Source organism: Streptococcus sp. 2020WUSS089 (assembly GCF_044427405.1).
Lineage (GTDB): Bacteria > Bacillota > Bacilli > Lactobacillales > Streptococcaceae > Streptococcus > Streptococcus hashimotonensis.
In genome coordinates this window covers 1-115,343 of record NZ_JAOTGD010000004.1, presented here as the reverse complement: position 1 = coordinate 115,343, position 115,343 = coordinate 1, and the positions used below count along the sequence as shown (strand labels likewise).

The following is a 115,343-nucleotide window of genomic DNA, read 5'->3' as shown; positions in this document are numbered from 1 at the left end:
TCAATCCGTTCTTGAATAACATCCATGTGCAAGAGGCCCAAGAAACCACAACGGAAACCAAAGCCGAGGGCCTGCGATGTTTCAGGTTCGAACTGCAAGCTGGCATCGTTGAGCTGGAGCTTTTCCAAGGCTTCACGGAGGTCATTGTACTTGTTGGAATCAATTGGATAGATACCCGCAAAGACCATTGGGTTCATCTGTTTGTAGCCTGAGAGTGGCTCACTAGCTGGATTGTCCGCTAAGGTTACTGTATCACCGACACGGGTATCAGCTACAGTCTTGATAGAAGCTGCGATATAGCCAACATCTCCAACTGCTAGGAAATCACGACCAATGGCTTTTGGTGTGAAAATTCCGACTTCTGTTACATCAAAAGTCTTGCCGTTGCTCATCATCTGGATGGTATCACCTGGCTTCACGACACCATTGACGATACGAACTTGGAGGATAACCCCACGATAAGGGTCATAGACAGAGTCAAAAATCAATGCTTGCAAAGGAGCTTCGACATCACCAGTCGGTGCTGGAACCTTCTCCACGATCTGTTCCAAGATTTCCTCGATACCAATACCAGCCTTGGCTGATGTCGGTACTGCTTCTGAAGCATCCAAACCAATCACATCTTCGATTTCCTGACGAATACGCTCTGGGTCTGCTGCTGGCAGGTCAATCTTGTTAATGATTGGCAAGATTTCCAAATCATTGTCCAAGGCTAGATAAACGTTAGCCAAGGTCTGTGCTTCAATCCCTTGAGCAGCATCCACCACCAGAATCGCACCCTCACAGGCCGCAAGAGAACGTGATACTTCATAGGTAAAGTCCACGTGTCCTGGTGTGTCAATCAAGTGGAAAATATAAGTCTCTCCATCTTTAGCTGTATAGTTGAGTTCGATAGCATTCAGTTTAATAGTGATACCACGCTCACGCTCCAAATCCATACTATCAAGCAACTGAGCTTGCATTTCACGGCTGGAAACTGTTTCTGTCTTCTCAAGAATACGGTCAGCCAAGGTTGATTTACCATGGTCGATGTGGGCAATAATGGAGAAATTACGAATTTTCTCCTGTCGTTTTTTCAAATCTTCTAAATTCATGTTTCTTCCTCTACAAGGGTATTACTCTTTATTATATCAGAAATACCAAGAACTTGCCATAAGAAAAACGGGAGTGGGAAAGAACTCCTGCATTCATAGAAGAGTTCGTCTTCCCACCCCCGCACAGTTGATTAGGACAGATTTGGAGTGTGAAACACGAACAAATCTGCCAATCAACCACTGCGCTGAGATGTTGACACAAACTTTGAGTAGGATTGCTGTGGTTGAACTGCTCTGCTATTTTCCCAGCCAAAGACCGATCTCGCGTTCGGCTGCTTCTGCACTATCTGAACCATGAACGACATTTGCCACAATTCCCTCAACGGGCGCTGTCGCAAAATCTCCACGAATAGTCCCAGGTAGGGCGTTTACTGGATTGGTAGCTCCCATCATATCTCGCCAAGATTTGATAACTTCTGGCCCTTCTATAATGCCAGCTATCATCGGCCCGCTCGTCATATATTGTACTAATTGCGGGAAGAAAGGTTTATCTGTCAAATGTTCATAATGTTGACTGATTAGCTCTTCAGTCGCTGTAACCATTTTTAAATCTTGGATTTGAAATCCCCTGCGTTCGATACGTGAAAGAATTTGTCCTGCAAGTCCACGCTTAAGAGCATCTGGTTTGATGATGAAGAAAGTACGTTCCATGATTTTTCTCCTGAACTGTTTATTAGATGTTACTTAAGATAGCATCCCATGCCTGATCGTATCCGTGACGAGTCTCAGAAGAAAAGATAACGAATTGATCATTTTTATCAAAATCCAATTTCTTTTTAATCATCGATTCGTGTTTATTCCACTTTCCTCGTGGGATTTTATCAGCCTTCGTTGCCACAATAATAACAGGAATTTCATAATATTTCAAGAAATCATACATTTGAACATCATCTGCTGATGGCTCATGACGCATGTCTACTAAACTCACCACAACACGTAGATTTTCTCGTGTCGTCAAATACTCTTCGATCATTTTGCCCCACTTAGCACGCTCAGTTTTGGATACTTTAGCATAGCCATAACCTGGAACATCTACGAATCGAATTTTATCATCTATATTATAAAAATTGAGTTGTTGAGTCTTTCCTGGTTTTCCTGACGTACGTGCAAGATTTTTTCTTCCTAGAAGAGTATTGATAAATGAGGACTTTCCAACGTTAGATCGCCCGGCAAGGGCAATTTCTGGAATGTCATCGCCAGGATACTGGGCTTTTGAAACAGCACTGAGCAAAATCTCAGCATTATGTGTGTTGATTTGCATTTTATACCTTTCATAAATAAGGGTAGAAATCAATCAGTTTCTACCCTTTATTTTTAAGCAGTTTCTAGTAAAGGCTTTTCCTTACCGTCTACTGCTGCTTTTGTTACACGAACACGTTTAACGTTATCTTGGCCTGGCACCTCAAACATGACATCCAACATCGTTTCTTCAATGATGGAACGAAGTCCACGAGCACCAGTTTTTCGTTCGATGGCTTTTTCGGCAATCGCTTGAAGTGCGTCTTGGTCAAATTCCAATTCCACATCATCGTAAGAAAGAAGGGTCTGATATTGTTTCACAAGGGCATTTTTAGGTTCTGTCAAAATGCGCACCAAATCTTCAGTGGTCAACTGATCGAGAGCAGCAAAGACAGGTAAGCGACCGATCAATTCTGGAATAATGCCGAATTTTTGAATATCGTCTGAGATAATGTGCTGCATGTAGGATTCTTTCTCATCGATTGCACGATTGTTTTGACCGAATCCGATAATTTTTTCACCTAAACGCTGCTTCACAATCTCTTCAATCCCATCGAAGGCACCGCCGACAATAAACAGAATGTTCTTAGTGTCAACATGAATCATTTCTTGGTTTGGATGCTTACGGCCGCCTTGTGGTGGTACACTAGCAACTGTCCCCTCGATGATTTTCAATAATGCCTGCTGAACACCTTCACCTGAGACATCACGAGTAATGGAAACATTCTCACCTTTTTTAGCAATCTTATCGATTTCATCGACATAGATAATGCCTCGTTCTGCGCGGTCGATATTAAAATCCGCCGCCTGCAAGAGTTTGAGAAGGATATTTTCAACGTCTTCACCCACATAACCAGCTTCAGTAAGAGCGGTTGCGTCCGCAATGGCAAATGGGACATTCAGACTTTTAGCCAAGGTTTGAGCCAAGAAGGTCTTACCAGAACCTGTTGGACCAATCATGAGAATATTTGATTTTTGCAAATCAACATCGTTCTCATCACGGCTATCTTGGAAATTGATACGTTTGTAGTGGTTGTAAACGGCTACTGCTAAAGCACGTTTTGCACGATCCTGTCCGATGACGTAGTTGTTCAGGATATTGAGTAATTCTTGTGGCTTTGGCGTATCGGCCAAGTCTGTCAAAACTTCTTCTGCCAGTTCCTCACGAATGATTTCCTGTGCTAGTTCCACGCACTCATTACAAATGAAGACATTGTTCCCTGCGATAATTTTTTTAACTTCTTCTTGATTTTTTCCGCAAAATGAGCAATAGATTAGCTCATGTGTATGCTTAACTGCCATGTGTTTCCTCTTTCATATCTCTTATCTAAATAAAAATCCATAAATGGCGTGAATACTATTGACCAGATTGGTAAAAGCATTCAGTAAAAATAAAATTGCTAAACCAAAACGTTTCTTCCGAAAGGCTTGAATCGCACAAAGAACACAAATCCCACAGAGAAATGCTGTAAATAAACCGAATAAACTTCTCTCCATGCCTAACCATCTCTTCTTTCATAGGTTTTTATTGTAAAATCATACGGGTTTTTCTCGTCTTTTGGACGTAAATTGGCGCTTTGTAGCTGAAATTTCTCCATAGGAAATGCTTTCGGAAAATACACATCGCCATTAAATTGACCGTGAATATCTGTCACTATTAATGTTTCAATGTAAGGTGCAAAGGCAGTAAAAATTTGTCCCCCACCAAGCACAAATAGTGTCTGCTCCTGTTTGTTATACCAATCTAGGACATCTTCCACACTGTGTAAAATGGTAACACGTTCACTCTCTAGTTGATAGGACTTATCGGTCGTCAAAACAATTGTGTGACGATTTGGGAGAGCACGCTTACCCATGCCATCAAAAGTCACACGCCCCATTACCATAGTATGACCAGTGGTCGTTTCTTTAAAATGAGCCCAGTCTGCAGGTAAATACCATGGAAGTCTATCCCCTTTTCCAATCAATCCATTTTCATCTTGTGCCCAAATTGCAACTATCTTCTTTGTCATTTTCTCTCACTTTCCGTCCTATCATTCTATCAAAAAAACATGAAAAATGCACTTACCAAGTAGGTCTAGTGCAAATTTTTATCATGCTGAAACTATCACCGACTCCTCAGTGATAGGGAAGATTCCGAGATTCGTAGAATGTGACTCTCACTGGTGCTGGAAAGCCCCCTCATCTTAAATCGCCAAGTCAAATTTGAGTTGCGGTTTAACTGGATTGTAGTCCACCAACTCAAAATCTTCTGCTTTAATATCAAAAAAGTTTGTTCCGTCTGGGACGTTCAAGACCAAACGAGGCTCTACTTCAGATGGTGTACGACGGAGCAATTCTTCAGCTTGTTCAAACTGATTGTCATAGATGTGAAGATTGTTGATGAAATAGAAAAACTTCCCAAGCTTCCACCCAAAATGTTTAGCAATCATCATCTGAAGGGCTACATACTGCATAGCGTTGATATGATGGGCTACTAGCATATCATTTGACCGCTGAGTTAGAGTTGCATCCAGGTAAATCTCCCCATCCACTCGTCGAACGTCAAACATAGTCTGAAAGGCACATGGCAAGAGACCTGCAGATTGGTCAAACGCTTCATAATCCCACAAAGAAATCACATTGCGGCGATTCCATGGATTTTCCTCCAATTGCTTGAGGATTTTTGAAATGATGTCATGTTTTTTCACAATAGCACCGTAACGTTCACCGATTGTACCAGTTCCCTCAACTTCCCAGTCATTCCAATATTGGACACCGTATTTTTCCTGTAAAACCGACAAATCATTGGTCTGGTCTTGGTAAATCCAGAGAATTTCTTTGATGGCCGACTTAATTGGAATAGGTCTAAGTGTTGTAATAGGAAACTCCCCCTTAGACAAATCATATTCAGCAAAGGCACCTGTAACGTACTTGGAATTAGCTACATTTCCATCCTTGTAACGTGGGCGAGCATTTTCTGAAAAAACGCCCTCTTCCATAATCTTACGAATGTTTTCTTTAAAAATACTATCTGCTTTTGTCATGGTTTTAGTATAGCAAATTCTAGCAAAAAACTCCAGTTTTGAACTGGAGTCCTCATTTATAGAGCAAGGGGTATAGGTTGAGCTGATAGAGACCTGCTAGGGCAGTTACTAGGCTGAACAATATAAAATACAAGGCAACCAAGAGAACACTCAACAATATCTGACGAACATTTTTAGTGTAAATAGCCGTTGGTAAACTAGCGAGACCGAAAAAGGGAATGATGAAAAATGTTAGTTTAAAATTCACATTTACAATATCAAACCATTGGCCTATTGGTAAAAATAGCATGACGATGAGAAAAATTGCGATACCATACAAAACTAGATTTAATCTTTTTAGTAAAGTCAGGTTCATAACTGCTCCTTCTAGGGACCAAATATAAAGTAGCCAATACCGAATATCAGAGGAAATGAGATCATTAAGAAGATACTAATCAAACCAGTCCACAATTTTTTATAATAGATAGATAGTATAAGAATTAGAGTCCCCAGTAGAGGGAGAATTAACATGGTCGCCACGTTTCCCCAGCTAGACGGGAAGAACCAATCACGAATCCAGTTATCAAGGAAAAAGGCAGATAGCAAAATCAATAGACCAAGAATGGTCAGATAATTTGTTACTTTTGACATATTTACTTGTTTCATGGACCAACACTCCTTTCTTCACTATTATTGTACGCATAAATACAACATTTTTCAAATATATGTATATAAAGAAATTGTGACAACGGATTTGAAAAAAGCAGAGTTCCCTCTGCTTTAGATATTATTTCAAGACGAGTGATGCAGCACCTAAGACACCTGCATCATTACCACGTGTTGCCAAAACAATTTGTGTACTTTCCTTGATTTGTGGGAAGCTATTTTCAGCAAAGACCTTGCGAACACCATCCAACAAGAAATCCCCTGCTGCTGACACACCGCCACCCAGAACGATGTAGGCAGGATTGAGAACTGCAGCAATATTTGCACAAGCAACACCTAGGTATTCTGAGAAATGACGGTAGACAATCAAAGCCAAATCATCGCCTTCTTTTGCCAAATCAAAGACATCCTTAGCCGTTACATCTTGTCCATCATCAATCATTTGTTTCAGTTTTGCATCGCCAGCGTATTGGTCCGCATAACGACGGCTGAGGTTCACAATACCTGTCGCAGAAGCCACAGTTTCCAAGCAGCCTTTCTTACCACAAGTACATGCAAATGGCTCATCAAAGTCAACTGTGATATGGCCCAATTCACCACCAGCACCTTTGATACCACGAATCAAGTTTCCTGCAGCGATGACACCGCCACCGACACCTGTACCAAGCGTCATAAAGACAACGTTTGGATTGTTGTTTCCAGCACCAACCCATTGCTCACCAAGGGCTGCAACGTTGGCATCATTGTCGATAAAGAATGGCAAACCAAGAGCAGATTCAAACTGCTCTTTAACCAATTGCAAGGTTTTCCAGTTGAGGTTATAGGCACCGATAACAGTACCAGCTTCGCTATCAACGACACCTGGAGACCCCATACCAACACCCAAGAAATCATCCTTTGTCAAACCATGTGTTTCAAATCGATGCTTGATACTGTCAATAATATCAGGAACAATGTGACTTCCATCATCCAAAATATTTGTCTTGATAGACCATTTTTCTTGAATTTCTCCCTCAGTAGTCAAAATGGCCAATTTAACAGATGTACCACCCAAGTCAATACCGATAATTTTTTTAGACATAATCATCACCTCAAATGTATTTTCTTTATTATAACACAATGCAAAGGTTTGCGTAAAGCCTTTTCAAAAATTTGTACGGATAAAAATAAACTGCTCTATCGAAAGAGATAGAGCAAAATTAAAAATTGAATATGTAAGATAAACCTTCCAACGGAAAAGAGCATAACTGTTGTAAAATTACTACCTTCTTTCGTTCCATTATAGAGAAAAAGAGTAGAAATAAAGGTAAATCCTAGAGCAAACCCCACCATCTGCAAGTCGTGATAAGACTGACTATAAAAATAAAGCGTGACAGCCAGCAAGAGCATGGATAAGACCGTTAACACCAAGCGCAATGTATTCATTTTTTTGGTCTTTAAATAGCTAAACAAAGCCGCTCCCAAGGTCACCAAGAGATAGATGACCATATATGACATGACAAGAACTTTCATCTAGCCCTCCAACTCGCTCAGATACTCATACCGCTCATATTTTTCCAAGAGCAGGTCGTTTTTCTCATCCAATTCCTTCTGCAAATCGGACAATTTTGTAAAATCACTACCACAGGTCAGCATTTCCGCCTCGATTTCCGCAATCCGCTCCTCCAAGCCAGCAATATCCTCTTCGATGGTTGCCCATTCCTGCTTCTCAAAGTAGGACATCCGCTTCTTGTTCTCTTTGACCTTTTCGCTTTTCTCCTTTGGTTTTTCCAAGGAAATGGCAGAGCTGGAAGCCAGAAAGGCCTTCTCATCCAGATAGTCTGTGTAGTTGCCAAAGAAGGTTTCAATACCGCTATCTTCGAAAGCCAAGATTTTATTGGCTACCTTGTCTAGGAAATAACGATCGTGACTAACGGTAATGACTGGACCAGTAAAGCCCTGCAAGAAATGTTCCAAGACTGTCAGAGTTGCTATGTCCAAGTCGTTGGTCGGCTCATCTAGTAAGAGAACATTAGGCCGTTGTAAGAGAATTTTCAGCAGGTAGAGCCGCTTCTTCTCCCCACCTGATAACTTTTCAATCAAGGTACCGTGGGTATTACGTGGGAAGAGGAATTGCTCTAAGAGTTCTGCGATAGAAACCATACCAGATGTCGTCTGAGCTTCTTCCGCCACTTCCTGCAAGAAATTGATGACCCGCTTGCTTTCGTCCAAGCCCTTGATGGTTTGAGAAAAATAACCGATACGGATGGTTTCACCAATATCTACCTTACCGCTGTCTGCCTGCAAATCACCTGCGATTAGATTGAGTAAGGTAGATTTTCCCTTACCATTATCACCAACAATACCGATGCGGTCCTTGTTTTGAATGAGTAGGTTGAAGTTCGTTAAAATTGGCTTGTCAGGATAGGAAAAGCTGACGTTTTCAAAGTTAATGACTTTTTTGCCGATACGAGAGGTTTCAAAATTGATTTCCAGTTCGCTATCGTCTATCTTGTTGGCTAAATCGCCTTTGAGGTCATGGAAACGATTGATACGGGCCTGCTGCTTGGTAGCACGAGCTTGAGGTTGTCTGCGCATCCAAGCCAGCTCTTGTTTGTAGAGCTGCTCTTTCTTATGGCGAAGGGCGGCATCTCGCTCGTCCTGCTCTGCCTTTAAGCGAACATAGTCCTGGTAATTTCCCTGATATTCTGTCAAGCTGGTGCGGTCCAATTCAAAAATCCGTGTCGCTACATTGTCCAAGAAATAGCGATCGTGGGTAATAAAGAGAACAGACTTTTTAGTATTTTTCAAAAAAGTCGTCAACCACTCAATGGTATCAATGTCCAGGTGGTTGGTCGGTTCATCCAGCAAGAGCAAGTCAGCATTGCCAAGGAGGACTTGGGCCAATTGCACTCGTCTACGTAGACCACCTGATAACTCAGCAACAGTTTTGTTGAGGTCTGTTAGACCTAGTTTTGAAAGAACTGTTTTAACCTGGCTTTCAATCTCCCAAGCATTGAGAGAATCCATCTCTGCCATGACTTTCTCCAGTCTTGCTTGACTGGCTTCATCGTAATGAGATAAGAGCAATTCGTATTCACGAATCAGCTGGGTTTCACGGAGGTCAGATGAAAGAACTGTGTCTAAAACGGTCTTACTGTCATCAAAATCAGGTTCCTGAGTCAGATAGGCGATTTTATAGGCATTTTTAGTACGAAAAGGCGACACATCTCCGTCAAAACCGATGCGACCTGACAGAACATCCAACAAAGTCGTCTTTCCTGTACCATTGACCCCGATAATCCCGATTCGGTCGCCCTGATGGATGATGAAAGACAGATCAGCAAAGACCGTTTTATCTCCGACAGATTTAGTCAGGTGTTCAACGATAAAATCACTCATTCTCTAAAATTCCTTTCACAAATGTCATAATCGCTTGCTCTTCGTTTTCCAGCTGTCCTTCCACAATCTGGAATTCCACCTCTTTGAGTAGTTCTCCTAATACTGGACCTGGTTTGATGTCAAATGCCTTCATCAGATGACCACCATTGACAACAATTTCATGCTTGTCATGGATAGTCAAGGCTTGGTCAATCTTGTCAATTGCTGCAAAATCTGTAACAAGACCTTGTGCCTGACGGAGTTCCTCTACCAAGTACAAGAATTCTTTGCCATACTTGAAACAGATTTGCTTGGTAACAGGTCCTGCTTGGCGAAGCTGATAAATCTCTACCAACTTGACCACGCTGCGTTGGAAATCATTGCTGGTTTTCCATTTTTTCAGGAAGGACTTGATGTTATCAATACCTAGGCAGACAAAGAGCATGGACCAAGCTTGTTCAGAAGTCGAAAAGCGAAATTCTTCTGTCAGACTTGTTAGCATGGTCTCTAATTCATCACTTTTTCCAGCTAAATCAGGCAAGAAATCATAAGCCTTGGAATCAATCATAGCGCGCAAGCCTTTTCGCCAAAAATCCGCCATCAAGAGTTTATCAAACTCGATAAAACTGCGTTCTACAGAGATTTTTTCCAAGAGCGGTGCGGTTTCAACCATAGCTGTAAAGGTCGTCGGCTCAATCTCAAAGTCCAAGGTCGCCGCAAAGCGAAATCCACGCATGATACGGAGGGCATCTTCATTGAATCGTTCCGACGGAATGCCAACAGCACGCAGAGTGCGGTTTTCTAAATCAGTCATCCCATCAAAGAGGTCAACAATCTGTGCCTCCTCATCAAGGGCAAAGGCATTGACCGTGAAGTCGCGGCGTTTGAGATCCTCTTCTAAGGAACGTACAAAAGAAACCTGGCTCGGTCTGCGGAAGTCGACATACTCCTCCTCTGTCCGAAAGGTGGTAATTTCATACTCTTTTTTGCCTTCTAAGACTAACACCGTACCGTGTTCAATTCCGACATCAATAGTCCGTGAAAAGATTTGTTTCGTTTCCTGAGGGTAGCTTGATGTCGCAATATCGACATCATGAATAGGCCTACCGAGAATGGCATCACGAACGGAACCGCCAACGAAATAAGCCTCGTAACCAGCTGCTTTAATTTTCTCTAAAATCGGCAAAGCCTCCTGAAACTCAGAAGGCAGATTGTTTAATTTCATAATAAGTGTTCCAAACCATAAACGAGTTGTGAGCGTTTGACTACCTCTTTAATGCCGAGGTTGACACCGCCCATAAAGGAAATGCGATCGTAAGAGTCATGACGAATGGTCAATCCTTCTCCCTGTGCCCCAAAAATCACTTCCTGATGGGCAACAAGGCCTGGCAAGCGTACTGAGTGGATACGGAAGCCGTCAAATTCTGCACCGCGAGCACCAGCAATCAGTTCTTCTTCATCCATTGCACCTTGAGTCTGTGACTGACGGACTTGGGAAATGAGTTCAGCCGTTTTGACAGCTGTTCCGCTCGGCGCATCCTTCTTCTTGTCATGGTGTAGTTCGATGATTTCAAGATTCGGGAAATACTTGGCTGCCTGTGCTGCGAACTGCATGAGCAAGATAGCCCCAATGGCAAAGTTAGGAGCAATCAAGCCACCCAAACCCTTCTCAGCAGACAAGGCAGTTAATTCTTCAATTTCTTCTGGAGTAAATCCAGTCGTTCCAACCACAGGTGCGAATCCATTTTCCAAGGCAAAGCGGGTGTTTTCATAGGCAAATTTTGGCGTTGTAAAATCCACCCAGACATCAGCGTCTAGGCTGGCAACTTCTTCTTTTGTCTTGAAAACAGGAACACCATCTACTTCTGTTTCTGTCGCAAAGGGATCCACCAAGGCAGCCAGACTAAGTTCTGCGTCACCTTTGACCATCTCAACAGCCGTTGAACCCATTTTTCCTTTAAATCCTGCGATAATTACCTTAATTGTCATGCAAACTCCTATTCAATAATGGGAGAAATACCAAAGGCTACAGCTCCTTCTCCCAAGTGCGTACCGATGACCGAACCAAATGACACGATTGGTAAATCGCTACCGACACCTGCTTCTTCCAACTGCTGTTTAAAATTTTCAGCCTTCTGAGGTGCATTGGCATGGATGATAGCAATCTGATATTGTCCTTCTTTGGTTTGTTCTTGGAGGATTTCCAAGAGTCGCTTAATGGCCTTCTTCTCCGTCCGAACTTTTTCATACACTTCAATCTTACCCTCACCTGTAAAATACAGAATAGGTTTGATGCTCAAAAGATTGCCAAGCAAGGCTGCACCATTGGACAAGCGACCACCTTTTACCAAATGATTGAGGTCATCAACCATGATAAAAGCGGTTGTTTTACCAATTTCTTGGTCCAATTTCCCAGTAATCTCTTCAAAACTAAGTCCTGCATCAGCCCATTTGAGAACATTTTCTACCATCATGCCTAAAGGAGCCGATGTGATTTTGGTATCTGGAAAGGCAACGGTTAATCCTTCAAATTCATCAGCCAAATATTGAATATTTTGATAAAAGCCTGAAATACCTGATGACAAGAATAAGCCAAGTGCGTGTGTATAACCTTTCTCTGTTAATTTAGCCAGAATTTCTTCTAGTTCCATCAAACTCGGTTGACTTGTTTTAGGTAATTCTTTCGATGAAGCCATTTTTTGATAAAACTCTTCAACCGTCAAATTTTGCCCTTCGATATAATTTTCCCCATCGATGCTGACTGGAATGCTTAGGACAAACAGGTCATCCCGCTCAATACTTTGAACATTCAAAACAGCCGATGAGTCAGTTATAACTGCTAATTTCATATTAAAACTCCAAATTCACTCCTGGTGCATCAAAGGCGATTTCAGTAACCTCATAAGTCATTCGTTTTAAAATGTCCAAAAGAGGCTCTACCAAAACACGTTTTTCTTCATCAGTAAATTCAGTTGGCTCTTCTACCAATCGATTTGGTAAGTGAACGGCCTGACTCATGGCACCTGAAATTACAAAATGATCTAGTACAATCATAAAGCGCAAAATGGTAATCATAGATGTTCGATTTTCCGCACGATTTTGCTCAATCAATTGAAAGTCAACTTTCAATTTTGTTTCCGGAATTCCGTTCTCTTTCTCCCACGCGTGATTGCGGGCATCAAAATGATACTGATTGACAAATTCTTTATCGCGAATGATTTCCATTTCAAGACTCCTCTAATAACAATAATACTCACATTATACCATAATCCTCGTGAAATAGCTAAAAAACCTTGCCAGAAGCAAGGTTTCAATCAAAATTATTTAGCTTTACGAAGTGCTCCGTAAAGGACACCTGATACAACCGCACCAATCAAAACATAGGCGATGTAAAGCAATGGATTAGATGTCAAAGCGATAACGAAGATACCACCGTGAGGAGCCATCAATTGAATGCCTGACAAACCAACCAAGGCACCTGCAAGGGCAGAACCAGCGATAAAGCTTGGGATTGCACGAGCTGGGTCAGCAGCACCAAACGGAATCGCACCTTCAGTGATGAATGAAAGACCCATAACGATGTTTGTCAAACCTGAGTTACGCTCTTCTTGTGTGAATTTGTCTTTGAAAAGAAGGGTTGCAACGAATACTGCCAACGGTGGAACCATACCACCAGCCATTACCGCTGCCATTGCAACAGATCCACCGTCTGCAACAGTTGCTGCAAGTGTACCTGTACCGAAGACATAAGCTGCCTTGTTGACTGGACCACCCATATCGACTGCCATCATACCACCGAGGACAAGGCCAAGGAGAATAGCAGAGCTACCTTCAAGACCTGCAAGGAAGTTGTTCATACCTGTGTTGATAGCTGCCATTGGGATGTTAACGAAGAACATCAAGAAACCAGTGATTGCTGTTCCCAAAAGTGGCAAGAGCAAGATAGCATTCAAACCTTGAAGTGATTTTGGAAGGTTGCGCAAAACGTTGCGAAGAACGAGTACTACACCACCAGCAAGGAAACCACCAACGAGGGCACCCAAGAAACCAGATGACACACCAGCAAGGGCAAGGGTTTCTTCACCACCAGCTGCGTAAGGGATTTTACCGAACGCAAGACCGCTGCTAGCAATTGCACCAGCTACGAAACCTGCAACCAAACCTGGTTTTTCAGCGATTGAGTACGCAATGTAACCTGCAAGAAGCGGCAACATGAAACCAAAGGCTGCTCCACCAATCTTCATGAACATTGCTGCGATTTCATGGTATGAACCCAGACTACCAAGACTGTCTTGTGGCACACCTAGAGCTCCATCGAATAGGAAGGCAAGAGCAATCAAGATACCGCCACCGATAACGAATGGCAACATTTGAGAAACACCGCTCATCAAGTGTTTATAGAACGCTTTACCAAGACTGAGTTTTTCTGAAGATTCCACAGTAGCTACTCCTTCTGACGCTGTGTAAGCTGATGCTTTACCCTCCAAGATAAGGTTAATTAATTCTTCTGGTTGTTTGATTCCAGCTGCAACTGGACGAGATACCAAAGGTTTGCCATTGAAACGGGGCATATCGACAGCCTTATCTGCTGCAATGATAACACCAGCTGCATTCTTGATGTCCTCAGCGGTTAGTTTGTTTCCAACACCTGAAGCACCGTTGGTTTCAACCTTGATGTCAACCCCCATCTCAGCAGCTTGTTTCTTAAGTGCTTCTTCTGCCATGTAAGTGTGAGCAATACCTGTTGTACATGCTGTAACAGCAACGATAAATGGACGGTCACCACTTGGTGATGCAACCACTTCTTCAACTGCCTTATCTGCGGCTTCAGCGGTATCGAAGACTGTAATGACTTCTTCTGGATTTGTTGCCGCACGAAGTCTATCAGCAAAACCAGCTTTCATCAAGTATTTAGACAATTCAGCAAGGGCAGCCAAGTGTGTATCGTTTGCACCTTCTGGGGCTGCAATCATGAAGAACAAATCAGTTGGTTGACCATCAAGACTTGCGTAGTCAACGCCCTTGTTTGATTTTGCAAAGAGAACAGTCGCTTCTTTTACAGCCGCATTCTTAGCGTGTGGCATTGCGATACCGTCACCAAGACCAGTAGTTGTTTGTGCTTCACGGTTCATGATACCTGTTTTGAATACGTCAAAATCCGTTACATAACCTTTATCAACCAAACTAGCAATCATTTCATCAATAACTGCTTCCTTGCTTGTCGCTTGCAAATCAAGCAACATGACATCTTTTCTCAAAACGTCTTGAATTTTCATAGTGTTTCTACCTCAACTTTTTCATAAGTTTCCTTAATAAATTCGATACTTGCCAAATCATCTGAAAAGGCTGTTGCCGTACCGCAAGCAACTCCCCATTTGAGGGCTTCAATTGGGTCTTGTGAGCGAACGTATTCACCTGTAAAACCTGCCACCATGGAATCTCCAGCACCGACAGAGTTTTTCACTGTACCCTTGATTGGTTTAGCAAAGTAAGTAGCTGCTGGAGTGACCAACAAAGCCCCATCCCCTGCCATAGAAATGATAACATTCTGAGCTCCCATATCTAAGATTTTCTTAGCATAGGTCTCGATGTCTGCAATGCCATTCAACTCGACGTTGAAGATTGCTTCAAGTTCATGGTTGTTTGGCTTGACCAAGAGTGGCTGGTGTGCTAATGAGTCTAGAAGTGTTTGGCCTTCAAAGTCACAGACAACTTGCGCTCCTGCTTTTTTCGCCACGGGAATCAGCCTATTGTAGACTTCATTTCCAAGACTAGCTGGAGCAGACCCCGCAAAGACAACGGTGTCTTCCTTGGTCAATCCTGCTAAGACCATTTCTAATTCGGCCAACTGTGTATCTGTCACAATCGGACCCAAACCGTTGATTTCTGTTTCTTGGTCAGCTTTGATTTTCACGTTAATCCGTGTATCTTGATCAACCTGAACAAAATCAGTATCAATTCCTTCGGCAATCAATCCATCTTTGATGAACTGACCTGTGAATCCCCCAAGGAAACCCGTTGCTGTATTCGGATAGCCCAAGCGCTTCAAAACACGGCTAACGTTAATTCCCTTACCGCCGGCATACTTATCGTCGCTCTCCATACGATTGACACTGCCTGTCTCGACATGTTCTAAACGAACGATATAGTCAATCGCTGGATTGAGCGTAACTGTATAAATCATACCTCGATTACCCTCGTTTTCTCTTTTATGATGTCCAACAAACTGCTTTCTGAAGATTGGCAGATAATGTTGGATTTTTCGATTGCCGCAACTTTAACAAAGGAGAATTGACCAATTTTAGAAGCATCTGCCAAAACATAGCTTTCTTTGGCATTGTCTATGATAGTGCGTTTGATGGTCGCTTCTTCAATATCTGGCGTTGTAAAATAGTTTTTATCAATACCATTCATCCCCAGAAATGCCTTATCAAAATTGAGCTGTCGAATTTGTTCCAATGCTACGGCTCCAACGGAAGCGTCTGTTGATTGCTTAACAAAACCACCTATAATGATTGTTTTTATCTTGCGTTCAACCAGCCTCACTGCGTGGTGAATAGAATTGGTAACGACTGTCAGATTTTCCTGCTGAAGATAATCAATCAGTACACCGGTTGTTGTACCTGCATCTAAAAAAATTACGTCTCCGTTAACAATCTGTCGAGCTGCTCGTTCAGCAATCTCTCGTTTTTCTTGAACGTTTTTGACAGATTTTTCTAGAATAGACTCTTCGAGTTGCAAATTTCCTGGCGCTTCAGCACCGCCGTGTACACGACGAAGCTTACCTTCGTTTTCCAACTCGTCCAAATCCCTACGTACAGTAGACTCAGATGTATCAAGAACTTCGATTAATTCCTCTAGCCGAACAAACTGTTGAGAGTGTATTCGCTCCAATATAATCTGTTTTCGTTCTGATTTGAGTATGTTCAACACCTCCTGCAATCGTTTACAAAAATCATTATACACGATTTTCTGCCATTGTCAATCATTTTCTATCATTTTCTTTCAAAAAAACAAAAAAACTAGCAGAATCTACGCTTCCACTAGTTTCTCAATCATTTTTTTCATCATGTCCATTTCTTCTGGACGGCCAATAGATAAGCGAATATAGCCTGCCAATTTACCCGTTGGATAATATTTGAAATTCCAATCCTGTGCCAAGGCTTGCTGATAAAGTTCTTCTGCCCACGGTGCTTTAAACGTTACAAAACTAGCCTGACTAGGTAGAACTTGACAGTTATCTAATCCTTGTAAGAATAAAATCATTTCTTCTCGCAAATTCTGAATTACTCCCACCGTTTCTAAAACTTTGTCTGTATAATTCAATGCAAGGGCTGCCATTTTTGCAGTCAAGTTTGACAAGCTGAATGGGGGAATGACCTTGTCCAATTCATAAATTAACTCTTCACTTCCTACCGCAAAGCCAACTCGTAAACCTGCAAGTCCAAAAGCCTTTGATAAGGTCCGTAAAACTAAAACATTGTCAAATTGTTGCAGACGACTGATGAAGCTTTCGACATTTGCAAATTCAATATAAGCCTCATCTACAACGAGTAGCCCTTTAAAAGAATCAGCTAATTTCTCCAAATCTTCTAGCGAATAAGCTACTGAAGAAGGATTGTTAGGGTTGGAAAGCATGATTATCTTTGCCTTCAACTCCTCTGCACGCGCCAACAATTTCTCTACTGGCAGGACAAGTGTATCGTTTTTTGCTTCCAAATCAATGGCTTCAAACCGACTACCATGCATGTGATTATAGGTTTCATACATGAAGAAGTCTGGATTGACAGTCAAAAAAGTATCATCCTTTTCCATAAAGGTGGAAACAATCATGTGAATAAGGTGATCAGAGCCCACACCTACTGTTACTTGTTTGGGATTCACTCCAAGATAGGCCGCATATTTCTCAATCAGTTCGGAGTAAGTGTTATCACCATAAAAACTTAATTGACTGACATCCAAATTTTCCAAGGTCTCTTGTGGCAAAAAGGACCAATCAATGATACGATTTTCGTTATTTCCTAAATCAAATCTTGCCTTTTGTTTGATTTTATAAGGTTGGTAATGTTCAAATACCTTGCGTTTCATCATTTCTCCTTCTAGCAAGAAAAACACAGTCTAATCAACTGTGTCTTCTGCTTTGATTTTTTCAAAAATAGCTAACTCTTCAGCTGTAAAGTTGTAGTTTTCTAACAAGTCTGGACGACGTTGATAGGTTTTGCGTAGACTTTCTTCCAAACGCCATTTACGAATATTTTCATGGTGACCGCTCATTAATACATCTGGAACTACCATTCCTCGATATTCATATGGTCGGGTGTATTGCGGATATTCCAATAGCCCTGATGAAAAACTATCATCCGTATGACTGACTTCCTTACCAATGACCTCTGGAATCAGGCGAACGGTAGCATCAATCATGGTCATAGCTGCCAACTCTCCACCTGTCAGAACATAGTCTCCGAGAGAAATTTCGTCTGTCACCAAGGTCTTAATCCGCTCATCATATCCTTCATAGTGACCGCAGATGAAAATTAACTGCTCTTCCTGTGCCAATTCTTCGGCATAGGCCTGATTGAAAGTACGCCCAGCGGGATCCAATAGGATAACACGTGGAGTGGTTTGTTCAATGCTATCCATGGTATCAAAAATTGGCTGGGCACGAAGCAACATACCTTGTCCTCCGCCATAGGGTTCATCGTCCACATGGCGAGCCTTTTCAGCTTTCTCTCGGAAATTGTGGTAGTTGATTTCCAACAAGCCCTTGTCACGCGCTTTACCCACAATAGAGTGTTCTAGAGGTGCAAACATCTCAGGGAAGAGGGTCAAAATATCAATTCTCATCGTCTAGGCCCTCGAGCAATTCCACATCGACACGGTTATTTGGAATATCAATGTTCAAGACAACAGGTGGAATATATGGCAAGAGTAAGTCTTTCTTACCTTTTCGTTTTACCACCCAGACATCATTGGCACCTGGCTGCAAGATTTCCTTGATTTGTCCGATCAGAATATCATTCTCATAGACATCCAAGCCGATAATTTCATGGTAATAAAACTCACCATCTTCAAGGTCGGTCAAGTTTTCCTCGGCAATTTTCAAACTAAAGCCCTTGTACTTTTCAATATCGTTGATATGGTACATACCCTTAAACTTGATAATATCAAAGTTCTTAGCCTTACGATGACTAGCAATTTCCACTTCCATGACAAACTGATCCTTGTCATCAAAAAGTGCAAGCTTTGCCCCTTTTTTAAAACGTTCTTCAGCAAAATCGGTCACAGACAAAACACGCATTTCCCCTTGTAGGCCTTGCGTGTTAACAATCTTTCCTACGTTAAAATAATTCATAATTTCTCCATTTGATTTTCTATCCTTTTATTTTAACATGAGCAAGATATTTTCACAAGAGAGAAAAAGCCGGATTGCTCCGACTTTCATAGTTAATTTATTTCACGGACAAATGAGAATGAGCTATTTTGATTAAGCGCAAATTAAGAGCTATTCCGCAGACAAAAATCCCTGAAATCAGACCAATCCAATAGGCTTCTGGTCCCATTTGGAAAAATCTTTCAAGCAAGAAGGCAACTGGGAAGGTCATGGACCAATAGGCAACCAAACCAAGTACAAAGGGAACAGTCGTATCCTTGTAACCACGTAAAATCCCCTGAATAGGTGCTGTAAAGGCATCTGCTAACTGGAACATGAGGGCAAAGCTAAGAAAATGCGAGGTCAGACGGATAAATTCTGCGTCATTACCATAAAGGTAGGCAACTTTGGAGCGGAAAAAATATAGGAAAGTGAGTGTTAAGCCTGCAAAACCTAGTGCCACCAGGCGTCCTAAACGGCTGTAGGCTTTCACATCTTGTGGTCGTTTGGCCCCTACTTCATAAGCAATGACAATAGCTAGGGCTGAAGAAACTGAGGCAGGAAAGGCATATAATAATGTCGCAAAGTTCATAGCTGACTGGTGGGCTGCTATAATCTGGGCTGAAAACTTAGCCATGTAGAGCCCTACAACTGCAAAAATTGCTACTTCTGCAAAGACTTGTAAACCTATGGGAAGTCCGATTTTCAATCCTTCTTTCAGTAAAGACCCATCAATCGGACTCCACCGCCAAATCTGATAAGTTGCAATGATCTTATTTTTGCACATGACAATGACGATTACTAGCAGTACCGCCCAGTAAGCTAAAGCAGTACCCAATCCAGCTCCAGCTCCGCCTAGGGCCGGTAGGCCCATTTTCCCATAAATTAAGAGATAGTTAAATAGACTGTTAAATGGGACAAGGAGCAACATGAGGTACATGGAGAGTCGGGTCAAGCCCAAGGCGTCGAAAAAAGAGCGACAGACACTAAAGAGTAAGAGAGGCAGGATGCCAATGGAAATAAAATAGAGGTACTGCCTACCAACTTGAAAAACAGATTCATCAAGTCCAAACTGAGCCAAGGTGGGAACAGCGATAAATAGGACCGAGCACAAGAGTAAAATGGTTAATCCGATGGCTAGATAGACAAACTGATGAAACTCCTCACGAATCTTATCTCTTTCACCTTTTCCTAAATGTTGAGCGATGATTGGGACCAGTGCAGATACAATCCCTGTTAGAAATGAAAAAAGCGGATTCCAAAGACTGGTTGCCATGGAAACACCTGCCAAATCCATAGTACTATACTGGCCTGTCATCATGGTATCGATAAAGGATGCGGAGTAATTAGCAAATTGATAAATTAAAATGGGCAAAAATATTTTGATAAAGAGCCAGAGCTTCTCTTTGTTATTTCTTGTTTGGTACATGCTTATTCTCTTTCAATTTTATATAAATATTGTAACAAGAAAAGGACCTGCATTGCAAGTCCTCTTTGACTAGATAGAGTCACCATTCCAGATAGAGTTTTTCACGATAACATAGTCCACATGCTTCAAGCTGGTAATGTCACGTCCACCTGCATAAGAAATAGATGACTGCAAATCTTGCTCCATTTCAACCAGAGTATCTTTCAAATGTCCTTTGGCAGGGAGTAAGATTTTCTTACCTTCTACGTTTTTATAGGCACCTTTTTGGTATTCAGATGCAGAACCGTAGTACTCTTTGAATTGCTCACCATCAACTTCAATTGTTTTACCTGGGCTTTCGATGTGACCGGCAAAGAGCGAACCAATCATGACCATGCTTGCGCCGAAGCGGATGGATTTGGCAATATCTCCGTGGGTACGGATACCTCCGTCCGCAATAATTGGTTTACGGGCAGCTTTTGCGCACCAACGAAGGGCAGCCAACTGCCAACCACCTGTACCAAAACCAGTCTTAACCTTGGTAATACATACTTTACCTGGACCAATACCAACTTTTGTCGCATCCGCACCAGCATTTTCTAGTTCACGAACTGCTTCTGGAGTACCGACATTACCTGCAATGACAAAAGTCTCAGGTAATTCTTTCTTGATATGTTGGATCATCTTGATAACACTTTCTGCATGACCATGAGCAATATCAATGGTGATAAACTCAGGGGCATCAGCTTTCAAGCTAGTCACAAACTCATATTCATATTCTTTTACGCCAACAGAGATGGAAGCAATCAAACCTTGCTCGTGCATGCGTTTGATAAATGGAATACGACCAGCTTCATCGAAACGATGCATGATGTAGAAATACCCTTCTTTGGCAAGCATTTCTGCTACATCTTCATCAATAATAGTCTGCATATTAGCTGGAACAACTGGTAATTTAAAGCTATATTTCCCAAGAGTCACTGTTGTATCTGCCTCGGAACGGCTATTGATGATACATTTATTTGGAATGAGCTGAATATCTTCGTAGTCAAAAACTGGAGTTTCGTTGAACATGCTTCTACCTCTTTTTCTTAACATTGGAACAGAAAAACAGTTTGTTTTTCGTATTTTTTCCTTATTACAAGATATAGTATAGCTTATTGTTTGTGTTTTGTCAATAAAAAAGAAACCTATCTAGACAATATTCGGATATATCACTTTTGGGACTCGTTTATAAAACATAACATTCGTATAATTCTTTTCTGAGTTACTATTCTTATAAAATTTTAAAAAATGTTCAGAATTTACTCAAACAATTTCACATAAAAACTAAAAAAATCTTCAAAAACAGAAGATTTTTTAGTCAAATTCATATAATTGTGGGAATTTTTCGCATTCAGGGGTCTTAGGATGGCAAACCTCACGACCAAAATAAATCATAGCTTGATGAGCAGGGAGCCAGAGTTCAGGAGGTAAGACTTCCATGACTCGTTTCTCTGTTTCCAGGGGTGTAGCCGATTTTTTGACAATATCGTGATGTTTACAAATCCGTCCCACGTGGGTATCAACTGCGAAGGCAGGAATGCCAAATCCAACACTCAACACTACATTAGCCGTTTTTCTTCCCACTCCTGCCAGAGCTTCTAATTCCTCACGAGTCTGCGGAACAATGCCATTATGCCGTTCCATCAACTGCTGGGCGCATTCTTTCAAAAACTTTGCCTTGTTTCGGTACAAACCCAAACGAGAAATATAAGGCTCAATATCCTTCACTTCTGCTGCCGCCATGGCTTGGGGAGTAGGGAAAGCTGCGAACAAACCAGGTGTTGCCTTATTCACCGCAGCGTCTGTAGTTTGAGCAGATAAGAGCACTGCACATACCAACTCAAAGTGATTTCGAAAATCCAAACTTGGCTTAGCATCAGGATATAGAGCGATGATTTCTTCAATAACTTTTCTTGCACGTTTTTTTGATAATACCATGAATTCATTATAGCATGAAAACTTGGATTTATCTAAAATCTGGATTGTCATAAACCTCATTCCTCGTGATATAATAAGAAGAAAAGGGGGAATAAGTATGGACTTACAAGAACTCTGTAGAAAGGTTATTCAAGCAAGACCACGCAATAGCCATAAGGGAAGCTATGGTCGAGTCTTGCTGATTGGTGGACTGTATCCTTATGGTGGAGCGATTATCATGGCCGCACTAGCAACCGTCAACAGTGGAGCAGGCTTGGTAACTGTTGCTACTGAAAAAGACAACATACCAGCCTTACATAGTCATCTGCCTGAAGCCATGGCATTTTCATTTGACGATCAAGCCTTGCTGATAAGTAGCTTAGAAAATGCTGACTTGATACTGATTGGTCCAGGTTTTGGGGAAAATAGCAGAGCTGAACAGTTATTGGACTTTGTTTTTGGACATTTATCTGACCAGCAGATTTTAGTTCTTGACGGCTCAGCCCTTACCTTAGTCGCAAAACAAAACAGGAAGAACTTCCCGTGTAAACAAGTCATCCTGACACCCCACCAGAAAGAATGGGAACGGTTATCAGCCATTCCGGTTGCTGACCAAACAAGCCAAAGAAATCTTGAAGCCTTGCAATCTTTTCAAGAAAATACAATCCTTGTAGCTAAAAGTTCTGCTACTCAAATCCTAAAAACCCAGCCAAACCAAGTCACTCCAATAGGAGCTGGTGGTCCCTACCAAGCAACAGGAGGTATGGGAGATACTCTTGCAGGTATGATTGCAGGATTTGCTGTACAATTTCCCCATGTTCATCTATATGAAAGAATCCTTGTGGCAACCTACCTCCACTCCTATATTGCCGACCAACTGGCTCAAGATTATTATCTTGTAAAGCCAACTGATGTCTCAAGAAACATCCAAAAGACAATGGCTTCAATTTCAAACACAAACAACCGCCTAATCAATGATTAAGCGGTTTTATTATTTAGCAAACTTGTGATAAAGCTAGTGTTGGTTATACTTCTTCCTTGTGACGTCGTTTGCTTACCAACAGAGTCCCAAGCCCAATAATGACACCAAGAACAAGATAGTATCTCGTATCATTTTCTCCAGTATTTGGTAGTTGAGTCACCTGTTTTTCTTGATTAGGGCTAGATAGACTAGCTTGCAAAGTGACTGGACGAGGTAAAGTTGGTTGAGGGTTTGGCTTCTGACCTATCGGTACATGCCCTGAATTCCCAGTATCTTTTACAGGAGGTGCCTGTACATCAACTTTTTCTGAGTCTATAGGTGGAGGCGTTACAGTGCCTTCATCTTTTTTGTCAGTGGCAGTATTTGCTGGCTCTTTGGCATCATTTGTTGAAGTAGCAACACCATCCAGTTCTGCCTGAGCGCTTGTCAGAACGGCTAGAGCTTGATCGACACTTGCTTGGCTTGCAGATTTATCAACTAGAATCGCTTTCGCTGCTTCAACTGCCTGGTCATAAGCTTGTTTCACGTTCTCAGATGCATTGAGATACTTAGCATCTGTCGCTTTTAATACGGAAGAAACGGATACTGCGCTACGAAGGGCTGAAATATCAGTCTTTTGACCATCTAAGTTGGCTTTCGCTGCTAACAAGTCAGCCAACGCTTGGTTGACAACTGCCTGTGTTACATTCTCTTGGTTCAATACAAGTTGTGCTGAACGAACAGCTGTATCATAGGCAATTTGTTTGGTATTTTCAGCATTGTAATAAATAAAGTTTGCCTGAGTCGGTGTGTAGTTTGATACTTCAGCAATTAGTTTTTCTTTATCGGTAGCCTGACCGTTTAGCTGTTCTCTCGCCGCCACAAGACTGGCAAGTGCTGAATCTACTTGTGCCTGATTGTGTTTGTTGGCATATACTGCATTGGCATCTTCTAATGCTTTAGCATAGGCAGTTTGAAGTTCTGGACTAGCATTGTAATAACGCGCTGTTTCTTCAAGTCCTGCAAGTTCAGCGATCAGTTCTTTCAGAGCAACTTTATTAATCAAGGTTAATTTCTTAACATTTGACTGGTTTGCTAGTACTGCTACGTCTAATTCTTCCAAAAATTCATAGCCTTCTGGGAGGGTTGGAAGGATAGTGTAGGTACCAACTGGTACAAATTTACCATAATCGGTCTTAGAATATTTAGCATTTGGTAGCTGAATAGTCTGGCCATCAGCAGTTACCAGTTGGATGGTTGAACCAGAAGGTAGTAATGCATCAATATCTACCAGCAAGTTGGCCTTATCTTTCAAAGTCACATAGAAATTTACCTCGGCAGTGCTATTTTCTTCCGAAATTGTCACGACTGCTTTTGTTTCACCTGCTAGGCTTGACCACTCTGTATCATATAGGAATAAATCAAAGGTGTAGGTACCAAATGGTAGCTTAAGAACACTAGTATCGCCGGCATATCGTGGTAATTCTGCAACAATCTTGCCTGTTTCATCGGTGACTGAGTAAGAGAAAAGTATTGGTACAGGACTATTTGTATCTTTATCAAGAATATTGACAGTTACCAACCCTTTTTCATTGCCAATACTGATCAGATTCTCTACTTTTTCATAGCTGATATTACCAGCATAATCCTCCACTGTGTAGTAGAATTTTGAAATATCTGCAAGATCAAGAGGCAATGTGAAGGAGCCATCATCGTTTTGTGCCACAAATACCTTATTATCAGAAACGGTTACATCACCATTTTCTAATAAGGAAGGAATAGTTGTCACACCGCTTGCATCTGCTACAAGATAGAATACTTGCTCACGATATAGACCTGATTCTCCTTTTTCAATGGCTGGACGAGGGTTAAATGTAAAGTTTGTTTCATCATAGGTAGCTGTGGTGATAACTGGTGATTCTCTATCGATGATAACGTCGAAAATCATAGTTTGTACTGCTGCACCTGGAACTTCAGATGAGTAGGTCAAAACGTATTGATACTTACCATCTGCTAAAGCATTTCCGTCACTATCTGTTCCATTCCATTCAGTAGGATAAATAATGCTTGATTTTGGATTTTTAGGATCACCACTATAGAAGTTTTTATTGCCTGACTGTGGTTGACTTTCCCAAAGTGGATTTGTTCGCTCAGTATCATCTGCAGCATAGACGCTTGCGACTAAATCAGTATAATTTCTCAAGAAGACACCTTTGAAAGCGAGCGAATCTTGGTTGTTATCCCCATTTGGCGAGATAGCTAAATGAGGTTTACCAGACTCATCAAGCTCTAAAACAAAGTATCCTGCTTCATTTTTGAATGTCCCAAGAGTCTTGATCGCAAGGTCAGATCGTTTGTCTGTAGAATAGATTAACTCTGTACTTCCTGTAACAAGACCTGTGTAGTGATGGCTGATGTCAACAGTATTTGGCTGTGCTGTAACAGGTTCAAAGTAGAAGCCCCCCTTACCATCGGCAATAAGATTGTAAATCGGCTCTTCTAGAACGGCTAGATTTTGGAATTCCCCACGGAAACCAACGTATGGAATGCTGACAATATCACCGCCGTCGGCTACATCTGTAAATCGAACAAAACCTTCAAGATAGTAACCATTTTTCATCAAACCTGTCAATTCTTCTGCAAAGCTTGATGCATCGACATTAATTGTAACAGTTGTACTTGAATTGGCTTTCACAGTCACCTTACCGCCAGGAATCTCTGCTAATAGACGTGGAGCCAAGGTGATCAATCCGTTTTGCACAGTATCCGTTGTTAATTGTGTTGAGTAGTTTAAAGTCTTATCTTCGTTTGTAATGTTATGAAGTGTGACCGTAAAGCTGAATGTATCCTCAACATTTCCCAAGGTAATGCTGCCATAGCCATCTTCGCCAGTCAAATATAAACCTGTAGAAATAGCTGCTGCAGTATCGATGATACCTGCACCTTGTTGGCGTGGGGAAGTGTAGGCTGTTGTTTCTTTGTTCACATGTGCTTTAGCAGTAGACATAAGCAAGTGTTTTACTAAGGCTTCGATTTCTTGAGGGGACTTAGTAGGGTAAGTTGCCTGTAAATACTGTTTTACTAGTACGGCTGCTCCTGCCACGTGTGGTGAAGCCATACTTGTTCCCTGCATGTTGGCATAGTCATTATCATTGATGGCTGCATAAATAGCACCACCTGGAGCAGCTAAGTCTGGTTTTAACTCGCCATCCGCTGATAGACCCCAACTTGAAAAATCTGAAAGAAGACCTGCTTCTGGGTTAGGGCGAATATCCGTTTCGTTATTGAACGCAATCTTATATGAGTTAGCTGCCAAAGCCTCACCAAATTCCAATGGAATGAAGACAGATGGAATTGCAATAGCTGTATCATCAAGTTGCATGCTTACATTGGCTTCACCTGGACGACTATTGAAAATGACCACCCCTACTGCACCTGCAGCTGTTGCATTGGCTATTTTTTCTGAGAAAGTAATCGTTCCTCGTTTGATGAGTGCAAGCTTTCCAGTCAAATCTAGACCATCAAAATCCGAAGCTTGACCGATTCCCGCATAGACATATTCATATTCTTTCCCGATTTCAAATGGTACAGGACTTTTCTCTGGATTATCAAACGAACTCTTACCGTAATTCAAATCAGCATTGTTTTCTAAGCCAATGATATTAATTACTTTACTACCAACCGTTGTGTTATTGTAAGAAGCGACAGAAATTGCATCGCGAGCTGTTGAAGGAGCACCGACCAAGCCATAATCTGGATAATCGGCTGACGGATTAGAATGACCTGAACCAAATGTTCCATCATTACCAGCTGCAATAACAACAGAAACCCCTGCACGACGAGCAGCCTCGATTGCTGCAGTCACATTTTCGTTCATGTTAACAACAGAGCCGTTAGCTCCTCCCAGACTGAGGTTGATGCTATCTGCACCTAATTTTACAGCATCTTCAATCGCCTTTACGTACAATGCTGCGCCTGTTGTAGCTTTGAGGTCTGAGAATACACGCATAAACATGACTTGCGCTTCAGGAGCTACACCATACATTAATTGTCCAGCGACTGGTTGTGTCGGATTTCCTGCGGCAATACTTGTTACGTGCATACCGTGTGAACGTTTGTCTTCTTCTTTCAAGACAGTATTCACATCAACATAGTTATAACCAAATACAACCTTATCGTTAAACCATTCACCGTAGGTAATTCCTGCTGCTTCTTTAGCTGCTTCTATCTCTTTTTCTGATTTATATTTTGCAGTTGAGAGGTCTGAAATATGCAATACATCGTGGTCAACGTCAAGACCGGAATCTATGATTGCAACTACTGTTCCTTCGCCCTTGTAACCACTATCCCAAACTTTAGGTACTGTAATGATCGTATTACTATCAATGTTTTGTGGTTTCGCTTCTTCCTGATTAGCAATAGCAGTAGTCTCATCTGCTGTGGAAAGCTTCTCCTCTTCTTCTACTTTTTTCTCTGAAATAGCTGGAGTTTCTACAGCTGGTTGAGTTGTTTCTACTTCTGCATTTGTGATGTTTTCAAGAGCTTCTGAGCCAGGTGCTTCCTCTTCGTTATCTGTAGTGGTTACCTCAGTTGAGGTAGCCTCCACAGAAGTGTCAACTAACTCCTCGACTACGGGACTTTCTGAGGCTGATTCGCTGACGATTGCGTCAGGAACAGTTGCTTCCACCTTAGTCTCTACAAGGCTTGTCAATTCATCTGCAGCTACCGATGGTGCACCTGCAAACAAAAAAACTGCACCCAAAAGAACAGACACAGTTCCAATTTTATACTTCCGAAGTGAGAAAGTTTCTTTCTTTTTCATAACTTTTCCTCCTAGTTTTTCTCCTTCATTATTGGCAAAACCAATAAATATATTAAAACATAAAATTATCGGCATTGCAAGTATATTCTGAAAATTCAGTTATTTCTTCAAACTATAACTAGGTATAGTTAATATTTATAACTGGACTCTGTGATACTGGATGTATTAAATGAACAGTAAAAAGCAACCACTATTTGCGGTTGCTGATTTGAAAACTAGATATGGATATTCAGACTATTTCCGATACATCTTGAATTGGAGATAGAGGTCATTATACATTCCAAGCATCTCTGGTCCAAGATTATCATAAACTTCCATCTTCTTCATCGTTTCTTCTGAAGGATAGAAGGATTCGTCGTTCTGAGTCTCCTCATCCAGCATAACCTTGGCTGCAGGAATTGGTGTTGAATAGCCAACATATTCTGCATTGCGAAGCGCATTTTCAGGACGAAGCATAAAACTCATAAAGGCGTAAGCTCCATCAATATTTTTTGCTGTTTTTGGAATGACCATGTTATCGAACCAAAGGTTAGAACCTTTTGATGGTACAACATAGCGCAGATTTTCATTTCCATCTAACATTTCACTCGCCTCACCTGAGAATGAAACAGCAATTGCTGCCGCATCTTGTATCATATAACCTTTTATCTCATCAGCAACAATTGCTTTGACATTTGGAGTTAAATTATAAAGATGTTCGGCTGCCTTTTCAATCTCGGTAGGATTGTTGGAATTGAGACTATAACCCAGTGATTGTAGACCAAAACCCATGACTTCACGCACACCATCAATTAACATGATATTGTCACGGTACTCCTCTGACCACAAGTCTTCCCATTCCTGAGGAGGATTTTCTACCATGGTTTCATTGTAAACAATGCCCAAGGTTCCCCAGAAATATGGAATAGAATAATCATTATTCTTGTCAAAGCTAAGTCCCATAAATCGTGGATCGATATTTTCTATCCCTTCAATCTTAGATTTATCTAGCTTGATTAACATATTTTCTTCTGTCATCTTAGAAATCATGTACTCAGATGGGATTGTCAAATCGTATGTTGTTCCACCCTGCTTAATCTTTGTGTACATGGATTCGTTGGAGTCAAAGGTCTGATAATCTACCTGAATACCTGTTTCAGCAGTGAATTCTGCGAGTAATTCTGGATCAATATAATCGCCCCAGTTATAGATGACAAGTTTATCAGTTGTCCCCTGGGTTGAATCAGCTTCTAACTTATAACTAATTCCCCATAAAACTAGGACAATAGCTATAATTCCTACAAAAAATGAATACAATCGTTTCATTAGTTGACCTCCTTTTCACGTGAGATGAAATAATAACCCACTACCAATAAGATAGAGAAAAGGAAAACTAGGGTTGACAAGGCATTGATTTCTAGAGAAATCCCTTGACGAGCCCGCGAGTAGATTTCAACTGAAAGGTTTGAATAACCATTCCCTGTTACAAAGAAGGTCACGGCAAAGTCATCCAAGGAATAGGTAAAGGCCATGAAGTAGCCTGCAATGATGGCTGGTGTTAAGTATGGCAACATGATTTCTTTCAGCATTTGTGGCTGAGTTGCCCCCAAATCATAAGCTGCTGAAATCATATCCGCATTCATTTCCTTCAGACGAGGTAAGACCATCAATACTACGATTGGAATAGAAAAGGCAATATGACTGAGCAATACTGAGACAAAGCCAAGCTGGAAACCAATCATGGTAAAGAGAATCAAGAAACTCGCCCCAATCATGACGTCCGGTGCTACCATTAAGATATTATTGACAGACAAGAGTGCATTTTGAAAACGAGGTTTTGCCTGATAGATATAGATGGCGCCGAAAGTTCCGATAAGTGTCGCAATCAAAGAACTCAAAAAAGCTAATAGGAAGGTTTGAGCTAAGATGAGCATGAGACGGCTATCACTGAGCATGGAAGAAAAATGCTCCAAGGTAAAGCCTGTAAAGCCATTCATATCCCCGCCTTCATTAAAGGCATAAAAAATGAGATAGAAAATGGGCAAGTAGAGAAGGAGAAAGGCAACTGTTAAGTAAATATTTGCAAATTTCTTCATTATTTCTTCCTCTCTTTCGTCATCCACATAATCAAGAGCATGGCCAAAATCAAGACCACACCAATGGTTGAACCCATTCCCCAGTTTTGTGTTGTGAGGAAATGTTGTTCGATGGCTGTTCCCAGTGTAATGACTCGGTTACCGCCAATCAAACGGGTCAACATGAAGAGGCTCAAACTCGGAATAAAAACCGCTTGAACACCTGAACGAACGCCGTTCATGGAAAGAGGAAAAATAACTTTTGTGAAGGTCTGCCAAGGAGTTGCTCCCAAATCACGACTGGCATTGATTAGGTTTTTATCCAAATCATCCAAGGCGTTAAAGATCGGCAAAATCATAAACGGAATCTCGATATAGGCTGCAACAGCAATAAAGGAGAAATCCGTGAAAAGAATTTGCTGAGCTCCTAGACCAATAAATTCTAGGAACTGGTTGATAGAGCCGTGTTGTCCAAAAATACCGATAAAGGCATAGGCTTTCAGCAAAAGATTGACCCAGGTTGGCAAGATAATCAACATGAGCCAGAGCTGTCTATGCTTGAGTTTGGTCAAGAAATAGGCTGTTGGGTAGGAAACCAAAAGTGTGACCAGAGTAATAATACCTGCGTAAAAAATAGAGTTGAAACTCATTCGCAGATAGGTCATATTTGGCGAGTTAAAATAGGTCTGGTAGTTGGCCAAAGTGAAATTGCCATGAATATCAAAGAAAGATTTGAAGATAATCAAGGCAACTGGAGCGAGTACAAAGAGAAAGACCCATAGGGCATAGGGAATTGCAAAAAGCCTAGAGGTTTTCTTCATTGCGTTCCTCCTCAATGGCGTTAATCAAGCCATCTTCTACTTCTTCCACTTCCACATATTCTTCGATACGAGCATCGAATTCTTCCTCTGTTTCATTGAGACGCATGATATGAATATCTTCTGGCTCAAAATCTAGACCAATCACTTCTCCGACAATGGCCTTACGAGTTGAGTGAATCATCCACTCATTACCAAGGTCGTCATAGGCGATGATTTCATAGTGAACACCACGGAAGAGCTGAGTATCCACTTTTACCTGCAATTTGCCTTCTTCAGGTAAGGTAATCTGCAAATCTTCTGGACGGATAACAACTTCAACTTCTTCGTTTGGTCGCATACCGCCATCGACAGCTTCAAAGCGTTTGCCGTTAAACTCAACCAAGTAGTCTTCTATCATGCGGCCTGGAAGGATATTGGATTCACCGATGAAGGTAGCAACAAAATGGTTGATTGGCTCGTCGTAAATGTCCACTGGCGTCCCAGACTGGACAATCTCACCTTCATTCATGACAAAAATCCAGTCACTCATGGCCAGAGCTTCTTCTTGGTCATGGGTAACGAAGACGAAGGTAATTCCTAGACGTTGTTGTAATTCACGCAGTTCATACTGCATTTCTGTTCTTAGTTTCAAGTCCAGGGCAGAAAGTGGTTCATCTAGCAAGACGACGCGAGGCTGGTTGATAATCGCACGTGCAATAGCAACCCGCTGGCGTTGACCACCAGACAATTTCTGAATGGAACGATTTTCATAACCAGAAAGTCGGACCATTTGTAAGGCTTCTGTCACACGGCGTTCGATTTCAGCCTTGTCAACCTTTCGTAATTTAAGAGGAAAAGCCACATTTTCAAAGACAGTCATATGTGGGAAAAGGGCATAGGACTGGAAAACCGTATGGACATCCCGTTTATTAGTCGGAACATCATTAATCCGTTGACCGTCCAGATAAATATCACCTGAACTCGCATCCAATAAACCAGCAATAATGTTCAAAATCGTTGATTTACCTGAACCAGAAGCTCCTAAAAGGGTATAAAATTTCCCCTCTTCCAATTCAAAACTAATATCCTTTAATACAGTTGTTCCACTGTCTTCAAATACTTTTGAAACGTTCTTAAATTCAATAATTGGCTTTTTCAATTCTCATAAATTCCTTCTTTTTGTAAGAGCCTGATGGCTAGAGTGTATCAGCAGGATCGCCGATAATACGCACCTCTCTCTCCAGAGTAATTCCTGAAGATTTTTCAACGACTTCAATCACATGGGCAATCAAATGTTCATAGTCCAATGCCGTTCCATCAGCAACATTGACCATAAAGCCAGCGTGTTTTTCAGAAACTTCGACTCCACCGATTCGATAACCTTTTAAACCTGCATCCATAATCAACTGTCCTGCGAAGTGACCAAGTGGACGTTTAAAGACTGAACCACAAGATGGATATTCCAAAGGTTGCTTGAGCTCGCGTAAATGTGTCAAACGAGCCATTTCTTGTTGAATAACCGTATGATTTCCTGGCTTGAGGGCAAATTTTGCAGACAAAACAATCGCACCGTTTTCCTGCAAGATAGAAGAACGGTAGCCAAATCGTAACTCACGATTGTCCAATGTTTCGACATAACCTGCTGGAGTCAAAATCTGCGCTGAAACTAGAATGTGTGCTACTTCACCTCCATAAGCACCTGCATTCATATAGACAGCACCACCAACGCTTCCCGGAATACCACAAGCAAATTCAAATCCTGATAAAGAATGGAAAAGTGCGACTTTTGTCGTTTCAATCAGATTGGCACCTGCTTCTGCTTCAATGGTGTATCCTGATACAGTAACGGAGTTAAGTTTATCCATACGGATAACAAAACCACGAATACCGCCATCTCGGACAATGATATTACTTGAATTTCCTAACACTTGCCATGGAATACCTTCGCGTTTAGCAAATTCTACTATACGAACAATCTCGTAACGATTCCGCGGAAAAGCTAGATAATCAACAGCTCCTCCTACTTTTGTATAGGTATATTCTTTTAAAGGCTCATCGAATCGAATATCGATGCCTTCTAATTCAAGCCTAATTTTATCTTTCATAACCTTCTCATTTCAATTTAAGATATACAGGATTTATTATACCAAAAATTACAGGAGAAAACGAATAAAATTCAACAAAAATACTTTCACAAGCCAAATTAATTTGCACCAATATTTTGAAATGGAGAATGGAATGCACAAAAAAGGGAGTTCCCTTCCTACCGCTTATAGTTGCGATGGTGAACTCCAATAAAATAAACATTTTTAGTTTTGCAAATGATAGATTATCACTATCTATACAATAGCAATCCCCTTGGTATCAACTTGAAGGCGGTGGACAGTTCCGTCTAGATTCAGTTCCTCTAATGCTAGAACAATAGCGTCCTCCCTATCTTTGGGCGCTAATACCATCACTGTTGGACCGGCACCTGATAAGTAGGTTGCATGGGCTCCCAACTCCTGTGCAGTTTGCTTGATTGGACAAAACTCCTTAACAAGTAGCTGACGGAACGGTTCATGGAACATGTCTGACTGAATTGCTTTCCCAGCTTTTTCCAGATCACCTGCCATCAAACTGGCAACAGCAACGTTTGCAATGGCACTAGCAGCCACTGCTTTCTTGTACCCCATCTGAGAAGGTAGTACACCTCGGCTTTCAACCGTACGCAGTGGGTAGTTTGGAATAAAGGCAACAAAACTTGCTTCTGGGAATTCTGTTACAACTGCCTGTACTTTCTTATTAACATAGCTAGAGATGACTAAATTACCAAAAATCGCTGGGGCTACATTATCAGGATGTCCTTCAATTTCTGTAGCTTTGAGCAATTTTTCATCCGCTGTCATATTCAAACCTGCTAATTGATTAGCCAATTCGATACCAGCTACGATAACGGAACTGGATGAACCCAAACCACGTGCCAAGGGAATATCGCTAATCATTCTGATACGATGCGGCTGCAATCCTTTTTCAATCTTTAAAGCTGTCTTGATCAAAAGATTGTTCTTGTCTGATGGAACATGTTCAAGATTGTGCTCAATCACCCATTCATCAGTCTCTTCAAACACTTCAATCGTTAGATATTTCGAAAGGGCAACACCTACTGAATCAAATCCTGGACCGATATTAGCTGAAGTTGCTGGAATAATAATTTTCATTGCTTATTCTCCCAGTACTTTAAAGGTATTTAAGACAGTAAAGTCTGTTTCTTTGCTCAATTTGTCTGTTACATTTTCCAACTGAGTCTTACTCATTTCATGGGTCACAATCACTAGGCGGGCTGTTTCTCCATCTGCAGCTTGTTGCAGAATTTGCTTGAAGGAAATTTCTTCAGAATTGAAGATTTCTGCTAAACGAAGCATTTTTCCATTTTTATCAGGCGCATCAATTGAGAAATAATATTCGCTCTTCACATCGCTTGGGGCTGCCAATTGAAGTGGGCGGCTATATTCATTAAAAGCTTTACCGATAGTATTGTCTTTCAAGCGACGAACGATACGAATAATGTCAGCCATAACACTTGTTGCAGTCGGTTTTTGCCCAGCGCCCGGTCCATAGTACATAGACTGGCCGATGCCGATAGATTCAACAAATACAGCATTCATCACACCATTCACGCTTGCAAGTGGATGATTTTTCGGTAGGAAGGTTGGAGATACTTCGGCAGCAATACCAGAGGTAGTTTCTTGAATATCACCCACAAGTTTGATGACGTAGCCCAACTCTTGTGCCACTGCTACATCTTCTGGCGTGATATTTGAAATACCCTTGTGTGCTACGTGTTCAAAATCAACTGTCATCCCGAAAGCAAATTGACTGAGGATAACAGCCTTGTAAGCCGCATCAATCCCCTCAACGTCATTTGTTGGGTCAGATTCTGCATAGCCAAGTTCCTGCGCTGTTTGAAGAGCTTTTTCGTAAGTCCAGCCTTCATCAACCATCTTAGTCAACATGAAGTTTGAAGTACCATTCAATACACCGAGGATACGAGTTACCTTATCAGCAGCCAAAGAGTTGACCAAGGTACGCAAGATTGGAATACCACCTGCAACTGCAGCTTCATAATAAAGCGCAAGACCCTTCTCTTCAGCCAAGGCACGCAATTCGCTACCATGAACAGCAAGTAAATCCTTATTGGCTGTTACAATATGCTTGCCTGCTTCCAAGGCACGTGTAATAAATGTTTTTGCTGGCTCAATACGTCCCATCAGCTCAACTACAATGGCGATATCTTCGTCAGCCAAAATGTCATCAATATTTGTTACAAAATGATAGTCATGACCTGCAGCCAAGAGACGGTCTTTTTCTGCTTCATCCTTGACCAAAACCTTAGCAACTTCAATACTATCATGCGCGGCTTTCTCTATTTTTTCCTGGTTTTCTTCTAATAAAAATGGCACACCACTCGCAACGGTTCCAAATCCTAATAATCCTATCTTAACTACCATGTGCTCTCCTTTAAAATGTATTTCTCCCATTATAACAAATATTCTGACTATTTGGCAAAAAATTTGATATAATTGTTTTAATATATGATTATGGAGATAAGATAATGAAACATTCAAGAAGATCCCGTCGAAGCCGCACACAAAAGAAACAACTTGTGCCAATGCTACTTGGTATCGCATTATTAGTAGTGACTCTACTATCTATTTTTCTAATCTTTCTAAAACAGTCATCTAAGCAGCAAAGTGATTCCAAAGCTTCAACGGTAGAGACAACAGCCAGTTCGAGTGTTATGACTTCAGAAAGTAGTGAAGTACAAACAGAAATCATTTGGGAACAGCAAACTGAACCTATCAAACTTCCAATCCTCATGTATCATGCCATTCACGTAATGGCTCCCGAGGAAGAAGCTAATGCGAATCTTATCGTAGATCCAACGACTTTCGAAAGTCATCTAAAAGCATTGCAAGATGCAGGTTACTATACTTTATCACCTGAAGAGGCTTATAAAGTATTGACAGAAAATGTCCTTCCTGCTGGCAAAAGGGTTGTCTGGCTAACCTTTGACGATAGCCTCTGGGATTTTTATAGTTATGCCTACCCATTGCTTAAGCAATATCAAATGAAGGCAACTAACAATGTCATTACAGGGTTTACTGAATATGGACAAGCAGGGCACCTTACTCTTGATCAAATCAAGGAAATGCAGACCGCAGGGCTCTCCTTCCAAGGGCATACCGTCAACCATCCTGATTTAGAGTATAGTTCTATCGAGGATCAAACAAATGAACTTACTTCCTCTAAAGCCTATCTTGACAGCCAATTAAATCAGGAAACCATCGCTATCGCCTACCCTGGTGGACGATACTCAGCAGATACCGTGGCATTGACAGAACAAGCTGGCTACAAACTTGGTGTGACTACTAACAACGGCTTGGCTTCTGCTAGTGACGGATTACTGACTCTCAATCGTGTCCGCATCCTCCCAACCACTACCGCTGAGGGGCTATTATCCGAAATTTCCTATTAATTTTCACAAACATGTATATGAGAAAACTCCCTGTCACTGACAAGGGAGTTCGTTTTTTATTTGGATTCACTAAACTGACTTTGATAAAGATTATAATAGAAACCTTTATCTGCCAAAAGACTTTCATGGTTACCTTGTTCGATAATCTGTCCATCCTTCAAGACCAAAATCTTATCAGCTTCCTGAATGGTAGATAAACGGTGGGCGATGACGAAACTTGTCCGCCCTTTCATCAACCGTTTCATGGCCTTTTGAATCAATAGTTCCAAACGAGTATCAACTGAAGAAGTTGCTTCGTCAAGAATCAGAATAGCAGGATCCGCCAACAAGGCACGTGCAATAGTCAAAAGCTGTTTCTGACCTTGGGAAATATTGCTGGATTCCTGGTTCATTTCCATATTATAACCGCCAGGCAGGGTACGGATAAAGTGGTCAACGTTGGCTGCTTTGGCAGCCTCCACAATTTCCTCATCCGTCGCATCCAGACGCCCAAAACGCAGGTTTTCCTTGATGGTCCCTTCATAGAGCCAAGCATCTTGCAAGACCATACCAAATTGACTACGGTAGGATTGACGAGAAATATTCCGAATATCCTGACCATCCACCTTGATAGCACCGGATGTGACATCATAGAAACGCATGAGAAGGTTGATGAGGGTTGTCTTACCAGCCCCTGTTGGTCCAACGATCGCCACCATTTCACCTGGCTTAACATCAAGATTAAAGTTTCGGATAAGCGGCTTGTCTTCTGAATAGCCGAATTCGACCTGTTCAAAGCTGACTTGTCCGGTCAAACCAGCTGTCAACTCTAGCGCATTGGCGTCTTCTTCGTCAAGCTCATCTAAGACTGAAAAGATGCGTTCAAGGGAAGATTTAGCAGACTGCAACTGGGGTGCCAACTGGGTCAAGGTTTGGACTGGCTGAGAAATCTGCCAGACGTATTGGACGAAGGCCTGCATATTACCAACTGTCAATGTACCTGCAAGAACTTTCAGACCAGCAAGTAAGGCCACGACTACATAGGCAATGTTCGATAAGCCGTGTACCAGGGGCATGAGCAAACCAGACATAAAACTAGCCTTGAAACCAACTTCCTGCAAATCTGAGGTAATCTGGCGAAATTCTTCTGTAGAAATTTCTTCACGGCCGTAGAGTTTGAGAACGTTAAAACCTGTCAGATTTTCTTGGACAAAGCCGTTCAATCGACCTAGGGCATCAGCCTGTTGCTTGAAATAAGGCTGGGATTTGCCCATGACAAACTTGGAACCAAAATAGGTCACTGGAACCAAGGTTACGACTACAAGTGCTAGGGATACATCCAACCAGAAACACATGAAAATGGCTAAAGAAAGGGTTAGTACAGCATTGACGAGCTGGAGAAAACTTTGTTGCAGGGCGTTCGACACAGTCTCCACATCGCTTGTAAAACGTCCGAGTAAATCACCATACTGGTGCTTGTCAAAATAAGAAACAGGAATCTTGTTAATCTTATGACTCAAATCCTGCCGCAGTTCCTTGGTTGCTCCCTGTACCGCCTTAGTCATGAAATAGGTAGAACCATAGGCGCCGATTTCATATAGAAGGGCACGAAGTGCATAGAGCGCAAGCATGATGGCAATGTAGGAATAGTTAATCTGCGCTCCTTCTACTCCATTTGCCATATCCAACAGATTCTTGGTCAATTCTGTGATGATAAGTCCCAGTACAAAGGGCTCCAAGGCATTCATAACTGCACTGATGGTCTTTAGAAAAACAGCTAAAAATACAGAAGATTTGTAACGACGCAAATAGTCCCAAACACGGGTAAATACTGATCTATTCTTCATAATTCCTCCTATTCTTCTGTTAACGATTGACGGTTAAGTTGAGAGTTGGCAATTTCTCGGTAAATCTCATTGCTTTCCATCAATTCATTGTGGGTACCACGACCAACGATTTCACCTTCGTTCAGCACGATAATCTGGTCAGCATCCATAATGGTTCCGACACGTTGGGCAACAATCAGCACCGTCGCATTTTCCGTCACTTCCTTCAGACGACTCCTCAAAATGGCATCCGTCTTATAATCCAAGGCTGAGAAGGAATCATCAAAAATGTAAATGTCTGGCTGTTTGACAATGGCACGCGCAATGGACAAACGTTGCTTTTGCCCGCCTGACAGGTTGCTTCCGCCTTCTGCTAGATGGGTGTCGAATTTTTCTTCCTTACTCTCGATAAACTCCTTAGCCTGAGCCACATCCGTCGCATCATGAAGTTCAGCAAGACTAGCATCCATCTTACCGTACTTGAGGTTTTCTGCGATTGTTCCGGTAAATAGCAGAGCTTTCTGCGGAATAAAGCCAATCTTGCTGCGGAGTGCCTTTAGATTGTAGCGTCTGACATCCACACCGTCCACCAAGATACGACCAAGTGTCACATCATAGAAACGTGGAATCAAGTTGACCAAGGAAGACTTGCCAGAACCTGTTGAACCAATAAAGGCAATGGTTTCACCAGGCTTAGCCTTGAATGAAATATTGTGGAGAACAGGCGATTCCGTTTCACCAGGATAGGCAAAGGTTACATTTTCAAATTCCAAATAACCACGAGTATCTGTTTCAGTAATCCCATCTTCATTCTTAGAAATGGAAATGGGCATGTCCAAGACTTCCTGAATCCGTTGGCTCGATACCGACATACGTGGATACATGTTAAACAAGTTAGCAAAGAGCAAGAATGAGAAAAGCGCGTGGAAACTATATTCGATAAAGGCTACCAAATCACCGATTTGCAGACTACCTGTTCTCAAGGGCTCCAAAGCGAACCAGACAATGGCCACAATCATAGCAATGATAATTTGGACAAAGAGAGGTTCTGTCAGACCAGTCAGATTAAAGAGTTTTTTGGAAATATCGGTATATTCCTCATTGACCGACTCAAAGCGCTCCTCTTGAAACTCTTCACGAGTAAAGGCACGAATGACACGTAAGCCCATGAGATTTTCACGAACATATTGGTTGATCGTATCCAAACGTTTTTGTTGCTTTTCAGAAAGAGGACGAGTTTTGGTTGCCACATAGAAAATAACAAAAACCAGAAAAGGCATGGCTACTGCTACTGTCCAGGCCAAGCTCGGACTGGTTACCAAGGTCATGATGACAGAAGCAATCATCATCAAGGGTGTAATAATACCGAGTTTCAACACCATTTCAGAGAATTGCATGAGAACAAAGGCATCATTTGTCATACGAGCAACTAGAGAAGAAACACCAATCTGCTCATATTCATGATGAGAGTAGTCCTGAATTTTCTCATACAGATCATTTCGAATATCTTTGACGATATTGGTCGTCAATTTTCCAGCTGCATAGGCAAGTGTCACTCGACCAACAATACCGAGCAGGACAATCAGTCCCATCATCCCCGCCCAGAAATAGAGCTGACTAACATCGTTCTTTGTAATTCCTTGGTCAATCATCCTAGCCAAAAAAGTCGGCAAGCCCAAGTTTACCACTACAAATAAGAAGGCCCCCACCAAGTCTAAGGCAATCCACTTAGGATATTTTTTTAAGTAGGTCCAAATCAGATTCATCTTATCTCCCTTTCTATATGTTAAAAAGGGGCATAACCCCTTCTGTAAAGTTAAAAGCCACCAAACGGTGACTTTCTATTCTTTCTCGTCGATCACTAAACGAACTTTTTTATCACTTGTTGGAACAGAATAGACAATCGTTCTGATTGCAGAAATTGTGCGTCCTTTTCTACCAATGATACGTCCAATATCAGATTGATCCAAATCCAAATGATATTCCAAGAATTCAGGTGTATCAACAATTTTTATTGTCAAGCTATCAGGCTGTGAAATCAAAGGTTTCACAATCGCAATAATGAGATTTTCAATCATGTCCATAAGTGTTCTCGCTTACTGTTCTTACTTAGAGAATTTTTGTTCGTGGAATTTCTTCAATACGCCAGCGTTTGAAAGAAGGCTACGAACTGTATCAGATGGTTGTGCACCTTTTGCCAACCACTCAAGTACACGCTCTTCTTTAAGAGTTACTGAGTTTTCAGCCAAAAGTGGGTTGTAAGTACCAACAGTTTCGATGAAACGACCATCACGTGGTGCACGTGAGTCTGCAACGTTGATACGGTAGAAAGGTTTCTTTTTAGAACCCATACGAGTCAAACGGATTTTTACTGCCATTTTTAAATGTTCTCTTTTCTTTGTATTTTTATTCGGTGAAATAGCAGAGCTATTTAGCACATGTTCTATTATACCACACTTTAACAGGGTGTCAAGAAAAAAACTTGACAGGTTTTAAAAAATTTTATTGTTCGAGCATATCTGCTAGTTCTCTCAGTTGACTTGCTAGATTTATACGGTCAAACAGTAAATTATAGACTCCATCTTCACTCAATACTCCGCAAGGAATACCATTGAAATCCCCCTTATTAGATAAATCAAGATCTTCCATATAGATCTGGCTCTGGTAATAATCTAATAACTGTAAATAAGTCGATTGTTCCTGATTGAGTTGGGTCACACTATCGGAAAGGGACTTGTTCAGCTCTAGATGCCTATTAAATATTTTTTCCATTTCCTCTACACGTTTTCTTGCTTCCATAATATTTTTCATTAGTGTGTACTACCACCACCCTTTTTTATATCCTCTTTATCCCTATATTCAACGATTGCTCCTATGGCTACTTCAACTCCTCTTACAATATCGTTCAAAGACATGGAAGCCAGTCCTGGCTTGTCTACAACCTGCTCTGGCAAGAAGGGAATATGGAGAAAACCGGCCTTAGTCTTTGGAAATTGTTTCTCCGCCAAGTAAAGAGCTTGATACATGAGATGGTTGCAGACAAAGGTCCCAGCAGTATTAGAAACAGAAGCTGGAAGCCCAATCTTATGAATAGCTTCAACCATTGCTTTGATGGGTAAGGTGGAGAAATAAGCAGGCTGACCATCTTCTCGAATCGTTCTATCAATCGGCTGTTGCCCTTCATTGTCTGGAATGCGTGCATCATCTTGGTTAATGGCTATACGCTCAGGAGTTAAATCAACTCGCCCACCAGCCTGACCAATACACAGTACCGCATCAGGTAAATGCTCTGCCATTTTCTCCTCTAAAACATCCGCAGCCTTGTCAAAAACAGTCGGAATCTCTACAAGAATAATCTCTGCACCAGCAATGGTCTTAGGTAGAGATTTGATTGTTTCCAAGGCTGGGTTAATAGATTCGCCACCAAAGGGATCAAAGCCTGTTACGATGATTTTCATACTTCCTCCTCCAAAATAATTTCTCCGTAGTGAAATTTTTGATTAGGTCTGACATGACGTTTAAAGCCAAATTCTTCAAAGACCTGATCTCGAAAATGAGCCTTTATAATCAATTTCTTCCTAGCTACTCGTTTAGCCTCAGATACAATTTCCTCCGTTAAACGACTTCTGTCAGCCAAAGCAGACAAGCCAGAAAGATTTTGTGATTCCTTGATTTCTTCTGAAAACATGGGATCAAAGTAAATGACATCAACAGACTTATCTATTTGCTCTTTCAAATAAGTCAAACTATCTGTCCAAATTGTCTGGATAGATTTCATGGCTCGATTGACCTCTTGCAGCCCACTATCAAAATCCTGTAAACCTCGACTCACAATAAAGTGCACTAGCTTAGAACTTTCCAAGGCTGTCACCCGATGACCAGCACTTGCTAATACAATGCTATCAGATCCCAAGCCCATAGTACAGTCTATTATTGATTGTTTTTCTTTTCCAAGCAATCCTAAAAGCGGATCTCTTCCAGACTTAATCCGCAACATGGCAGTATCTGGATGGAAAAAGAGTTTTCTCCCTTCTTTTTGCTCAAAAACCAATCGATCCTTATAAACCACCAAAACCGCATCCGCCTGCTTGAGTAAGACCTTCACGGCTTGCTTCCGCCGCTCACAGTAAACAATCCCTAAATCTTCAGCTAGCCGTTTGGCCTTCTGAACCAAGTGCCCATCCATTCCCAAACTTGTTGTTACGATTACTTTCATATTAAATATTATAACAGAAAAAGCGTGACTTCTTACGAAGTCACACTTAAATCTCTTTGTGAATCAAGACTTAGGATTGTAGAAATTGGCGAATGGCTTCCTGATCAGCTTCACTAACCGGACGCCATCCTTTTGCCAAGGCTTCCTTGATATAGATTCGATTGTAGAGATAGCCCCACAAAATCCCAAAGCCAGTATTAATAAAAGGAATATCAAAGCGACGATCAATTAACAAGGCAAATAAGAATGCTACCAAAATAATCGCAAACCATTTTAAATCACCTCGAATCAGCGGTACAAAAAACTTGAAGAAAAAGGTTGTCCATGAAAAACCAGCCTTCACTTCCTTTACATTCCCAAACTCATCCACTAAATGAACCTTCATTTTTTATCTCCTAAATTGCTCGCGTCGAAAAACTACGACTTTCTAGTACAGCCAACATAGCCGCAGCAGTATCTAAGGCTGTAAAAAGCGGAATCCCTGCTTCGATAGCAGATGCACGAATAACCTCTCCATCCTCGTCTGCCGCACGCTTTTTGCCTACTGTATTGACAATGGCTTGCACCTTTCCTTTACGGACCAGCTGAGGAATCGACTCTCTTTGGTCTCCACTGATTTTCCCAACAGGCAGACAGTCTAAGCCCTTAGCTTGAAAGGCAGTTGCCGTACCGCTTGTAGCCGCAATAATAAAACCAATTTCACGGTATCTTTCCGCTAGACGGAAGGCCTCCTCCTTGTCCTCATCCGCAACTGTAAAGACGATAGTGCCAAAATCTTCCAAATGCTGATAACTTGCTTCAAAAGCCTTATAAAGTGCTTTTTCAAGAGTTGTATCAGACCCCATAATCTCACCTGTAGACTTCATCTCTGGTCCTAACAAACTGTCAACTTTAGCCAATTTTGTAAATGAGAATACTGGTGCTTTAACGTGCACCTGATTGCTCTCAGGATAAAGACCATCTTGGTACCCCAGTTCCGCAAGGCTTTGTCCCAAAATCAATTTGGTTGCAACCTGGGCCATTGGAATGTCTGTGACTTTGGACAAGAATGGAACCGTACGACTAGCACGAGGATTGACCTCAATCACATATACCGTTTCATCCTTGATAACAAACTGGATATTCATCATACCGATACAGTTGAGACCGATTGCCAAGCGTTTGGTGTAGTCTGCAATGGTCGCCTGTACCTCTTTAGACAGGGTTTGTGGCGGATAAACAGCCATCGAGTCACCTGAGTGAACCCCTGCGCGTTCGATATGTTCCATAATACCTGGAATCAAGACATCCTTACCGTCTGAAATGGCATCCACTTCACACTCACGACCGACGATATACGAATCCACCAAAACTGGGTGCTCTGGTGAAGCCTTGACCGCCGTTCTCATATAAGAACGTAAGTCCTCTTCATTTTCGACAATCTCCATAGCACGACCGCCCAAGACATATGAGGGACGAACAAGTACTGGGAAACCAATCTTGCGGGCCGCCTCTAGAGCTTCCTCTTCGTTGGTTGCGGTTTGGCCTGGTGGCTGTGGAATTCCAAGGTCTTTCAGGGCTTTTTCAAATACATCCCTGTCTTCAGCTCTATCCAAATCCGCTACTTGCGTACCCAAGATTGGAATACCTGCTTTTGCCAATGGCTCTGCCAAGTTGATAGCTGTCTGACCACCGAACTGAACGATAACCCCTTTGGGTTTCTCAAGGTCAATCACATTCAAGACATCTTCCAAGGTCAACGGCTCGAAGTAAAGCTTGTCCGAAACTGAAAAGTCAGTTGACACTGTTTCCGGGTTCGAGTTCATAATGATAGCTTCGTAGCCAGCCGCCTGAATGGCCTTGACCGAATGCACCGTTGCATAGTCAAACTCCACACCCTGTCCGATACGAATTGGACCAGAACCCAGCACTAAAACAGATTCTTTTTCCGAACGGATGGACTCATTTTCCCACTCATAAGTTGAATAGAAATAAGGTGTAGCACTTTCAAATTCGGCTGCACAAGTATCCACCATCTTGTAAACAGGGACAATTTTGTGCTCTGTACGCAATTGACGAATGTAGGATTCTGTCCGTCCCCAGAGTTCCGCAATCTTGCGGTCTGCAAAACCGTATTTCTTAGCTTTTTTCAATAAGTCGATATTATCGTGATTGATTGCCAATTCCTGCTCAATTTCTAAGATATGAAGCAGCTTATCAAGGAAGAAAAGATCAATCTTAGTCAACTGAGCCAGTTCTTCTACTGTATAGCCACGTCGAAGGGCTTCTGAAAGATAGAATAGACGATCATCCTGTGCTTTGACAATCTTTTCAACCAATTGATCATCTGTCACTTGGCTGAGTTCAGGCATTTCATTGTGATAAACACCAATTTCCAAAGAACGGCATGCCTTGAGCAGACTTTCTTCGATATTACGACCAATGGCCATGACCTCTCCAGTTGCCTTCATCTGTGTTCCAAGGCGGCGCTCCCCTTTTTCAAACTTATCAAATGGGAAACGTGGAATTTTAGCCACAACGTAGTCAAGTGCAGGTTCAAACATAGCATAGGTTGTTCCTGTAACAGGGTTCACCATTTCATCCAAGGTCAAGCCAACCGCAATTTTTGCTGCCAATTTGGCAATAGGATAACCTGTCGCTTTGGATGCCAAGGCAGAGGAACGGGACACACGTGGGTTCACTTCGATGACATAGTATTTGAAACTATGTGGATCCAGTGCCAACTGCACATTACAACCGCCCTCGATTTTGAGAGCACGGATGATGCTGAGACTGGCATCACGCAGCATCTGGTTTTCAATATCCGAAAGCGTCTGCGTTGGGGCAAATACGATAGAATCTCCTGTATGAATTCCCACTGGGTCAAAGTTTTCCATGTTACATACGACCAAGGCATTGTCGGCCGCATCGCGCATCACTTCGTATTCGATTTCCTTGAAACCAGCAATGGAACGCTCAATCAAACACTGGGTCACTGGTGACAGTTTCAGACCATTTTCTGCAATTTCACGCAGTTCTTCTTCATTGGCACACATACCACCGCCAGTACCACCTAGCGTGAAGGCTGGTCGAACAATGACAGGATAGCCAATTTCACCAGCAAATTCCAAAGCCTCTTCAACTGTCGTCACAATCGTTGATTCAGGAATAGGTTGATTGAGGTCTTCCATGAGTTGTTTGAAGAGGTCGCGGTCCTCTGCCTGATCAATTGCAGATAGTTTGGTTCCCAACAGCTCAACTCCAAGTTCATCTAAAATACCAGCCTTAGACAATTCCATAGCCATGTTGAGACCAGTCTGACCACCAAGAGTCGGCAAGAGAGCATCTGGACGCTCCTTCCGTAAAATCCGTGTGACAAATTCAAGCGTAATCGGCTCAATATAGACCTTATCCGCAATTTCCTTGTCTGTCATGATGGTCGCAGGGTTTGAATTGACCAAGACAACACTATAGCCTTCTTCCTTTAAAGCCAAACAAGCCTGAGTCCCAGCATAATCAAACTCCGCAGCCTGACCGATAATAATCGGACCAGACCCAATCACCATAATTTTCTTAATATCCGTACGTTTTGGCATAATTTTAAGATATTAAGGGCGTTAAGCGGACACAGTCAAAATAGGAGTTTGACCAAGAACGCTTGCGTTCGAGGAAAAACTATCTTTTTGACCCAGTCCGTAGCCCGAATTCAATTACAAAATCCGAGTAACAGAACACCCTACTCCTTTCTATTTTCTATCTCTCCGGATAGAATTAAATAATAGACCGACGCAGTAAGGTTTAGTTCGATAGTAGTTAGACCTTACTGCCCTTTTTTAAACGAATCCATCAATTCCATAAATTCATCAAACAAATAGCTGGCATCATGTGGACCAGGTGCAGCATCTGGGTGGAATTGAACAGAGAAACCTGGATGGTACTTGTGGCGTACCCCTTCTACCGATTTGTCATTGATTTCCTCGTGGGTAATCATTAAACATTCAGGTAAATCTTCACGAGCCACTGCATAACCATGGTTCTGACTGGTAAAGTCCACTCGACCTGTCGCAATTTCACGAACAGCATGGTTGAAACCACGATGACCAAACTTCATTTTATAAGTCGTTGCCCCATTTGCTTTAGCAAAGAGTTGGTGCCCCATACAGATACCAAAAATTGGAATTTTCCCAAGAATGCCACGAATCATTTCTAGCGCTTCTGGAACATCATCTGGATTTCCTGGGCCGTTTGATAGCATGACACCATCAGGATGGAGGGCAAGAATTTCTTCAGCAGTCGTATCATAAGGGACAACTGTCACATTGCAATCACGCTTGGCTAACTCTCTAAGAATAGAATGTTTCAATCCAAAATCAACCAGAACGACACTACGTCCGACTCCAGGTGCAGGATAGGCTGTTTTAGTCGATACTTGCTGGATGTTGTTGGTTGGCAAAACAGTCGCTCTCAACTGGTCTGTCAAATGCTCAACAGAATCACCGACATTTGCAAGAGTCGCCTTCATGGTACCGTGCTGACGAATAATTTTAGTTAGGGCGCGTGTGTCAATTCCAGAAATTGCTGGAATTTTCTTAGCCTTTAAAAATTCATCTAAAGTCATCTGGTTACGCCAGTTACTTGCCCGACGAGCCCACTCACTGACAACCACTCCCTTACAAGTCGGCTTGATTGACTCGTAATCATCACGGTTAATCCCGTAATTTCCTACCAAGGGATAGGTAAAGGTTAAAATCTGACCATTATAAGACTGGTCCGTGATAGATTCCTGATAACCTGTCATCCCAGTTGAGAAAACCAACTCACCAGTCACATCAATATCAGCACCGAAGGCCTCCCCTTCAAAAATAGTGCCATCCTCTAAAATCAAACGTCTTTTTGACATAATCTATGATACAAAGCCCGTTAAAAGGACAAAGTGAAAATAGGAAATTCGACGCCGACGCTACAAGCGTCAAGACGATATTTATCTTTTTCACACAGTCCTTAGGGCGTGTTCGAATATAAAAATCAAATCTTACTCGAACCTGTATCTTCTCCTTTCTATTTTCTATCTCTCCGGATAGAATTAAATAATAGTCCGACGTTTGTACGGTCAATTCGATAATAATTGACTGTACAAACTAGTGTCAAAGTTAGCAAAGGTCCCATAGGACTTTGCGTAGGAGGACAAATGCTTTAGCATATCATCCGACTTGCTCTGACCGACACAGTAAGGTTTAGCTCGATATTAGATAAACCTTACTGCTAGTGCAAGGGATAGCCTGACCTCCATAGAGGCAGGCGTAGGGAAATGAGTTGCTTGCAACCATTGACCTGTCCCTTGCCTTTCTATTCGTCGCCTCTCTGAGCGACATTAAATAAGATAAGTCTAACAAATTTCTAACTGCTTAGTTCTAAGATCCCTGAACAGTTTACTTTTAAGCCTTGCCATTGACAATTGCTTCCAAAATCGCCATCCGAACAAAGACACCATTTTGCATTTGACGGACAATACGTGATTTTGGCGCCTCTACCAATTGGTCATCGATTTCTACATCACGGTTAACAGGGGCCGGATGCATAACAATTGCAGTATCTTTCAAGCGTTTGTAGCGCTCCTCTGTTAAACCATGCAAACGGTTATAAGTTTCTTTAGAGAATCCACCATCACCATCATGTCGTTCGTGTTGCACACGGAGCAACATCAGTACATCTACCGTTTCTACAATATCATCAATATTCAAATGCTGACCATAGACATCAAATTCCTCTGCGTACCATTCCTCCGGTCCAGCAAAGAAAATCTCAGCTCCCAGACGTTTCAAAATTTGCATATTGGACTTAGCAACCCGTGAGTGTGTAATATCACCTGCAATGGCAATCTTCAAGCCTTCAAAAGTTCCAAATTCTTCATAAATAGTCATCAAATCAAGTAGAGATTGGCTTGGGTGTTGACCTGAACCATCACCACCATTGACAATTGAAGTCTGGATGGTAGGACTATCAATCAATTGCTTGTAATAGTCGACTTCCGAATGACGAATCACGCAAATGTCTACCCCAAGTGCCGACATGGTCAAAATGGTATCATACAAGGTTTCACCCTTATTGACTGAGCTGGTACGAGCATCAAAGTCAATCATTCCCATATCCAAACGAAGCTCTGCCATTTCAAAAGACTTATGCGTCCGAGTTGAATCCTCAAAGAAAAGGTTAGAAGCATAGTACTTCCGATCCAACTCTACCTTTTCACCGCGTTTAAAAGCAATACCACGTTGAATGAGTCCCAATACTTCTTCATTTGAGAGGGTCTCCATTGTAACCAAGTGTTTGAGTGAAACTTTACCATTTGTAATTGTCATGATGATACCTACCTTTATGATCTAGATGTAGAATGATAATTTGTAAATGAAGCGACTATGCACCTTCAACCAGAAGGACAGCGTCTTGACCATCGATTTCAGCCATGTGCACAATGATTTCTTCAGAACGGCTAGTTGGAATATTCTTCCCAACATAATCTGCTCGAATAGGCAACTCCCTGTGTCCACGATCCACAAGTACCGCTAAACTAACACGAGCTGGACGGCCCAAGGACACTATGTTGTCAATAGCAGCACGAATAGTTCGTCCTGTATAAAGCACATCATCTACTAATATAACATCACGATCATTGACATTGGCAGTCATATTTGTCGTATCATCTTCTACCTTCATGTCATCTCGAAACGGCTTGGTATCCAACTCTCCCAACGGAACGTCGATACCCTCTAATTGCTTAAGCCTCTCCTGAATCCTCTTTGCAATGAAAACACCCCGTGTTTTAATCCCTGCAAGGACAATATTATCCAAATTCTTGTTCCGCTCGATAATTTCATAAGTGATACGGGTGATCGCCCGTTTCATAGTCATATCGTCAACGATTTCTTTTGTCTTCATAAGACCTCCAAAAGTATAGAAAAAGTCTCCTTATACAAGGAGACTATGAAAATATAGGCTAGTTAGAACCAACCTGCTTAACATCCGACTCCTTGTCTGCCTCTCTGGACAGGTTTTAAAGGATTTATTAAGCAGAGTATAGCATAAAATCTCAGCCTTGACAATTTTTTTCTGAAAAAATATAGAAATTATCGGATTTTACTGAGAATTTTTTCCAAAAGACAATGAAGTCTTAAGTTTTATGGATTTAAGTCCCGCCAACATAAACCCACAAATCAGATAAGCAACAAAAATTGTACCTGCATAAGTCAAAACATAGGTCCAACCATACTTAGGGACATTGAGAAAGAAATAAGCAAAAGGACTGTCCTTAGCATCTGGGATTGGAATTTTTATGAAAAGACCATTCACTAGACCAAAAATCATATAGAGAACAGGCAAAAGCGTCCACCAAATCGGGTCAAACCACTTGTACTGTTGCTGACGATCTACTATTAGGGTATCTAACCAAAAATATAAGGGAACAATATAATGGCAAAGTAAATTCTCAAGTCGCCAGAAATCGTCTGCCAAAGGTGCCAACATAAAGTGATAGACTACACAAGTAATCATGATAGACATGGTTACAGCAGCCTTTATCCGAAGAAAACGTGACGCCTGTAAATCCACACTTTTACTCATGGCATAGACCATATAGACAGCAAACAGAGATACTAATAAATTAGATTGCACCGTATAATACATGAGCATCCCGATACCATATTTAATGATTTCTAATGCGGTACCTGTGATGGCTAAAATGGCTAACAGGCATCTACTGTAAAACAAAATACTTTGATGTTTCATAATATCCTTTCAAAAACGACAAAAGACTGGATTGACCAGTCCTTTTTATTAGATTTTCTTAACAAATTCAGATTTCAGCTTCATCGCACCGAAACCATCGATTTTACAATCAATATTGTGATCGCCTTCAACAATACGGATGCCTTTAACACGTGTACCTTGTTTAAGGTCCTTAGGCGCACCTTTCACTTTCAAATCTTTGATAAGCGTCACAGTATCGCCGTCCGCCAAACGATTACCGTTAGCATCAATTGCAACAGGTCCACTTTCTTCCTCAGCTACATCTGCTGGGTTCCACTCATAAGCACACTCAGGGCAAACCAAGAGGGCACCGTCTTCATAGACATATTCAGAATTACATTTTGGACAATTTGGTAAAGTTTCCATTCTTACTCTCCTTAACATTTTTCATGTTCTAGTATAGCATTTGTTGAAAAAATGGGCAAGATGATAAGGTTTTCATACTATTATTCAGCCTTGCGCAGTTTTTCAAGTGTCTCCTGAAAAATAGCTGGCGCTTCTGCCGTAAATTCAACAACCTCACCAGTTCTCGGATGGGTAAATCCAAGCGTTCTGGCATGAAGAAATTGGCCATGCCCTTTTAGTGTTTTCCTTGGACCGTAAGCTTCATCACCCGCAACCGGATGACCAATATAAGCCATGTGGACACGAATTTGGTGAGTTCGTCCTGTTTCCAAGGTTAATTCCACCAAAGTGTAGTCACCAAAACGCTCCAGAACCTGAAAACGTGTCACAGCTTCTTTCCCTTTGGCAGTCACCGCTTGTTTCTTGCGGTCTTTTTCAGAACGACCAATCGGCGCCTCAATTACTCCGCGATCGTTTGGTAGATTGCCGTGTACAATGGCCCAATACTTACGAAGGGATTTCTTATCTTTCAATTCAGCAGCAAGCTTTGTATGTGCTTCGTCGTTTTTAGCAACCATGAGCAGGCCAGAAGTATCCTTATCAATCCGATGAACAATTCCTGGTCGCAAGACACCATTGATGCCTGACAAATCTTTTACGTGATAAAGGAGAGCATTAACTAGCGTTCCAGACGTGTGACCAGCCGACGGATGAACAACCATCCCTTGAGGTTTATTTACAACAGCAACATCCTCGTCCTGAAAGACAATCTCTAAAGGAAGATCCTCAGCAACATAGTCGATTTCTTCTACTTCTGGAATTTGATAGGTTAGGACATCCCCAACCTGTACACTATATTTAGCTTTTTTAGGCTGTCCATTGACCAAAACCTGACCAGCCTTAATTTGTTCATTGGCAACTGAACGAGACAAATCCGTCAAATCCGACAATGCCTTATCTAAACGAATGCCACCAATCTCAACTCTTACTTCCATTACTCTCTTCTTTCATAATACAAATAAATAAAATACCTACACCAACTGTCAGACAAACATCTGCTACATTAAATACAGGGAAACTAATAAAATCCAAGTGAAACATGTCCACCACATATCCCAGTCTAAGACGATCAATAAAATTCCCAAGAGCACCAGCAATCATCAAAGACAGACTGAATAAAGTCCAGATATTGCCCTTGATCTGTTTGATATAGTACCACACTAGGCCTGTCACGGCAACAATTGTCATTATCGTGAAAAACCACTGCTGATTTTGTAAAATCGACCAGGCTGCACCATAATTTCTTAGATAAGCTAAGCTCATCAATCCTGGTATAAATTCCGTTACCGTATCTAATTCAACATTGGCAACTGTCCAAGCTTTTACAAGCTGGTCCAGACCAATTAATACTACCATCAAAAATGGAAATCCAATTTTACGCATTTTCATCCTTCTTCTTATCAAAATATGCCTGCATGGTTTCAATAAAGTCTTTGGCACAAGAACTAAGTTCATCATTGGCTCGTTTAACGTAGACCATGCGATTGTCTACCTTTCCTTTGAGAGGAATTACTGTAATGCCATTGACACTCTCATCATCAAGATAGCCCGAACCAGTTGCATAGGCATCCGTACGCTCCAAAATTCCATTCAAAGTAGCACGGTCTGTCACATCAAACACAACCGAGGAATCCGACGTATCAATCAAGTTCTCGGAATAATAGAGATAAGCCTCTTTTTCTTGAGTGAACCGTACGGTAGGTAGACCTACCAAATCTGCTGGCTCAATCTCAGCTTTCTTTGTCAAAGGATGATCTTCACGAAGGTAGATATGAGTCTGAAATGCAGACAAATCTACAGCTTGCAAGTGAAGTTTATCCAATTTCTGCATGATTCCTTTTGTATTTCTCTCGTTCAAATAAATAATACCAAGCTCGCTATAACCTTGAGCAACTTCATCTAAAATCTGTACTGTAGTCGATTCAAAAATGCGAAAATGAGGGTACTGCGGGTGGCTACGAGAGAACTCCGTAATCAATGGGGGAAGAAAATCATAATGCTGACTTGAAATTGAAAAAGTCTTCTCACCTTCCTCAGGTTGCAAATAGAGATGCTCAAACTGATCAAATCCCTTAACTAAAGCCTGAGCTTTCTCATAGAATTCCATCCCTTTTGGTGTCAAAAAAGTTCCTGAACTAGTTCGGCTAAAAATTTGAAAACCTAACTCTTTTTCCAAATCACGAATGGAAATAGACAAACTAGGCTGGGAAACGTACATTTTTTCCGCTGCCTCACGAAAAGTCCCGCTATTGGCAATCGCCACCACATAGCGCAATTGTTGAATATTCATACCCGATACCTCTTAAAACTGCTTCTACCATTATATCAAAAAAAGCAAGAATTTGCTGAACTCTTACGTTTTCGCAAATAGACTAGCCAGTCATGTTCTTCAAAACTAATTTCTTATATAACTTCCAGATTCCCAAATTCTCTTCTTCAACTGCAATTTGAAAGGCTTTGGAATTTCTGTTCATCAAATCATTAATGACTAATTTTACTAAGTTGGAACCCATACCACTTCCTCTGAGCATTTCATCTACTCCTGAACGTAGAACTTATAGGAAGCGCAACAGTGCAGAAGGCAAAATATTTTTATACTATAGTGAAGATATTGCCGTCTCGAATCACTTCTATCGTACACTTTTAAAAATAGCAAAATCAAATTACAAAAAAAGACTCTCCGAAAACAACTCGGAAAGCCTATTGTTAAGCCATTTTCAGACTTATTTTGCGATTGGGTAAACAGATACTTGTTTCTTATCGCGACCTTTACGTTCGAAGCGTACAACGCCTTCTACTTTAGCGTAAAGAGTGTCATCTCCACCACGACCTACGTTAGCTCCTGGGTAGATTTTTGTACCACGTTGGCGGTAAAGGATTGAACCACCTGATACAGTTTGGCCGTCAGCAGCTTTCGCACCAAGGCGTTTCGCTTGTGAGTCACGACCGTTTGACGTTGAACCTCCACCTTTTTTGTGGGCCATAAATTGCAAGTTAGCAAGATTCAAGTTTAACATATGTTATTCCTCCGAATTTCTGTAATGATTGTTTCAAGCTACGCCTTAAGCGTTGATAGCGTTGATAACAACTTTTGTGTAAGGTTGACGGTGACCTTGTTTGCGGTGGCTACCTTTTTTAGGTTTGTACTTGAAGGTAACAACTTTTTTCTGTTTACCTTGTTTTTCAACAGTACCAACAACAGTAGCGCCTGCTACAAGTGGAGTACCCACAACAGTTTTCTCACCACCAACAAGAACTACTTCTTCGAAAGTAACTTCTTGACCTGCTTCAACGTTCAATTTTTCAACGTAGATAGCTTGACCGACTTCAACTTTAACTTGTTTGCCGCCAGTTTTAATGATTGCGTATGTGCTCATTATGCACCTCCTATGGATTTTAGGGCCTTGCCCGAATTTGATGTGAAGACTCGCCTAGTACCGTGGGACGAACCACTTTATAATATTGCTCAATAAAAATTAAGTTCAGACTAGGCGACGCGGACGCAGGTAGAACTTAGGTTCACCAAGTTAAGTCAACGACGTTTGAGCTTAATTTTTGCAGAGCAACGGCATTCGTGCGGTTGCACAGGATGTGTGCATAGTCAACAGTCCTATTATAACAAAAACACCTGCAAATGCAAGTGTTTTGTATCACTTTTCTTACATTTCAAAAACTTCGCTCTCCTGCTTGTTTGGTAAGAACAACGAGAGGACAATTCCGATAAAGGCTGGTAATAACCATGCTAATGATTGTCCAGCCAATGGCAAAGCTGAGATAACTTTTGAAACAGCTGTCCAACCAAATTGACCAGCCAAAACTTCTACCAATGACAAAGCTGTCACTAGTCCCACAGTTAATTGCATACCGTAGGTCGAAAGCGGTACAAATTTGTTCACAATGGTAATCAAGACAATACAGATGGTAATTGGATAGAGAACCAAAAGAACTGGAACAGAGAAGGTGATGATATTGTTCAAACCGAGGTTAGCAATCCCAAAACCAATCAAAGTAAAGATTGTCGCATACACTTTGTAGCTAAAACGTGGGAAACGCTCTGCAAAGAATTCGCCAGAAGAAACAATCAAGCCAGCCGTCGTCGTGAAACAAGTCACGATAACCATAGCTGCCAAGAAAATCTGTGCACCTGGTCCAAAAATAGCTTGTGTTGCTTGGGAAAGAATGTAAACCCCCTTATTGGTATCAGAAGCCAAAACATCAGCAGGCACTGGGAAATGATTTCCTAGGAAAGCCAAACCAACATATAGTGCTGAAAAAGCCAAGGCTACAACAAAACCAACTGACCAGATAGTTGAGACATACTCCTTCTTGCTGGAGAAACCAAGTTGTTTTAAGGTATTCACTGCTACAACACTAAAGGCAATTGAGGCAAGGGCATCAAGGGTATTGTAGCCTTCAATAAATCCTGTACCAAAAGCCTGTCCCGCTGAATAAGCTTCAGAAGCTGGTAGCGGACTAGTTGATCCATACTTGGCAATACCAAGCACAACCAAAATCACAATCAAAATGGCAAAAACAGGGGTTAAAATACGTCCGATACTGTTTAAGATTTGCGACGGATTAAGGGCAATCAAATAGGCTGCCACAAAGTAAAGGGCGGTAAAGCCAAACAACCAGAGACCCAGATTCGCATCACCCAACAAGGGAGCAATACCAATTTCAAAGGACGTTGTTGCTGTACGCGGAATGGCAAAGAAAGGACCGATTGCCAAATACAAGGCAACAAGATAAACAGTCGCAAATGCAGGCGAAATCTTACGAGAAATCTCATGTACATAACCTTTTGGGTTTAAGGTACCGACGATCAAGGCAACGACAGCAATACCGACACCCGATACGACAAATCCTAAAATAGCTGGCCAGAAATTCTCACCAGATAAGACACCAAGTGCAGGTGGGAAAATCAAGTTTCCTGCACCAAAAAACATACCAAACAGGAGTAAACCTGTTAGCGCACCTTTTTTCATAATAACTCCTTTGTATTTTTTCTGAAGTCTTATTATATCATACAAATCCGATTTTTCCGAACGATTCGTATTAAAAAACCCAGCAATAACTGGATTTACATGTATGTCGAAATAATTGTAGGCTACAGTAAGTCCTCAATCAAACTATCCACTTCGTCTTTCACTTCCTCTTTCGGTGTGATTTCAGTTACGATAATCCCAGCCACAGCACGTTCTACCAAGCCTTCTACATCCATACGGGCTTCGTACTGCTCGACATTTTTGATTTTAGGGTTGGTTTTTGGACGGTCAGGGGCAAAGATGGTACAGCAATCCTCAAATGGCTGGATGGAAATGTCAAATGTATCAATTTCTTGAGCAATATCAATGATTTCCAACTTGTCCATGGTAACGACTGGACGGATAACAGGTGTATTTGTCACCGCATTGATAGCCTGCATGGATTCCAAGGTCTGACTTGCCACTTGTCCTAGACTTTCACCATTAATAATAACCATGGCACCACGCTCTTCCCGTACTCGGTCTGTAATCCGCATCATGAAGCGACGCGTCAAGGTCATCAAATAAGCTTCAGGTGCCTTTTCCTTGATTTCTTCCTGAATTTCTGTAAACGGCACTTCGATAAAGGTGATATTACCACCAAAGGCAGTCAATTTACGAGTCAAATCATGGGCCTTTTTAAGTGCACCTGGGCTAGTATAAGGCGGACTTGCAAAGTGCAGGGCTTCGATTTCAACCCCACGTTTAAGTGCTAAATAGCCCGCAACAGGCGAATCAATACCACCTGATAGCATGAGCGTACCCTTGCCAGATGTACCAACTGGAAGACCGCCTGCCCCCTTGATTTCTTCATGGGAAATATAAGCAGCGTCAGGACGAATCTCCACTCGCAAGGTAATATCTGGTGACTTCATTTGCACTTGCACATTTGGAATGGCTGTAAAAACCGCATCTCCAAGGACTTGGTTGAGGTCACGACTATCCAATTCAAAACTGTGGTCGCTACGACGCGCCGCAATCTTGAAAGTCATCCCTTCCTTGTAAATAGACTGCATAATCTCCACAACCGCCTCTTTCAAGGCTGGAACAGACTTTTCAATCTTATAAGATGGTGCAAAATTTTGGATACCAAAAATCTTCTTCAAAGAAGCTGAAACTTCCTGATAATCTGCCCCATTCAAATAGACATGACCACGGTCACGGTCAAAATAAACGGTCACTTCTGGGTAAACAGAAAGGACATGCTTGATATTATTGCGGAGTTTGTTAACAAACCGCATCTTGTTTTTCCCTTTAGTTGACAATTCGCCATAGCGAATCATAATTTCTGAATAGTTCATGCTACCTTACTTTCTGTGTGTTCTGATAAATTTGTTTGAAAATCGTGAGAAATTGCTCGATTTGCCCCATATCGTTGTCATCATCCAAGCTGATACGGACGGCAGTTTGAGCCAACTTCTGCGGAACACCCATAGCAATCAGTGTTCCAGCTGGTTTTCCAGCCTTGGATGAGCAGGCTGAGGTGGTCGAAATGTAAATCTGGTGATCTTCAAAGGCGTGGACAATGACTTCGCCTCGAATATTCTTAATCCCAAAGGTCACAATGCTTGGCACAAAGTCCTCTAGCCCAGAAAAGACTGTCACATCGGCATATTTGCCCAATTCATCCACAAGGATCTGCTTCATAGCCGCCAGCCGCTTCTGGCTATCTACAGCCTTGTCCAAGGTCAAGCGGATCGCCTTAGCTGTCGCGGCAATGCCAGCCACATTTTCAGTAGTTGAGCGTTTGTCGCTTTCCTGTCCTCCTCCTGTCAATAGCGGAGCGATTTTCTTGCCAGCTTTGACATAGACGAAACCTACTCCTCTGACAGAGTGGAATTTGTGACCTGAAAAACTGGCGAAATCAACTCGGTCTGTCAGATACCCTTCCGTTGGCACCTTACCGATAGCCTGCACAGCATCCACATGGAAAGAAATGGTAGGCTTATCAGCTAACAGTTGAGATATTTCCTGAATGGGCTGAATGGCACCAATTTCATTGTTGACGGCCATGATAGAAACCAGTGTGGTATCTGGACGAATCAAGCTTTCTAAGGCTGAAACATCCACAAAACCTTGGGCATTGACCGGAGCCAAATCCACCTCAAAACCTTGCGTTTTGAGCCAAAGTGCTGACTCTTTTACCGCTGGATGTTCAATTGCTGACACGATGATGTGCTTGCCCAGATGTGCCTTTTCAAATGCCACTCCCTTGATGACCCAGTTGTCACCTTCCGTACCACCTGAGGTGAAAAAGATTTCTTTGCTATCCTTGCCTAGCAATTCTGCGATTTGCTTACGGGATGCTTCCAAAATACGGGTTGCTTGACTGCCGAGACTATGGAGGCTAGAGGGATTTCCCCAGATTTTTGTCGCCACTTCCGTATAGGTCTTGAGAACTTCTGGATAGACCTGTGTCGTTGCTGCATTATCAAAATAGATCATTTTTTCATTCCTTTTATTGCAATAGTCCTATTTTATCATGTTTTCATGCCTTTCGGCAATCTTTAAGATAGTTTTAAACTTCCTATCTTAAACTAAAGGTGGAGGTACATCATGAATACACGTAAGAATACAAATAAAAAACCAGCTGGTTTAACTAATTTTCAAAAATACTTAACATTTATAGGTTCAATTTTAGGGATAATTACTGCCTGCATCACTATCTACACCTTTACAGCAAAACCTACAACATCCTCAACATCTCCAAGTACTACCATTTCATCATCCATTGCCACTAGCCCCAGCCAATCATCAAGCGACAATCCATTAACAGAAGTACAAGATTCAACAAGTTCAAGCACCGAAACAACATCCTCAACCCAAACCGAGACAAGCTCTTCAGTAGAGTCTACTGCCTCTTCCTCGTCTACAGAAACGTCTGCTACCCAAGCTTCGGAGACAACGACAGAAACCAGCACTAATACAGAGGTAACTAGTGGGGCATCCGAAACGACTTCTAATCAATAGCACAAAAATATTTGTTTTACTTTCTTGGATTTGATATACTAATTTCAGGAGGGTACAATATGAAATACGTCATTCTAAAAACGCCGATTTTCGTTTGGCTACTGATTTTTGCGCTTATACAAATCTTCGCCTTATCGTCATTTTTACCAGAACCATTTGATACTCGTTCATTGCTCCCCATAGGAGTATTAATCGGCTGTTCAATCAGGGTTTCCAGTGAAGTTAAAGACCAGAATGGCCAGTATGCTCCATTTAAGTACTTATGGTGGGTCATACTAGGATGGACTGGAATCGGTATTTTATTTGGTATCACTATAAAAGCACCACTAGAATTGCACATTGCCCTGATTGTACATGCAATCGCAGGAGGAATAGGCTACCGCCTTATTGAACGTTATGCAGTTTATCGCTATCATTATTTACAGACTAAAAAGAAAGGCTAACCCTTTCTTTTTTGATTACTATAATCTATTTCTCAATTCATCAATATCTGCTTGACTAGTTGACCAGCTGGTCGCAAAGCGGATGATACTGTGGCTATCGTCGTATTTTTCCCAGAAGCCATAGGCAATTCCAGCTTCTGTCAATCTAGTCAATTCTTCATTCTTAACAATAACGAATTGCTGATTGGTCGGGGATTTGAGATAGAATTGAAAGCCTTTCTCTTCCAAAATCTGGATCAGTTGCTCTGCCATTGCGATAGCATGACGCCCCAATTCAAGATACAAGTCTTCAGTAAATAAGCAATCAAACTGGACCCCCATCACTCTTCCTTTCGCCAACAAAGCACCATGGTGTTTGACGATTGATATGAAATTCTTAGGCTGGTTGTTCTTTGTAAATACCAAAGCTTCCCCCATCAAAGCACCGAGTTTTGTCCCACCAATGTAGAAAACATCTGTCAGCTCTGCAATTGTCTTCAAATCAAGATCCGTATCGCGAGCTGCAAGACCATAACCCAAACGAGCTCCATCTAAAAAAAGCGGGATCTTGTGATGACGACAAACTGTTGACAAGGCTTCTAACTCTGACTTGCTATAAAGTGTACCATACTCCGTTGGATGGGAAATATAGACCATACCAGGATGAACCATATGAGCATGATTAGCATCTGCGTAGAAATCGGAAATATAGTCCTCAACTTCACTTGCGACAAGTTTGCCATCCGTATGCGGTAAGGCCAACACTTTATGGCCTGTGAATTCAATTGCTCCCGCTTCATGAACTGCAATATGACCAGTATCCGCCGCAATGACTCCTTCATAGGAAGCTAACATAGACGAAATGACAATTTGATTGGTCTGCGTGCCACCTGCTAAAAACGTAACTTGTGCATGAGGACAGTCCGTAGCAAGTCTGATTTTTTCGATAGCAGATTCAGTATATTTATCAGTGCCATATCCAGATAACCCTTCTTGGTTGCTTGCAACTAAGGCTTCTAGCAAGGTAGGATGGGCACCTTTGTTATAGTCATTTTCAAAATGTAACATATCATGCCTCCTTGATATAATATAACAAAAAAGCCTGTTAATCCAGGCTTTTCAATTTAGTCCACCCTGAGGGAATCGAACCCCCATCTCAAGAACCGGAATCTTACGTGATATCCATTACACTAAGGGTGGAAAGGAAAAACTTGCACAAGGCAAGTTTTGATATGAATTACAATTCAATGTCACCGAAAAGGTCAGCCATTGAGAATCCAGATTGAGTTTCTGGCAATTCGTAATCACGTTTTTCTTCACGTTTTTGACGACGTGGACGTGGAGCACGTTTTTCAGCTTTTTCTTCACCTTCAACTGCTGCTGGACGCTCTTCCAAAGCTTTGATAGAAAGTGATACACGCTCATCAGCTGCGTTTACTTCAAGAACTTTAACAGTTACTTCTTGACCTACTGACAAAGCATCTTTTGGATTTTCAACACGTTTGTGTGAAATTTGTGAGATATGTACCAAACCATCGATACCTGGCAATACTTCAACGAAAGCACCGAAGTCAGTCAAGCGTTTTACTTTACCTTCGATGACATCGCCAGCTGCCAATTTTTGCTCAACACCATCCCATGGACCAGGCTGTGTAGCTTTCAATGACAATGATACGCGACCTTCAACTTCGTCGATTGCAAGAACTTTAACTTCAACTTCTTCACCAACTGTTACAGCTGATTTAGGAGATACGTTACGCTCGTGTGACAATTCAGTCAAGTGCACCAAACCATCTACACCACCAAGGTCGATGAAAGCACCAAAGCTTGTGATACGTGCAACTTTACCAGTTACAACTTCACCAACTGCCAATTTACCGAATACTTCAGCACGTGCAGCTGCAGCTTCTGCTTCAACAACGTCACGACGTGACAAGATGAAACGGTTCTCAGCAGGATCAACTTCTTTGATTTTAGCATCAAATTCTTGACCTACAAAACGCTCAGTGTTACGAGTGAAACGGCTGTCGATCATTGAAGCTGGGATGAAACCACGAAGACCTTCAAATTCAACTGCAAGACCACCTTTAACGGCACGAGTTACTTTAACTGTAACAACCTCTTCTTCACGACCAACAAGCTTGTCCCATGCTTTACGTGCTTCCAAACGTTTTTTAGATACAAGATAAGTAACAGTGTCTGTATCTTTACCAACAACTTGGCGAAGTACTAACAATTCAAGTGTTTCACCAACTTTTACAAGGTCGTTGATATCAGCATCACGGTCGTTAGTCAACTCACGAAGAGTCAATACGCCTTCAACACCAGTACCTGAGATAGCTACGTTTGCTTGACCAGCATCAACTGTCAATACTTCTGCAGTTACCACATCACCAGGTGTAACTTCGCTTACACTGTTCAACAAATCTTCAAATTCGTTCATTATAAAAAAACCTCCGACAATCAGGTCTTTCGACCCAACATAAAATATATTTTATTTAAGGCACACGCAAGGACAACAACAATTAGACATCTTTGACGAACTAGACTATATCTAGTACCTTTACTGGGGTAGCTGGATTCGAACCAACGCATGAGGGAGTCAAAGTCCCTTGCCTTACCGCTTGGCGATACCCCAAAACATTTTCTAAGATAGTATTCTGAAATGAACTCGGGCTAAACGCTGTGTAAAAAAGATAAGTCGCCTAGCAAATCAGGATTTGCAGTCAACTTCCTATTTTTACTATGCGTTTGACGACCTTAGTATCTTAGACATGGAGAGAGAGGGATTCGAACCCCCGAACCCGAAGGAGCGGATTTACAGTCCGCCGCGTTTAGCCTCTTCGCTATCTCTCCGTGCACTAACAGTCACTATTCTAACATAAAATAGCGACTATTACAAGCCTTTTAGTGACTTAAATTATAATTTTCAATAATATTTCCGACTGCTTTTTCTAATTTTTTGTAAAAGCTTTCGGTATTTCCATTTTTAATAACTGCAAAGTTATTTTCAGCCAATTCTGCAATTTCTCCAATTACTTTTTTACCTATAACAAGGCGGTAGCCAGGGAACTCTTCTCTATTGACAAGAACTTTGCTATCTTCAATCTGAATTTCAATTTTTTTATCTTTTTTACTCATTTTCAAACCTCACTTTTACTATTCTACAAAAAAAGAGAAAAGCTTGCAAGTGCAAGCCTTCTGAAATTAATCTACTTCGACAATCCAGCCTTCTGGCGCTTCAATATCACCAAACTGGATACCTGTTAATTCGTCATATAATTTACGAGTGACAGGTCCTACTTCTGTTTCACTATGGAAAACATGGAGTTTGTCTGCAATCTGAATACCACCAATTGGTGAGATGACTGCAGCTGTTCCGCAAGCTCCTGCTTCGACAAACTGGTCTAATTCTTCGACAAGAACTTCTCGTTCCACTGCCTTCATTCCCAGACGATGCTCTGCCAAATACAAGAGAGAATACTTGGTAATGGACGGCAAGATTGATGGCGAAATCGGTGTGACAAACTCGTTATTGGCTGTAATACCAAAGAAATTAGCAGACCCTACTTCTTCAATCTTGGTGTGGGTAGCTGGGTCCAGATAGATGACATCTGAGAAGCCCTGCTTTTTAGCATATTGGCCCGGCAAGAGCGATGCTGCATAGTTACCACCAACCTTAGCCGCCCCTGTTCCATTTGGTGCCGCACGGTCGTACTTGTCCTGAATGAGGAAGTTGGTCGGAGCCAAACCACCCTTGAAGTAGTTTCCGACCGGCATGGCAAAAACGGTGAAAATGTACTCTTCTGCTGGTTTTACGCCGATGATGTCGCCGACACCAATCAGGAGCGGGCGGAGATAAAGGGTACCACCAGTTCCATAGGGAGGAACGTAGTCCGAGTTGGCTTTGACCACCTCTTTACAAGCCTTGATGAAAAGGTCAGTCGGTACAGGCTCCATGAGCAAGCGGTCAGCTGTTCGTTGCAGGCGCTCAGCGTTTTGGTCTGGACGAAAGAGCTGGAGTTTTCCCTCCTTGGTGCGATAGGCTTTAAGGCCCTCAAAGGCCTGCTGACCGTAGTGAAGGGCTGGTGAGCTTTCTGAAATGTGCAGTTCCGCATCTTCGGTCAATTGCCCTTCAGACCATTGGCCGTTTTTGAAATGAGCGATGAAGCGGTAAGGTAGTTTCATATAAGAAAAACCAAGTTTTTCCCAGTCGATTGTTACTGTCATAGGTATTCTCCAAAGGTATTTTTTACTATTTTACTACTTTTGAAAGTGATTTTCAATTAAAAATTCAGAAAATTTTGTGAATATGAGAAAAAGCCTGAGAATTCAGACTTTTACTCGTTAAAAACAAACTCTAGTTGAATTTCAGGTGAGATAGCACTAAACAAATTTTGATAGTAAGTTTTGGCTGACTCTTTTACATCATCCTGATAATCTGCTAGAAATATTTCTTGTTCTGCTGACTGAAATTCATCTGTGATGAGTTGGGCAGTATCGATTTCTTCCGTCGCAAAACTCAGTATCTCACCACTCTTATCATATAAGGTATAAGGTTCTTCTGCATCTAATTCCAATCCAATGACTTCAAAGGCTGGAAGGTTAATTTTGTACCGATTTTCAGAAAGATGTTCAATGGATACAGGACTTTTGATACCAAATTTTGCCTTGTACTTGATGATTAAGAGGGCTGATTTTTCTGAGAAAGGCATTTCTTGACCAAATAAGACCGTGTAGTTTTTAGCGGTCACAATTTTCTGGACAGCTGTATTTAGAAATACCAATTCATTGACTTGCTCGACAGACTCAATAGCCGTATGGACACTCACTTCCTGCTGACTGCTCTTCTCACCAGAGATGTAGCCGTATCCCCATACACCACACAATAACAGAAGGAAGGACAGAACAAGCCATAGATAGACTTTTATACTGAAAAATAATTTGATAATTTTCATAATATGTACCTCCCCTACAGTATAGCAAAAAGACTGCTTTGCGAGCAATCTTTTCATCTTTTTAGTCTATCCAGGTTCTGAAGACTTCTTCATCGGAAATGGTATCCGAAATGAAGCTGCCGTTGCTAGTGCGTTCAGACAGGCTAAGCTGGGTCACATCAACCTCATAGAGTTTGCCCGTTTTAGACTGCACGTGAAGCACTTGACTTGTTGTTTCATCTTCATTTGCTGTACTAAAGAGGTCAAAATCTCCCTGATCCGTCAAGACTGGACCAGCCGCAAAGACACGGTGAGGCTTAGCCTTGAGTTCGCGAAGCACCTGCAAACCACGCTTGGCACGGCTGGTCACAGGGATTTCCTCCGCCGCCATCCGCTTCAAACTACCACGCTGGGTCAGGAGATAGACGGAGCTGGTATTGCTGATAAAGGCCGCAGCCACCACATCCCCATCCTTGAGGTTGACCGCCTTGACACCGGCCGCCTTGGCACCGATGATTGGCACTTCTTCGATGTTAAATCGCAGAGCGTAGCCCTTTTCTGTCATGAGCATGATGTCATCCAAGACCACAGGCGATACGGTAATGACCACATCATCCGCATCTTTGAGCTTGGCATACTTGGTTGACTTAGACTTGTAAGTCCGCCATGGCGTGAACTCCTTCCGCTCCATACGCTTGATTTGACCGTATTTAGTCACCGCGAAATACGTCCCCTCGTCAAAATTCTCTACTAATTCAGCGAAGATAACCTCTTCATTGGTATCAAAGTTCATCAAGGTCTGGCTCAGATGTTCACCGATGTCTTTCCAACGAATATCTGTCAGTTCATGGACAGGTCGGTAGATAACATTTCCAAGATTGGTAAAGAGCAAGAGGTGCTGGGTTGTCTTGGCATTCTGCAAGAAAATCAGCTGGTCATCCTCTCGTTTGCCCATTTCTTCAAGGGTTGAGGCATTGAAAGAACGCGGACTTGTCCGTTTGATGTAGCCTGCCTTGGTCACGCTGACAAAGGTTTCTTCTTCGACAATCAAGCTGGCGGTGTCAATCTCAATCGCTTCTGCCTGATCTTGCAACTCGCTCAAACGAGGATTGCCAAACTGCTTCTTGACCTCACGCAGTTCCTTCTTCATAAGATTGAACATGGTCCGCTCATCGCCGATAATAGCTGCCAAGGTCTGAATCTGCTCGCGTAGGGCTGCTTCTTCGTTTTCCAAGGTCACAATATCGGTATTGGTCAAACGGTAAAGTTGCAAGGTCACGATTGCTTCTGCCTGTTCCTCGCTGAAATCATAGCTGACTTTCAAGTTTTCCTTGGCATCAGCCTTATTTTCAGAGGCACGGATGAGAGCAATGACTTCATCCAAGATAGAAATAACGCGAATTAAGCCCTCAACGATATGCAGGCGTTTCTCAGCCTTTTCCTTGTCAAATTTCGACCGAGAAACGATAATCTCACGACGATGGGCAATGTAACTAGACAGAATTTTCTGCAAGCCAACCTGACGCGGGGTAAAGTTGTCAATGGCCACCATGTTGAAGTTGTAATTGATTTGCAGGTCGGTGTATTTGTAGAGGTAGTTGAGAATGGTCTGCTCATCGCTGTCTTTTTTCAGCTCAATGGCAATTCGCAAGCCCGTCCGGTCTGACTCGTCACGCACTTCTGCAATGCCCGGCACCTTGTTGTTAACACGGACATCATCAATCTTCTTAACCAGAACAGCCTTGTTGACCTCGTAAGGAATCTCGGTAATGACAATCTGTTTCTTGCCAGCCTTGAGTTGCTCGATTTCACAACGGCTACGGACAACGACACGACCCTTACCAGTTTCATAGGCTTTCTTGATTTCGTCAGCCCCTTGGATAATGGCACCTGTTGGGAAGTCTGGTCCAGGCAAGAACTCCATTAGCTTTTCTAATTTAGCTGTCGGATGATCAATCATGTAGACAACAGCATCAATGACCTCCGCTAGATTATGCGGCGGGATGTCAGTCGCGTATCCTGCTGAAATTCCTGTCGCTCCATTGACCAAGAGATTAGGGAAGGCAGCTGGTAGCACAGTGGGTTCTTTTTCCGTATCGTCAAAGTTCCAGGCAAATGGCACGGTCTTTTTCTCGATGTCGGCCAGCAGATAACCTGCCATCTCCGAGAGGCGAGCCTCGGTGTAACGCATAGCCGCAGGCGGATCGCCGTCCATGGAACCGTTGTTTCCGTGCATCTCCACCAAAATCTCGCGGTTCTTCCAGTCCTGACTCATGCGGACCATGGCATCATAAATAGAGTAATCACCGTGCGGGTGGAAATTTCCCATGATATTTCCGACTGACTTGGCAGACTTACGGTAGCCCTTGTCAAAGGTATTGCCGTCCTTATTCATGGAATAAAGAATCCGACGTTGCACGGGCTTGAGACCGTCACGAATGTCCGGCAAGGCCCGTTCCTGAATAATGTATTTGGAGTAGCGACCAAAACGCTCTCCCATGATGTCCTCAAGGGACATGTTTTGAATGTTAGACATAAATTAAGATACAAAGGGACGATTCGGCTTGCCGAAAAATTCCGTAGGAAAATAGGAAATCGACCGACGATGAGAGACATCTAGGGAGATTTATCTTTTTCACTAGGAATTTAGTCCCGTGTTCAGTTAGATAAGCTAGCTGAACCTTCCTTTCTTTGTTTCTTGTCGAAAAATTTTATTTTTATTTTTTAGATACTAGCTTTAGTGATGAAGATGGAAATAAGATAATATAAAGAAATTTATCTCTCTGAGTTTTTTCCTCTTTAAAAAATTTGTAAAATATGTCTAATACTTTCTACCATATTAAACATATTCATAAATGATTACTCTATATTATTTATAGTAAACAACTTCATCTAAAAATTTTGAGTCATTATAATGTATGATATTACCTCCTTTTTTATAAAAATCTATTGCAAATTCGGGATCGATATCATTTACAAATCTTTCATTATTATATTCCAAGTAATATGGTTCTTCAAAATCATCATTTGGTTGTTTTTCAAGATTAATAGTAGCTAGAAGTCTATCACCATTTTTTATGACCCTGTTAAAGTAGTCCTCTGTAACTTGTCCTTGGTTATATAAAACATTCAATCGTCCAATGTGAATATAATTATGACACTCTTGGCAAATACCTACAAATTTTTCTAGTGTATAGCATTTCTTCACTTTATCAATATGATATACTTCATGAGTAAATATCCAATCCTTAGTCTGCATTGTATGGGGAACATATCTGTCGCAAATCATGCAATGGTTAGCTGCTTCTAGTTGAACCAGCTTTTTTATTTTTTCAAACTTATATTTTCCCATAATCTCTCTAGGGGCGACACCCCAAATAGTCATATGTAAAACAGGTCTTGATAATAATTCAATATTTTCCTTAGTCATTTACTTCTCTCCTCTAGATAGATTTTACCCCACAAACTTCCTCTTATACTTGATATGACTAGCAATATTGCCCTCTACATCCTTCTCGTCCCACAGTTGCAGTTCCCACGGGTAATAGAAATTGCTCTTATTTTTGAAATAGATATGAATGCCGACATAGCCGTCTTTATCACGCAGATACCAGTTTTTCAGACCATATTGTTCCTGCCAGTCATCCAGACGCTCCATGACCTCAGTAATTTCCTCAGAAGTTAGAATCATACGAGCACCGAAAATATCATTGAGAATGGAATTTACAGGATAGCCCTCACTTCTCTCTTTAAAACGCTCAATCTTATCCAAAATCGATTCTGATGTTTTGACACGATAAAAGTAAGCAATATCCTTGACATCAGCACGCATCAAGTAGTCATTGATAGATTCGTGTAAGTTGAGCCGATAAGCCAAAATAGGTTGAGTTGGAACCTTTGCAAAGGTATGTTTGAGATTGACCTTTTCAACCTTACCAGTTTCAAAATAATCCTTTGAATACTCCAGATGAATACGGTTAATTTCACTTATTAAGCGTTCAACTTTCTCTAACATCTTCTTTCTCCTTTTGAAAATAGCAGAGCTACTCTTCCACTTTCCACTGACTTGCTTGCCAGCTTCTAAAGTCATCGACATCTGTTTTGATTAATTTCAAACAGGCATTAAGGACAAAGGCATCGTCAAGTAGACCTGCTCCAAGGATGAAATCTGGTAAGGCATCAATAGGACTGAAAAAATAAATCAAAGCACCTATAATTGCGAGGATTGTCCCTTTGGGTAACTTGCTGTAATCTCTACGGATATAGCTTCGCACCATGGAAATCAAGCCTGGAATAGCCGCAAACTTATCTCCACCAAAAGGCATACGAGACAGTTTCCGTTCCGTGCCATGTAAAAAATGTTCTAATTTTCCTTGCTCAGATAGCAAGTTTTCTGCATGTTGCCGAGTTTTGGAAGATTGCCAAATCTTCAATGCTTGGTCAAATTTCTCTTCCAACTCCTGTTTATTTTTAAATGGCTTGCGCTTTCGAGCCCATTCAGACAACCGTTTTTGAAAACGGTCAGTTAATTTTACTCTTAATGGCATAAAGCACCTCATTTTCTGCTTAAATGTAATCTTAGTAAGTCAATATTTCTTTTAATCTACTGTAAGCTTTTTCTATTTTAGGGAAGTAATGATTGATAAACTTTTCATAAAATAGCAACTTTTCAAAGTCATCAGGAGTATAATCTGCCAGCATATTCAGGCTTAGAATAAAGTCATCATAAGTTGAAAAAACTTTTGGTGGAATAAATTTCTTATCAAGCAATACTATTTGAAACTCTGGAATATCTTCAATAAAGCCAAAAATGACATCTTCGTCATATTCACCACATTTAATAGCATCATACACAGAACTGAATGCACTTTCAAATTCATCTAATGTTTGAAAAAATATTGGATATGCAGATTGCAAAGAGATTAGATTAGATAATCTAGTTTGTTCCACCAACTTATTCACTTCTCTCAAATCTTCTTCGATTTTTTGTTGAATTTGAATCAAGTCTTTTTGACTATTTGTAAGCTGGGAGATATTGGTACTAATTGACTCTTGTATATTTTCTAATCTCTTTTGACGTTCATCTAGTTCAATTTTATCCTGTTTAGAAGTCCATATTGCAAAAGTAACTGGTATTATTACTCCCAAAAGGCTTCCTACATACCCTAACCAGTCAGCAGCTAATGTTTCAAACAAACCCCAATTGAAGAAATCACTCAAGAAACATACTAAAGTTAATATGAAAATAGTAATTATTGAAAAAATAGCTAGTTTTCTCATAAGATACCAACTTTCGATTTCTAAAACACCGTACTCTCTTCCAAGGTAAACTTCACATTGTCCTCAATCCACTTGCGGCGCGGCTCGACTTTATCGCCCATGAGGACGGATACACGGCGTTCAGCACGGGCTAGGTCTTCAATGGTGACACGGATGAGGGTACGGGTTTCAGGGTTCATGGTTGTTTCCCAAAGCTGATCGGCATTCATCTCACCAAGACCCTTGTAGCGTTGGAGGATAAAGCCCTTGCCAAAATCCTTGCGGAGATCTTCTAATTCCCCGTCAGACCAAGCATAAGCAATCTTTTCTGTCTTGCCCTTGCCTTTTGACATCTTGTAGAGAGGTGGAAGGGCGATGTAAACCCGTCCTGCTTCTACTAGCGGTCGCATATAACGATAGAAGAAGGTCAACAAGAGGGTCTGAATGTGGGCACCGTCCGTATCCGCATCGGTCATGATAATAATCTTGTCATAGTTGACATCTTCCAGCGTAAAGTCTGAGCCAACACCTGCACCAATGGTGTAAATCATGGTGTTGATTTCTTCATTTTTGAGGATGTCCGCCATTTTAGCCTTAGCTGTGTTGATCACCTTACCACGCAAAGGTAGAATGGCTTGGAACTTGCGGTCACGGCCCTGTTTGGCAGAGCCTCCGGCTGAATCTCCCTCGACCAGATAGAGTTCATTTTTAGCTGGATTTTTAGACTGGGCTGGGGTTAGCTTACCTGACAGAAGTCCCTTGTCCTTCTTGTTTTTCTTACCATTTCGGGATTCGTCACGTGCCTTACGCGCAGCCTCGCGGGCGTCACGCGCCTTAATGGCCTTGCGGACTAGATTAGATGCTAGCTCGCCATTTTCCAAAAGGAAGAAGGTTAATTTGTCCGATACAATGCCGTCCACCACAGGACGAGCAAGTGGGCTTCCCAACTTGTCCTTGGTCTGCCCTTCGAACTGCAAATGCTCTTCTGGTACAAGGATAGAAAGGACTGCAGACAAACCTTCACGGTAGTCAGAGCCTTCCAAATTCTTGTCCTTTTCCTTGAGCAAGTTGGTCTTACGAGCATAGTCGTTCATAGCCTTGGTAATGGCCAGTTTGAGACCTGTTTCATGGGTACCGCCGTCCTTGGTCCGAACGTTGTTTACGAAGGACAGGATGTTGTCTGAGTAACCGTCGTTGTACTGCATGGCCACTTGGACTTGGAATCCTGCATCTTCTCCTTCAAAATAGAGGACTGGTGTCAGAGTTTCCTTGTCTTCGTTGAGGTAGGATACAAAGTCCTGCACGCCATTTTCATAGTGATACTCTTCCTGCTCACCTGTCCGCTCATCTGTCAAGGTCATGGTGACTTGTTTGAGCAAGAAGGCTGATTCTTTCAGGCGTTCGGCAATGGTGTTGAACTTGAAATCAGTCGTTGAGAAGATGGTATCATCAGGCATAAAGGTAACTTTTGTACCTGTTTTTGATTTTGGAGCGGTACCAATCTTCTCTAAAGTCGTAACTGGCTTTCCGCCCTGCTCAAACCGTTGCTTGTAAACAGCTCCGTCACGGGTAATCTCAACTTCCAACCAGCTGGACAGGGCATTGACCACCGAAGAACCAACCCCGTGGAGACCACCTGAAGTCTTGTAGCCACCTTGACCGAACTTACCACCTGCGTGGAGAACGGTGAAGATGACTTCAACCGTTGGCTTGCCTGTTGCGTGCATACCGACAGGCATTCCGCGTCCACGGTCAGACACAGACAGGCTACCGTCCTTGTTAATAGTCACATCGATCCGATCACCGAAACCTGACAGGGCTTCATCGACAGCGTTATCGACAATCTCCCAGACCATATGGTGCAAGCCATTTCCGTCTGTGGATCCGATGTACATACCAGGGCGTTTGCGAACAGCATCTAGGCCTTCCAATACCTGAATGGCATCATCATTGTAATTATTTATATCAATCTCTTTCTTAGCCAAAATTGACCTCCATACTTATCATCCTTTCTATATTACAAGTTTTTTAGCATTTTTGCAAAATATTTCTGCTACCTATCGGCTGAGACAGCTCACAAAATAAGATTTTGGACTAAATTAGATGAAAATATGCTATAATGAAAACATGTTAGTCAATCTTATTTTACTATTTATTGCATATTTATTGGGATCTATCCCGTCAGGACTTTGGATAGGTCAAACTTTTTTCAATATCAACATTCGTGAACATGGTTCGGGAAATACTGGAACAACCAACACATTCCGTATTTTAGGTCCAAAGGCTGGTACGATTGTATTTGTAATTGATTTTCTCAAGGGAACGTTGGCAGCCTTGCTTCCGCTGATCTTTCATGCCCAAGGAATTTCTCCGATTGTATTTGGGTTAATGGCTGTACTGGGACACACTTTCCCTATCTTTGCCCAATTCAAAGGTGGAAAGGCGGTTGCAACATCTGCTGGTATGCTTCTGGGCGTCGCACCTGCTTTTTGCCTCTATCTAGTCATCATTTTTGTGACTTCTCTTTACCTCACTTCGATGGTTTCCTTCTCCAGCGTGTTGGCTGCTGCTTTAGCAATCTTAGGAGCTCTGCTATTTCCAGCAATAGGTATCATCCTGCCAAGCTACGACTGGCTCTTTACAGTGATTATCGTCTTTTTGGGCCTATTTGTCATTATCCGCCACAAGGAGAATATCCAGCGGATTTTGAAAAAAGAAGAGAACCTTGTCCCATTCGGACTCAATCTAACCAAACAGAAAAAGCGAGTTTAACCACTCGCTTTTCATTTATAATCTTTTAGTTTACTTTTAGTACTCGCTCCAAAGGTTCGGGAACCTTTGGAGGTTGGAGATATAGCGAACAAAGGTCGCATCAACAGCTGCAGACAGCTTGTACAGTCGAGTGACTGTGCAAGGTTGGAGATAGCACTTGTGGAGCAAGTCACCCCCTGCAGAGTACGGCAAAGCGGGTTCAAACAATCCAGTGGAATGTTTGAAGTTGTAAATATGGAAATGGAGTTTCCTCTTGCATCTAAGTAATAAAAGAAAAACTAAATGACTATATGTTGACCCCTACCACTTCAATCTTCTCCCCACCAAGCAAAATCAAATGACAGTCTACACGCTCTATCTTGTAGGCTTTTTTCAATGCCTCCGCATAAAGCTGCATTTGAGCTTGGTAACGTTGGCTGACTTGGCTTGGTTGGTCATACTTGTCTGTCTTGTAATCAAAGAGGACAATATGATCATCATATAGTAGGTAGCCATCAATAATCCCACGAAGGACAAATTGTTCCTGCGATACAGGATCTGTCTGCAAACTTGCAAATGGAGCTTCTCGGTGGAGTTTGTCCGTATTGGCTAGAATTTCTCTTCCTAAGTCTGTATCAAAGAAATCTAAAATCATCTGAACATTGATTTTGTTTTTAACCGCTTGCTCAGCATGAACAGCTTCTAGGGCTTCTCTTACCGTATCTTCTGTCACCAACCAAGACAGATCCAAGCGTTGCATGAGTTCATGGACTGCTGAACCGACTTGGGCTCCAGTGATTTTTGGTTTCTTGGAGAAATCTGGCAAGTTGAAGGTGCGTTTTGGCTGGTATTTTTCCATAACTTCCATGCCTTCTTGTTCCAAGACAGGCTCATAGAGTTTCTTGATTTGACTTGGAGTGCGTAAACTTGGTAATTCAATGGCAGCCTTATAGCGTTCGTTCAACTCTTGAACAGAAGACAACTGGTCCAAGGCTTGGGTAATGTCTTCTGTTTGACGAATATCTTTAAGGCTGGCGTCTTCAAGCTTATTCTTCAATATAAGTTCACCAATCTTCTCATCTGTCAAATCCTCATCCGTCACAAAGACTTTCTTGAAGTGCAAGTCTTCTCTTGAAAAAGCCTCATCAATGGCTAGAATCCAGTCTTGGAAGGTCGCCATGCTTTCACGAGTTGATTGGGCAAGTACACCATCTTCTTTCTTACCATCGTATTTTTCAGCTAACTTGTCAGCATTGCCCTTTCCAACCAGATACAGCTTCTTCTCTGCACGCGTTAGTGCAACATAAAGCAGCCGCATTTGTTCCGATAGATTGGCAATTTTTAGCTCTTGGAGATTAATTTGATAAGGGAGGGTGTTCATTAAGACTCGCACCTGAGGCAATGGGCTCTTTACCTTATCTTTCATATCCGCTAAATATTGGATACCCAGACCATTTTTCCGGCTGATGATGACTGATTGATAATGGTCATCCAAATTGAATCGCTTATCGATGTTCATGAGGAAGACATATTTGAACTCCAAACCTTTTGACTTATGGATGGTCATAAGCTGTACAGCATTTTGCGGTAGAAACTCTTGTACATCTGCCAAGTCCTTATCGTTTGCTAAGGCACGGTCAATCATGGCGATGAAGCGGGACAAGCCCTTGTAGCCTGTTTTTTCAAACTGGTTGGCACGCAGACCTAGTGCATATAGATTGGCCTGACGCTTACTGCCATTTGGGAGAGCGCCGACATAGTCATAGTAGAATTTTTCATTGAAAATCTTCCAAATCAAGTCATAGATAGAATGCAGTTTGGCATAGGCACGCCAGTTTTCCAAAATAGACAAGAAATCCGTGATTTTCTTCTTCAACTCTCCTGACATAAGTTCAGGATGTTGCCCACTTGCTTGCTGGGCTACTTCCATTTTCTGATAGAAGAATCCTGCCTTAGCTTGTAGGGAAATCCGTGTCAGCTCATCCTCATCGAATCGGAACATGGGCGATTTTAGCAGGGCAACCAAGGCATAGTCATTGAGTGGATTATTGATAACCCGCAAAGTATCCAGCATAATCATGACTTCTAAAGATTGCAGATAGGAGGCTGCTCCGCCATCTGCCACAATAGGAATCCCATGTTTTTCAAAAATGGACATAATAAGATCATTGTGCGTCCGTTTTTGCACCAAGAGAGTGATGTCCTTGAAGTCTGCTCCTTCTTCATTGTGAAGACGAATAATCTCTTTTGCAACGACCTCAATTTCACCTGCAGTAAGAAGAGTATCCTCCTCAGCATCCGTTGAAGGATTTGCGCTCTCCTGCTGGTCGTAAATCAAGTATTCCATCTCATGCTTGGGCTGGGCAATTTTTTGACCAGGACTACCAGCCACTAGGCTGTGGGTGTCGTCATACTTGATTTCCCCTACTTGACGGTCCATCAGGCGCGTGAAAATAGCATTTGTTGCCTCCAAGACCTCAATCTGACTACGGAAGTTTTCCTTGAGCAAAATCAATTTTCCGGCTTCTTGATTTGCCTGATACAGTTCAAATTTCTCTTGGAAAATCATTGGGTCTGCCTGACGGAATCGATAGATGGACTGCTTAATGTCGCCCACCATAAAGCGATTATGACCATTTGACAGCAAGTCCAACATCCGCTCTTGGCTATGGTTGTTATCCTGGTACTCGTCCACCATGACTTCGTGGTATTTTTCTTGGAAAAACTGGCGGATGTCTGCATTTTCTTCTAAAATACGAATAGCGAAATGCCCAATATCACCAAATTCAAAAGCCGCTTCCTTGATTTTGACATCCAGATAAGCCTGCGAAAAATCCAAGACAAAGTCACGTAATAATACAAGCAGTGGCAAAGCTTGAGCCTGATAATCTTTCAGCAGGGTCAATTCATAAACTTCCTGACCCAAATCTCGTAGTCCTGAGATAATCTGGCTCTTGCCAGCATTGTATTCTTCTTTAAAGGCTATCAAATGTTCATCTTTTGGTCGATTGGCATTGGTCAGGCCCTTGCCTCTGGACTGGTCATTGATGAGAAGGACTTTTTCAACCCGCTCCATCAAGTCCTTCTGGTTCAGACTATCTAAACCTGTCAACAAATCCAAAACTTCTTCCACATTGGCAAAATACTTGGCGGAACCAAAGTCATTTCTGCCCCATTCCACATGGTAGCGGAAGAAATCTGCAACTTGATAGAGCTTGTCTAAAACTTTTTCTTTAAATCCTTGCTCTAAGATCTGCTCTATACGCTCCTGACTGTACAAATCAGCTTGAACAGCCTGCTCTTTCAGCCATTTAGTTGGACTGCTCGTCGATTGGCTAAAATCATGCACCTGATAAACAACCTGACGGAAACCACTATTATCCTTACGGTTGCCCGAAAAATTGCGAACCAGTTTGCGGAATGCACCATTTTCATCCTCTTCAAGATAATCTGCAAAGAGCTGGTCAAAAACCTCTTTTTTCAGACTCGCTTTTTCTGTCTCATCCTGTAAAATCCGAAACTGCGGAGAAATACCAAGGCTATAACCGTAGGTTGTGACCAATTTCTGCGTAAAGGAGTCCATGGTCCCAATATCCGCCTTGGTCAAATCCGCCAACTGGGCAGACAAATGCCGGCGCAATTCCATATCGGTCGTCTCCGCAATGGTTTCGTTGAGATTTTTCTCGATCCGCTCCTTCAACTCACCAGCCGCTTTGACTGTAAAGGTCGAGATAAAGAGCTGGTCGATTCCCACACCACGCTTCAACTTATCCAAAATCCGTTGAACCATAACAAAGGTCTTTCCTGACCCTGCCGATGCAGAGACCAGAACATTCTGACCGTGCGTGTAGATGGCTTCAATCTGCTCAGGTGTACGTTTTTGTTGCTTATCAGAATTAGCTTCCGCCAGCTGCACAGCCTTGATTTCTTCCGCGCTTAAAAATTCTTCAAAAGCCATTAGTCCTGACCTCCTTTCATTCGTTCCATCCAATCTTGACGCTTGGCCTCTTTGACCAACCGCCGTGCCATTCCCATGTGCCGATCCGCCTCAAAACCAGTGATTGCCTTCAGCTGCTCACCTGCCACCGAACGCCCATCTTTGGTATAAGGGTTAATAGCAAAGCGACCATCTAGAATGTCCTTGGCAGCTTGTTTGTAGAGTTCTTGGTTGTGGTTCAATAAAACCGCAAACTCATCTTCCGTGTAGAGTTGGTTACGAGTCTGATAAAAATGATTGAGCCCCAGACTTCCCTCCTTCAAGAAAAGCCCCTTGTAAACCAAGCTCGTATTAGCAGCTCCTTCTAGCTGTTCTAAATTCTTTGTGTCTTTTAACTTGATAATCGGATCCTGCAAATGCAAATACATAGCCCCAAAAACAGGTTTATCCTTGGTTTCATCCAGCTCTTGTAAGGCTGCCAGGTAGGTCACCAACTGAGGTTTTAGACCATTGTAAAATTCTCCAACTGAAAAAGATTGGTCGCTGGACTTGTAATCTACAACACCGACAGCCTGATTGATTTGTAAGGTATCCAAGCGGTCAATTGTACCATTTACATGTACACTCTTGCCATTTTGAAGGTCAAAAACCAGCGCCTTATCCTGACGGAAACTCTTTTCCTGACCATCAATTTCAACCAAATCATTATCCCGCAAAATGGTTGCACTGGAGCGAGCAATCTTATCCAGCACCTCCTCCGTATAACGAGCATCCGCATCCTGGTTATAAAACATAGCAAATTCTGCCTCGTCACGCGTATGCAGGATGGCCTTGTCCACTTTTTGATCAAAATCTAGATCAGATTGGTCCATGACCACTCGTTCAAAAATCCGATGCAAGAACAAACCATGCTGAAAGGCAGTCGGATGGATGGATTCCTGTTCCCGCAAGCGGAGAACATTACGGACAAAGTAAAGATATTGGTTGTTGTAGAAATTGGTCAAGCTGGATGCAGAAAGATTGAGCGGCTTATCCTCTGGATATAAAGCAGCCAAGGTATCAGCTGCAAGCTGTTTAGAAGTAATTTCGCCAGTAATGGTCGGAATTTCAATGCCTTGCGACTCCAATTTCTTCTTCAAATGGCGAACCAAGACTGTCCAGAAGGTCGTCTGCCCTTCCCATTCTTCATGATCAAGAGATGGTCTTTCCGACTCAATCAAACGGGATAAGAGACTCTTGTAGTGACCGATGTCTTGTGGACTAAGTGTTTTCATCCTTCCACGTTCTTCGGTTTTCAGCCCCATTTTTTGGAGAATCTTGATATAAGGGGAGAGACTATCCTCGCCTTCATTATATATCTGAGGAGTTGAAATAACTAACTGTTCCGTCGCAGCATTCAGCAGAGACATCATGGCAGCATGGTTCTTCTTGATATTCTCTCGGCTGGCCAAATCAAAACGTGAAGAGCTAGCTGAGACAAGATTGATTTTCTCCATCTCTTCTTCTGTCAATAGACTGGTATTCTTGGCAACTTTTGGAAAATTGGACTGGCCCATTCCGATAGCATAAACATACTTTGCAGTGTGTGGCTCGATCAAATCATAGGATTTGACATTGACCACATCAACCGTTGCAGGAACAGTACGATAGTGACTGGCCTGCATGCCAGCCTGTAAAATAGCCAGAAAATCATCCATTTTCAATTTTTCTTTTCCGAAAATATGATGAAAATTCTCTAGAATATGGGTGAAACTTTTCCAGACCTGCTCTTCTTTTTCTTGCTCTACTTCACTCAAATTTCGAGACATTTTTTCCATATTTTTAGGAAGCTCAATTGCCTCCAAAAAAGCCATAAATTTCTCAAGCAAGGCAGTTCCAGATTGTGGTCCAGCCTTAAACAGCTGGTTCAAAGGCTCCATAATCTTAGCACGTAGGGGTTCCAAGACATTCAAATCATAGACAAGTCGCTTCTCCTTGACAGTCTCAACATCGTAGTCCGCTCTGCCATTGACCGAAAAAGCCCTCGAAAAAGCAGCCTGCCCCTTCATATCCGCAAAGAGGATGTAAGACTCAAATAGGTCCAGCTCCTTTTGGGAAATGCTGGCGTACAAACCAGATTTGAGGAGATTGAGCAGGTCTTCCGCACGGAAACGATAGCGACGCAAGCGTTCCAAGGACTCCACAAAATGGACCAGGGGATGATAACTCATCTCCTCTGCCTTACCAAAATAGTAAGGAATATCATACTTGTCAAAAATCTTGCCAATCTGCAACTTGTAGCTATCCACATCACCCAAGAGCAACAAAATGTCTTTATAGCGAGCCCCTTGATGCACATGCTGACGAATCGCAGTCGCAACCTGCTCCACCTCTTCTTTTTGGTTGACGACTTCCCATAGTTGGATTTTTTCTTGGTCTGCTGGAGTCAAGTCTATCATGGTCCCGCTGTAGTCATAATAGGCTTCCATATTCTTTGAAAATTTACCAATACTGTCCAAGACTGGCTCTTGACCAATATAAGTAGCCTTAGTCTGGAACTGCGTTGATAACTGACGTAAAAAGTCAACGTTGGCTTGATAAACATTCCCTTCCGCATAGGTGGCTTGCACAGCTTTCTTGCTGGCATATACACCAATCAGGATTTCCGACACCCGTTCATTTAAAGCACTTACTAAAGCTTCTTCTTCTGCCGAAAAACGAGAAAATCCGTCTACCACCAGCACAATGTTCTTCAACTGCTCATCCAACTGACCAGTTTCCACCAAGCTAGTCAGCTGTGCTAACTTAGACTGATGCTCAAAGCCTTCTTTGGACAAAATGTCTGTTACAGCCAGAAAAATCTTTACCAAATCAGCCTGCTTATCTGGCGACTCCATGGCTTCCAAGTCCAAAATAGACATATTTGCCCGTTGCAATTCTTTGTATAAAGCAACTAGCTGGTTAATAAACCCAAAATCTGTCTGTAAACGACCATAGACTTTCAAGTCGCCGTCTTCAAATTGCGATAGCACACGAAAGAAAATCATAGCCAGACCAACATCATCCAGCGGTTGACCTGCTTCTTTCCTATCAATCATCAAATAGCGGGCCAATTGCCCAAAACGAGTCACGATAATATCAAAAGTTGCCTGTTCAGGCAAATATTCCAAGACCTTGCGCTCCATCTCAAAGGATAGAGAGTTTGGAGCTATGTAAAAAACTCGCTTAGCTTCCTTAGCAAATTCTGCTGCAGTATCCGTTAAATACTGCGTCAGAGGATTGCGAATATCTGTATAGACTAATTTCATATCAAATTCTCATGCTTTCATTGAATATACTATGTCTAGTATATCAAAATTCAAACAAAAAAAATGGTCCAATGGACCATTTTTTCAGAAAGGTAATTCTTTCTACATTTATCTAAATTTCTTCACTTATTCTATCGGGGGAAGAATTCGTGTAAAGAAACATAATTAGTCTTCGTTACGACGACGTTTGCCTGCAAGAGCGATTGCTGCAACCAACATCGCTGCACCAAGGACGCCAGCTGAAGATGAAGCTTCACCAGTATTTGGTAATTGTTTCGCCTTATCAGCAGTTGGAGTCGGAGTTGTTGGCTGAGGCTTCACAGGAGTTTCTGTAGCAGGTGGGGTCGGCTTATTAGAAACTTTGCGATAAATATGCGTTGTGTTACCTTCAACATCAACTACAGTACGTACATATTCATAACCAGGAATTGATTTATTTGGTGTTGTGCCGTCTTCTTGTGGTGCAACAGGATTTCCTTCTTCATCAACGTGGTTAGTTACAACTTTCTTAGTTGGTGTTTTCTTGTAGATGTGGGTTGTATTGCCATCTTCGTCAGTAATCGTCTTACCTGTGAACTCATATCCTGGGATTGATTTATCAGGTGTTGTACCTTCTTCTTGCGGTGCAATCGGATTACCTTCTTCATCAACGTGGTTAGTTACAACCTTCTTAGCAGGTGTTTCAACCTTACGGTAAACATAAGTTACCTCAGTTGTTTTACCACCTACAACAGTACCGTTTTCTGAACCATCAACACGAACAAGCTCATAAGTTGTACCATCTTCTGTAGTGATAGTAGTTGGTTTGTTGTCGGTTGTATCATAAGATTTACCGGCTGGTGCATCTGTTTCATCATTTACAGGTGACTTGATGACTGTGCCATCTTCTGTTACATAGTTAACAACAACATTACCGTTTTGAACATAAGGAATTGGTGTATCTTTACCAGTTTCATCTGGTGTTGGTGGTACATAACCTTTACCTGGATCATTTGGATCGACCGGTTTCAATGGTGTATTGTCCTTAGGATCTACTGGTGTGTAGCCTGGAACGTTAGGAATCACTGTACCTGGATTTGGTGTTACTGGTACGTCTGGGTTGTTTGGATCAAACGGATATGGAACTACTGGGCGTTCGTTTTCTGGAACACCTGGAATTTCTGGAATCCAGTTCGCAACCTTCTTATACACATAAGTGATTTCTGTTGTCTTACCACCTTCAACTGTACCATTTTCTGTACCAATTGTCTTAGATGGGATCAATACATAACGTGAACCGTCTTCTGTAACAATCTCTGTTGGTTTGTTGTCGGTTGTGTCATAAGATTTACCAGCTGGTGCATCTGTTTCATCATTTACAGGTGACTTGATGACTGTGCCATCTTCTGTTACATAGTTAACAACAACATTACCGTTTTGAACATAAGGAATTGGTGTATCTTTACCAGTTTCATCTGGAGTTGGTGGTACATAACCTTTACCTGGATCATTTGGATCAACCGGTTTCAATGGTGTATTATCCTTAGGATCTACTGGTGTGTAGCCTGGAACATAAGGAATATTTGGAACTTCACCATTTGTTCCAGGTGTTGTTGGATCAACCGGTTTATCAGGATTTGTTGGGTCAAACGGATAAGGGATAACTGGGTTAACTGGTGTTGGATTTTCCGGTGTTGACGGAATTTCTGGAATCCAGTTCGCAACTTTCTTATACACGTAAGTAACAACAGTTTCGCCTTCTACAACTGTACCATTCTCTGAACCAATTGTCTTAGACGGAATTAATACATAACGTGAACCATCTTCCGTTGTAATTTCAGTTGGTTTGTTATCAGTTGTGTCATATGACGTACCTTCTGGAGAGGTTGGCGTATCTGTCACAGGGGACTTGATGACTGTACCATCTTCTGTTACATAGTTAACAACAACCGTACCATTCTTAACTGCTGGAGTTGGTGTAGATACCTTACGATAAACATAGGTTACTTGTGTTGTACCCTCTACGACAGAACCAGATTCAGAACCGATTGTCAATACTGGCACGATTTCATAGACAGTACCGTCTTCTGTCGTGATAGTAGTTGGTTTGTTGTCGGTTGTGTCGTATGCTGTACCTGTTGATGCAGATTTAGTATCTTCGACAGGTGTCTTGATAACATTACCTTCTGTATCGATATAGTTAACAACAACATTTCCTTTCACTTCTTCGTAAACATAAGTTACTTGCTTATCTTCGCCTGAAGTGATTGTTCCATTTTCATCACCCGTTGTTGCGTTTGGAACAAGTTTGTAGGTCTTACCGTCTTCGGTTGTGATGGTTGTTGGTTTGTTGTCTTCTGTTGTATAAGACTTACCTGGCTCAGCGTTTTCTTCATCCTTCACAGGAGACTTGATGACTGCACCATCAGTCGTTACATAGTTGACTGTGACTGAACCACCTGGTTCGTAGATGTATGTGACTTCTGTTGTACCTTCGACGACATTACCTGTCTCGCTATCACCAGATTTCACTTCCTTGTAGTAGTATGTAACACCGTCGTGTTTGATAATGGCAGGTTTGTAATCTGTTGTATCGTATGGTGTATCCAATTTAGCATCTGTTGTATCATTTACTGAAGTTGCGATTGTTTCACCATTTGTATTGACATAATTAACAACGACACTACCATTTGGTTTTGGAGCAGGAGTTGTTACTTTTTGGTATACATACGTTACTTGTGTTGTACCTTCAACTACTTTACCTGTTTCCTCACCTTTTGTTAATACAGGAACAAGTTTGTACTCTGTACCATCTTCTGTCGTGATGGTCGTTGGTTTGTTGTCGGTTGTATCGTATGCTGTACCTGTTGATACAGATTTAGTATCTTCGACAGGTGTCTTGATAACATTACCTTCTGTATCGATATAGTTAACAATAACATTTCCTTTCACTTCTTCGTAAACATAAGTTACTTGCTTATCTTCGCCTGAAGTGATTGTTCCATTTTCATCACCCGTTGTTGCGTTTGGAACAAGTTTGTAGGTCTTACCGTCTTCGGTTGTGATAATTGTTGGTTTGTTGTCTTCTGTTGTATAAGACTTACCTGGCTCAGCGTTTTCTTCATCCTTCACAGGAGACTTGATGACTGCACCGTCAGTCGTTACATAGTTGACTGTGACTGAACCACCTGGTTCGTAAACATATTGAACAGTTGTTGTCCCTTCGCTTACAGTACCTTTCTCAGTAGCAGATGTTGCTTTAACTTCTTTGTAGTAGTATTTCACGCCATCTTTAGTGATGGTTGTTGGTTTGTAATCAATGGTCTCATAAACTGTTCCAACAGCTGTTTCAGGTGTATCTTCAACATCCGCTGCGATTTTTTCGCCGTCAGTATTGTAATATTCAACTACAACATTACCTGTTTTAGCAACCGGTGCTTCTACTTTACGATAAACATAGGTTACTTCCGTAGTTTTACCACCTTCAACTGAACCATTCTCATTTCCATCGGTGCGAACAAGTTCGTATGTTGTACCATCTTCGGTAGTAATTGTCTTCGGTTTGTTATCAGTCGTATCATACGGACTACCTGGTTTTGCGTTTGTTTCATCATTAACAGGTGTCTTGATGACTGTACCATCTTCTGTGATGTAGTTAACAACAACATTACCAGCTTTTTCGTATACATAAGTGACTTCTGTTGTGCCTTCTACAACCTTGCCTGTTTCATTTGAACCAGTCTGAACCTCTTTGTAGTAGTATACATCACCAGTCGCATCTTCAATGATTTTCTCTGGTTTGTTGTCGGTTGTATCGTAAGCTGTACCTGTTGATGTTGCTTTAGTATCTACGACTGGAGTTGCAATAACTTTTCCGTCAGTATTGACATAGTTAACAACAACATCACCTTTCACTTCTTCGTACACATAGGTTACTTCAGTTACGCCTGGAACAACATCGCCTGTTTCAGAACCTTTTGTAAGGGCTGGAACAAGTTTGTATGTCTTGCCGTCTGCTGTTGTGATTGTTTCTGGCTTAACATCTGTTGTGTCATATGGAGTACCTGTTGAAGTTTCTGGTGTGTCTGTAACAGGTGCTTGGAGAACAGTTCCGTCAGTAGTTACGTAGTTAACAACAACTGAACCTTTCACTTCTTTGTAGACGTAAGTGACTTCTGTTGTCTTACCTGCTTCAACGTTACCAGTTTCGTTACCGATTGTTGCAGTTGGGATCAATTCGTAAGTCTTACCATCTTCTGTAGTGATAGTCGTTGGTTTGTTATCTGTTGTGTTGTATTCAGTACCTGGTTTAGCGTTGGTTTCGTCATTTACAGGTTGCTTAATAACTGTACCATCTTCTGCGATGTAGTTAACAACAACGTTACCAGCTTTTTCATAAACATATTGAACAGTTGTAGTTGTTTCTGCTACTTTACCAGTTGTTGGTGCAGAAGTATCCTTCACTTCTTTGTAGTAGTAAACTGTGCCATCATCAGTTGTGATAGTCGCAGGACGGTTGTCTTCGTCTGTGTTGTAAACTGTACCAACTGAAGCATCATCTGTATCTGTTACAGTTTTCGCAATGACATTGCCCTCTGTATCGTAGTATTCAACAACAACATCGCTGACTACTTCTTCGTAGATGTAAGTGACTTCTGTTGTCTTACCTGCTTCAACGTCACCAGTTTCATTACCAATTGTCGCAGCTGGAACAAGTTTGTAAACTTTGCCATCTGTAGTAGTAATTGTCTCTGGCTTGTTATCTTTTGTATCGTATGGACTACCTGGTTTCGCGTTTGTTTCGTCGTTTACTGGATCCTTGATCACTGTACCGTCAGCCAATGTATAGTTAACAACAACATTACCAGCTTTTTCATAAACATAAGTAACTTCTGTTGTACCTTCTACTACTTTACCTGTTTCTTTAGCTGCATCTTCAGCTTTGATTTCTTTATAGTAGTAGACATCACCAGTTGTATCTTCAACGATTTTCTCTGGGACACGATCAGCAGTAGAGTAATCTGTACCTACAAGAGCGTCATTAGTATCTACAACAGGAGTTGCAATTACTTTTCCGTCTGTATTGACATAATTTACAACTACATCACCATACTTAGGATTTTCTTTGAAGTAAACCACTTCATTAATATCTGCATCAGTAGCTGCAACGGTTTTATCCGTAACAGTTTCTGTCATTGGTGCATCTGCACCTTCAAGAGTCGTACGAGTTGCAGTATAGTCTGTGATTTCTGGAATCAAGTTACCACTTAGAACATCTGTAGAATCTGCTGACCATTCACCATAAGTAACCTCACCTGTAACAAGGTTAACTTGAGCTGGACGAGTAAAGGTTACTGTTTGAGTCTTAACAAGTGGTGTACCCTCAGTAGAGTCTTTTGGCAAGATATTACCTGACGCATCTACACGGACTGGTGTTCCATCTTCATACTTGTATTCAACAGTACGCGTTACTTCTTGAGTAGTTTCCTGATTTTTTACTGTATCTGGCCAGACTGGTGAGTTTGGATCTGTTGGATCCACTGGTTCCCCAGGTACAACACCTTTAGGAACGTCAACGACACGAGGCTTGATGACAACTAGGAATTCTTGTAGCACCGCCGTATCAGAATCATAGTCTTGACCGCCTGAGGTAGTAAAGTTATCCGAAACAAGTTCATAACCTAGCTTTTTGTACTTATTAATCGTTTCTTCAGTTGAGTAGTTAATATCTGTTCCTGAACCACCCGTCAATATACCTGAATCTTCTAAATAGTCTGTAGCACCTTCAACTTGGTAGCGGATGATAGCCTCTTGATTAAGTGCACGATACACATAAGTAGTTGTCAAAGCTGCAGGTGTGGAAGCTCCGCGCAAAGTCTGTTGAATACCGTAAGGTGCGTATCCCAAATCAATATATGAACCGTTAACAGACTGCCATGCAAAAGGAGTATCAGCACCTGTATTCGCTTTGGTCCATACTTGGGAACCGATAAAAATTCGTCCGTAAGGACCTGTTGCATCTGTACCTGACCATTGAGCTACTACACGATATTTAGAACCTTTGGCATTTAGAGGAGATTCCGCAAACACCATATAGCCTGAGTCAGGATCAACTGTGTAATTTGCACTAATTGTTGCATTGGTATTATAATCATAGCTTACTCTATCTGGAGTGTAACTCAAATGAGAAGTCTCTAGCAACTTGAAGAATCCGCGAGTATCAAGACCATCCCAGTCTACTGTTCCCGTATAAGTTGGATCCAAAACATAAATCTCATGAACATATTCTGTATTTGATACAATAGTACGAATTACCTTGTATTGAATCGTATTGGATTTGTCAGTTGCAGTATTAACTTTACCAGCAACATATACCGTACCTACTGGATAACCACCTTGGGCTGGTTCCACAATCTTCTCAACAAACTCATAGCCAGCAAATTCACGTTGACCAGAAGATGTAACAGTTTGTCCACCGATGGTTTGAAGATTATAAGTTGCTAAAATTCTTCCATCTTCTACTTTATAAGTAGTCGTGTTAATTTGATAGACGGGCAGGATAGTATTATTGTAGATTGAACCAGTAGTATCACCGATGAATCTCAAATTGCCGTAAGTACTACCATCAACGGCATTTTGAGTTTCATAACTCAACTTAATATTTTCATTATTAGCATTAATGGTTTTTGGATATGTAAAGACTACACTTGTATCGGTTTCCACCGTGTGTTTCTCTAGTACTTGTCCATCGGTTTTACTGACTAACTCTGCTAAAACAGTCTGTGTATTTGGGTTCGAATCTAGAGAGAAACGGATGTAAGCATTCAAAGCTGTTCCATTAAATATACTACCAGCCATGTTTACATTATATGAATTCAAGTCGTATGAATCGAAAGTATACCATCCAGCCTCAGTTGTAGCTGTCACACCAGTTCGAAGAGTGTGTGGCTTGATACCTGCTCCATTTGGATCATCCATTGACGGTGTAGCCGTTGTGCCTTTTTCAACAAGAATTCCTTCGCCTTCACCAACTTTAAGACCTGATGTTACCGAGGTATTCAAAGCGACTTCGATTACATCAGAACCTAGGAATTTACGCAACTCAAGAGCAAGTGCTTCAACATTTGAACGAACTGCATTGATTTGAGCATTTACGGATTCAAGTGTTGCTGCTGAATCATTCAATACTGCTGTTGCTTCTGTTGCAGCCAATTTGGTTGCGGCAACTGCTGTTTTCAACGCTTCATTTGTGCTATCTGCAGCAACCAAACGATTAGCTTCATTTGCCAATACTTCCGCTTCTGAAGTTACTTGCTCAAGAACTGTTTTAGCTTCTTCTACAGTTGCAGGTGTCGTAGGTGTAGTTGATGTAGCTGCTGTAGTTGTTGAACTAGCAGTTGCTACAGTTGTTGATGTTGTAGTTGGTGTGCTAACAGTTGCTGTAGCTTCTACTTTTTTCACAACTTTTACAGTTACAATATTTTCAGCATTTTCAGTCACTTCATGCAAAACTGTTGCTGACTCACCAGATGCCAATTCATAACCTTCTGGTACAACCGCTGTTACTGTTGCTGTTGCTTTGGCAATTGCCTCTGTAGTTGTTGTTGAAACAGATTCTACCGAAGCACTTACGACTGAACCGTCCTCAAGGACATACTTAACAATGTAAGAAATATCAACCGTACGTTCAGAACTTGCAGCTGTTTCTGTTGGTAAAGCAACTGACTCTTTTGCATCTGCATTCAAGGAGTCAACTGATGTACTACTTGCAGTAGTCGCATCTGAGGATGCCGCAGTCTCTTCTGCTTTAACAGTTTGTGCACCAGCCCCCATCACCAATGACATACCAAGCAAGACACTTGCAGCACCAAAATGATATTTACGGATTGAGAAATGTTGCTTCATTCCGTACCAATTAAACGACTTTTTCTTAGCTTTACGCATCGAAAAAACCTCCCCCAATTTTTTATTTATTAATTACAAAAATTTTACAGATTTTACAAAAAATCCTTGAAAAATTCAGTAATTATCTACTGTATTATACTATAAATAATTGAACATGACAAACAATATTGTCCAATTTCCTTAAAAATTATATTTATTAATATTTCAGTGAATATTTACGCCATTTATACATGTAAATGCATTTTTAGACATAATATTATATTGATAAATATCGCATTTAAAAGTAGATATAAAAAATCTGCCTGTTTTTACGCCAACAAGCAGATTTGGGATTTATTCTTTTTCCTTTGCCAATCGTTCCCTTTCTAAACGAAATTTCCGATTAGGATTAAGTGTATTAAAAAGTTCTTCTAATTTCTCAGCATTCCATACATCGGCTGCTGAGACAAAATTTCCATCCTTATCCTTGAAGGATATTGGTTTATCACCCATATAAACCTCCAACTATTTTATAGATTGTTTACAAACGATCATTAACTGAATGAAATTAGTAAGGTTGGTAGGTAGTCCGCCATAGCGGCTACCGCACTACATCAAGTCCTTTAGGACTTAGAGGTAGTTCCAACGTTACGACACGGAGCCCAAATGGTCGATACTACCATTTGGGTGAAGTTAGTAAGGTAGCTAGCCAAGGTCCCCTAGGACTTGGCGTAGTTTGACTAGCAAGTTAACTTGCAGTCAAACTGCTACGTTAATCCACAAACTCAAATTCGAACTTGCCGATGCGAACTGTGTCGCCGTCTTTGGCTCCGCGGGCACGGAGGGCTTCATCGACACCCATGCCACGCAACTGGCGAGCAAATTTCATGACAGATTCGTCACGATCAAAGTTAGTCATGGTGAAGAGTTTTTCTAGTTTATCACCAGATAGAACCCAGCTTGCATCGTCTGCACGACTGATGTCAAATTCTGGCTCATCTGGGTTAAAGCCATAGTAAGCCTCTTCTTCTTGGAAATCTGATTCGTCGTAAAGCAAGAATTCAGGCGTTTTCTCGAGCAACTCAGCTGTGGCTTCCAAAAGATTTTCCAAACCTTGGTGAGCAATCCCTGAGATTGGGAAAATCTGTGGCAGTTCATCAAATTCGTCGTAGTTGGCTGCCAATTTCTTCTTGAACTCTTCCAGATTTTCTGCCGCTTCTGGCATATCCATTTTATTGGCAACGATAATCTGAGGACGTTCCATGAGGCGAAGATTGTAGGTTTCCAATTCATTGTTGATGGCTACGTAATCTTCATAAGGATCACGGCCTTCACTTGCTGACATGTCCAAAACATGCAAGATAACACGTGTCCGCTCGATGTGACGAAGGAATTGCGTTCCCAATCCAACACCTTGACTAGCACCCTCAATCAAACCTGGTAAGTCTGCCACAGCAAATGACTCGCCAGATTTGGTCCGAACCATTCCCAAATTTGGCACAATGGTTGTAAAATGGTAGGCACCAATTTTAGGCTTAGCTGCTGTAATAACACTGAGAAGCGTTGACTTACCAACTGATGGGAAACCTACAAGACCTACATCAGCCAACACTTTCAATTCTAATTCAAGATTGCGCTCCTCACCTGGTTCTCCATTTTCTGAAATCTCGGGCGCTGGATTCTTAGGTGTCGCAAAACGAATATTTCCACGACCACCACGACCACCGTGGGCAATGACAAACTCTTGACCATTTTCAACCAAGTCGGTGATGACCTTGCCAGTATCCGCATCACGAACAGTTGTCCCCTGTGGTACTCGAACAATCAGGTCTTCCGCACCACGACCATGCATGCCCTTGGTCATCCCTTTTTCACCATCGTCAGCTTTAAAACGACGGTTATAACGGAAGTCCATGAGAGTACGCAAGCCTTCATCTACAACAAAAACAACGTCTCCGCCACGGCCACCATCACCGCCCCAAGGACCGCCATTAGGTACATACTTTTCACGGCGGAAGGCGACCATCCCGTCGCCACCTTTCCCTGCCTTGACCTTAATCTTGGCAGTATCTAAAAACATACTCATAATTTACCCTATTCTTTCCTAGAAAAAAACGCTTAAAAGCGTTTTAGACCTGTATTCACAAGCGAAGTGCTTATATATAAGAAATCGTTTTTAGCCAATCAAGGTAGTTTTTCCAAAATACTGACTGTATTTTCTAAAAAAACTAACGATGAGTGCTTAAAAACTAGCCTTAGTATAGAAGTGCTGAACAGTGAATACAGATTCTTAATTCATCAATGCATTAATGGCTGGTAAAATCAAGCCAGCTAATGTCACGACAACCATCACGACAACAATTACTAAAGTTACTTTTTCAAATGTTGTTTTCTTGTGTTTTTCTTCGCCGAACGCCATTGCCTTCTCCTTAATCAGTCATTGATAATTCATTTTACCATAAATTAGTAGAGCTTTCAAATCTCATCTCTACCTGCCAGAAGACAAGATTTACCAGATTATCTAAAAAGGACTGCTTTCCAGCTTTTGACTAGAAAGACAGTCCTCGTGCTTTTCAGAAATATTAGGCAATTAAACAGATACCAAACGTTTTACTTTTAATCCAACTCCAACAAGCATAAGTAAACCACAAATGTAATAAGCAATAGGCAATTCGATTATACGACTCCAGAATTCTTCTCCTAGAGCCAGAATGGGTAAGCAATAAAAATACAATGTAAGCATAAAAGTCATGACAAAAATAATCAGTTGAATATTTTTATGACCTTGATAATTAATGAAAAAGAAAGCTAAAAATATTAGAATAGAGGACAAGGAAAACAAGTTTTGGCTGAAATACCGCCAACCTGACACAAGGAAAACAGAATAATTTTCACTGTCCGTAGTATATGCAAACGGCAGTAACATACACAATATGAACAACAATCCAACTGCATGAGTGATATATCTTTGCATAACCTTTACCTAACTCTATATTTTATTAGCAATAAATTGAAGTTTGTCAAGCACTTGATATGTATATTATGATATATAATACCGAGATTGTAAAGTATTCCGATGTATTTTTATTAGATTTTTGGATATTATTACACCGTTTAGTTTTACTTCAACTTTTCCTTGACCAACTCCGCCACCTTATACGGCACGCCAGCTTCTGCGATTTCCTGCAAGCTTGCTGACTGGATATTGCCAATAGACTTGAAATGCTTCATCAAAGCCTGTTTGCGTTTTGGTCCCAAGCCTTCTATGCCGTCCAATTTGGATGAGAAGGAATTTTTTGACCGAACCTGACGGTGAAACTCAATGGCAAAGCGGTGCACTTCATCTTGAATCCGATGCAGGAGGAAAAATTCCTGAGAATTACGGGGCAACTCAACTACTTCCAGCGGATTACCAAAAAGCAACTCGTGTGTCTGGTGCTTGTCATTCTTCTGCAAACCTGCAATGGGAATGGACATACCCAACTCCTGCTCGATGACCTGCTTGGCAACATTGACCTGGCCCTGACCACCGTCAATGATAATCAAATCAGGCGGTGTCAAACCGTCACGAAGCACCCGACTATACCGCCGCTGCAAAACTTCCCGCATGGAAGCATAATCGTCTGACCCCTCCACCGTCTTAATCTTATACTTGCGGTATTCCTTTTTATTAGGCACCCCATTTTCAAAGACCACCATAGCCGACACAGGACTGGTCCCCATGATGTTGGAGTTATCGAAAGCCTCAATCCGCACAGGCGTCGGAATCCCCAAAAGCTGACCGATATTCTCCACCGCACCGTAGGTCTTCTCCAGATTTTTCTCCAACAGATTAAACTTCTGCTCCAGACTAACACGCGCATTCTTGGTCGCTAGACTGATGAGCTGCTTCTTCTCGCCACGCTGGGGCTTGATGACCTTGGTATCTACCAGAGCTTCTACGGCTTCTTGGTCAATATCCTGCGGTATCAAGACCTCTGAGGGAATCAAATGTTGCTGGTCCCTGTAAAACTGACCGATGTAGGTCAAAAAGTCTTCGTCCGCATCATTATAGTATGGAAAAAGATTGACATTCCGCTCAATCAGTTTCCCCTGCCGAACAAAGAAAACCTGTACACACATCCAGCCCTTGTCCACATAGTAGCCAAAGACATCTCGATTTTGCAAGTCATGAGCCATCACACGTTGTTTGGTCCGCAGGGTGGAAATGGATTGCAGGACATCTCGGTATTCCGCAGCCTTTTCAAATTCCAAATTGCCAGCAGCTACCTTCATCTTTTCCTGCACTTCCTTGACAATCTTATCATCATGACCTGTCAAGAACTGGGCCACTTCCTTACTCATCTTGTCATAGTCAGACAGGCTGGGCAGGTTTTCTCCATGGGCCAGACATTGCCCCAAATGATAATAAAGACAATACTTGTTCTCAGGCAATTTACATTTGCGGAAAGGATACAGACGCTCCAATAGCTTGAGGGTCTGGTTGGCCGCCCCCACATCTGGATAGGGACCAAAATACTGGCCGCCATCCTTCTTAATCTGCCGTGTAATCATCAACCGTGGATGACGTTCCTTGGTAATCTTGATAAAGGGATAGGACTTGTCATCCTTGAGCATAATGTTATAGCGAGGCTTGTTTTCCTGAATCAGATTGATTTCCAGTAAGAGGGCCTCGATATTGGAATCCGTCACGATAAATTCAAAGTCGGCAATTTCAGATACTAATGCCTCTGTCTTGGTATCATGGGCACCACGAAAATAAGACCGTACCCGATTGCGCAGGTTTTTGGCCTTGCCCACATAGATAATCTTTCCGTACTTGTTTTTATGGAGGTAGCAACCCGGACTGTCCGGCAGCAACTCCAACTTATGCTTGATCAAATCGTTCATAGGTCTATTATAGCAAATTTTCTGATAATCGAGCTTATTCCACTCCATTGTATATAGTCTTTTAGTTTACTTTTAGTACTCGCTTCAAAGGTTTGGGGAACCTTTGAAGGCTGGAAATAGCGCGAACCAAGTTCGCTTCAAAAGCCGCAGGCATAACTTAATGCTTTCTAATTTCTAGGCATTGACCAGCTGAGGTACTTCGCTTTTTTTTGTTTTCAGGCAAGGCGAGTTCAAACAATCCAGTGGAGTGTTTGAAGTTGGAAATAGGGAAACGAAGTTTCCTCGTACGTCGAAGTAATAAAAGAAAAACTAAATGACGATACTCGACTTCTTGGAATATATCCGCATCTATACTACAAAAATATTGATAGAAACTATTGCTTTTGTACTAATTCAGCAGTATAATAAATGTAATTAATTGTATATATTATTCGGAGAACATTGGAATACGGCTCGGAATACCTAGCAAGCTCCTACTTTTAGTTCACGAATAACAAGGAGGTTACTATGATACAATTTGACCATATCACAAAAACATACGGCGAAACAATCGCACTTGATGATCTAAATTTGACAATTGAAAGCGGCGAGATTTTCGGTTTAATCGGTCACAATGGGGCAGGAAAAACAACGACAATCAGTCTATTGACTTCGATAATCGAAGCCAGTTACGGAACTATCTCTGTTGATGGTTTAAACCTAGAGAAGAACCGTGATGAAGTCAAGAAACGGATAGCCTACGTTCCAGATTCGCCAGACATCTTCCTACACTTAACAGCTTTTGAATACTGGCACTTTATGGGCAAGGTCTATGGTGTAGAAAAGGATGCAGTTGATGACCGTATCGCTAAACTATCTAGTCTATTTGATATGACCGCGCGCCAGCATGAGCCTATTGATAGTTTTTCACACGGTATGCGTCAGAAAACCATTATTATTGGTGCATTGATCCCTAACCCTGATATTTGGATTTTGGATGAACCCCTAACTGGACTGGATCCTCAGGCCTCTTTCGACCTAAAACAAATGATGAAAGAACATGCTCAGTCTGGTCACACCGTTCTATTTTCTACACACGTCCTTTCAGTAGCTGAACAACTCTGTGACCGCATTGCTATTCTCCGAAAAGGGCAACTCATTTTCGTAGGAAGTCTAGATGAACTCAAATCACAGTATCCAGATAAAGATTTGGAGACCATCTATTTGGAATTAGCTGGACGCCAACAAGTGAAGGCAGGTGAGGAAGAATGAGTAAATCCATCATTTGGGAACTAGTAAAGATTAATATTCTTTATTCCAATCCTCAACTTCTAGCTTCCGTCAAGAAGAAACAAAGCAAGCGCAAAGACGCCTCCTTTTCAGCCTATAAAAGTGTCCTCTTGCAACAAGTATTTATGGTTTTGAGTTTCGGACTTCTCTATTCTGTCTTTTTCATGGGAGTAGATTATAGTCAGTCCATCGGTTTCTTTTCTCTGCAACTAGCGCTCTTTACCATTATTGCCATTGTCTATGGTTTTACAGGTTTCTTCTCCGTTTTCTACGATAGTAAGGATACAAAGTTGTATTTAGCACTTCCCCTGAAGCCACAAGAAGTCTTCCTCGCTAAAATCCTCTCTGCACAAGGGATGGTCTTACCCTTCCTCATGCCGTGTCTGTCTTTACTTCTAATCACTTACTGGCAAATTGGCGGTCCGCTCCTCGCCTTAGCTTCCATTCCTTCCTTTTTGATTCTCTGGATTTTAGTTAATTTAGTCAATCTGATTATCATGCACTTTGTCGGGGAAGTTCTGACAAAAAGCCCTCGTAAAACATTGATTTCTACAATCCTGATGACAGGTTCTTCCTTGCTGGCTTTTGCTGCACTCATGTTCCTGCAATCTCAGCAGACCGTTTCACTCGAATCTGGTGGCTTTGTGGATTTTCCAATCATACCTATATTTGCTGGATTCCATTACTTGGTCAGCCATACTATCTCACTAGAAACACTCCTTCATTTTGGACTTCCTCTCATTTTGATGATTGGACTTATTGTGTTTGCGTTTAAAACTGTCATTCCCAACTACTTTAATCAAGTTTTGGCAATTGAAAATGCTTCGACAAAACGGACCAATAATGCTAAATCTGCCAAGATTCCTAGCAATCTCAATCAGGCTTTAGTGAAACACCACCTATCTACTCTTAAAGATAGCAACCTCATGGTCCAAACCATGATACAACCAATCATTATGGGAGTGGCGCTTTTTCCAAGTTTTAGCCGTTTCACAGAGAATGGTGGTCTGAGTTCAGTTGAATGGGATTTCTTTGGTATTGCTCTATTAGCTGGATTCTTGCTTGGCAGTCTATTTGCTGGTTCTACAACCTTCATCGGAGTGGCCATGTCATTGGAGAAGGAAAATTATCATTTCATTCGAACGCTTCCTATAAGTTTCAAAAAATTTATCATCCAAAAATTCTGGGTATTGGCTGCCGTGCAATTTGCACTACCGACTCTACTTTACTTTGCTTTGGCTCTAGGTTTCATGAAAGTCAAATTCATTCTAGCATTCTTCTTTACAGTCGGCATCATTATCTCAGCCCTGCTAACTGGTCAGATTTATTACTGGCGTGACCAACGACTCCTCATGCTCAACTGGCAAAATAGTAACCAGTTATTCGGTCGCGGAGCGGGTCAATGGTTGATTGCTGGATCGATCATAGGAACAATGTTTCTCGGAGCCATCATTCTAGTTGTCAGCATCATATTAGCTGGCACTATTGGTGCTGCTTATGTAAGCTCAGCCTTGATGACCTTACTGCTCATCCTATCAGCTGCTCTTCAACTATATATCTACAAAGCTTATTGGCAAAAACTAAAATAGATTGGACAAGGCATTGTCCAATCTATTTTAGTTTTCTGCGTAATATTCCTGACCGTAGCCTTCTACTTCAGCATTGATTTGCCAAGAGATACCAAACTTGTCTGTTACATTGCCATAAGCAGGAGACCAAGGAACTGCTTGAAGTTCCATATTGATAGCAGTTGCATCTACGGATAACTTGCTATATAGTTCCTGCGCTGTCTCAGCATCATCTGTGATAAGCGCAACTGTAATATTGTCACCTACTGTATAAGGCATTTCTGGGTTGTTGTCTGACAACATAAACCGTTGACCATTCAAACGAAACTGTGCATTCATCACGTAATTTTCTAGTTCAGCAGGGCAGTCTGGTAAGAAATCTTTAAATAGATTTACTTGCTCCACTGTTGCCCCAAGAGCATTCTTATAAAACTCGATAGCTTCCAAACCATTACCATTAGTAACCAAGTATACTTCCATTGCTTTAAGCATGATGGACCTCCAAAATCATGATGGTTTATTATATCACGAGTTAGTTATACGGACAAATTTTTCGACTTATTTCTGACTAAATGTAAAATTAGTAGTCTCCACCTGGTACACCAAAATATTCTTCCAAGGTCAAGCCTGAATTGTAAATATCTGTCGCTTCTTGACCAATATATCGCACATGCCAGGATTCTGCCATATAGCCTGTGCTAGATTCTTTTCCTGGAAGATAGCGGACAATAAAGCCATATAGATGTGCATTCGTAGCCAACCACTGAGAAGCATTGGGTTCTTCTAATAAATTACCACTTGTATCCAATAAATCAAAGGCTAATCCTGTCTGATGTTCACTATATCCAGCTCTTGCAGAATACGTATCTGCCGCTGCTTGTCCTTCCTGATTTACATAGGATTGGTAGAGACTTGCCTGAGTTTCATAGGAACGAAATCCACTGTAGTTATTGGAGATACCAAACCCTAGCGCCTGCATATCTGCTATTAAACGTTGAAAAGCTGCTAAGGCTTCAGGATTTTCGCCCGGTGCATAATCAGCTGCAAGCGGATGTTTTTTATTGGCGATAATCACTTCGCCATATTTTCCTTGTACACTATAATAGGAACCGTTAAAATTTACCTGAGTCTCTGTACTTGTTACTTCTTGATTCGTTTCCGCCGATGTAGAGCTGCTTGTTGACTGCTCCGAAGTTGTTGAAGTAGACTGACTTGAAGTAGTCGAAACAGTTGTTGACGAATTTTTTGTAGTATTGGCCTGATTTGTATTTTGATGACATGCTACTAGTAACAGTATTGTCGGCAAGCACAATAGAATAGTACGTTTCATTATCATCACCCCGTTCTTTTATAATTATGTCTATTGTAGCACAATCATAAAACTCCGTCTAATGACGGCTTATGATTTTAACTACTATTGATATTTTTAGTGTTCATTGAATTTCTCACGATTCTTTTCCTTCAAATAGTGGCATTCATGATAACATACGTGTCATAAATAGAAACACCAGCCTTTCGACTGGTGGACATATATGATGTTAAATAGTCGTATCACAAGTAAAGTGATTTATATACAAATAGTTTTTTAGGAAATACTGACTATATTTTGAAAAATCCGTCTTAGCTAGAGATACTGAACTGTAAGTACAACTAGATATCTCATCAGTAGTTTCTAAACAAACATTATTGTTGATTTTTAGATGACATTCCGTTTTTTAGGATGTCTTCTACCTTCACATCTGGTTTATTATTTAGCACTCCTAAAAATACAAGAATACTAAGGATGATACAAATCGTCTGCTCGATTTGGTTTAAGGTACGACTACATTCAATATTAAAATAACAAAATAGGACATTATCAACGAGCATCAATACCAACGAAATGAGTCCAATCCAAAACATATGTTTTTTTAAACGATTCTTTATTTGTTTCATATCTATACTCCTTTTTGATGTATAAAAATACATTTTAACATAAATAAACCGTTAATTCAAAAAAATATGGGATAAAAATATGATAAAGCAATCGAAAGAGACCATGTAGCAAAACTAATTCAAATGACTAAATATCCGCACAATAAAACGGGTGATGATACTGAGTTGATAGAAACTACATATCATCATCCGTTTGTCAGCTGTAGGGAGAAAGAAATGTTCTCCGATTAGCTTGATGTCCATTCTCTGCATTATTTACCCTGCAATAAACAACGAGAAGAAACTGGTACCAACCATATCCGCAAGAGCATGTCCTAAGAAATATGGCAATAAATTATCATTTTTCCTTGTATACATGTAGTAATAGAAAAGACCAAAGGCTACACCAATAACAAGAGCAGATACCATTCCTTGATAGGTATGGAAAGATATACGGACAATTGTTGAAAAGAGTAAGACCAGCGAACGCTTTTTCTTATCTGTACTCAACAATAAGCCTAAGAAAAAGAACTCTTCATAGAAGCCATTAAACAAGGAATAGATAACTGTGCTGTAGTCAACAGATAGGAAACGGTTGAGCACTGTCATAATATTCCAGTCATAGTAAGGCAAGTATCCGAGGAAATTATACCCACCTGACAGACCTGGAATATATGAAAAGGCTGTAAATGCCAAATCACTAATCAGACCAGCACCGATGAAAATGAGTGGTCCCCAGAGTAAAACTCTCCACTCTAATTTTACTTTTAGCTGCTTGAAATCATAATTCCGAATCAATAAATAAACTAGGGCAAACAGGAATAACTTTCCTTGATTGGCTAGAGCCCACCAATTATCGGCTGGACTAAACGATAGAATCCCTGTTTCAACGGTTTCTGTTGCGGAAAATGATGCTATCCATTGCATGGTTGAGGTATAAATAGCATTACCACATAAAATCGTTGTGATAATAATCAAATCTATCCAAGTGAGTTCTTTTAGGGGCTTGGTTGGACGAATGCGTCTCAGTAATCTTTTCACGTTTTCCTCCTTATAGTGTGTTTTTTAGTACAAATATACGAAAAATCTTATAGAATTTTAAAACATTTTATAGTAAGTCCAATAATTCTTGATAACTACTAATTGTATAGGTTGGAACTGCCTTACTCTTGTTTATCATATGAGTCGGATTGTACCAAACAGTATCCATACCAGCATTATTTCCGCCTTGAATATCTGCTGTCAAACTGTCTCCAATCATTAAGGCTTGGTCAAACTGAAAACCTGAAATCTGCTCTGCTATTTTTTCATAAAAATCAGCCGCAGGCTTTTGCGTCCCCATCTGCTCAGAAATAAATACTTCTTTGAAATACGATTGAATCGGTGAGTGAAGCAAGCGATTTTCCTGTATATAGGTCACGCCGTTGGTCGCCGCATAAATCTGGTAGCCTCGGTGTGTCAATTCCTGCAAAAGCTTATCTGCACCTACAAAAATTTGTCCCTGCCGCCCAATAAATTCTTGGTAGCGCAAGGCCATCTCCCTTCCATCAACTTGCCGACCAAAGTGGGCAAAGGTCCGTGAAAAGCGGGTATTGATCAGCTCTTTCTTTGTAATATTCCCTTTTTCCAAATCCTTCCACATGGCCTGGTTGAGCGGTCGATAGACTTCTTTAAAAGCTTGAATATCTTCAACCTCCATAGCTGTCAAAAACTGGGTTAAGGCTACTTCTTCTCCACGGCTAAAATCAAGAAGAGTATGGTCAAGATCAAAGAGTAAGTGTTTGTATTGCAAGATGATAAATCCTTTCTAAGCAGAAATTACTGAAGCGATGTCAGGCAGTATGTCTAAAGTATACCACAGTTTCTAAAAAAATAGCTCTGTGTCCTAGGTTCTATCATATTGTTTTTCAGATTTCATACTCTTTAAATATCAAAATTATCCATTGTCAACTTGCCTCGATGAGTGAAAAACTCCTGTGGGGCTTTTTAGCCTGTTGCCTTGAAATAAGAAAACAACAGAGTTCTGTCATCGGCTTCGTTTCCTAGGCTACTTTTGATTTTTATTGAGTATCAGCAGCCCTGGATACACCCATTTCCTCATCATATTATACAAGCACTAGTTTATTCAAGCAAAAAGACGAGGACTCGCAGAAAAAGGCAATCGTAGTAGCCTTAACTACACACGATTGCCACTGGTTGACTTAAAACTCTCGAACCTTCTCAATTTTGAAGGAATACTGGTGCCAAAATCCTATAAAAAACATTTCCTTGCGAATCTTTTTAATTCGTTTAACGAGGTTCAATAGTTACCTCGCGTCCTGCCAACGAAGCTGGTTCACCAAGATACCAAGTTTTAGCGTAATAGTTCTTCATGACTGCTACCAGAGGGAAGGAAGAGTTGGTATTTTGTAGATTTGTTACTTCTGTAACCAATTCATAGGTTGTCAGACCATCACTGCTAGGATTATCTATATAATAAATATCTGAAAACGCATTTTCATCTTTCCATTGGTTTACTTGCCAACTGCCTACACGTCCTGCTGACCAACCCCATTGGCTATCAAAGTTTCGTTCCCAATGTGTTTCTTTACCCTTCTTAAAGTGACGGTACTTGCTGTCTGAACCATTCTTATCATCATTAACATCGGTTGAGAATTTGTCCAACAAGTTTTCTCCTGTTTTCTTATTAACAAGTTTTTTCAATTGCATACCATCAGGGATAATAAAATAGTATCCCCCCTTATCATATCGAAGGTTCCAAAGGGTAGAATCAAAGTTTACCGTCCATTTTACTTCATTTTCAGAGTCTCCAATCGTTGCATCAATGGATACTGACTTTTTGACCGATTCGTTATAGTTAGTTTCTTGAATAGGATCCCCTAGAGAAAAGATAGGTGAATTTTGAGGGGTGTTATTTGTTATTTGCACATTTCCGTCTGACGCAATTGCTTTTACGGTTGGTGTCTGTGTAAACAGCAATCCTCCCAATACGGTAGCACTTAAAAATAAACTTGATATAATTTTACGTTTGCTCATAAGAGTCTCCTTCTTTTATTTGATCTATTTTTGCGCTAGCTACAAAAATATTGGCAAGCTAATCGTCCCATTTCTAGGCTATCCCTTCCTTACTAAGATGAGAGTCTCTAGCAAATAAAAGACTTTTAACTACTATCAGTATAACAATACAAGTAGTATTTTCTCTTGGAGCTATCCGTTTTTTTTCTATATTTGTCATTTAGCATATAGATGGTAAGACACACTCTAAAAACGTCCGATGCAAAATTTGCTCATCTAGATGTCATCAAAGCATGCAAGATTGTTTCGATGCTTTAAGCAGTATACAAAAAATCATCTCAAAACAGTCAGGTCAAGACCCATTTTGAGGTGTCATATGTCGTTCTAAAAATAATATTATGAAGACGTCGCAAGTCTTGTAAAATGCGATGTTTCCGCTTTACTTTTGACTCATCCCTACTCTTCCTTACTAATCGGTGCTAAGCTTGCCAAGACTTTTTTGAGGCCCATTTCTGGGAAATTGATTTTGAGTTCTTGGTTGCTGCCTGTGCCTGAAACTTCAAGGACTGTCCCTCGTCCCCATTTCTTGTGGACTGCGATGTCACCAACTGACCAGTTGGTGCCTGAGCTTGACGATTTGTTATTTGATGCGAAGGGCATACTGCCTCCGAGCTTGACAGATGGTTGTACGGATGCTTTTCGACTTTGCATGGCTTGTTGCAAGCTCATCCCTTGTCCAAACTGTGTCGCTCTGCCATTGACATAAGAAGCCTTAAAGCTAGTATTGGCTGGACGAGCGAGCCCCTGGTAGTCAAGCAGGTCACTGGAAATTTCTCGGATAAAGCGGCTTGGTTGGTTGTAGTTGGTGCGACCGAAAAGGAGTCGAGAATTGGCATTGGTCAGGTAGAGGGTCTGCTCAGCACGGGTGATACCTACGTAAGCCAAACGACGTTCTTCTTCCAATTCGTCCTCTTCTTCTGCTGCACGACTGAGTGGGAAGACATTTTCCTCCATACCAATCAGGAATACGACTGGAAATTCCAGACCCTTGGCCGCATGGAGAGTCATGAGGGTCACTTCTGAAGATTCTGTATCGCCATCATCTGTATCAGCAATCAGTGCCAAATCAAGCAGGAAGCGTGTCAACCGATCCAGACCTGTCTCTTCTTCCTCAGCATCCTTTTCATCAAAGTTTTTGGTAACAGAAAGGAATTCCTGAATGTTTTCTATGCGAGCATTGGCTTCCAGCGTATTTTGTGCGGCAAGGGCATCGATGTAGCCTGTTTGGTTCAATACTGCCTCAACTACTTGGGTAACCGTCAAGTTGTCTAATTGATTACGAAGATTATAGAGGAGATTGGCTAGGTCAAAGACTGCCTGTGCTGCCTTCCCTTTAATCGGCGACAACATAATATCCTGAGAAGCTTCTAGCAGGGACATGCTGTGACTGGTCGCAAAATCACGGAGTTTGTCAACCGTACCAGGTCCAACGCCACGTTTTGGCTCATTGACAATGCGTTCATAGGAGATATTGTCCGATGGATTTGCAATGATATTCAAATAAGAAATCACATCACGGATTTCCTTACGGCTGTAGAACTTGGTGCCTCCAACCATGGTATAAGGGATATTAGATTTGAGCAGGGCTTCTTCAATGGTACGGGACTGGGCATTGGTCCGATAGAGAACTGCAAAATCCTTATAAGCCTTGCCTTCTCGGTGCAACTGGTCAATCTGCCCTGCGACAAAAATCGCCTCGTCATTCTCATCTCTGGCACGATAGTAGGTAATCAAATCCCCTTGGGCATTCTGTGTCCAGAGTTTTTTGGGACGGCGATTGCGGTTGTTTTCGATAACCTCATTAGCAGCCTGCAAGACATTCTTGGTCGAACGATAGTTTTCCTCCAGAAGCACAACCTTGCTTTCTGGATAGTCCTTTTCAAAGTCCAGGATATTTTGCATATCCGCACCACGCCAACCATAGATAGACTGGTCCGCATCTCCGACCACGCAGATATTCTTGAAACGTGATGCCAGGAGCTTGACCAATTGGTACTGGGCATGGTTGGTATCCTGATATTCATCGACATGGATATACTGGAATTTCTGCTGGTAATAGGTCAGGACCTCTGGATTTTGGTCAAAAAGGCGGAGCGTCAACATGATCAAATCATCAAAGTCAACGGCCTCTGACTGTCTGAGTTCCTTTTGATAAGCCGTGTAGCATTTAGCAACAATCTGCGTGTATAAATCGCCTGCCTGGGCTTCAAATGCCTTGTCATCAATCAAGTCGTTTTTGGCATTGGAAATAGTTCCCAGGATAGAACGTTCACTCCATTTTTTCGGATCTAGATTGAGATTTTTCAAAATCCGTTTCATGAGACTGCGTTGCTCACCTGGGTCCACAATGGTGAAGTTACGGTTGTAGCCGATATGGTCAGCATCTCGACGCAAAATCCGCACACACATGGAGTGGAAGGTAGCAATCAAACAGTCTTGCGTAGCAGGATTGAGGGCGTAGGCCCGCTCCTTCATCTCACGCGCCGCTTTATTGGTAAAGGTAATGGCTAAGATATTCCAAGGATTGACCATTTTTTCATCAATCAAATAAGCGATTCGGTGGGTCAGGACTCGCGTCTTACCCGAACCAGCCCCTGCCATAATCAATAGCGGACCTTCCGTCGTCTGTACCGCTTCTGCCTGTCTGTCATTCATTCCGTTTAATAATGGGTTCATTGTCTCATACTTTCTCTAAAAAATCATTCTCTCCATTATACCAAAAAATCACTCGATAAGCAGTTGCAATATGATAGGTGGCAAGCAAAAAAGCCCAGAGTTATCTCTGAGCTTTTGTATTCAATTAATTATTCAGCACCCAAGGCAGCTACTGTGATGTAGTTGTAAGGTTTGTTGAAGTGTGGCAAGAAGAACAAGTCTGTCAAGGCCAATTTTTCGATTGTTACGCCTTCTTGGATTGCCAAAGAGAAGAGGTGGATACCCAATGAGATGTCTTCACGAGCAGCCATTTGCGCACCAAGGATACGACGTGAATCTTTATCGTAAACAATCTTGATTGTAACTGGGAAGTTGCCGTGCTCCATGAATTCTGGTTTTTGGTTGTCTGTTACTTCAGTAACAGCAGCGTTCAAACCAAGACGAGTAGCTTTTTCAAGTGTCAAACCAGTTGATACAAGGTTAAGACCATAGATAGAGATACCGTTAGAACCTTGTACACCGATACCTTCAAGGTCAGTGCCACAGATGTTGTGAGCTGCTACGATACCAGTACGTACTGCGTTTGAAGCCAAAGCGATGTAGCTTGTGTCACCAGTAGCGTTGTCGTAGATAGTTGCACAGTCACCGATAGCGTAAACACCTGGGATTGAAGTTTCTTGGCGTTTGTTTACAAGGAAGGCACCATTACGGAAGCGCTCGATTCCTTCACCTGCAAATGCAGTGTTTGGACGGAAACCAACAGCCAAGATAACCATGTCAACATCGTATTCGTTCTTGTCAGTGATGATTTTCTCAACTTTACCATTACCAGCAACTTCTTTAACAGTTTCGCCAAAGGCAAGTTGAATACCATGCTCTTCCATGTTTTTAGCCATAAGGTCTGACAAGTCGCGGTCATAGTAACCAGCCAAACATGTATCTACAACGTCGATAAGGATAACTTCTTTACCTTTACGTTGGAATGCTTCTGCAAGCTCAACACCGATATAACCAGCACCAACAACTGCTACACGGTTGATGTCTTTGTTTTTCAATTTTTCAATAACATCTGCTGAGTTTTGGTACAATTTAACAAATTGCAAGTTTTCAAGAGTTGCTTCAAATTCAAGAGAACCTTCTTTGATTTCAGCACCTTTGATTGGTGGCAAGATAGGTTGTGAACCAGTTGCGAAAAGAAGTTTTTCAAATGATTCAACATGTTCTTGACCATTTACAAGCGCTGTAACTGTTTTGGCATCATAGTCAATGTTTGTAACAGGTGACTCCATGTATACTGTCGCGCCCAAGCTCTCCAACTCTTCTTTGTTTGAGTAGAAAAGTCCTTCAGGACCGCCAATTTGCTCACCGATCCACAAAGCCATACCACAACCCAAGAATGAAATATTTGAGTTTTGGTCAAATACAACGATTTCGTTTTCTTGACCATAATTTGTCAACATAGTTTTGATTGCGGCAGTACCAGCATGGTTAGCACCGACAACAACGATTTTAGCCATAATGTAAAATCTCACTTTCGAAAATATATTTTTTTACGAACTATATTATACAATATGAATGTTACCGATTTCAAAAAATATGCTCAGAATATCACATTTTTTTCAAAAAGTTTTTGAAATGCTATTTTCTTGAAACAATGTAAAGATATATAAAAGCAAAAAACCTAGATTTCTCTAGGTTTCTCTTAACGTACTTGTTCAAAACGCAAATGTACAATAATCTTATCGCCATAGCCGTTACGTTCCAAATCACGTTGCAAGCGATAGGAAATGTAATGCTCAGCAATAGAAATATACCCTGCATCTAAAAGACGGTGTTCAACTTGCGACTGAACCATGCTAATCGTTGGTCGCTCTGTATGAGCTTCTTCCAAGTCAAGCACTACTTTCTTTGTGACCTGAGCAAGATTTTTCCGCCAAGTTTCATCAATGACATAAACTGTCTGTGCAGCTTTAATGATGGCTTGGTAGATTTTATCTGGATCAAATTCAACAATCTCTCCACTACGTTTAATGACTTGCATAAAAGCTCCTTTCTGGTTTTCAGTAAACCCTTTCATACTTACATTATCTAGGTTTTTATGCATTTTGTCAAGTATTCTTTTTCATAAATTTTGCCTTGGCTTATTTTCACTGAAAGCCCTTTAGTATGATATAATGGACCTATTAAAATGAAATAAGGAGAAAATCATGACAAATACAATGCCTAAACGTCAAGAAATTGATGTGCAATTAACTTGGAATACGGACATTCTATTTCCGACCCCTGACAACTACAAAGAAAACTTGGCAGCCTACGCTAAGCAAGTGACAGCTTTCGAATCGAATTACAAAGGGAAGCTAACTGATAAGGATACCATCGTTTCCGCCTTAACAGAATACGAAAAAATCGTTATTCTTGATAGCAGACTTTCCCACTATGCCTTCCTTCCTTTGGAAGTCGATAAGATGAATACTGAATTGGCGAGCCTGGCCAATGAATACGACCTCGTTTCTGCCAAGGCACGTCCTCAACGAGATTTCCTCTATTCAGAACTTGGTCAATTAGATGAAGCCTTTCTTCTTGAATTAAAAGAAGAACAACCACAATGGGCTGCTTTCTTCGATGCTATTTTACGAGACAAGCCTCATCAGCTTCATCCACTACAAGAAGAACTTCTCTCTAACTTCGCACCAACCTTTGGTCAGCCATATAATAACTACGGTGTGACCAAGTTTGAAGATATGACCTTTGATAACTTCGAGGCAAATGGCGAAACGCTCGGCAATAGCTATGTGCTCTTTGAAAATGATTATGAACTCAGCCATGATACCGAAATCCGTCGCAATTCAGCTGCTGGTTTCTATTCAACCTTGAAGAAATACAAGAATACAACTGCAGCAACTTATTTGTCTCATATCAAAAACGAACAAATCGAAGCTCGCTTACGTGGTTTTGACAATACGATTGACTTCCTCTTGCACAGTCAAAATGTCTCTCGTGATCTCTTTGACCGTCAAATCGATGTCATCATGAAGGAATTGGCTCCTCACATGCGTCGCTATGTGAAATTGGTTGCTAAGGCTCATGGTTTGGATAAAATCACTCACGCTGACTTGAAAATCAGTCTACCATCTGAATACAACCAACGCATTACTCCTGAAGAATCCAAACAATTCTTGATTGACTGCTTGGGCCTTCTTGGTGAAGATTATGTGAAAATGATTGAACAATCATTTGACGAGCGTTGGATTGACTTTGCTCAAAACGAAGGTAAGGCTACTGGTGGCTTCTGTGCTACTCTTTACGATGGACCATCTTACATCTTACTTTCATGGACAGGTTTGATGAACGAGGTCTTGGTATTGGCTCACGAATTGGGTCATGCCGGTCATTTCCAATTAGCTAAGAAACAAAGCGTCCTCAGCTACGATCCATCCCTTTACTTCATCGAGGCGCCTTCTACTGCAAATGAAGTCTTGACATGTAACACCCTTTTGAAAAACAACCAAGACCCTGGCTTCCAGGCTTACTTGATTAGCGAGTTGATCAGCCGTACTTACTTCCACAACATGGTCACTCACTTGCTTGAAGCAGCCTTCCAACGTGAAGTATACACTCGTTTGGACAATGAAGAATACCTCAATGGTGATATTCTCTGCCAAATCAAGTTGGATGTCATCAAGGAATTCTGGGGTGAAGACTTTGAAATTGGTGACGATGCAGGTCTTATCTGGATGCGTCAACCGCACTACTACATTGGTTTGTATCCATATACCTACTCAGCTGGTTTGACCATCGGTACAGCTATGGCTAAGCAATTGGAAGAACATCCTGAAGAAGTTGTTGAAAAATGGTTGGAAACCTTGTCACTCGGTGCAAGTCTTTCTGCCCAAGACCTTGCTAAACACGCAGGTGTCGACGTTTCAACAGACCAACCACTCAAAGAAACCATCGCCTACATTGGTTCCTTGGTGGATAAATTGGAATCTCTCATCTAAACAAATAAAAGGCTTGAACTGTTCAGGCCTTTTTGTCTGTTCTTTCTTGGTACCAATTTCTCACATAGGTCAATTCATCCTGGCTTAAAAAATGCCCTTTGTCAAAACGAGCTAGGTTGGCTTTGGGAAAGACAGACGCTTGCCAGTCATCTACAAGATTTTCTAGAGCGACTGGTTCGACATATGGGTCATTCTGCCCCAGTGTAAACAAAATCTCTGCTCTGCTATTTTCCCTAGGAAACGCATAATCTAAAGCCGAAGGGTGGAGCAAGATATAATTGTCCGCCAGGTTTGACTGTTTGGTCAACAAGCCCATGATGAAGTTGGCACCGTTTGAAAAGCCAACGAAGGTAATCTGCTGGTAGGATTGAGTAGCTAAGCCCTGCCAAAAATCCAGAAAAGCCGACAAGCGCAGTTCAAAATCGACAAGATCCAGCTGACCGTCAATCAGCGGAGCAAAGAAACGCCTGTCCCTACCCTGGCCTGGCCCCAACTTCCATCCAAGGAAAGCACGGAGGCTTCTAGGTCCAGCTGTTGGCGGAGAAAGAGCAGTGATTCCTTATTGCCGCCTGTTCCGTGGAAAAAGACCAAAAGACGGGGACTGGTCCCTTTGATAAAGCAATAATCCATACTTCATTTCTCCTAATAACGCTGGGAGAGATTTTTTTCGATTTCCTGTCTGTCCTCTTCAAAAAAACTTGGTAAGAACAGTTCAACATTATCTAGCAACTTATCTTGTCTTGGCATGGCAGCCTCTCTTTCGCCAGCCATGGTCGCGACCTCAAACATGAGATAATTGGGCGCTCGGAAGTACAGGGAATGCATGAAATCTCGATTGATAATCCCAGAATGTGGACGATTGATGAGATTTAAGCGACTAATCAGGTCTTCCAAGTCAGACTCATCTAAGACACCAAACGCGATATGATGAATAGACCCAACTCCCATCACGCTGATTGGCGACTCTTGGTCAAGAATCAAATAAAGCCGATGTTGGAAGGTGTTGTCAAAGAGTAGCGAAATCACCATCTTATCTTCAAAGACAAATCGGCTTTCCTCGACAAATCCAAAGGTTTCTGTCAGCAAATCTAACAATGCCTTTTCTTCACGAATTCGCATATGAAGACTGGCAATACCAAGAATGGCGTATTCCGACGGAATTTCATCTGTTTCATACGGAAACATTTCTCCAATTGAGTCATGATAGGTCAAGCCAAGCAACTGCCCATCTTCATCTTGGAAATTTAAAATATGTCCATTTCCAAAGGCCTGAATTCCTTCGTTTTCCACTTCAAACTCTGTCAATCTTTTCTGCCAAAATTCCAAGGCAGCAAAATCTTTGACTAGAAAAATGGTTCGTTCCAAACGATTACTGCCAGATCGATGACTAGGATGACTGGGCATATCAAAAATGGTAAATTCCGTTCCATAGCGGCCCTCATCATCACCGAAAAAGAGATGATACATACTTGAATCTTCTTGATTGACAGTCTTCAAAGTCAATTTTAAGCCGAGAATATGATGATAAAAATGATAGGCTTGTTGAATATTTCCTACCAAACTTGAAATGTGATGAATACCTGTATTGTTCATAAGATGACCTCACTGATTATGATAGACTTATTTTATCACTAATTATTGATACAAAATAATCTTTTGCTCACGATTGATAGTCAAGTAATAAAAAACTTCCCTAACCATTGCTGATTAGAGAAGGATATTTCTTAAAAAATGAGACCATAAAGGAGAGCCGCAAGCAAGCCTCCGATGATTGGACCAACTACTGGTACCCAAGCATAACTCCAATCCGAATCTCCCTTGTGCTTCAATGGAAGGATGGCATGCATGATACGAGGACCAAGGTCACGCGCAGGGTTTAGGGCATATCCTGTTGGACCACCAAGAGAAACTCCGAGGGAAACAATCAAACCGCCGACGATTAAAGTGCCAAGCCCTGTTGGAAAATCATACTGACCAAAAGCCAGTAATCCCAAGACCAAAACAAAGGTTCCGATTGCTTCGCTAATTGTATTGGAAACTAAGTTGCGGATGGCAGGTCCAGTAGAGAATGTTGCCAATACAGCGCCAGTGTCTTCTGTTGCATCGTAGTGATCTTTGTACATGAGGTAAACTAGGATACTTCCGATAAAGGCTCCGAGGAATTGGGCAAGAATGTAAGGGACTACAGAAGCCCATGGGAGATTTCCTGCAAAGGCCATTGCAATTGATACCGCTGGGTTGAGGTGGGCTGGGCCCAATAAACCACTTACAAAAGCTGCCATGGCTACTGCTAGACCCCAACCAATTGTGATTACAATCCAACCAGCATCCTTGGCCTTACTCTTATCTAGCACTACCCCTGCTACCACACCATTACCTAGTAAGACTAGTAAGGCGGTTCCCAACACTTCACCGATTAATTCATTTGTCATCATGTACCTCTTTCTATTTTTCTTTCAAATAGGTCAAATCATTCTTAACAAGCGTATCAGCCAACAATTGTTCCTGTTGAGCAACTTCTTCTTCTGACCAAGCATAGTAAGCTGCCATTTCTTTCAAAATGTCTGGTGCTACCGCATCCAACTGCTCACGCATGAAGAGCATGTAGTTGGTACGACGGAGAAGATAGTCAACTGCAGTCAAGGTCATCTCTTCCTTCATAGCATAGTGAAGGGAAAGCAAATCACGCTTGTTCAAGCCAGAAACGGCTTCTACTTTATGGTTCAATGCAAAGACTTTTGGTGCATTTGAGCCGTACAAGTTTGCCAAGTAAAGTGCATCATCATAGACAAGACCTTTCTTCACACCTAGTTGAGCCAGATGTTCGATTTCTTCTGCAACGTTAGCTGGGTTCAATTCACCACCAGAGACTGGGTAGGTTTTAGAATTGATGAGTTTGAAGCTGCGACCATGTTCTTCTTTAAGGATGTCTGCAACCTTTTCCATTGCTCCTTCGGCCATTTTACGGAAGTCTGTAATTTTACCACCTGCAAGAGTCAGCAAACCATTGTCATCACGATCAAGGGCAGAGCCGCGTGATACAGCAGAAGGATCCAAGTGTTTTTCAGAAACACTGCCTTCGAGATGGCTCAAATCATGTTCCACATCGTCACGAGTCTTTTCATTGTTCAGATAGCCTTTGACCGTTTCAATCAAGCTATTAAAGCTGTCATCGCTGAGTTTTCCGTTATTTCCACCGTTGTAGTCAGAAGCGCCATTTCCAGACAAGAGGGGACGTAGACCTGCCCAACCGCTTTCGATGTCATCCAGGGTCAAGTTTGCTTCTGGGAAGCGATTGTTGACAATATCAAGCAGGTAGTCAACATCTTCTTGGGTTACCATCGGATTGGCTAAATCGCCAGTGTAGTCTGTATCTGTCGTACCAAAATAGGTTTTATTTTCACGTGGAAGGACAAAGACCATGCGACCATCTGCGTGACCAGTATCAAAATAAGTCGGCTGTGGCACAGACAAGCGAGAACTGTCTACCACCAAGTGCACACCCTTGGTTGGACGCATTTGAAGGACACCTGAGCCTTCGCCACCCAGATTACGGACTTCATCACTCCACGGTCCTGTTGTATTGATAACCAAACGTGCACGAATTTCAAAGGTGCTATCTGTCAGTAAGTCACGAGCGACGATACCAACAACTTTTCCAGCCTCATCTTTGATGAATTTCTCAGCTTTGACGCGGCTGGCAATCAAGGCACCGTCTTTAGCTGCACGTTTAATATTTTCAATTACCAAGCGTGCATCATTGTTGCGGAAGTCGAGGTAAACACCGCCACCAATCAAGCCTTCTTGCTTCAAGTTTGGTTCACGTTCAAGCACTTCCTCCTTGGTCAAGACCTTATTGGCCATATCGGTATTGTTGACGCCAGCCAAGAGATCATAGAGATCCATGGCTACTTTCAAACGGAAGAGGCTGAAGGTAGAACCTGGCTCGTCATAGACTGGAAGCAACATTGGGTCTGGTTTTGGAATATGTGGGGCAATATTTTGTACTACTGCGCGTTCAGATACGGTATCCGATACCACTTCCACATCAAATTGTTTGAGGTAGCGAAGACCACCGTGGACCAATTTGGTTGAGCGACTTGAAGTTCCTTCTGCAAAGTCTTGCATTTCAATCAAGGCTGTTTCCATACCGCTTGCTGCTGCCTGCAAAGCCACACCAGCACCTGTAATACCACCCCCGATAATCAAGAGGTCAAGTTGACGATTCTGCATTCGCTCAATAGCTAAGCGTCTTGTTTCTTTTGAAAATTCCATACGATTCACTTCCTAACATTCTGATAGAATTGTTTAGCTATAAGAAAGAATCCTTTCCCCTAGCTAACAAGTCCTTTATTGCTCTTCATCCACTTCTGCAAATAGTTGAGTTGCTGCGACAGCTTTTTTCCATCCCTTGTAAAGTTGTTCCTTACGAGCTTCGTTCATGGTTGGTTGGAAAGATTGCCCGACAGCGTTGAGTTCTTTCAATTCATCCAAATCTTTCCAGAAACCAACTGCTAAACCTGCTAAGAATGCTGCTCCAAGAGCTGTAGTTTCAAGGTTTTGTGCGCGTGCGATTTCAATGCCCAAAATATCTGCTTGAAATTGCATGAGGAGGCTGTTCATTGCTGCACCACCGTCAACCTTCAAGACAGAAATATCAATACCTGTATCCAATTGCATGGTATCAATAACATCACGAACTTGGTAGGCAATGGATTGAAGAGTTGCTTTGACGAAGTCTTCTTTTGTTGTACCACGGGTGAGACCAAAGACTGAACCACGCGCATCTGAGTTCCAATACGGAGCTCCAAGTCCTGTAAAGGCTGGAACAACATAGACTTCATCATTGCTGGTAGACTTACGAGCAAGCTCTTCTGACTCAGGTGATGTAGTCACCATTCGCATGCTGTCACGGAGCCATTGAACCGCCGAACCAGCGATAAAGATAGATCCTTCAAGCGCATAATAGACTTTGCCGCCGATACCATAGCCAATTGTTGTGAGAAGGTTGTTCTGTGACAACTGCATCTCTTTACCTGTATTCATCACGATGAAAGAACCAGTTCCGTAAGTATTTTTCACCATACCTGGCTCAAATGCCAATTGTCCAAATAGAGCTGCTTGTTGGTCACCTGCCATACCTGAGATTGGCACTTCTGCGCCATAGAAATGGAATGGAGCTGTCTTTCCATAAACTTCAGAGTTTGAACGCACTTCTGGCAACATGGCTTTTGGAATATTGAGAAGAGATAAAATTTCATCATCCCATTTCAACTCTTCAATGTTGTAGAGCATGGTACGAGCTGCGTTTGAATAATCCGTCACATGGCATTTCCCATCGGTCAATTTCCATACCAACCAAGTATCAATGGTTCCAAACAGAATCTCACCTTTTTCAGCACGTTCCTGCGCTCCAGGAACTTGGTCCAAAATCCAACGAACTTTGGTTGCTGAGAAGTAGGCGTCGACTACAAGTCCAGTCTTTTTATGAATCATGTCTGCATGGCCATCCGCTTTCAGCTGGTCAGCAATATGAGCTGTTTGACGAGATTGCCAGACAACGGCATTGTAAATTGGAAGACCTGTTTCCTTATCCCAGACAACGGTTGTTTCACGCTGGTTGGTAATACCAATTCCTTCAATCTGATCGGGACGAACACCGCTTTCGATAAAGGACCCTGCAATCACAGACTGAACAGAATTCCAAATTTCATTGGCGTTGTGTTCAACCCAACCTGGTTTAGGAAAAATTTGCGTAAACTCTTTTTGGTAACTGCCAACTTTTTCACCTTTTTTATTGAAGATAATGGCACGTGAACTTGTAGTTCCTTGGTCAATGGCCATGATGTATTTTTCAGTAGACATAGGTCTCCCTCCTGTTTGTTTATCTTTTTTGAAAACGCTTCCGTTTTCTTGGTAATTCTATTCTAACCCATTCTTGTGAATTTTTCCTATCATTTTTTTCAAAAAAATAAAAAAATCTGATAAGCAGTAGCTAGAAAGATGATTCTATCAACTGTTATCAGAGTTTATAAAATAAATTTTTCAAGGTTAAATGCACTTACATTTTTCACAAAGACTATCTGACATTGTCTAGCGATGCTCGATAGGAAAAGAAGTTTTGGTCGCCATAATTTCTGATTGACAGGACTTTTGATGGTATATATCCTGTATCCATGCCTTTAATTGTACAATGTCTTGGATTTTCAATCGATTTCCTAGGCAATAAACTGGAACACTTGTATTTTCGAGGTAATCTGTAATGATCAAATCATAGTCATACCCTGCTTGATAGGGCTCAATAAGAACCTGACGATTGCCTTCTAACTTCTCCCTTAGTTGCAACAAGAGAGGATAGGATAGAACCTCGTGTAGAGAAGAAGCAAAAGCAACCTTGACCTGTATAGGCTGGACCTGACCAAAATAAATATACAAACCCGCAATATTTGTCAGATAAGAGTTCCTTATTTCTTTATCAACTTTTCTATGAAAAACTGATTTATAGACGTCTTTTAGCAAGTCTTCTGCTTCTGGATAAAAACTAGAAGCTTCTACTTCTTCCAGTTCAACGGAAGAATAAAAGAAGTATAGCTGGCTCATAATTTGGTTCAAATGATAGAGCGCTTCTTCTGAGACTGGTAAATTTTCCTCAAAATATAACCGTAATTTCTGAAGAGCCAAAGAGGTAGCTTCCATAATCGGCCCACCGAAACCAAGAACCTGCTCTAATTGATGCGGCGCTAAAATGAAATGGCTAAACAGGAAAGCAAACAACGCCATAATCTCCCCTTCTTGGAAAGAGGTGGATTGTTGCTGACTTAGTGTAAAATACATCTTTCTCAAACGTCGGTAAAACTTATGTTCTTGATAGGGTTCCATCAATTTGTAAAGGGGCTTAAAATCTAGCTGTCGCAATCGAGAGCGTTGCTGTGAAATCATTAACCACAATAAAAGACGATGGGCTTGCTTGGGATTGAGCGGCGATTGATAGAAGCGTTCGAAAACCGGCAATAAAGCCTCTATTTTCCCTAGCATAAACTCTTCTTGTAATTCCGCTCTCGTAGTAGTCAAGCTCAACATTTGATGTAAAAAGTACCGTATTTGAAGCTCACTACCTTTTAGACGACCACTTTTGATTCCAATACCAAATTCTGCCAATATCTGGTTCAAAGAAGCAAGATGGCGATTCAGAGTCGCTTCGCTTATCAGCAATTCTTGAGCCAGCTGTTGAATAGAGACCTCTTCCTTATCAGATAAATAAACAATAATTTGATATTTGGTACTGGTTTGACAGAGATAGGCTAGGATACGATGAAGACTCAAACTGGCCTTTTTCTTCAAAAAGACCTTTTCATCTTCGAGTTGAAAAGAGAGTCCCAAGTCGGCTGCTTCTGCTTCTTCATTGAAAGATACAATATAGCGAAGAAGAGTTGATTTTGACAATTCTAAATAGTAACAAATATCCTTTAGTGATGGTGCCTCTTTCCTATCTTCTAAGTAGAGGAGAAGCTGATAAATGGCGCGCTCACGCTTTTCCAATAAGGAATCAATCCGCATAGACACCCTCCCCATCAACCTGATAAAATTGCCGAATATACTCTTGAGCGGCCTCTACGATGAAGGGGACCAGAGGAGTATTTCCAGGAAGACAGAGCCAAGAATGTTCTACCAAGTCAAAGACGGTCAAATCCTTTGAAATCGCAAGAGACAGTACATCCATCTGCTCAATATAATCTGCAGTGGAAACGAGTTGTCCCCCTATGATGCGTCCACTCGTTTCTTCGACAATTAGTTTGAAATCTACTAAAGTTGGTTCCCACTGGCTATATGGCCTTCTAATCCGAATTGATTTACTCTCTAACCACAAGCTCGCCTCGCTCTCGGTCAAGCCAAGGCTAGTTATATAATAACCAAATACATGACTAGAAACAATCCGCTGGACTCTCTTAATAGGAGCAATCCTCTTTTGCAAATTTCGAGCAGCCATCCTCCCTGTCATAATCGCATGATGAATCATCGGAAGATATGCCTGTCCAAAATAATCTACTGGGAGACTAACCAAATCACCTACAGCAAAAATATTCTCTTGGCTTGTTTCAAGAAACTCATCCACCCATACAGTCCCTTCTGCAGTCACTTTTAGCCTATCTTTCACTAGCTGAATATTGGGCGTCAAATTGGTGGATGGTAAGACTAAATCAGCTTGATAGTTACCTGTGACTGTATGACAAACCAGCTGTTCTTCCTGAGTATCAATCGTTATCTGATTGACTGTTTCGGATAAATGAAGTTGGATTCCTCTTTTTTCTATCTCTTGACGAATCGGTGCAATCATATCCTCATCAACGTACTTTGCAAGGAGCGAATCTTGCGCTTCAAACACATGCAAATTCAAATCCAACTGGCTAAGTGCATCCAAGCTTTCCAAACCAATCTGTCCTGCCCCGATCACTGCAACTGTTTTTGCATTTGTCAATTTCTCTAGACTAGCTTGTGCTTGAGATAGCGTTTTTGAACGAATTAGATAGTCCTGAAGATCTTCCGTTCCCCATTCCCATGTTTGACTCGCTCCCATAGCCAATATTAGTCGGTCATAAATAATATCACCTATATCTTGATGATGCCGTATCTTTACCTTTCGCATTTCAGGATAAACTGCGAGACATTCTGTTTCAAAAAGACAAGAAATAGCTGCATGCTGCACCTCACTGAACAAAGAAATCTTCGCATCTTCCCAACCAGAAATTTTTCCTGCCACTTTCCAATTCAAGGTATTTGGAAAGTAAGCCACATCTTTTTCTCTATCAATTAGTGTTATCTGAGCATTTTGATACAATTTTCGACATTCCAAAGCTGCGCTTAAACCAGCAAAGGAGGCGCCTATAATAACAATATTCATACTTAATCCTTTTATCATTTTTAGTTATTATCGAAAGTTCTATAATGAAGTTAGCCACCTTACCTTGGTCAAGAATTAGATGTTTCACTATGTTTGAGTAAGTTGATGATTTCATTTGATAACAGGCTTGAAGCTGTTAGGCTAGGTGGCCAAGGCTA

At 41.6% G+C, this 115,343-nt stretch carries 99 protein-coding genes, 3 tRNA genes and 1 other annotated feature (1 of these 103 running past the window's edge); of the genes, 8 read left to right on the top strand and 94 right to left on the bottom strand.

Going from position 1 to position 115,343, the window contains the following annotated elements; all coding sequences use genetic code 11:
* The 24 genes from lepA to nth all read right to left on the bottom strand — a co-directional run.
* Positions 1-1,094 carry the 5' portion of a translation elongation factor 4 gene (gene lepA / locus ODU46_RS05420; RefSeq protein ID WP_398579355.1) on the bottom strand. It extends 739 nt beyond the left edge of the window, so 1,094 of the gene's 1,833 nt are visible here — the first part of the coding sequence; it begins with the start codon at positions 1,092-1,094; its stop codon lies off the left edge, out of view.
* 237 nt (positions 1,095-1,331) lie between these two features.
* Positions 1,332-1,745: a nucleoside-diphosphate kinase gene (ndk, locus tag ODU46_RS05415; RefSeq protein ID WP_024413632.1), complete on the bottom strand. Its 414-nt coding sequence runs from the start codon at positions 1,743-1,745 to the stop codon at positions 1,332-1,334.
* 22 nt (positions 1,746-1,767) lie between these two features.
* Positions 1,768-2,355, bottom strand: a complete 588-nt coding sequence (yihA, locus tag ODU46_RS05410) for a ribosome biogenesis GTP-binding protein YihA/YsxC (RefSeq protein WP_014637952.1) — start codon at positions 2,353-2,355, stop codon at positions 1,768-1,770.
* A 53-nt stretch (positions 2,356-2,408) separates the two neighbouring features.
* Positions 2,409-3,635 carry an ATP-dependent Clp protease ATP-binding subunit ClpX gene (gene clpX, locus ODU46_RS05405; RefSeq protein ID WP_398579354.1) on the bottom strand — a complete coding sequence of 409 codons (1,227 nt, stop codon included), beginning with the start codon at positions 3,633-3,635 and terminating at the stop codon, positions 2,409-2,411.
* Positions 3,636-3,832: 197 nt separating this feature from the next.
* The gene (locus ODU46_RS05400; RefSeq protein WP_105154151.1) at positions 3,833-4,345 is read right to left on the bottom strand and encodes a dihydrofolate reductase; all 513 of its coding nucleotides are present in this window, start codon (positions 4,343-4,345) and stop codon (positions 3,833-3,835) included.
* Between the two features lie 174 nt (positions 4,346-4,519).
* A complete protein-coding gene (locus tag ODU46_RS05395; protein WP_398579353.1) occupies positions 4,520-5,359 on the bottom strand; it encodes a thymidylate synthase in 840 nt (279 codons plus the stop codon).
* Positions 5,360-5,411: 52 nt separating this feature from the next.
* Positions 5,412-5,714: a hypothetical protein gene (locus ODU46_RS05390; protein WP_253216012.1), complete on the bottom strand. Its 303-nt coding sequence runs from the start codon at positions 5,712-5,714 to the stop codon at positions 5,412-5,414.
* Between the two features lie 11 nt (positions 5,715-5,725).
* Entirely contained in the window at positions 5,726-6,004 is a 279-nt protein-coding gene (locus ODU46_RS05385) for a hypothetical protein (protein WP_253216011.1), read from the bottom strand.
* Positions 6,005-6,125: 121 nt separating this feature from the next.
* Entirely contained in the window at positions 6,126-7,085 is a 960-nt protein-coding gene (locus ODU46_RS05380) for an ROK family glucokinase (RefSeq protein ID WP_105134243.1), read from the bottom strand.
* Positions 7,086-7,180: 95 nt separating this feature from the next.
* On the bottom strand, positions 7,181-7,516 hold the full coding sequence (locus tag ODU46_RS05375) for a hypothetical protein (protein WP_275601667.1): 336 nt from the start codon (positions 7,514-7,516) through the stop codon (positions 7,181-7,183).
* Positions 7,517-9,385: an ABC-F family ATP-binding cassette domain-containing protein gene (locus ODU46_RS05370; protein ID WP_205028017.1), complete on the bottom strand. Its 1,869-nt coding sequence runs from the start codon at positions 9,383-9,385 to the stop codon at positions 7,517-7,519.
* The gene (locus tag ODU46_RS05365) at positions 9,378-10,589 is read right to left on the bottom strand and encodes a CCA tRNA nucleotidyltransferase (protein ID WP_205028019.1); all 1,212 of its coding nucleotides are present in this window, start codon (positions 10,587-10,589) and stop codon (positions 9,378-9,380) included. The genes ODU46_RS05370 and ODU46_RS05365 overlap by 8 nt, the downstream gene beginning before the upstream one ends.
* On the bottom strand, positions 10,586-11,353 hold the full coding sequence (gene dapB, locus ODU46_RS05360) for a 4-hydroxy-tetrahydrodipicolinate reductase (protein ID WP_257069936.1): 768 nt from the start codon (positions 11,351-11,353) through the stop codon (positions 10,586-10,588). The genes ODU46_RS05365 and dapB overlap by 4 nt, the downstream gene beginning before the upstream one ends.
* An 8-nt stretch (positions 11,354-11,361) precedes the next feature.
* Entirely contained in the window at positions 11,362-12,213 is an 852-nt protein-coding gene (locus ODU46_RS05355) for a DegV family protein (RefSeq protein ID WP_014637961.1), read from the bottom strand.
* A 1-nt stretch (position 12,214) separates the two neighbouring features.
* Positions 12,215-12,589, bottom strand: a complete 375-nt coding sequence (locus ODU46_RS05350; RefSeq protein ID WP_002934959.1) for a DUF1149 family protein — start codon at positions 12,587-12,589, stop codon at positions 12,215-12,217.
* A gap of 95 nt (positions 12,590-12,684) precedes the next feature.
* Positions 12,685-14,640: a fructose-specific PTS transporter subunit EIIC gene (locus tag ODU46_RS05345; protein ID WP_398579352.1), complete on the bottom strand. Its 1,956-nt coding sequence runs from the start codon at positions 14,638-14,640 to the stop codon at positions 12,685-12,687.
* The gene (gene pfkB, locus ODU46_RS05340) at positions 14,637-15,548 is read right to left on the bottom strand and encodes a 1-phosphofructokinase (RefSeq protein WP_105121183.1); all 912 of its coding nucleotides are present in this window, start codon (positions 15,546-15,548) and stop codon (positions 14,637-14,639) included. Before pfkB ends, ODU46_RS05345 begins: the two co-directional genes overlap by 4 nt.
* Positions 15,545-16,294, bottom strand: a complete 750-nt coding sequence (locus ODU46_RS05335) for a DeoR/GlpR family DNA-binding transcription regulator (RefSeq protein ID WP_014637965.1) — start codon at positions 16,292-16,294, stop codon at positions 15,545-15,547. The genes pfkB and ODU46_RS05335 overlap by 4 nt, the downstream gene beginning before the upstream one ends.
* Before the next feature lie 102 nt (positions 16,295-16,396).
* Positions 16,397-17,452 carry a pyridoxal phosphate-dependent aminotransferase gene (locus ODU46_RS05330; RefSeq protein ID WP_398579351.1) on the bottom strand — a complete coding sequence of 352 codons (1,056 nt, stop codon included), beginning with the start codon at positions 17,450-17,452 and terminating at the stop codon, positions 16,397-16,399.
* A gap of 30 nt (positions 17,453-17,482) precedes the next feature.
* Positions 17,483-18,208, bottom strand: a complete 726-nt coding sequence (gene trmD, locus ODU46_RS05325) for a tRNA (guanosine(37)-N1)-methyltransferase TrmD (protein ID WP_024413623.1) — start codon at positions 18,206-18,208, stop codon at positions 17,483-17,485.
* Positions 18,198-18,716 carry a ribosome maturation factor RimM gene (gene rimM / locus ODU46_RS05320; protein ID WP_015646874.1) on the bottom strand — a complete coding sequence of 173 codons (519 nt, stop codon included), beginning with the start codon at positions 18,714-18,716 and terminating at the stop codon, positions 18,198-18,200. The genes trmD and rimM overlap by 11 nt, the downstream gene beginning before the upstream one ends.
* 97 nt (positions 18,717-18,813) lie before the next feature.
* Positions 18,814-20,163, bottom strand: a complete 1,350-nt coding sequence (locus ODU46_RS05315) for an MATE family efflux transporter (RefSeq protein WP_398579350.1) — start codon at positions 20,161-20,163, stop codon at positions 18,814-18,816.
* A gap of 69 nt (positions 20,164-20,232) precedes the next feature.
* Positions 20,233-21,216, bottom strand: coding sequence for a GMP reductase (guaC, locus tag ODU46_RS05310; protein WP_024381811.1), 984 nt, complete (start codon positions 21,214-21,216; stop codon positions 20,233-20,235).
* Between the two features lie 285 nt (positions 21,217-21,501).
* The gene (gene nth / locus ODU46_RS05305) at positions 21,502-22,125 is read right to left on the bottom strand and encodes an endonuclease III (RefSeq protein WP_395382215.1); all 624 of its coding nucleotides are present in this window, start codon (positions 22,123-22,125) and stop codon (positions 21,502-21,504) included.
* 97 nt (positions 22,126-22,222) lie between these two features.
* Between nth and ODU46_RS05300 the strand changes: the two genes are divergently transcribed.
* Positions 22,223-23,086, top strand: coding sequence for an NAD(P)H-hydrate dehydratase (locus ODU46_RS05300; RefSeq protein ID WP_398579349.1), 864 nt, complete (start codon positions 22,223-22,225; stop codon positions 23,084-23,086).
* Positions 23,087-23,129: 43 nt separating this feature from the next.
* On the opposite strand, the gene ODU46_RS05295 is transcribed toward ODU46_RS05300, so the two are convergent.
* The 8 genes from ODU46_RS05295 to ODU46_RS05260 form a co-directional block, all read right to left on the bottom strand.
* On the bottom strand, positions 23,130-27,887 hold the full coding sequence (locus ODU46_RS05295; RefSeq protein WP_398579348.1) for a S8 family serine peptidase: 4,758 nt from the start codon (positions 27,885-27,887) through the stop codon (positions 23,130-23,132).
* 234 nt (positions 27,888-28,121) lie between these two features.
* The gene (locus tag ODU46_RS05290; protein ID WP_395382210.1) at positions 28,122-29,192 is read right to left on the bottom strand and encodes an ABC transporter substrate-binding protein; all 1,071 of its coding nucleotides are present in this window, start codon (positions 29,190-29,192) and stop codon (positions 28,122-28,124) included.
* Positions 29,192-29,962, bottom strand: a complete 771-nt coding sequence (locus ODU46_RS05285; RefSeq protein ID WP_105115989.1) for an ABC transporter permease — start codon at positions 29,960-29,962, stop codon at positions 29,192-29,194. Before ODU46_RS05285 ends, ODU46_RS05290 begins: the two co-directional genes overlap by 1 nt.
* On the bottom strand, positions 29,962-30,762 hold the full coding sequence (locus ODU46_RS05280; RefSeq protein ID WP_002938659.1) for an ABC transporter permease: 801 nt from the start codon (positions 30,760-30,762) through the stop codon (positions 29,962-29,964). The genes ODU46_RS05285 and ODU46_RS05280 overlap by 1 nt, the downstream gene beginning before the upstream one ends.
* A complete protein-coding gene (locus ODU46_RS05275; RefSeq protein WP_024384228.1) occupies positions 30,746-31,900 on the bottom strand; it encodes an ABC transporter ATP-binding protein in 1,155 nt (384 codons plus the stop codon). Before ODU46_RS05275 ends, ODU46_RS05280 begins: the two co-directional genes overlap by 17 nt.
* Before the next feature lie 37 nt (positions 31,901-31,937).
* Positions 31,938-32,846: a UDP-N-acetylmuramate dehydrogenase gene (gene murB, locus ODU46_RS05270; protein ID WP_029171811.1), complete on the bottom strand. Its 909-nt coding sequence runs from the start codon at positions 32,844-32,846 to the stop codon at positions 31,938-31,940.
* A gap of 234 nt (positions 32,847-33,080) precedes the next feature.
* Complete coding sequence (thrB, locus tag ODU46_RS05265) at positions 33,081-33,941, bottom strand: homoserine kinase (protein ID WP_172115715.1); 861 nt, start codon at positions 33,939-33,941, stop codon at positions 33,081-33,083.
* Between the two features lie 3 nt (positions 33,942-33,944).
* Positions 33,945-35,231 (bottom strand): homoserine dehydrogenase, encoded by a 1,287-nt coding sequence (locus ODU46_RS05260; protein ID WP_002940676.1) that lies wholly within the window; start codon positions 35,229-35,231, stop codon positions 33,945-33,947.
* A 104-nt stretch (positions 35,232-35,335) separates the two neighbouring features.
* Between ODU46_RS05260 and ODU46_RS05255 the strand changes: the two genes are divergently transcribed.
* Complete coding sequence (locus ODU46_RS05255) at positions 35,336-36,259, top strand: polysaccharide deacetylase family protein (protein ID WP_105136119.1); 924 nt, start codon at positions 35,336-35,338, stop codon at positions 36,257-36,259.
* 56 nt (positions 36,260-36,315) lie between these two features.
* On the opposite strand, the gene ODU46_RS05250 is transcribed toward ODU46_RS05255, so the two are convergent.
* From ODU46_RS05250 to ODU46_RS05140, 23 genes are all read right to left on the bottom strand, one after another.
* Positions 36,316-38,085: an ABC transporter ATP-binding protein gene (locus ODU46_RS05250; protein ID WP_105136120.1), complete on the bottom strand. Its 1,770-nt coding sequence runs from the start codon at positions 38,083-38,085 to the stop codon at positions 36,316-36,318.
* An 8-nt stretch (positions 38,086-38,093) separates the two neighbouring features.
* Entirely contained in the window at positions 38,094-39,830 is a 1,737-nt protein-coding gene (locus ODU46_RS05245; RefSeq protein WP_105136121.1) for an ABC transporter ATP-binding protein, read from the bottom strand.
* Between the two features lie 75 nt (positions 39,831-39,905).
* Positions 39,906-40,148 (bottom strand): KH domain-containing protein, encoded by a 243-nt coding sequence (locus tag ODU46_RS05240; protein ID WP_012028079.1) that lies wholly within the window; start codon positions 40,146-40,148, stop codon positions 39,906-39,908.
* A 21-nt stretch (positions 40,149-40,169) separates the two neighbouring features.
* Entirely contained in the window at positions 40,170-40,442 is a 273-nt protein-coding gene (gene rpsP / locus ODU46_RS05235; protein ID WP_002940682.1) for a 30S ribosomal protein S16, read from the bottom strand.
* 124 nt (positions 40,443-40,566) lie between these two features.
* Entirely contained in the window at positions 40,567-40,863 is a 297-nt protein-coding gene (locus ODU46_RS05230; protein WP_074391213.1) for a DUF4298 domain-containing protein, read from the bottom strand.
* 11 nt (positions 40,864-40,874) lie between these two features.
* Complete coding sequence (pcp, locus tag ODU46_RS05225) at positions 40,875-41,522, bottom strand: pyroglutamyl-peptidase I (RefSeq protein WP_105136122.1); 648 nt, start codon at positions 41,520-41,522, stop codon at positions 40,875-40,877.
* Positions 41,519-42,280: a class I SAM-dependent methyltransferase gene (locus ODU46_RS05220; protein WP_024406301.1), complete on the bottom strand. Its 762-nt coding sequence runs from the start codon at positions 42,278-42,280 to the stop codon at positions 41,519-41,521. Before ODU46_RS05220 ends, pcp begins: the two co-directional genes overlap by 4 nt.
* A 70-nt stretch (positions 42,281-42,350) precedes the next feature.
* Entirely contained in the window at positions 42,351-42,665 is a 315-nt protein-coding gene (locus ODU46_RS05215; protein ID WP_044667780.1) for a hypothetical protein, read from the bottom strand.
* 10 nt (positions 42,666-42,675) lie between these two features.
* Positions 42,676-45,855 (bottom strand): carbamoyl-phosphate synthase large subunit, encoded by a 3,180-nt coding sequence (gene carB / locus ODU46_RS05210; protein WP_395382212.1) that lies wholly within the window; start codon positions 45,853-45,855, stop codon positions 42,676-42,678.
* Positions 45,856-46,079: 224 nt separating this feature from the next.
* Positions 46,080-47,159 (bottom strand): carbamoyl phosphate synthase small subunit, encoded by a 1,080-nt coding sequence (locus ODU46_RS05205; protein WP_024384446.1) that lies wholly within the window; start codon positions 47,157-47,159, stop codon positions 46,080-46,082.
* Positions 47,160-47,694: 535 nt separating this feature from the next.
* Positions 47,695-48,618, bottom strand: coding sequence for an aspartate carbamoyltransferase catalytic subunit (locus tag ODU46_RS05200; protein WP_014637995.1), 924 nt, complete (start codon positions 48,616-48,618; stop codon positions 47,695-47,697).
* A gap of 55 nt (positions 48,619-48,673) precedes the next feature.
* A complete protein-coding gene (gene pyrR, locus ODU46_RS05195) occupies positions 48,674-49,195 on the bottom strand; it encodes a bifunctional pyr operon transcriptional regulator/uracil phosphoribosyltransferase PyrR (protein ID WP_011922318.1) in 522 nt (173 codons plus the stop codon).
* A gap of 198 nt (positions 49,196-49,393) precedes the next feature.
* Positions 49,394-50,041, bottom strand: coding sequence for a Pr6Pr family membrane protein (locus ODU46_RS05190; RefSeq protein ID WP_398579347.1), 648 nt, complete (start codon positions 50,039-50,041; stop codon positions 49,394-49,396).
* A 48-nt stretch (positions 50,042-50,089) separates the two neighbouring features.
* Positions 50,090-50,428, bottom strand: coding sequence for a zinc ribbon domain-containing protein YjdM (locus ODU46_RS05185; RefSeq protein WP_012775074.1), 339 nt, complete (start codon positions 50,426-50,428; stop codon positions 50,090-50,092).
* An 80-nt stretch (positions 50,429-50,508) separates the two neighbouring features.
* Positions 50,509-51,402 carry an RluA family pseudouridine synthase gene (locus ODU46_RS05180; RefSeq protein WP_398579346.1) on the bottom strand — a complete coding sequence of 298 codons (894 nt, stop codon included), beginning with the start codon at positions 51,400-51,402 and terminating at the stop codon, positions 50,509-50,511.
* Positions 51,386-51,850: a signal peptidase II gene (gene lspA / locus ODU46_RS05175; RefSeq protein WP_015646892.1), complete on the bottom strand. Its 465-nt coding sequence runs from the start codon at positions 51,848-51,850 to the stop codon at positions 51,386-51,388. The genes ODU46_RS05180 and lspA overlap by 17 nt, the downstream gene beginning before the upstream one ends.
* A complete protein-coding gene (locus tag ODU46_RS05170) occupies positions 51,843-52,757 on the bottom strand; it encodes a LysR family transcriptional regulator (RefSeq protein WP_398579345.1) in 915 nt (304 codons plus the stop codon). The genes lspA and ODU46_RS05170 overlap by 8 nt, the downstream gene beginning before the upstream one ends.
* An 82-nt stretch (positions 52,758-52,839) precedes the next feature.
* Positions 52,840-52,998 (bottom strand): transcriptional regulator, encoded by a 159-nt coding sequence (locus ODU46_RS05165; protein ID WP_079394080.1) that lies wholly within the window; start codon positions 52,996-52,998, stop codon positions 52,840-52,842.
* A 192-nt stretch (positions 52,999-53,190) separates the two neighbouring features.
* Positions 53,191-53,484, bottom strand: coding sequence for a 50S ribosomal protein L27 (gene rpmA, locus ODU46_RS05160; protein ID WP_009909754.1), 294 nt, complete (start codon positions 53,482-53,484; stop codon positions 53,191-53,193).
* A gap of 45 nt (positions 53,485-53,529) precedes the next feature.
* Positions 53,530-53,844, bottom strand: a complete 315-nt coding sequence (gene rplU / locus ODU46_RS05155) for a 50S ribosomal protein L21 (RefSeq protein WP_002941330.1) — start codon at positions 53,842-53,844, stop codon at positions 53,530-53,532.
* A 36-nt stretch (positions 53,845-53,880) separates the two neighbouring features.
* Positions 53,881-54,059: a sequence feature (ribosomal protein L21 leader region), on the bottom strand.
* 67 nt (positions 54,060-54,126) lie between these two features.
* A complete protein-coding gene (brnQ, locus tag ODU46_RS05150) occupies positions 54,127-55,455 on the bottom strand; it encodes a branched-chain amino acid transport system II carrier protein (protein WP_398579362.1) in 1,329 nt (442 codons plus the stop codon).
* A gap of 119 nt (positions 55,456-55,574) precedes the next feature.
* Positions 55,575-56,792 (bottom strand): tRNA uracil 4-sulfurtransferase ThiI, encoded by a 1,218-nt coding sequence (thiI, locus tag ODU46_RS05145; RefSeq protein ID WP_044683369.1) that lies wholly within the window; start codon positions 56,790-56,792, stop codon positions 55,575-55,577.
* Position 56,793: 1 nt separating this feature from the next.
* Positions 56,794-57,936: a cysteine desulfurase family protein gene (locus tag ODU46_RS05140; RefSeq protein ID WP_395381821.1), complete on the bottom strand. Its 1,143-nt coding sequence runs from the start codon at positions 57,934-57,936 to the stop codon at positions 56,794-56,796.
* 111 nt (positions 57,937-58,047) lie between these two features.
* Here ODU46_RS05140 and ODU46_RS05135 point away from each other — a divergent pair, with 111 nt between their 5' ends.
* The gene (locus ODU46_RS05135; RefSeq protein WP_398579344.1) at positions 58,048-58,461 is read left to right on the top strand and encodes a DUF6556 family protein; all 414 of its coding nucleotides are present in this window, start codon (positions 58,048-58,050) and stop codon (positions 58,459-58,461) included.
* Positions 58,462-58,520: 59 nt separating this feature from the next.
* Positions 58,521-58,904 carry a hypothetical protein gene (locus tag ODU46_RS05130; RefSeq protein ID WP_336372365.1) on the top strand — a complete coding sequence of 128 codons (384 nt, stop codon included), beginning with the start codon at positions 58,521-58,523 and terminating at the stop codon, positions 58,902-58,904.
* 18 nt (positions 58,905-58,922) lie between these two features.
* Here ODU46_RS05130 and ODU46_RS05125 read toward each other — a convergent pair whose 3' ends face one another.
* The 14 genes from ODU46_RS05125 to parE form a co-directional block, all read right to left on the bottom strand.
* Entirely contained in the window at positions 58,923-59,951 is a 1,029-nt protein-coding gene (locus tag ODU46_RS05125; protein WP_398579343.1) for a threonine aldolase family protein, read from the bottom strand.
* 60 nt (positions 59,952-60,011) lie between these two features.
* Positions 60,012-60,083 (bottom strand) — tRNA-Arg (locus ODU46_RS05120).
* A 37-nt stretch (positions 60,084-60,120) separates the two neighbouring features.
* On the bottom strand, positions 60,121-61,326 hold the full coding sequence (gene rpsA / locus ODU46_RS05115) for a 30S ribosomal protein S1 (RefSeq protein WP_013730343.1): 1,206 nt from the start codon (positions 61,324-61,326) through the stop codon (positions 60,121-60,123).
* A gap of 123 nt (positions 61,327-61,449) precedes the next feature.
* Positions 61,450-61,521: transfer RNA gene (locus ODU46_RS05110), tRNA-Gln, on the bottom strand.
* Positions 61,522-61,658: 137 nt separating this feature from the next.
* Positions 61,659-61,739: transfer RNA gene (locus ODU46_RS05105), tRNA-Tyr, on the bottom strand.
* 51 nt (positions 61,740-61,790) lie between these two features.
* Positions 61,791-62,024 carry a DUF2969 domain-containing protein gene (locus ODU46_RS05100; RefSeq protein ID WP_012775068.1) on the bottom strand — a complete coding sequence of 78 codons (234 nt, stop codon included), beginning with the start codon at positions 62,022-62,024 and terminating at the stop codon, positions 61,791-61,793.
* Positions 62,025-62,090: 66 nt separating this feature from the next.
* Entirely contained in the window at positions 62,091-63,113 is a 1,023-nt protein-coding gene (locus ODU46_RS05095; protein WP_398579342.1) for a branched-chain amino acid aminotransferase, read from the bottom strand.
* A gap of 110 nt (positions 63,114-63,223) precedes the next feature.
* Complete coding sequence (locus tag ODU46_RS05090; RefSeq protein ID WP_398579341.1) at positions 63,224-63,841, bottom strand: DUF4230 domain-containing protein; 618 nt, start codon at positions 63,839-63,841, stop codon at positions 63,224-63,226.
* A gap of 61 nt (positions 63,842-63,902) precedes the next feature.
* Positions 63,903-66,356: a DNA topoisomerase IV subunit A gene (parC, locus tag ODU46_RS05085; RefSeq protein WP_398579340.1), complete on the bottom strand. Its 2,454-nt coding sequence runs from the start codon at positions 66,354-66,356 to the stop codon at positions 63,903-63,905.
* 333 nt (positions 66,357-66,689) lie between these two features.
* Positions 66,690-67,250, bottom strand: a complete 561-nt coding sequence (locus tag ODU46_RS05080; protein WP_253216420.1) for a hypothetical protein — start codon at positions 67,248-67,250, stop codon at positions 66,690-66,692.
* 24 nt (positions 67,251-67,274) lie between these two features.
* Positions 67,275-67,835: a GTP pyrophosphokinase gene (locus ODU46_RS05075; RefSeq protein WP_029172008.1), complete on the bottom strand. Its 561-nt coding sequence runs from the start codon at positions 67,833-67,835 to the stop codon at positions 67,275-67,277.
* Positions 67,836-67,863: 28 nt separating this feature from the next.
* Positions 67,864-68,367, bottom strand: coding sequence for a YkvA family protein (locus tag ODU46_RS05070; RefSeq protein ID WP_395381817.1), 504 nt, complete (start codon positions 68,365-68,367; stop codon positions 67,864-67,866).
* A gap of 31 nt (positions 68,368-68,398) precedes the next feature.
* Positions 68,399-69,100 carry a hypothetical protein gene (locus tag ODU46_RS05065; RefSeq protein ID WP_141590933.1) on the bottom strand — a complete coding sequence of 234 codons (702 nt, stop codon included), beginning with the start codon at positions 69,098-69,100 and terminating at the stop codon, positions 68,399-68,401.
* A gap of 20 nt (positions 69,101-69,120) precedes the next feature.
* Positions 69,121-71,064 (bottom strand): DNA topoisomerase IV subunit B, encoded by a 1,944-nt coding sequence (gene parE, locus ODU46_RS05060; RefSeq protein WP_024412295.1) that lies wholly within the window; start codon positions 71,062-71,064, stop codon positions 69,121-69,123.
* 142 nt (positions 71,065-71,206) lie between these two features.
* Here parE and plsY point away from each other — a divergent pair, with 142 nt between their 5' ends.
* On the top strand, positions 71,207-71,851 hold the full coding sequence (plsY, locus tag ODU46_RS05055) for a glycerol-3-phosphate 1-O-acyltransferase PlsY (RefSeq protein ID WP_024406229.1): 645 nt from the start codon (positions 71,207-71,209) through the stop codon (positions 71,849-71,851).
* A gap of 286 nt (positions 71,852-72,137) precedes the next feature.
* Here the strand turns inward: plsY and addA are convergent, their stop codons facing one another.
* The 8 genes from addA to uvrC form a co-directional block, all read right to left on the bottom strand.
* Positions 72,138-75,788, bottom strand: coding sequence for a helicase-exonuclease AddAB subunit AddA (gene addA / locus ODU46_RS05050; protein WP_398579339.1), 3,651 nt, complete (start codon positions 75,786-75,788; stop codon positions 72,138-72,140).
* Complete coding sequence (gene rexB, locus ODU46_RS05045; RefSeq protein WP_398579338.1) at positions 75,788-79,054, bottom strand: ATP-dependent nuclease subunit B; 3,267 nt, start codon at positions 79,052-79,054, stop codon at positions 75,788-75,790. Before rexB ends, addA begins: the two co-directional genes overlap by 1 nt.
* Before the next feature lie 165 nt (positions 79,055-79,219).
* Positions 79,220-86,977 (bottom strand): MucBP domain-containing protein, encoded by a 7,758-nt coding sequence (locus ODU46_RS05040; protein ID WP_398579337.1) that lies wholly within the window; start codon positions 86,975-86,977, stop codon positions 79,220-79,222.
* A 294-nt stretch (positions 86,978-87,271) separates the two neighbouring features.
* Positions 87,272-87,430, bottom strand: coding sequence for a hypothetical protein (locus tag ODU46_RS05035; RefSeq protein WP_024400458.1), 159 nt, complete (start codon positions 87,428-87,430; stop codon positions 87,272-87,274).
* A 259-nt stretch (positions 87,431-87,689) separates the two neighbouring features.
* Positions 87,690-89,003, bottom strand: a complete 1,314-nt coding sequence (gene obgE, locus ODU46_RS05030) for a GTPase ObgE (protein WP_032501615.1) — start codon at positions 89,001-89,003, stop codon at positions 87,690-87,692.
* Positions 89,004-89,207: 204 nt separating this feature from the next.
* Positions 89,208-89,336, bottom strand: a complete 129-nt coding sequence (locus ODU46_RS05025) for a DUF4044 domain-containing protein (RefSeq protein ID WP_002943675.1) — start codon at positions 89,334-89,336, stop codon at positions 89,208-89,210.
* Between the two features lie 171 nt (positions 89,337-89,507).
* Positions 89,508-89,891, bottom strand: coding sequence for a hypothetical protein (locus ODU46_RS05020; protein WP_079268826.1), 384 nt, complete (start codon positions 89,889-89,891; stop codon positions 89,508-89,510).
* Positions 89,892-90,037: 146 nt separating this feature from the next.
* Complete coding sequence (uvrC, locus tag ODU46_RS05015) at positions 90,038-91,807, bottom strand: excinuclease ABC subunit UvrC (RefSeq protein ID WP_398579336.1); 1,770 nt, start codon at positions 91,805-91,807, stop codon at positions 90,038-90,040.
* A gap of 507 nt (positions 91,808-92,314) precedes the next feature.
* Between uvrC and ODU46_RS05010 the strand changes: the two genes are divergently transcribed.
* On the top strand, positions 92,315-93,058 hold the full coding sequence (locus ODU46_RS05010; RefSeq protein WP_205032413.1) for an ABC transporter ATP-binding protein: 744 nt from the start codon (positions 92,315-92,317) through the stop codon (positions 93,056-93,058).
* A complete protein-coding gene (locus tag ODU46_RS05005) occupies positions 93,055-94,665 on the top strand; it encodes a hypothetical protein (RefSeq protein WP_024407051.1) in 1,611 nt (536 codons plus the stop codon). The genes ODU46_RS05010 and ODU46_RS05005 overlap by 4 nt, the downstream gene beginning before the upstream one ends.
* A 27-nt stretch (positions 94,666-94,692) precedes the next feature.
* Here the strand turns inward: ODU46_RS05005 and ODU46_RS05000 are convergent, their stop codons facing one another.
* From ODU46_RS05000 to ODU46_RS04960, 9 genes are all read right to left on the bottom strand, one after another.
* A complete protein-coding gene (locus tag ODU46_RS05000; RefSeq protein WP_002935466.1) occupies positions 94,693-95,136 on the bottom strand; it encodes a VOC family protein in 444 nt (147 codons plus the stop codon).
* Positions 95,137-95,224: 88 nt separating this feature from the next.
* Positions 95,225-95,980, bottom strand: a complete 756-nt coding sequence (gene ldcB, locus ODU46_RS04995) for an LD-carboxypeptidase LdcB/DacB (protein WP_398579335.1) — start codon at positions 95,978-95,980, stop codon at positions 95,225-95,227.
* Positions 95,981-96,327: 347 nt separating this feature from the next.
* The gene (locus tag ODU46_RS04990) at positions 96,328-96,579 is read right to left on the bottom strand and encodes a phage holin (protein ID WP_024384420.1); all 252 of its coding nucleotides are present in this window, start codon (positions 96,577-96,579) and stop codon (positions 96,328-96,330) included.
* Positions 96,580-96,834: 255 nt separating this feature from the next.
* Complete coding sequence (locus ODU46_RS04985) at positions 96,835-97,599, bottom strand: CPBP family intramembrane glutamic endopeptidase (RefSeq protein WP_398579334.1); 765 nt, start codon at positions 97,597-97,599, stop codon at positions 96,835-96,837.
* 67 nt (positions 97,600-97,666) lie between these two features.
* Positions 97,667-98,350 carry a YjjG family noncanonical pyrimidine nucleotidase gene (locus tag ODU46_RS04980; RefSeq protein ID WP_024384418.1) on the bottom strand — a complete coding sequence of 228 codons (684 nt, stop codon included), beginning with the start codon at positions 98,348-98,350 and terminating at the stop codon, positions 97,667-97,669.
* Between the two features lie 497 nt (positions 98,351-98,847).
* Complete coding sequence (locus tag ODU46_RS04975) at positions 98,848-99,594, bottom strand: translation initiation factor 2 (RefSeq protein WP_253218434.1); 747 nt, start codon at positions 99,592-99,594, stop codon at positions 98,848-98,850.
* Positions 99,595-100,029: 435 nt separating this feature from the next.
* On the bottom strand, positions 100,030-102,309 hold the full coding sequence (pcrA, locus tag ODU46_RS04970) for a DNA helicase PcrA (RefSeq protein WP_398579333.1): 2,280 nt from the start codon (positions 102,307-102,309) through the stop codon (positions 100,030-100,032).
* Between the two features lie 128 nt (positions 102,310-102,437).
* Positions 102,438-103,805, bottom strand: coding sequence for a H2O-forming NADH oxidase (nox, locus tag ODU46_RS04965; protein WP_014638055.1), 1,368 nt, complete (start codon positions 103,803-103,805; stop codon positions 102,438-102,440).
* A 185-nt stretch (positions 103,806-103,990) separates the two neighbouring features.
* Complete coding sequence (locus tag ODU46_RS04960; protein WP_002935455.1) at positions 103,991-104,329, bottom strand: ATP cone domain-containing protein; 339 nt, start codon at positions 104,327-104,329, stop codon at positions 103,991-103,993.
* A 166-nt stretch (positions 104,330-104,495) separates the two neighbouring features.
* Between ODU46_RS04960 and pepF the strand changes: the two genes are divergently transcribed.
* On the top strand, positions 104,496-106,286 hold the full coding sequence (gene pepF / locus ODU46_RS04955) for an oligoendopeptidase F (RefSeq protein ID WP_398579332.1): 1,791 nt from the start codon (positions 104,496-104,498) through the stop codon (positions 106,284-106,286).
* Between the two features lie 22 nt (positions 106,287-106,308).
* Here pepF and ODU46_RS04950 read toward each other — a convergent pair whose 3' ends face one another.
* The 8 genes from ODU46_RS04950 to ODU46_RS04915 all read right to left on the bottom strand — a co-directional run bounded on the left by ODU46_RS04950 (position 106,309) and on the right by ODU46_RS04915 (position 115,185).
* Positions 106,309-106,779 (bottom strand): alpha/beta hydrolase, encoded by a 471-nt coding sequence (locus ODU46_RS04950; RefSeq protein ID WP_398579331.1) that lies wholly within the window; start codon positions 106,777-106,779, stop codon positions 106,309-106,311.
* Positions 106,734-106,916 carry a hypothetical protein gene (locus ODU46_RS04945; RefSeq protein WP_398579330.1) on the bottom strand — a complete coding sequence of 61 codons (183 nt, stop codon included), beginning with the start codon at positions 106,914-106,916 and terminating at the stop codon, positions 106,734-106,736. Before ODU46_RS04945 ends, ODU46_RS04950 begins: the two co-directional genes overlap by 46 nt.
* Before the next feature lie 12 nt (positions 106,917-106,928).
* Complete coding sequence (locus tag ODU46_RS04940) at positions 106,929-107,879, bottom strand: VOC family protein (RefSeq protein ID WP_398579329.1); 951 nt, start codon at positions 107,877-107,879, stop codon at positions 106,929-106,931.
* Between the two features lie 131 nt (positions 107,880-108,010).
* Positions 108,011-108,718, bottom strand: a complete 708-nt coding sequence (locus ODU46_RS04935; RefSeq protein WP_024407584.1) for an MIP/aquaporin family protein — start codon at positions 108,716-108,718, stop codon at positions 108,011-108,013.
* Positions 108,719-108,731: 13 nt separating this feature from the next.
* On the bottom strand, positions 108,732-110,561 hold the full coding sequence (gene glpO, locus ODU46_RS04930; protein WP_024407585.1) for a type 1 glycerol-3-phosphate oxidase: 1,830 nt from the start codon (positions 110,559-110,561) through the stop codon (positions 108,732-108,734).
* A gap of 75 nt (positions 110,562-110,636) precedes the next feature.
* Positions 110,637-112,151, bottom strand: a complete 1,515-nt coding sequence (gene glpK / locus ODU46_RS04925; protein WP_253211895.1) for a glycerol kinase GlpK — start codon at positions 112,149-112,151, stop codon at positions 110,637-110,639.
* Positions 112,152-112,379: 228 nt separating this feature from the next.
* On the bottom strand, positions 112,380-113,843 hold the full coding sequence (locus ODU46_RS04920; protein ID WP_398579328.1) for a helix-turn-helix domain-containing protein: 1,464 nt from the start codon (positions 113,841-113,843) through the stop codon (positions 112,380-112,382).
* Positions 113,833-115,185, bottom strand: a complete 1,353-nt coding sequence (locus ODU46_RS04915) for an FAD-dependent oxidoreductase (protein ID WP_336382145.1) — start codon at positions 115,183-115,185, stop codon at positions 113,833-113,835. Before ODU46_RS04915 ends, ODU46_RS04920 begins: the two co-directional genes overlap by 11 nt.
* Positions 115,186-115,343 lie beyond the last annotated feature (158 nt).

Coding starts and splice junctions, on each gene's coding strand:
- ndk (WP_024413632.1), bottom strand. CDS start 1,745: ATGGAACGTACTTTCTTCATCATCAAACCAGATGCTCTTAAGCGTGGA.
- yihA (WP_014637952.1), bottom strand. CDS start 2,355: ATGCAAATCAACACACATAATGCTGAGATTTTGCTCAGTGCTGTTTCA.
- clpX (WP_398579354.1), bottom strand. CDS start 3,635: ATGGCAGTTAAGCATACACATGAGCTAATCTATTGCTCATTTTGCGGA.
- ODU46_RS05400 (WP_105154151.1), bottom strand. CDS start 4,345: ATGACAAAGAAGATAGTTGCAATTTGGGCACAAGATGAAAATGGATTG.
- ODU46_RS05395 (WP_398579353.1), bottom strand. CDS start 5,359: ATGACAAAAGCAGATAGTATTTTTAAAGAAAACATTCGTAAGATTATG.
- ODU46_RS05390 (WP_253216012.1), bottom strand. CDS start 5,714: ATGAACCTGACTTTACTAAAAAGATTAAATCTAGTTTTGTATGGTATC.
- ODU46_RS05385 (WP_253216011.1), bottom strand. CDS start 6,004: ATGAAACAAGTAAATATGTCAAAAGTAACAAATTATCTGACCATTCTT.
- ODU46_RS05380 (WP_105134243.1), bottom strand. CDS start 7,085: ATGTCTAAAAAAATTATCGGTATTGACTTGGGTGGTACATCTGTTAAA.
- ODU46_RS05375 (WP_275601667.1), bottom strand. CDS start 7,516: ATGAAAGTTCTTGTCATGTCATATATGGTCATCTATCTCTTGGTGACC.
- ODU46_RS05370 (WP_205028017.1), bottom strand. CDS start 9,385: ATGAGTGATTTTATCGTTGAACACCTGACTAAATCTGTCGGAGATAAA.
- ODU46_RS05365 (WP_205028019.1), bottom strand. CDS start 10,589: ATGAAATTAAACAATCTGCCTTCTGAGTTTCAGGAGGCTTTGCCGATT.
- dapB (WP_257069936.1), bottom strand. CDS start 11,353: ATGACAATTAAGGTAATTATCGCAGGATTTAAAGGAAAAATGGGTTCA.
- ODU46_RS05355 (WP_014637961.1), bottom strand. CDS start 12,213: ATGAAATTAGCAGTTATAACTGACTCATCGGCTGTTTTGAATGTTCAA.
- ODU46_RS05350 (WP_002934959.1), bottom strand. CDS start 12,589: ATGGAAATCATTCGCGATAAAGAATTTGTCAATCAGTATCATTTTGAT.
- ODU46_RS05345 (WP_398579352.1), bottom strand. CDS start 14,640: ATGAAAATTCAAGACGTTTTGAGAAAAGATGTCATGTTGCTTGATTTG.
- pfkB (WP_105121183.1), bottom strand. CDS start 15,548: ATGATTTATACAGTTACGCTCAATCCAGCGATTGACTATATCGTTCGT.
- ODU46_RS05330 (WP_398579351.1), bottom strand. CDS start 17,452: ATGAAACGCAAGGTATTTGAACATTACCAACCTTATAAAATCAAACAA.
- trmD (WP_024413623.1), bottom strand. CDS start 18,208: ATGAGAATTGATATTTTGACCCTCTTCCCTGAGATGTTTGCACCTCTA.
- rimM (WP_015646874.1), bottom strand. CDS start 18,716: ATGAATTATTTTAACGTAGGAAAGATTGTTAACACGCAAGGCCTACAA.
- ODU46_RS05315 (WP_398579350.1), bottom strand. CDS start 20,163: ATGTACCAAACAAGAAATAACAAAGAGAAGCTCTGGCTCTTTATCAAA.
- guaC (WP_024381811.1), bottom strand. CDS start 21,216: ATGTTCAACGAAACTCCAGTTTTTGACTACGAAGATATTCAGCTCATT.
- nth (WP_395382215.1), bottom strand. CDS start 22,125: ATGGTATTATCAAAAAAACGTGCAAGAAAAGTTATTGAAGAAATCATC.
- ODU46_RS05300 (WP_398579349.1), top strand. CDS start 22,223: ATGGACTTACAAGAACTCTGTAGAAAGGTTATTCAAGCAAGACCACGC.
- ODU46_RS05295 (WP_398579348.1), bottom strand. CDS start 27,887: ATGAAAAAGAAAGAAACTTTCTCACTTCGGAAGTATAAAATTGGAACT.
- ODU46_RS05290 (WP_395382210.1), bottom strand. CDS start 29,192: ATGAAACGATTGTATTCATTTTTTGTAGGAATTATAGCTATTGTCCTA.
- ODU46_RS05285 (WP_105115989.1), bottom strand. CDS start 29,962: ATGAAGAAATTTGCAAATATTTACTTAACAGTTGCCTTTCTCCTTCTC.
- ODU46_RS05280 (WP_002938659.1), bottom strand. CDS start 30,762: ATGAAGAAAACCTCTAGGCTTTTTGCAATTCCCTATGCCCTATGGGTC.
- murB (WP_029171811.1), bottom strand. CDS start 32,846: ATGAAAGATAAAATTAGGCTTGAATTAGAAGGCATCGATATTCGATTC.
- thrB (WP_172115715.1), bottom strand. CDS start 33,941: ATGAAAATTATTATTCCAGCAACTTCAGCTAATATCGGTCCAGGATTT.
- ODU46_RS05260 (WP_002940676.1), bottom strand. CDS start 35,231: ATGGTAGTTAAGATAGGATTATTAGGATTTGGAACCGTTGCGAGTGGT.
- ODU46_RS05255 (WP_105136119.1), top strand. CDS start 35,336: ATGAAACATTCAAGAAGATCCCGTCGAAGCCGCACACAAAAGAAACAA.
- ODU46_RS05250 (WP_105136120.1), bottom strand. CDS start 38,085: ATGAAGAATAGATCAGTATTTACCCGTGTTTGGGACTATTTGCGTCGT.
- ODU46_RS05245 (WP_105136121.1), bottom strand. CDS start 39,830: ATGAATCTGATTTGGACCTACTTAAAAAAATATCCTAAGTGGATTGCC.
- ODU46_RS05240 (WP_012028079.1), bottom strand. CDS start 40,148: ATGGACATGATTGAAAATCTCATTATTGCGATTGTGAAACCTTTGATT.
- rpsP (WP_002940682.1), bottom strand. CDS start 40,442: ATGGCAGTAAAAATCCGTTTGACTCGTATGGGTTCTAAAAAGAAACCT.
- ODU46_RS05230 (WP_074391213.1), bottom strand. CDS start 40,863: ATGGAAGCAAGAAAACGTGTAGAGGAAATGGAAAAAATATTTAATAGG.
- pcp (WP_105136122.1), bottom strand. CDS start 41,522: ATGAAAATCATCGTAACAGGCTTTGATCCCTTTGGTGGCGAATCTATT.
- ODU46_RS05220 (WP_024406301.1), bottom strand. CDS start 42,280: ATGAAAGTAATCGTAACAACAAGTTTGGGAATGGATGGGCACTTGGTT.
- ODU46_RS05215 (WP_044667780.1), bottom strand. CDS start 42,665: ATGAAGGTTCATTTAGTGGATGAGTTTGGGAATGTAAAGGAAGTGAAG.
- carB (WP_395382212.1), bottom strand. CDS start 45,855: ATGCCAAAACGTACGGATATTAAGAAAATTATGGTGATTGGGTCTGGT.
- ODU46_RS05205 (WP_024384446.1), bottom strand. CDS start 47,159: ATGTCAAAAAGACGTTTGATTTTAGAGGATGGCACTATTTTTGAAGGG.
- ODU46_RS05200 (WP_014637995.1), bottom strand. CDS start 48,618: ATGACAATTACAAATGGTAAAGTTTCACTCAAACACTTGGTTACAATG.
- pyrR (WP_011922318.1), bottom strand. CDS start 49,195: ATGAAGACAAAAGAAATCGTTGACGATATGACTATGAAACGGGCGATC.
- ODU46_RS05190 (WP_398579347.1), bottom strand. CDS start 50,041: ATGAAACATCAAAGTATTTTGTTTTACAGTAGATGCCTGTTAGCCATT.
- ODU46_RS05185 (WP_012775074.1), bottom strand. CDS start 50,428: ATGGAAACTTTACCAAATTGTCCAAAATGTAATTCTGAATATGTCTAT.
- ODU46_RS05180 (WP_398579346.1), bottom strand. CDS start 51,402: ATGGAAGTAAGAGTTGAGATTGGTGGCATTCGTTTAGATAAGGCATTG.
- lspA (WP_015646892.1), bottom strand. CDS start 51,850: ATGCGTAAAATTGGATTTCCATTTTTGATGGTAGTATTAATTGGTCTG.
- ODU46_RS05170 (WP_398579345.1), bottom strand. CDS start 52,757: ATGAATATTCAACAATTGCGCTATGTGGTGGCGATTGCCAATAGCGGG.
- ODU46_RS05165 (WP_079394080.1), bottom strand. CDS start 52,998: ATGCTCAGAGGAAGTGGTATGGGTTCCAACTTAGTAAAATTAGTCATT.
- rpmA (WP_009909754.1), bottom strand. CDS start 53,484: ATGTTAAACTTGAATCTTGCTAACTTGCAATTTATGGCCCACAAAAAA.
- rplU (WP_002941330.1), bottom strand. CDS start 53,844: ATGAGCACATACGCAATCATTAAAACTGGCGGCAAACAAGTTAAAGTT.
- thiI (WP_044683369.1), bottom strand. CDS start 56,792: ATGAACTATTCAGAAATTATGATTCGCTATGGCGAATTGTCAACTAAA.
- ODU46_RS05140 (WP_395381821.1), bottom strand. CDS start 57,936: ATGATCTATTTTGATAATGCAGCAACGACACAGGTCTATCCAGAAGTT.
- ODU46_RS05135 (WP_398579344.1), top strand. CDS start 58,048: ATGAATACACGTAAGAATACAAATAAAAAACCAGCTGGTTTAACTAAT.
- ODU46_RS05130 (WP_336372365.1), top strand. CDS start 58,521: ATGAAATACGTCATTCTAAAAACGCCGATTTTCGTTTGGCTACTGATT.
- ODU46_RS05125 (WP_398579343.1), bottom strand. CDS start 59,951: ATGTTACATTTTGAAAATGACTATAACAAAGGTGCCCATCCTACCTTG.
- rpsA (WP_013730343.1), bottom strand. CDS start 61,326: ATGAACGAATTTGAAGATTTGTTGAACAGTGTAAGCGAAGTTACACCT.
- ODU46_RS05100 (WP_012775068.1), bottom strand. CDS start 62,024: ATGAGTAAAAAAGATAAAAAAATTGAAATTCAGATTGAAGATAGCAAA.
- ODU46_RS05095 (WP_398579342.1), bottom strand. CDS start 63,113: ATGACAGTAACAATCGACTGGGAAAAACTTGGTTTTTCTTATATGAAA.
- ODU46_RS05090 (WP_398579341.1), bottom strand. CDS start 63,841: ATGAAAATTATCAAATTATTTTTCAGTATAAAAGTCTATCTATGGCTT.
- parC (WP_398579340.1), bottom strand. CDS start 66,356: ATGTCTAACATTCAAAACATGTCCCTTGAGGACATCATGGGAGAGCGT.
- ODU46_RS05080 (WP_253216420.1), bottom strand. CDS start 67,250: ATGACTAAGGAAAATATTGAATTATTATCAAGACCTGTTTTACATATG.
- ODU46_RS05075 (WP_029172008.1), bottom strand. CDS start 67,835: ATGTTAGAGAAAGTTGAACGCTTAATAAGTGAAATTAACCGTATTCAT.
- ODU46_RS05070 (WP_395381817.1), bottom strand. CDS start 68,367: ATGCCATTAAGAGTAAAATTAACTGACCGTTTTCAAAAACGGTTGTCT.
- ODU46_RS05065 (WP_141590933.1), bottom strand. CDS start 69,100: ATGAGAAAACTAGCTATTTTTTCAATAATTACTATTTTCATATTAACT.
- plsY (WP_024406229.1), top strand. CDS start 71,207: ATGTTAGTCAATCTTATTTTACTATTTATTGCATATTTATTGGGATCT.
- addA (WP_398579339.1), bottom strand. CDS start 75,788: ATGGCTTTTGAAGAATTTTTAAGCGCGGAAGAAATCAAGGCTGTGCAG.
- rexB (WP_398579338.1), bottom strand. CDS start 79,054: ATGAAATTAGTCTATACAGATATTCGCAATCCTCTGACGCAGTATTTA.
- ODU46_RS05040 (WP_398579337.1), bottom strand. CDS start 86,977: ATGCGTAAAGCTAAGAAAAAGTCGTTTAATTGGTACGGAATGAAGCAA.
- ODU46_RS05035 (WP_024400458.1), bottom strand. CDS start 87,430: ATGGGTGATAAACCAATATCCTTCAAGGATAAGGATGGAAATTTTGTC.
- obgE (WP_032501615.1), bottom strand. CDS start 89,003: ATGAGTATGTTTTTAGATACTGCCAAGATTAAGGTCAAGGCAGGGAAA.
- ODU46_RS05025 (WP_002943675.1), bottom strand. CDS start 89,336: ATGGCGTTCGGCGAAGAAAAACACAAGAAAACAACATTTGAAAAAGTA.
- ODU46_RS05020 (WP_079268826.1), bottom strand. CDS start 89,891: ATGCAAAGATATATCACTCATGCAGTTGGATTGTTGTTCATATTGTGT.
- uvrC (WP_398579336.1), bottom strand. CDS start 91,807: ATGAACGATTTGATCAAGCATAAGTTGGAGTTGCTGCCGGACAGTCCG.
- ODU46_RS05010 (WP_205032413.1), top strand. CDS start 92,315: ATGATACAATTTGACCATATCACAAAAACATACGGCGAAACAATCGCA.
- ODU46_RS05005 (WP_024407051.1), top strand. CDS start 93,055: ATGAGTAAATCCATCATTTGGGAACTAGTAAAGATTAATATTCTTTAT.
- ODU46_RS05000 (WP_002935466.1), bottom strand. CDS start 95,136: ATGCTTAAAGCAATGGAAGTATACTTGGTTACTAATGGTAATGGTTTG.
- ldcB (WP_398579335.1), bottom strand. CDS start 95,980: ATGATAATGAAACGTACTATTCTATTGTGCTTGCCGACAATACTGTTA.
- ODU46_RS04990 (WP_024384420.1), bottom strand. CDS start 96,579: ATGAAACAAATAAAGAATCGTTTAAAAAAACATATGTTTTGGATTGGA.
- ODU46_RS04975 (WP_253218434.1), bottom strand. CDS start 99,594: ATGAGCAAACGTAAAATTATATCAAGTTTATTTTTAAGTGCTACCGTA.
- pcrA (WP_398579333.1), bottom strand. CDS start 102,309: ATGAACCCATTATTAAACGGAATGAATGACAGACAGGCAGAAGCGGTA.
- nox (WP_014638055.1), bottom strand. CDS start 103,805: ATGGCTAAAATCGTTGTTGTCGGTGCTAACCATGCTGGTACTGCCGCA.
- ODU46_RS04960 (WP_002935455.1), bottom strand. CDS start 104,329: ATGCAAGTCATTAAACGTAGTGGAGAGATTGTTGAATTTGATCCAGAT.
- pepF (WP_398579332.1), top strand. CDS start 104,496: ATGACAAATACAATGCCTAAACGTCAAGAAATTGATGTGCAATTAACT.
- ODU46_RS04945 (WP_398579330.1), bottom strand. CDS start 106,916: ATGGATTATTGCTTTATCAAAGGGACCAGTCCCCGTCTTTTGGTCTTT.
- ODU46_RS04940 (WP_398579329.1), bottom strand. CDS start 107,879: ATGAACAATACAGGTATTCATCACATTTCAAGTTTGGTAGGAAATATT.
- ODU46_RS04935 (WP_024407584.1), bottom strand. CDS start 108,718: ATGACAAATGAATTAATCGGTGAAGTGTTGGGAACCGCCTTACTAGTC.
- glpO (WP_024407585.1), bottom strand. CDS start 110,561: ATGGAATTTTCAAAAGAAACAAGACGCTTAGCTATTGAGCGAATGCAG.
- glpK (WP_253211895.1), bottom strand. CDS start 112,151: ATGTCTACTGAAAAATACATCATGGCCATTGACCAAGGAACTACAAGT.
- ODU46_RS04920 (WP_398579328.1), bottom strand. CDS start 113,843: ATGCGGATTGATTCCTTATTGGAAAAGCGTGAGCGCGCCATTTATCAG.
- ODU46_RS04915 (WP_336382145.1), bottom strand. CDS start 115,185: ATGAATATTGTTATTATAGGCGCCTCCTTTGCTGGTTTAAGCGCAGCT.